The organism is Synechococcus sp. PCC 7335 (assembly GCF_000155595.1).
Taxonomy (GTDB): domain Bacteria; phylum Cyanobacteriota; class Cyanobacteriia; order Phormidesmidales; family Phormidesmidaceae; genus Phormidesmis.
This window is the reverse complement of record NZ_DS989904.1, coordinates 1,296,854-1,385,535: the sequence shown is the minus strand read 5'-3', so window position 1 is coordinate 1,385,535 and position 88,682 is coordinate 1,296,854. Positions and strand designations below refer to the sequence as shown.

The window sequence follows — 88,682 nt, the reverse complement described above, 5'->3', positions numbered from 1 at the left end:
TCTGTTTTTAACTGTTCCCACGCATCGTTACGAGGCCAGAAAAAATAGGACGTTAGCGGACTAGTGCCTTTGCCCACGACCTGATCGACTGCCAGGGCAACGTCTTTATCTAACCAAAGCACTTTTAATATGAATCGGGCATCCGATTCAGGCGTAGCAGCCGTAGACTCGACAGACTCCAAGCGAAAACCTCCAATTGCAGCTTTCCTACTAAGGACGTAACTGCATAACTACAGTCTTTTACTTTAGCATGGGTTGGGGATATATCTCTCTCAAATATCCCCTAATATTCACAGAATGTCTATTACACTGATCACCGGTCCTAGTCGCTCTGGGAAAAGCGAATGGGCCGAGCAACTCGCCGCTCGAGATGCCGCACGCAACAATCGGCAAGTGGTGTATATCGCAACGGCCAAAACGACATTGAACGATACAGAGTGGCGATCGCGCATAGATCAACACCGCACCCGCCGTCCCATATCATGGCAAACGCAAGAGGTACCAATTGCATTAGCAGAGGCAATCTTATCTAGTGATCGCCTTAACCCTCAATCTTGCTTGCTTGTAGATTCGTTGGGCACTTGGCTAGCCAATCTCATCGAACAAGATGATGCTAGCTGGGAAAAGTCGCAGATAGCGCTGATAGAGGCGTTGAAACAGACGGACTCAGAGGTGATTTTAGTAGCAGAAGAAACCGGGTGGGGAATAGTGCCTGCCTACGAGCTGGGAAGGAGGTTTCGCGATCGCCTAGGTAATCTCAATCGTGTGATCGCTCAGTTTTCTACTGAGGTCTATCTAGTGACAAGTGGCTATGCCATCAACCTCAAACAGCTAGGCACCCCTGTGGAGGGGCCTGCTCACCAGAAGTAGCGGCAACAAACAAAGTGACTTAGTAAATTCTTAATTATTTTGAGCGAAAACGAAAGCTGTGTAGATACTAAAGCTAGAATCTACGCACTGTTAGCCCTCTTTTTACATCAGCTTTTCTCAGTCAGTTACTATTCCTTATCGACGAATTAATGGCCTCCCCACTCCAAGTCAAAAGATATTTGGCCTATTGGTTACAGCTAGGTAAGCCGGTTGTCACTGCTGATGATCAGATCGTTTGTAAGCCAAAGACAGTCCTTCAAGGCGATCACTTCAGTAGCGAGTTCGAAGACTGCTGGACAAAGATTCTGAATCAAGAAGGCACAGATTGCTACCTAAAAGGAACCGATCAAAGTATTGCCGAACTGCTTTCCCCAGGATGGGAAATGGCTAGCTGCGCCCGCTGCAGCATGCTCGTTCCAACACCAGAAGTCGTTATCAATCCGTTCACCTGTCCATGCCATGATCTAGCCGATTGGCCCAATGAGGAAGTTCCCCAGCCGCGGCTACCAATTGATAGCCAGGCTCGACTCAATCAGATTAAGCAGCGTATGGTGTCTAAAGGGCATAGCGTTCAAACTGACTGACTAATGTTCAAACCGACGAATGTTCAAACTGACTAGCAGGTGGCTAAACTGACTGACAATTTAGGAATATTCGCGTGCTAAGAGGAGACACCAGGTAGTGTAGTCCTAGACCTTGCAGTGATATCCAGCATCACGTATCCGAGCAGAATGGCTAAACAGCTACTTTTTCTTGGACTTTCTTACCTTGTCGCACAATGTCATAGATGAGAAAGTCTTTGGCCATTAGCGTATTTGGGAAGATTGCCTTAGCCTCTGCAAGCAAGTCATCAAGCTCTATGGCATTCCCAGGAGCATATCGAGGACTAAAGTGAGTCATGATTAGCTGCTTTACCTGGGCAGCTAAAGCGACCTGTGCTGCCATAGTAGAGGTAGAGTGCATACGCTGGTAGGCTAGTTCGGCATCTTGATGAGCAAAGGTCGCTTCGTGAACTAAAACGTCTACTTGACTTGCTAGCTCAATAGCGCTCTCACAGAAAACCGTATCGGTACAGTAAGCAAATTTACGTCCCAGAATAGTGGGACCGCAAAGGTCTACGCCATTTACCTTGCGACCGTCAGCGAGCGTGATCACTTCGCCGCGTTTGAGCTTGCCGTAGAGGGGACCAGGCGGAATGCCTAGCGTAGCTGCTCGCCTCACATCAAAGTGGCCTATACGGTCTTTTTCTTCGACCCGATAACCGTGGGCCGGGATGCGATGCTTTAACTTTTGACAAATGACTTTGTAGTCCTCGTCTTCATAGACAGTACCAGGTTCAGTGATGTGAACCTTGATAGGGTAGGAAGATTGTGTTTTGGAATAGCGGCGGCAGGACTCTAAGTACTTACCTAGATCAGGTGGACCGTAAATGTCGATTTGCTGTTGCCCAGTACCCGCCATACCGCAGCTCGCAAGTAGACCTGGCAACCCAAAGATATGGTCACCATGCATATGAGTAACAAAGATTCGGCGAATTTGACTGGACTTAAAATCGCTCCTTAGAAACTGATGCTGGGTACTTTCCCCACAGTCGAATAGCCAGACCTCTGCTCTTTGCGGCAGACGCAAGGCGACACTAGATACGTTACGAGACCGGGTTGGGACCCCTGAGCTGGTTCCTAAAAAAGTAATCTGCAAAGCTCTAAAGCCGTTTAATAAACCTTATCTATATTGGCAGAGATATTGGGAATAAGGTTTGATTTAGATCTTCCTTCGCATGTTTGACTAGTCTTTGACCATTCTACATTCGTCATTCCTTACCTAGCGTATGTCAGCGATCACTGTTATTCAATCACGACTACAAAGCGTTCTATCACCACATCACAAAGCTGATAACCCGCTGAAACAGCCTGAACCAGAGAGTTCTAGGACGATGTCTCGAACCAAACCGAATGCACCCAGCTTGTAAAGCCACCAGCGCTTATTCAAAACGATGAAGATTTGTTACCAGAAAAACGGTAATTGTTGATACACTATCTCTCGGAGCATAACAAGGTCTCTTACTTTAGTCCGATTAGCTTAGTCTGATTATCTGGTCAGCTACCGCTAATCCCAGAGTTTTCTTGTCCGCACTGTCGTATGGGAGTACGCAGTCGAGCTTCCTCTTCCTTAAGAGAACATCAACTAGAAATCGATCAAAAGCACTTAGAGCACTCTAAGTGCTTTTTTATTGACGCAGTTTTGTTAACACAGGAATGAAATAAAGACTGATAATAAACGGGTCGCTCTTCTGATGTTGCTTTGAGTTCTTCTGATAAGCCTTTAATCATGCTCGTAGATGGGCATTCGCTGGCCTTTCGCTCTTACTACGCATTTGCCCGTAGTCGCGATGGGGGCCTTAGAACCTCTACCGGGATTCCGACGAGTGTCTGTTTTGGCTTTTTGAAGTCCTTAATGGACAACCTCGAAGCGCAAAAGCCAGACTACGCAGCCATCACCTTTGACCTGTCAGAACCAACGTTTCGACACGAAATCACAGACACTTATAAGGCTGGGCGCGCTGAAACTCCAGAGGAATTTACTGAAGATGTTGAGAACCTAAAAGCGCTATTAAGTGCCTTTCAGCTCCCTATCTTTTCCCTGCCTGGCTACGAGGCCGACGATATGATCGGTACGTTAGCGGTGCGGGCGAAGGGAAAGGGCTACCGCGTCAAGATCTTAAGTGGGGACCAAGACCTTTTTCAGCTAATCGATCCTGAAGAGGCAATCAAGGTGATGTATCTAAGCACCACCTTTGGCAGCAAGACCAGCACGACTAAAGAGTATGGCAACGCTGAAGTCCTCGAAAAGCTCTCCATATTGCCCTCTCAGGTCGTTGACTATAAGGCGCTCTGTGGTGATACCTCAGATAACATTCCGGGGGTCAAGGGTATCGGGAAGAAAACGGCGGTCAAGCTTCTAGACACCTACGGCGATTTGGAAACGATCTACGCTTCGATTGACGAGCTGAAAGGGGCAGTGAAGAAGCGGTTGGAAACAGGTAAAGAAGATGCCGCCCAATCGAAGCAGCTAGCAAAGATCAAGACGGACGTACCTCTAGAAACAGATCTGGAAACCTGCAAGCTAGAGGGATTCAATCCTGAAGATGTGATTCCGGCCCTGAAGCAATTGGAGCTTCAACATTTTGTCAACCGATTGAGTAAGTTACAGGCGTCTTTTGGCGGTGAGTCTGACTATCAGCCAAGACCGAAGGCGGCTCCGGTTCCAAGCGATTTTCCAGATGATTTTGAAGATCCAGATTTAGCGTTCTTTAGCGCAGAAGAGACAGACGCTGTTACCAGTATGGGACTAGATTCCGTATCTATTCAGCCGATGGTGGTGACAACCGATGAGCAGTTGAAAAAGTTGGCTAAAACGCTGAAGGCTCACACTGATACTAAGCAGCCAGTGGCCTGGGATACGGAGACAAATTCAATTGATCCGCTAGAAGCTGATCTAGTCGGCATCGGCTGCTGCTGGGGAGAGGGGCCGACGGCTCTGGCCTACATTCCGGTAGGGCATACGGCAGGAGAGCAGCTCAGCATGGAGACTGTGCTGAGTGCGCTCAAGCCAATATTAGAAGATCAGCAGTATCCAAAGGTATTTCAGAATGCGAAGTATGATCGCTTGGTGCTACGGCGAGCAGGCGTGTCACTAACGGGCGTGGTGTTCGATCCAATGCTCGCTAGCTATGTGCTCAATCCTGAAAATAGTCATAACCTGTCGGACCTAGCCCTGAGATATCTAGAGCTGACAACGGTTAGCTATACGGATTTGGTTCCAAAAGGAAAGACGATTGGGGAAGTTGCGATCGCAGAAGTCGCCCAATACTGCGGCAGCGACGTTCATACGACCTATCGACTAGTACCCTTACTAAAAGCCGATCTTCAAGAAGTTCCTGATCTGGCAACGCTCTATACAGAGGTAGAGTTGCCGGTCGAACCTGTTCTAGCCAAGATGGAAGCCACTGGCATCCGAATCGACAAAGCGTATCTAAACCAATTTTCTAAACAATTAGAAAGCGACTTAGCAGGTATCGAGAAAGCGGCCTATGACGCAGCCGGAGAAGAGTTTAATCTCGGCTCGCCCAAGCAGCTTAGCGAACTATTTTTTGAAAAGCTCGGACTCGATAAGCGCAAATCTCGTAAGAACAAAACTGGCTACTCGACTGACGCAGCAACCTTGGAAAAGCTCCAAGGCGATCATCCCGTTGTCGATAGCGTGGTGGAATATCGCACGCTATCGAAGCTAAAGTCGACCTATGTAGATGCCTTACCAGCTTTGATTAGACCAAACACGGGCCGCGTACATACCGATTTCAATCAGGCTATCACTACTACAGGTCGGCTGTCTTCTTCTAATCCCAACTTACAAAATATCCCAACGCGCACGGCCTTTAGTCGCCAGATTCGTCAGGCTTTTTTACCGAAAGAGGGGTGGCAGCTAGTTGCAGCAGACTATTCTCAGATTGAGCTGCGAATCCTAGCGCATCTGAGCGAAGAGCCGATCTTGATCAAGACCTACAGAGAGGATGAAGACGTTCATAGGCTAACGGCGACACTGCTATTTGACAAAGACAAAGACGAGATCACCGTCGAGGAACGACGTATGGCGAAAGTCATCAACTTCGGTGTGATCTATGGCATGGGCGCGGCTCGCTTCGCGCGTGAGATGGATATTCATCGACTAGATGCGAAGACGTTTATTGATCGATTTAACCAGCGCTATCCAAATGTGTTCGAGTATCTGCAACAGATGCAGCGAGAGGCGATCGCATACGGATACGTCAAAACCATTGCTGGACGCCGCCGGTATTTCAACTTCACGACCCGTAGCTTGCAAGCTCTCAAAGGAACAGACCCTACGAAAATTGATCTAAGCAGCTTGCGGACGAACGGCTATGATGCTGGCTTACTTAGAGCCGCCGCTAATGCGCCTATCCAGGGTTCTAGTGCCGATATTATCAAGGTCGCAATGATTCGTTTGCACGAGCTGCTCAAGGGCTATCAGGCAAACATGCTATTGCAGGTGCATGACGAGCTAATCTTCGAAGTACCACCGGATGAATGGGAAGAATTGCAGCCAAAAATTGAGCAGACCATGGAAGATGCGGTTTCTTTGGCGGTCCCTTTGAAGGTAGAAGCGCAGGCTGGAAAGAACTGGATGGAGGCAAAGTAAAGCGTACTAGAGCAGTTAGAGCCGTCAAATCGAAACTTAGGAGCTGTCATACACAGAGCAGCGAAGCAGTAACGATATGGCCAGCCTCTATCGGGTGAGCCCCTTTTTTCAGTATGCTCCTAAAGCGCATTCAACATAAGTATTAGATAAAGAGTCATGCTAGATCTGACCGGAAAGAAAGCCCTTGTCACCGGCATCGCCAACAATCGCTCGATTGCTTGGGGAATTGCCCAACAGCTCCACGCAGCCGGTGCAGAGATTGGCGTCACCTATCTCCCTGATGAAAAAGGCCGTGCTGAGAAGAAAGTTCGCGACCTCACCGAACCGCTTAACCCCAGTCTGTTTCTTCCTTGCAACGTTCAAGACGATGAGCAGGTCAACACACTTTTTAGCACTATCAAAGACAAGTGGGGCAGCTTCGATATCTTGATCCACTGTCTAGCCTTCGCCAACCGCGACGATCTCACCGGAGCTTTTAGCGATACGTCTCGCGCTGGATTTGACTTGGCCCTTAGCGTTAGCGCCTATTCCCTCACTCGCCTAGCTCAAGGTGCCAAAGACCTGATGCCAGAAGGCGGCAGCATCGTCACCTTGACCTATCTAGGCGGCGTGCGCGTCGTACCCAACTACAACGTCATGGGTGTAGCCAAAGCCGCGCTAGAGATGAGCGTTCGCTACCTTGCTGCTGATCTTGGTCCGCAAAATATTCGGGTCAATGGCATTTCGGCTGGTCCGATCCGAACGCTAGCCTCCTCAGCTATTGGCGGCATCCTCGATATGATCCATCACGTCGAAGACACCGCCCCCCTACGACGAACTGTGACCCAGATAGAAGTTGGTAATACGGCTGCGTTCTTATGCAGCGACCTATCTAGCGGCATTACCGGACAGGTAATCTACGTAGATTCTGGTTACGCGACGATGGGCATGTGATGCCAAATTCTGAGTACTCAAGGTTTTGACCACTTAAGGTTAAGCAGAGCCAAAACCCGATTCTACGGATCTAGGGTAGAAATTGATCTTGTGCTGAGAAGACCTTTTGAGCGTTCTCAGAACCGACATAGCGCCAGTGCCAGGGCTCGAAGCTGACGCCTTGCTGATTGTCTCTAGGAAAAGACAGCTCAAAGCCAAAGCGCCCAGCGTTAGCCAGCAGCCAGCTATAGGCAGGCGTGGACTCAAATTCATAGGTAATGTCGGTCTCGGGCAGAGTGACATCGCCAATATCGACGGCATAGCCCGTGTGGTGTTCGCTGTGCCCAGGAGGAGCGCTGAGTTTGGCGGCGGCGGCTTCGCTACCGAGCTTGGCCACTTGTGCCTCGAACAGATCCGCCTGGCGAGCAATGGTTCGAAAGCCAGAGATTGCCTGAAGCTTGATAGCGTCGGCAGCAGCGGCCGCTTTCATCGCTTCAAAGGCATCGGCGGCTTCGTAGTGCAGATATTCTTCGCGTTCATAAGACTCTCGGGTAAACTTCCCGATCGATACAATATCTTCGCCGTAGGCTTCGTCGTAGGGAAAGTGGTTGAATTTAGTATCTAGCGGGTTGTCGTATTGAGCTGCGTACTCTTCTATCTGCGGTGGGTTCTCGATAGCTGTTAGCGCATCACTATCTGTAGCGGGCGTCGGACTAACGGGCTCAGCGTCAGTCTGAATCGGGGTGATTGTTAGCTTAGAAGCGCTCTCTGGCTCTGCGCTCGTTTCTGCTGAAGGTGTTGTAGCAGCCGGTTCCGGTGGCTGTGGAAAGGTGAAATAGACTGCTAGTCCGATCAGCGGAATGGCAACTGCCGTAGCCGTAGCAATCAGTAGCTGACGATAGCGGTTAGGCAGGAAGTGAAACAACTTTGAGAGCATGACAGACTTCGAGCGATCGCACGACGAGAGAATGGAAAATCTTAGCTGCAAGAACTCTAGCTCTATGCTAGTCTCGCTGGACTAGTTGAGCAGCAATCCACCCTTCCGCGCCCGACTTTGGAAAAGTGACTTTGTACCAGGTGTAGCCACCTGAGTCGGTAGAGCTGGTTTGAATGATAATGCGATCGCCTGGATAGGCAATATGCCGAACTGAATAATTAGTTCCTGGCCCAGAGCGAATATTCTTACTGCCTGCTTCTGTACTGACGATGGTTGCATTGGTTCGATCGACAGGAGTTGGCGTCGGACTAGGTGGTGGCTGAGGCGTCGGAGTAGAAGGCGGTGCGGCATCACCATCAATCTGAATTAGCTGTCCAGCAATCCACCCTTGTGCGCCAGAAGGCGTCAGAATCTGGTACCAGGGAAAGCCACCAGCATCATTTGTCCGATTCACAACTCGGATGCGATCGCCCACCTGCACCGTATCAACAACTGCAAAGTTAGTCCCAGCCCCTGCTCGTACATTTTTACTCCCTGTTTGTCCAACGACAGAACCGTTCGCATTCGGAGCCGCAGCCGGAGGAGCAGGTGTAGGCGCTGCAGTGGGAGGTGCGACGGGTGCAGGCGTAGGTGCAGGCGGCTCGTCTGGGGTAGATGTCTCATCTGATGTCTCATCTGGGGTAGATGTTTCGTCTATTGCTTCTACGACCGTATCAGCAGTGTCATCCTCTCGATTAGAAAAACCAGGTATCTGCTGGGTGACGACCAGCGCCCCTATCAAGATGCTAAAGCCTACCATTCCGCCAACAATCACTGCCCCTTTCCATTGAGAAGACGATTGGGAAGACCCCTGCGAGGGCATCTGATTGGTTACTGGATAAGGGGCACTTTGGTATGGCGCGCTGGGGTAGGAGCCACTTGGATAGGGCATAGAGCCAGGTTGACCAGTGGTGTTAGAGCCAAGCGGCGAGACAGCGATAGTATCAGAGATAGTCGGGTGCGTCGTGGCTGGGGTAGGCACAAACGGCGCTGAGGAGACTACTGTTTGAGTCGAATGAGAGGCGCTAGTGGTCTGCCCAGCAGTTGGCGCAGACATCTCAGTACCCATCTGACTCATCATCAGCGTATTGAGCACGGACTGCATATCTTGCACGGTGGCAAAACGGCTCTGCGGGCTGACGTGGGTAGCACAGTCTAGAAAGTTGGCGAATCCGTTACTGACAGTCGGTGCATATTCTCTCCAGTCCAATGAACCAGTTTGTGGATTAGTCATCAACTCCTGCGGAATCTTGCCAGTGAGCATGTAGATAGCGCTCATTCCCAGGCTATAGATGTCGCTGGCATAGATGGGGCGACCCGACATCTGTTCGCTGGGCATATAGCCAGGAGTACCTACCACAATAGAGTGCGTGCTTTGTTCACCGCTGTTGATGACGGTTTTCATAGTTTCTTTGACCGCACCAAAGTCGATCAGGACCGGCTTGCCATCTCTAGCTCTAAGAATAATGTTGTCCGGTTTGATATCGCGGTGAACCATCTTTTGGCTGTGGATGTAGGCGATCGCACCCAGTAAATTTGCCACCACCGCCTGCACCGTCTTCTCACTCTGCGGTCCTTCGCGCTGCACCTTTTGAGTAAGCGTCACGCCCTCTACCCATTCTTCTACCAGGTAAAACTCGCCGCCCTCCTGAAAATAAGCATACAGCCGCGGAATTTGATCGTGTGCCTCTCCTAGATGCTCAAGCGTCGCCGCCTCTCTTTCAAAGCGGTCCTTCACCATCTGTGCTATTTCAGGCTTCTCGTGCACTGGCTTGAGCTGCTTGAGCACGCATCGCCGATTTGACGGCATATGCGTATCTTCTACCAGAAAAGTCTTACCGAAGCCGCCATCACCTAGTACATTGAGCACCCGATACCGATTGCTAAGCAAAATTAGAGGTGTATCACCTAGTCGTTCTTCGGTAACGTTCTCTGGCAAATCCTCTGAAGACATCGAAGTCATCTCCTACAAACAGAGTCGGATAAGTAAAGCGATATCGTTTCGGAGATATCTACACCTACAAAATATGTATACCCACCTAGCAACCTCACCCTGACCATAGGCTGCTAACAAGACGCTACTTTTGATGAATTGTAATGGCTTTTTCCTCCACAACAATCAAAAATCTAGGTAAAGATACACTCCTCTTTACTGTTTACATTTTTCTAGAGATAACGCATCTATTCATCTAATCTCTTTCTTTCTCATTTACACCGGCTTCAACTTAGCGCTTTTCTATCTTCCTCTTGCTGACACAACAAAACCGACTTAGGTATGGATCATTCATCTACTACGCTGCTTGCTGGGCCTTATATCGAACTAAATAATCGTAAGCAGACGCTGCGATTTGACCTAACCCAATCGGTTCACCGTCTAGGTAGAGATAGCATTTGGGCAGATCTAGTAGTGCCTTCTCAGGGCTGGGGCGTGATTTCTGGGCGGCATATCGTTTTTACGAAAGAGGATAAGTACTACCGTATTCAAGATGGTGATGGACACTCGAAACCGAGTACCAACGGTCTGTTTATCAGTCATACGCGGGTGACGATGCAGCCAGGAATGGTTCTACGTAAGAATGTCCAGTTTCAGATTGGTCAGAATCCCCAGAACATGATTTTGATGAATTATGTTGTGCAGCCGAGCGCGCCGATCACCGCAGAGCCCAGACAGATGAAAGTAACCTTGCGAGAGCTAGATGCGACGGTAGCACTAGGTCGTGAGCCTGCAGCAGTCACTAATGCGGTGACAATGACGCTAGATGCGCCTTCGGTCTCTCGCTATCATGCGTCGATCCAGCGAGAAGGGCCGAGGTATGTTTTACGCGATCGCAGCACCAACGGCACCTATGTCAATCGCCATCGCCTCACCCAGCCTTACGCCTTACAAGACGGAGACATTATTCAAATTGGTCCATTCACGCTGCTGCTGCGTAATGAAGTCCTAGAGATATTCGACCGAGGCGATCAGCTTCGCCTAGATGCGTTGAATCTAGTGCGCAGCGTGAACTATGCCAAGACACAGAAAACAATTCTCAATGATGTTTCTCTCGCTATTGAGCCAGGACAGTTAGTGGCGATCGTCGGTGGTAGCGGTGCAGGCAAGTCAACGCTGATGAAAACGCTGCTAGGCATTGCCCCTACAACCTCCGGCACAGTGCTCTTAAACGGGGATGACCTACGCCAGAACTTCGATCTATACCGCGCCGAAATTGGCTATGTCCCCCAAGACGATATTGTTCATTACAATCTCACGGTAGAAGAAGTTCTCTCCTATGCCTGCGAATTGCGCTTGCCACCTGATACAGATATTCCAGCAGCGGTCACTCGCACCCTAGAACAAGTCAAACTTAGTCACGTTCGACATACCCTCATCTCGCAGCTTAGCGGTGGCCAAAGGAAGCGAGTCAGTATCGCCGTAGAGCTGCTAGCAAATCCAAAGTTGTTCTTTCTCGATGAGCCAACATCAGGACTCGATCCAGGATTAGACAAAAAGATGATGGCACTTTTACGAGAGTTGGCTGATCAGGGTCGAACCATTGTATTGGTAACGCACGCGACCTCTAATCTAGAGGTGTGCGATCGCATTGTTTTTATGGGTAGTGGCGGCCAGCTTTGTTACTTTGGCCCACCCAAAGCGGCAATGACTTTTTTCGAAGCTCCCGAAGCCGATTTCAAGTATTTTGCCGATATCTATATCAAGCTCGACGAAGGAAACAGCGATGAAGAACGTGCTAAAAATGTTCAATACTGGTCGCAAAAGTTCAAACATTCGCCAGATTATACGCAATATGTTCAATCGGTTCTGAGCACCGCCAACAATCCAACCCAGTCCGAGAAACCCAAGAGACAGAAGATGTCTTCTTGGCGGCAGTGGCTAATTCTGGGGCGGCGATATTTGAAACTGGTGGGACGCGATCGATTCAGTCTACTCCTACTCTTTTTAACTGGACCTATTGGGGTATTGCTTATCCGCCTAGCCCTTCAAGCAGAAGATCCGCTGGCCGAACCGCCTAGCCCTGTGGATCCAGCCCAGGGGCCATTGGCTTTGCAGGTATTGTTCGTCTTCACCTGCGCCACCATCTGGGTCGGACTTTCTGGCACCGCCCAAACCATCGTCAAAGAAGCCAATATCTACCTGCGAGAGCGTCTGGTCAATCTTCGCCTCATTCCTTATCTAAGCTCCAAATTCTCTATCCACGCCGGACTTGCCATCGTCCAAACTGCTCTACTCGTTCTAGTTATTCTCCTCAGCTTTGAAGCACCCCAGCCCGACTTACTACCGTGGAGCCTCGGCTTACTAGTAACCAGTTTTCTGACGCTATTAGCGAGTACCAGCCTAGGCTTGATGATTTCTGCTTTTGTCAGCAACCCAACCCAGGCAAACAGCACCCTACCGCTAATCCTCATTCCTCAGATTGTCTTTTCCGGCATCCTGTTCAAATTAGAAGGTGCTTCGAGAATCGTCTCTTGGATTATGATCAGCCGCTGGTCAATTGGAGCCTATGCCGCAAGCTTAGATGTCAATCAGATGGCACCTGAACCTGTCAGCGGAATGGTCTCTATCTTTGAAAGTACCGCCACCTATGAGGCCACGTGGGAAAACCTGATGCTGAACTGGGGAATCTTATGTGTCCATAGTTTGGTATACCTAAGCGCTAGCTTGTGGCAACAGAAGCAGAAAGATATTTTGTAGTGCCCTAACAGCTCATTACTCTCGGATTTGAGGACTCAAATCTCAGCTCCTCTATCTAGCTTCTCAAGTCCTAGCTGTATGCCAAAGGTAGTAGCTGACAGAGTCATAGGGATGATTCTTTTGCGTTCAAAAGAATGAGTTTCATAGAACCGTTAGCGTTTTTACTTTACTTCAGCGCCTTTTCAGAGTAAATACCTAGTTATCAAGAGGAGAATTGTTGCCTAGGTACTGATTTCTCCCTCATGAGATAACTGTCACTCTGGCGCTGTCACTATGCTCACACTTCGAGATATTTTCTTCGCCTTCATTTGGATTGCGCTACTAATCCTAGCAGGCCGAATAATCAAACAAAAGGTTGGATGGATTCAACGGCTCTATCTACCGGAGTCAATTGTTGCTGGCGTACTAGCGCTGTTGCTAGGTCCGCAAGTATTAGGCGCAATCACGACTGCGGTTGCTGGAGAAGGTGCTTTCCTCTCTGAAGGTCTGTTTTCTGAACCTATCCGTGAAACCTGGTCTTCATCACCAGGCATCTTTATCAACATTGTTTTTGCTGCACTTTTCTTAGGAGAAACTATCCCTAGCCCAAAGCAAATTTGGCGTAGGGCTGCCCCCCAGGTGGTCTTTGGTCAATCTTTGGCTTGGGGACAGTACGTTGTTGGTATTCTTGCCACCCTGTTTATTCTCATTCCGCTATTCGATGCGAACCCAATCTCAGGAGCGCTAATTGAAATTGGGTTTGAAGGAGGACATGGCACCGCTGGCGGCATGGCTTCGACATTTGCAGACTTAGGGTTTGAGGAAGGTGCGGACCTGGCTTTAGGGTTAGCAACTGTCGGTATTGTCACTGGGATCATTTCGGGAACCTTGTTGGCAGACTGGGCTCGCAAAAAGCAGCACATCTCGGTCTCTAGGGCTCCCGAGGACACAGAAGATGACGTGCCTCAACTGTCGCACGATGACAATGAACGAGTCAGAGAACGGCGAGCCCACCTTACCCGTGGCCTGTTAATTGACCCGCTCTCTCTCAATTTCGGATTTGTAGGTATCGCTGTTATCTTTGGCTGGCTAATCCAGCAAGCACTGATTCTAATAGAAAATCTTACCTGGGCGAGCACTGGCTTTACGGTGATGGAGTACATACCGCTGTTTCCAATGGCACTCATCGGCGGCATCCTCGTTCAGTTGATTATGGTGCGGTTGAATTTAGATGCTTTAGTCATTCCACGACTCACCAAAAATATTGCGGGTACAGCGCTAGATGTTGTTGTCGTCACAGCGCTAGCGTCTATCTCTCTACAGGTGCTGGGTGGCAACCTAGGTATCTTCTTGACCTTGAGCATACTTGGCATCGCCTGGAATATTGCCTTCTTCCTATGGTTTGCACCTCGTCTCTTCCCAGACTATTGGTTCGAGAAGGGCATTGGTGATTTGGGCCAGTCGATGGGTGTGACCGCAACTGGCATTTTACTAATGCGTATGGTGGATCCAGAAAATCGCTCCGGTGCGTTTGAGAGTTTTGCTTACAAGCAGCTCTTCTTTGAGCCGATTGTAGGCGGTGGACTCTTTACCGCCGCCTCGCCTGCTTTGATCGCAAGCTTTGGACTGACTACAACGCTGCTGATCACAGCCGGGTTGCTGGTGTTTTGGATAGTGGCTGGACTCTTTCTGGTACGTCAGGACAAGCGTGCAGCGGGTGCTAATCGATAGGCTGTCTACGGCTAAATAAGTTTTAGAACCGATAGGAGCGGTGATCGCTGCTCCTATCGATTTTGTTTTTCACAACATTGGGAGACAAGCTGCAAATTTTACTCAACTCAATCTGTGAAAGCGCTATTGATGGCGGCAGCCTTGATATGTTCGGTTGTCTCGCTGTTTGAAGCACTGTTTGGAGCCAGAAGCGGCTGCAGCGCGATCACCTGTGCCATCTTCATCTGCCCGTACGTAAATACACAGGGCGTTTCATTTGGCAACAGAGCCTGAATATCTTTCCACACGTATGGGCTGCCATAGAGCACAACTGCCTGCACATTGCTGCCTAATGCTTGGATAAGGTCGAAGGCGATCGCACTTAGCCCCCTTCCACTACGAAACGGATTACCTCTAATAAATAGCTGTACCAACGTCGTCGCATCTGTGCGTAAGTTCTTCGTATTTGCACTTCGACTATCGATCAACGTCAGTTCGTAACCCTGGCTGGCTGGCAACGCAATAGCCGGTGCTGTTCGATCTAAAAATCGGCAGTGCAGCAAGTCGTCCACCAGAACTAAGTTTTGTCCTGGAATTAGGGGTGGACTGATCGCCTGAGCAAGCGACTGGCTCGGCGCGTTGTTTACTTGCTGTGAGGCTTGCAGAATTTCTGCCGCAAGCGATCGCGCCTCTTTAGTAGCAATTTGTTCTATCTGCACAGGCGGCACCGACTGATGCTGCCACGCATGGCGAGACATGCCGTCAGTCACCATCAGATCGGCAATCTTATGCTTGGCTCGCCAGATTCGCTCTACGGACTGAAGAATCGCACTAGCCGGAATCCGCCCGCTGTTGACTGCGTTACAAATCGAGGCGATCGCCCCTTCGACATCTCTAGGCATCAACACCACATCCGCTCCGGCTTCTACCGCTAGCACAGCCGCCTCATTCTCACCATACTGCTGAGTTATTCCGCCCATCACTAGCGCATCGGTCACAATCAAACCACCAAAGCCCATATCCTGCCGTAGCAGACCAGAGAGCATTACCTTCGATAGGGTAGATGGATAGGTTGAATCCACTTTGGGAAGCTGGAGATGGCCGGTCATGATGCTATCTACACCTGATGCGATCGCCTGTTCAAAGGGCACCAGTTCTAGTGCCTGCAATCGTTCAAAATCGTGGTTAATAACAGGCAGACCCAAGTGCGAATCCATATCTGTATCACCGTGTCCAGGAAAATGCTTCGCTGAGGTCAACACCGACGCGCTATCTTTTCTAGACTGGGTTCCTTCGATAAATGAGCCAGTTAGCTTCGCGACGACATTCGCTTTCTCGCCGAACGCTCGCACGTTAATAACTGGGTTATCCAGGTTGTTATTCACATCCACCACTGGACCTAGCAGCCAGTTCAGGCCAATGGCGGCGGCCTCCTGTGCGATCGCTGCTCCCATCCGCTTTGATAATTGAAGCGCCAAGTCCAGGTCCTTCTTGGCAATCTCACCCAATGCCATCGGTGGCGCAAACCAGGTCGCACCACTAAACCTTTGGCCCACCCCTTCCTCAATATCTGCTGCCATCAGTAGCGGATACTTTGCCCAAGACTGTAGTTCTTGCGTGCGTATGCCTATTTCTGCGGCACTTCCCCCTAATAAGATAACGCCGCCAACGCCTAGCGAGAGATAGCGTTGCAGCTTCGCATTCGTAGCCTCCCACTGCGGATATTCCACCTCATGATCGAACAGATGGCCTGTTGTACGTACAACTATCATCTGCGCCACTTGTTCTTTAAGAGTCAGCGTATCTGGGCTAGGCAAACGAGAAGAGAGCATCGCAGTCTATATTTTTTGCGAACATCCTACCAGCTGTAGGTGATCGCTAGGGTTGATAACATCCAAGCACCTGACCCACGACAAAGCACATTCAGTAACTATTAGGGTTCAGTGTTACCTAGCTCTTGAGCGTCGATAGAATCTCCAGCTTTGCGCTCGGCGCTAATTTGGTTGAGCACATTCAAGACATTGGTGGCTAGATCAAAAGATCGATCTTCTTTGAAAGTGACTTCCGGCGTGCGGCGTAGCTTCATTCTTTGGCCTAGCTGGCGACGCACATAGCCCTCAGCCGCTTTTAATCCTGCCATGGTCTCTGCTTTAGCTTCGTCAGTGCCATAGATGCTGACGAAAATCTTGGCATGCTGCAAGTCTCCAGCAACGTCTACATCGGTGATACTGACCATACCAGCACCAACGCGGTCATCTTTGATGTCGTTTAGCAGCATTTGGCTGACTTCACGCTTAATGGAGGCTGAGACCTTTGCGACTCGTCTACTAGTTGCCATATTGAATTGAAAGGATAATTAAGCAAGGAACAGATGCTGATGCTATGTCAAACCCAGCATCGCTCTAAGTATGAAACTAAGGCCAATGAAAGAGGCGATGACAGCGCTAATTAGAGCGATCGCAGTAGTGGGTCGCTTGAGCAAAGGAATGAGCGGCGCGATCGCGTTGTAGAATATACCCAGCGAGAAGCTAATTAGATAGCGAGGATAGCGCGATACGTTGTCAAAAAACTCTTGCATAATAGCGAAAGAATAAGGAGCAGAAAAAACAGGTTACGCTGAACTAGAGTGACTAGTCATTATCCTACCGCAAGTATTATTGCTGCTGTCTTGATCGAGGTGGCATCTTCAATAGAGTTCATCTATGACACCGCCTCTTGCCGCTTCAACTATCAACTCCTCAGCACCAGGATCTCATCTAGTCGCAGCGTCTCGTCCTTTCCTGAAGTGGGCAGGCGGAAAATCTCGCCTAATAGAACAATACCAGCCCTTTTTACCCGTAGATTTTCAGCGCTATCACGAGCCGTTTCTAGGCGGCGGCGCTCTGTTCTTTCATTTAGCTTCCGAGCTGCATGCGAAAGGGAAACGGGCGTACCTTAGCGATCTTAACCCTGAACTGATCAATGTGTACCGGTGCGTGCGCGACCAGGTAGCCAATCTGATTCATCAACTAGCCATTCATCAACAGCAGCACAGCGAGAGCTATTATTACCATGTCCGCGCCGCTATCGAAACTGAGCCGATCGCTCGCGCTGCCCGGTTCATCTATCTGAACAAAACCTGCTACAACGGCCTGTATCGAGAAAATTCAAAAGGAAAGTTCAACGTTCCTGTGGGCCGCTACAAAAGTCCCAAAATTTGCGTACCCAACTTGCTCCGAGCGGCCTCAGCTGCGTTACAAATTGCTGATATTTCAGAGCAGTCATTCACTCATATAGCCGAGCAAGCCCAAGATAGTCAGGATTTTGTTTACTTCGATCCGCCCTATCATCCGCTCAGTGAAACTAGCAAGTTCACTGCCTACAGCCGCGATCGCTTCGCCACCGAACAGCAAATTGCGCTAAGAGACACTATTGGCCAGCTCGCGACTAAAGGAGTACAGGTACTCGCCTCTAACTCCGATTGTCCCTTCATTCGCGAGCTGTACACAGGATTCAAGATTCACACTATCACCGCCGCCCGCTCAATCAACTCTAAAGCAAGCAAGCGCGGCAAAATTACAGAAGTCCTGATCGCTAGATAAGGTTCGCCGGATAAGGTAACGCTACTGACCGTAGCTCCCTCCGATACTGATAGGCGTATTCACTACTTGGGCATTGAGCAAGTCTGCATCAGCCCTGTCCAAACTTGTATAAATCAGCGTTGCATTAGAGAAGACGATGTTTGCCAAGAGATATACTATGTTTCTTGTCTTAGAGAAAAACATCTGCTTAGGAAATAAAGACTCACAGTTGTTATATCTTTCATAGCTAGAGAAAGATCTTAGAAACTCATCAAGCAACAAACTCAACTGAAACAACTGTTTAAGTATTCTTCTTAGCACCTATCACTGTAAACAAAATATCTTCAAATTGTCAGAGTATTGACCGCACTTGAGGATTCCAATAGTGCTTTAATGGCGCTCTAAGCGTAAGTCAGGTAGGGATTCGGTCTCCGCGACAACTCGCGCCTTGTTATAGAATGCAGAATCGATGTGAGGCTAAGCATTCTGGCAGAACCCATGTAAGCTTGATGGCAGTTTACTGAAGAATTGTTGCTGCCTTCTTCTCATGGCTTTTAATAGGAATCTTTGCGGCCACTATGGATGCATTTCTTCTAACTGTTTACTTTTTGGTCGTGATTTACGTCCTCTACCAGATGGCACTCTCTTTAGAAGATCGGCTAGAGGATAAAGTGATTATCCATTTAGATAAGGATCTTTTGGCAGAGCAGACGCAAACACAGCTTTCTTTCCAAGAAAAAGTACGTTCTAACAAAATCAAGGCAGTTGTTGAAGAAAGAAGCTCTAATGACAGCGAAGTCAGATTTCCGGTGCTTTGTCTGCTGGTTGGTGATGCACCTGATGCATCGAAGATGGACCCATCACAGCTAGCTGACCTTAGGAAGATAGGTTTGGATAACCGGGCGATCGCATCCATGCTCCATCCAAAAATTGAAATTCGGGTGAAACCCACGGGTCAGCAACCAATTAAACCGCCGTTGCTGTATTTGTCTGTGACAGTTGATAACAGGACTGCTAGCCTACAAACTTACATCAACTGGGACAACAGCTCTCTAGAGATGCTAAAGCAAGGCCACCGAGTCGTTCGCAGCATCCCCAATATGCTCAGAGACCTTTCACAAGCGCAGGTTCATAGCGTCGTCAATCCAGGGCAAGCAGTTACCTCAGAAGTCACAATCGAAAGCAACTATATCTACGATGCCAAGAGCGGCCAGATGAAACTAATCAAACCCTTAGTCAACTTAGAAGATCGTCTAGCCCAATCAAAGCTTACGAATTCAACAACAGACTCTAACAATATACAGCCGCTTTATCAGCTCGATTTGATGGTAGGGATAAAGAATGCTACTGCTCAAGACACTGAGCTAATCAACTTACTGATTCCTTTTAGCTTCCAGCTAGAGTTCAAACCTGATCAAATTGCGCTGCCGCCCTTGCGATGGGTGCTCAGACGGACTGGCCGCAACAGACAACGGACGCGTAGCTGGTTTTGGGAGAGATAGTCTAGACCAAATAGTCTGGACTATCTTGACTAGTAGAAGGCCATAAAATAGCGATACACTAGTGCTCTAGAGCTGGCTCAGTGGTTGCGGGGCAAGAGTAGAGTTTTAAAAATCTCTGCTTCTGGCTCTGAGGAAAGTCCGGGCTCCCGAAAAGTCGAACTTGCTGGGTAATCCCCAGTGCGGGTGACCGTGAGGAGAGTGCCACAGAAACATACCGCCGATGGGAAGGAAACTTTTACAGGTAAGGGTGCAAGGGTGCGGTAAGAGCGCACCGGCAGCATCGAGAGGTGCTGGCCAGGTAAACCCCGGTTGGGTGCAAGGCCGAAGGAGCAACGGTTGGCTTTTTACCGGCTCCGCTTTAAGTGTGCCGCTAGAGGCGTTTGGTAACAGGCGTCCCAGATAGATAACCACCTCTTAGAAGTGAGCTTTTGTCTTGCTTCTATCGAGAACAGAACCCGGCTTAGGTCCAGCTCTAGATCTTTTTTGACCAACCCCCTGCGATCTACTTTCTATGGCTAGAAAACGCACTACTCTAGAACGGACTAAGCTTGGTGCGACTAGCGATGTTCCAGATGATAGCAACGCTTCAAGTAACGGCAACTCAAATGATATAGAGGCGTTACTCACAGCTTTAGGAATTAGCGCAGCGGATGTTCGGTTAGAGCTTTTAGAGCTAGCGCTGGTTGATATTTCTAGCTCAGCTACCCAGAACAATGAAAAGCTAGAGTTTCTAGGAGATGCAGCACTCCGCTTGGCAGCGGCAGAGTTCCTGATGGAGCGCTATCCGCAGATGGCGTTGGGAGATATGTCAGCAGTGCGATCACAAATTGTTAGCGATCGCACCCTTGCCACCCTTGCTAAACGCTATCACCTGCGCCGCTACCTGATTTTGTCCAAAAGCGCAGCCGGAGACAAAGCTGGAACCGATTCGCGACTGGCGGACACCTTCGAAGCCATCCTTGGCGCGCTATACCTCAGTGCAGGCAACCTCAGCCTAATTCGTCCTTGGTTAGATCCTCATTTCGCGCGGCTCACTCAGTCCTTACGTAGCGACCCAGCTAGACAGAACTACAAAGCCGCGCTGCAAGAGCTGACTCAATCTCACTACAAGTCACTACCTACCTATAAAGTAAGCGAAATCAGTCAGATACATGGTGATGAAGAACGCTTTCAGGCCGAAGCCTGGTTTCAAGATAAGCTATGGGGCACTGGCAAGGGTCGATCGATGAAAATGGCTGAGCAAGCCGCTGCCAGAATTGCCTTCAACGCACTCGAGCAGACCATCGAAGAAGCTCGAGAATAGAATCTTTTGAGGAAATGGCGAGTAGCTATCAGCAATGCCTCAGTTGAGGACTGAGGTTGCTGCAGTTAGGTGACAACATGCTTCTTTGGTGAAGTTTTCTCTAATGGGTTCAACAGTTTTTAACATCTCCCAAATCCTTCTTTCTACAGTATTAGAATAGAGAGATCAAGGTGCGATCGCCTTCATAACAAACAAAAACACATAAGAAATTTTCTGCCTATTGGAGAAAAAGAAATGAAAACACTATTTATACCAGACTTCTCAGCAGAGTCAGTTATTAGAAATCTCGATACGACCTCATCTACACTCTTAAACCCCTTTCAAGCTCCTCCAATCTTATCGCGTCCAGATTTTAACGGAGATGGCATTGTCAACTTTCAGGATATATTCGCAATCCAGTTTCATAGGTTCTTCAGGCCACTAGTCGGTGAACAGGCCATCTTTGATGTCAATGCGGATGGAAGCGTCGACAGGTTTGATGTTAGAGCCACGCTCGCAGCTTTTGGACAGAAATCTTCTGAGCTTGACTTACAGCTATCAGAGCTTTATAGGGATGTTAGACCTTTTCTTTCAGAAGTTGGTTTTCCAAGAGCAATTTTAGAAGGCTATGGTGCTTTTACACCAGCGTTTCAGGGTCATGGAGAACATTGGGTCAACCCATCTCGCATAGCACGGGCACTTTCGAAGCCCAAAGAAGATCTAACCCACATGGACTATATCGGCCTGAACGTCGAGCCCTCTGGCGGAGAAAGCCTACTAGAAAGAGACGTGCTAGGCGTTTTCTATCTTGTTCAGCCTGACAATATAGATGACCTCTGGAGCAACTTTGTTGCCTCAACCCAGGACGGAGATGAGAGAATAGATTTCGGAGTTCCTGAGTATGAGGGTGTACCCGATCTGTTCAAAGATGATCCGCTGCTTTCACCGCACAAGGAAAACTGGCATCGGCACGATGCGGTATACATTCATTACCCCGATCCTCTAGACCCGAAAACAGTTACTTTTGAGCAAAATCTAAATCCTCACGAACTCTACACTAGATACGCAGCAGCGACGCTTAACGATCCGAACAATGAGCTAGTTGTTTGGGGCTTAGAAACAGGTAATGGCTTTGCATTTGAAGATATTGCTAATGCGAATGTCATGCTCCTACCCTCCTTCCAAATGATGCATGCTTGGGTAAACGCAGTTAATCCTAGCGAGCAGGGTGCCTTTGGAGAAACGAATCCTCTGGTTTCACCAACTGCGCCGCCGCTTGATAGTCACGGTGGTCATCACTCTCCTATCGTTTAGAGGTTTAACCAACGCTGCACTTGTCTATAGATCACATGTCTATAGCTCAATGGACCAAAAACCCCTGAGGCCAAAAGCTTTATCTGGCACGCTCAGGGGTTTCATATATGTTCTTTGCTAAAGCTGTAGCAGCTAGTCTTGATTTAGCTGCCGATCCTCAGCAGCTCTACGTCGAAGATTAAGGTGGCGTTTGGCGGAATCACACCCCCCGCACCACGAGCGCCATAGCCCAGATCAGGGGGAATAATCAGCTTACGTCTATCGCCGACTTGCATCATAGCAACGCCCTCATCCCAGCCTTTAATCACCTGGCCGCGACCAATAGTGAAATTGAACGGCTTGCCGCGATCGCGCGAACTATCGAACTTAGTCCCGTCTTCTAGCGTACCGACATAATGGACAAACACCCGATTGCCTGGCTGTGGCGACGCGCCATCACCCTCGGCAATCACTACGTACTGCAAACCAGAATCCGTCGTAACTACCTCTTCATCTGGCACCATTGCATCTTCAGCCATCGCATCCTCTGGGGTATCGTTTTCTAACAAATCGCTCGCACTTTGAGCAACTAAGGTCTCTGATTGCTCTACACCCGCAGGCGTACTAGAAACGCTATCTGCTACTGCTCTCTCACCATCACCACCGGTAAATTGAGCGACCAGCAGTACCGCGCAGCAAGCCACTACCACGCCAAAGCTAATTAATATTTCTCGCATAATTTCAATATAGGTAGGCTCTTCTTGATCCAAAAAGCTAGAAAGTTTACTACTGGCAGTCTACTACTCAGCAACGATCATAGCGGTTAAGAAAAATATGATAGAGATGAACAGCTATCGTTTTACCCCTTGCCTATCACGCTCGCTATTAACATCCCTTTTATCGCCACTGCTTGTTTTCCAAGTCTCGAATCTGCCGCTCTAACCGATCAAGTCTGCCACGCAGTTCGTCCATCTCTGACTGCCGGGGCACACCTAAATCTTGCATGATATTGCGCACTTGTCTTTGCATTTGCTTCTCTAGCGCGCCTTGATCAATATTGAATTGAGTCATAAAGTCATCGACAAATCCCTTGGCCTGATCTGGATCTAGCTTGCCGTCGCGGACTAGCTCTTCGCTCATCTGCTTCACCCGTTCAGCCACTAACGAAGTGGTGCCAATGCCAAACATCAAAAGCTGTCTGAGTAGATTAGAGCTATCCATAAGTAATCTCCCAAGGCAAAAATAAAGACACAGGTACGCTTTTATTTTGGCAAACTATGTCTATCGGCGACGGGCGGTTTACCGTAAGGCCTCCCAAGGTAGGAAAAGGTTCATCTGCCCTAAACATATCGCCTGTCCACTCACCCTGGCAAAACTGCAATTTCGACTATGGCAACTTGTCCTCGATGCGATCGCACAGTTTCTCCAACAGCTATCAACTGTCCTCACTGCCAGCTCGTTCTCAAAGCGCACGGGCACCCTGGAATAACACTTCACAGGGCTACAGGCGAGACGTTCTTGTGCGACACCTGTGCCTATGAAGCAGACGACACTTGCAATTTCCCCAAGCGTCCTACCGCCAAGACCTGTACCCTCTACCAAGATATCAACGCGCCTTCAGAAATAAGTGTAAAAGATCTCTATTCCGTACCCTGGTGGCAGAAGATCAATCGATTTTGGGCAGGAATGATTGTTCTAGTCGTTGTCAGTGTGATCATCACCCTTCTATGACTTAGGTGTGCGGTGAAATTCGAGCGTCGTAGTCCAGCACCCGCCTACGAACCGCTGCACGGCTAAACGAGCCACAGTAGGCTTTCACTTCCTTATATTGCGACGAGCCTGTGCGTCACGCTGACACATTTATCCCGGCTAGCCACTCTGTTCTTGACAATGGACTACATCGCTATTGCTCACGATCTGTTCAGTGCTACTGCTCGCCCAAAGCACTTCACCAACTATCAGCACTGCTGTGAATGCGCTGAGCATGATGCGCTGCTTCAAAGCCGAGACCGCGAGAGCCTAACGCACGAAGACCTTCCTCCTGGCTGGGATGCAATTTGTTTTGTGACCGATGCTGGCTTTCACTACTACTTTCCCAGCTTAGTCAGACTAGCGATAGAAGGCCGGGCAGATAGCTACTACCTCGACCAGTTTCTATTTCATCTGACCTACGAAGGTTATAGAAATCGTCGTTGGCAGTCATTCTCAGTCGAGCAGCGTCGTTTCGTCTTGCGCTTACTAGAACATCTGCTAGAGACCCGCGCCGAAGAAATTGAGCAAAACCAAGATGCGGATGCATTGCTGCTAGCGATAGAGATTTGGTCAAATATGGGTATCGAGAAATCTATTTAGGTATCACAAGCTCCTAATCACATTTACACCTTCGGCAACTTAATATGAGTGCAACAATATGATGATAGGCCACAATGTAGGTTTGTAGTCAGAATAAATCCTATCGCCAAAATCGGTGCTGGCTAGTGGTTCATCGTTTGGCAATTGGAGTCATGGCCTGCTTGTTATCGGCAGCCTTTGGGATACGTGGCGTTTCTGCTGTTGAAAAGATTACTGAAGTTTCTCTAAAGCGAGTGAAGTTCGCACTGATAAGTAAGCAATGATCGAGCTTGCTAATTGAACAGATGGGTCTATTGAGTTAGCACTTCTGTCTGTTTAGAACAAAAGGTTTCTCTACATCTTCGTAGCCTTCTGTAGTCATTAAAGTTATCAAAGAGCAATAGCTCAGTTTCAGTAGCCCAGTTCAGATCAATCGCTAGCTCTGTAGCTTAAGAATCGATACGAGAAGTGCGATCGCTACAGAAAGTCGTGCTATCACAAACACTAGAACTTTGTCGCGTATACGAAAACGCATGCGCGTTTAACCCAATCCAACTACCACTCATCTAAACTATGCTGGCCTACACAACCATCACCGATGTCATTCAACTGCCCTCCGCCTTAGAAGCTGTCGTCTACCTTGCCGGACTAGCGATCGTTCTAGCCGCTCCCTATCTCTTTTTCAACCTGGTAGATAAGTTCAGCTCAGCGACTAAACCTTCTCAAAACGCTGTTAGTGATCGCCTCAATGAACTATAGACGGGCATAGCTTTGTCCAAAGAAAAAATCGTTCATAAGGTGTAATATCAGTCGAGCTAACGCAAGTAAGACAAAAAAAGAGAGCACCTCCTTATAAAAAGTGTTGCTCTCTTTAGTTAGGACTAATTAGTCAGCGCTAATTTTGCTTGTCCAAGCTATCAGACTTACTGCCGGGGTCTGCTAGTCGTCACAACTGGCTGCTCAGAAGGCACTCCTCCAGTAATATCAGGCTCGTAGCCAGCAGCCAGTACGCCGTTGTAAAACCAGCCTGCTAGCAGCGCTCCTAAGATAGGCGCAACCCAAAACAGCCATACTTGAGCTAGATACTCTGCTCCAGAAAATAAGGCAGGGCCAAGGCTTCGCGCTGGATTTACAGATGTATTAGTGACCGGAATGCTGATCAGGTGGATAAGGGTAAGCGCTAGACCGATAGAAATTGGCGCAAATCCTTTAGGGGCACGACCGTCTGTTGAACCCAAAATTACGATCAAAAACATGAAGGTCATCACAACTTCAGTCAGAAAGCAAGAGAATAGACTGAAGCTGCCTGGGGATAGTTCACCATAGCCATTTGCAGCTAAGCTACCACCGCCAAAGTCAGGTTGACCAGAAGCAATCAGATAGACCATACCAGCGCCGACTATTGCGCCGATCACTTGAGAAATGATGTAGGGCAACAGCTCACTACTCGGAAATCGTCCGCCCGCCCATAATCCAAAAGACACGGCTGGGTTTAGATGGCACCCAGAGATGTGGCCGATGGCATAGGCCATTGTCAAAACCGTTAAACCAAACGCTAGGGAGACGCCAACAAAGCCAAGACCCAGTGGGAATGCAACATTCGGGGCAATCTCTCCGCCGACAAAAGTAGCTGCTAATACGGCACTACCGCAGCCCCCTAAGACTAACCAAAACGTGCCTACGGCCTCAGCCATGCACTTTTTCACTAAGGACATTGTTTAAAACTCCAGAAACCTACTTGTTTGTTGAGCTGAAGAAGATATTGCATGGCGATCACGCATCCTATCTGATGGGCAAAGATGCCTACAGCAATACTTTCAACCAAGAAGTATCAAACGCCACTAAATGCACCTGTAGATCTACATTCCAATAGAACTTAACAAAGCTATAGCTTCTGAGATTTTCGATTGAAGGAACGTGCTGGAGGCTGATATCGGCCTTGGCTCACACGCAAAGATACATACCAGCGCAGGGAAAGACTACAATTGATGCCTAGCGCCGCTTGCCTGACGTTCTGCTTGTTAGTACGACTGCAAAAGACGCGGGGAAAAGGCACCAGCACAGAAGCCACCTAGACTTACGCAGTCTCAACCGCTATCGATTGATCAACTTATGACTTCCACCTTAGTTTCTAAAAGCGAAATTGCTGAAGCCGTCGAGCAGCGCCGTAACTTTGCCATCATTTCTCACCCAGACGCCGGCAAAACGACCCTGACCGAGAAGCTGCTGCTCTATGGTGGAGCCATTCACGAGGCGGGCTCGGTCAAAGCTAGGCGCGCTCAGCGGCATGCGGTTTCTGACTGGATGGCATTAGAGCAGCAGCGAGGGATCTCGATCACCTCGACCGTATTGCAGTTTAGCTATGACGACTACTGGATCAATCTACTAGATACCCCAGGGCACCAAGACTTTAGTGAAGATACCTATCGCACTCTAGCGGCGGCTGATAATGCCGTAATGCTAGAAGATGCGGCGAAAGGCTTGGAGCCACAGACACGTAAGCTGTTTGAGGTGTGTCGAATGCGCGATATGCCGATTTTTACCTTCTTCAATAAGCTAGATCGGCCAGGACGTGAGCCACTTGAGCTATTAGACGAAATTGAACAGGAGCTAGGACTGACTACCTATGCGGTGAACTGGCCAATCGGTATGGGCGACCAGTTCAAAGGTGTCTTTGACCGCCGCAAGAAGCAAGTGCATCTGTTTGAACGCACCGCCCATGGCAGTAAAGAAGCAAAAGAGTTAGTGCTCGATTGGGGGAATCCAAAGATCAAGGCGCTAGTTGGTGACGAGCTGTTTGAGCAGTTTTCAGAAGAGCTAGAGATGCTAGATGAGATTGGTCCGAAGCTAGATTTGGAGATGGTTCACGCGGGGCAAATGACGCCTGTGTTCTTTGGTAGCGCTATGACTAACTTTGGCGTAGAGCTATTTTTAGAAGCCTTCCTAGACTATGCGCTAGAGCCAGGTGTACATGAAAGTACGATTGGCCCAGTCCCGCCGACCAAAGAAGAGTTTTCAGGCTTTATCTTCAAGCTGCAGGCAAATATGGACCCTCGGCACCGCGATCGCGTCGCCTTTATCCGCGTCTGCTCTGGTAAGTTCGAAAAAGACATGGTCGTGAATCACGCCCGCACGGGTAAAAATGTTCGTCTCTCGCATCCGCAAAAACTGTTTGGACAAGGGAGAGAATCTTTAGAAACTGCCTATCCAGGCGACGTCATTGGCTTAAACAATCCTGGAGTCTTTGCAATTGGCGATACCATCTATCAAGGTGAGCCGCTCGAATATGAAGGCATTCCCTTCTTCTCTCCAGAAATGTTTGCCTATCTCAAGAATCCGAATCCCTCTAAGTTCAAACAGTTTCGTAAAGGCGTCTCTGAGCTGAGAGAAGAAGGCGCAGTCCAGATTATGTATTCTGCTGACGAGTCTCGGCGTGATCCGATCTTAGCTGCTGTTGGACAATTGCAGTTTGAAGTCGTACAGTTTCGGCTCAAAAACGAGTACAACGTAGAAACAAGGTTAGAGCCGATTGGCTACAGTGTTGCTAGGTGGGTAACAGGCGGCTGGCCCGCCCTAGAGAAAGCCGGGCGTATATTTAATACTGCAACGGTTAAAGATAGCTATGGGCGGCCCGTTTTACTCTTCAAGAATGAATGGAACTGTCGCCAGGTAGAAAGCGATCACCCTGATCTTAAACTTAGCAACACTGCGCCTGTCGTTTCTGGAATGCAGCCCGAAGACATATAGAACGAAGACATATAGAACTAGAAGATACTCAAAGATCTGCTGATAGAGAAGCTATCGCTCTACAACGAACTGCCGCTCTACAACGAACTGCGAACCTTCAACCCGAGTTGAGCTTTCAAGGCAATAGATATCTCAAGACAGATGCTGCTCCCTTTAACATCGAAGAGAATAAGGCAACAAGCGTTGCGCTTGAATTATCTACTGTCCCTTTGTGGATCGAATCTATGAGCCAAAACGATATCATCAAAAAAGGCGAAGAGGTCCTTAATCAGGTGACTCGCGCGGTTGAAAAAGCAGGGAACGAAGTTGTGAGTCAAGTATCTAGTCTGACTGAGGGTCAACCCAAGGAAGCAGCAGAGAAAGCGACAGAAGAGGCAATTAAAACAGCAGTCGATCAGGCTTTAGACGTCCTGCAAATTGCGGGTGATCAAGTTAGGGAGAAAGATATCAATACTGAGAGGGTTACTTTGAAAGCGAGTGTAGGCATCCCGAACGTAGCCCAGTTAGAGGTCAGCACAGATGTTCCAGCCAAGAGTGAAGGTACCAGGGGAAAAGGATTTGAAGTAAATGTTAGCTAGACAGCCAGTTTCGCTCCCGGTTTCACTCATAGTCAGTTTCATCTTTGTGGCTGTCACTATATCTGTCACTTTGAGTTAGTTCAAAGATATTAAGCCTTACTAAGGTTCAAACTGTGCGCTCCACAGAACTTAGTACGATTGTTACGATGGAGGCGTAGTCTCTCGAAGAGATCGAAGGAGCCTTACTATGAATATAACTATCCTTTGTTTAGCTCTTGTAGTGCTCGCACTGACTGTTCTTCACGTTCCCAGCGTTATGTTGACACTTGGGATTGTTGTTTGTTTAGTTGGACTTAGTGTCAAGCTTTTCTGGGCTGTGCTACAAACTTTCTCTTCGCCAGAGCCGGTTAACGTTGATTAGCAGACTAGTAAAACTGATCTTCGATAGTTCCGTTTTTGCAGTTTGGCTGTAGTCTATTTTTAGCCGATTTCGCTTTAAATCTATTGTAAAGGTGAGTGAGACATTGTTGTGTCCCACTCACTTTTTGCTTTTTGATAAACCAGCTAGCTTTTAGTTCCAAAGCTGACGGTGTTCACGCGATCGCCAGTACCAAACTATCGCTAAGGTAACCTGCTTTAGCAGCCAATACAGCGTAGTGATTATCACGAAGGTTACTAATATAATTAGCACTGGCTCTAGGCGCAGCAAATCTTGCGTGATATAAAGCGCTAGGCGCTGTGGATTCGTAACGATATCCCAACTATTAAACCGAGGGAAGCGCCCTAGATAGATCCCAACTGAACACAGCATATGCAGCATCAGTTCGGCGGATAGAATCCAGTGTCTCAGACCGTGTTTTAGCAGGTAGCGACCAAGATTGATGATAGACAGGACATATGATTCTATCCCTATCAGCATAAAGATTAAATACTGAGGAATTAAAACTAGCAAGATTGTCGGTAGCGATGCCCCTTGTCGAATAAATCGGACCAGGTGAATAATATCTGTGAGTACGTAAGGCGCATTAGGTAAGAAAGCGATAAAAAGAGCACATCCTAGCCACCAGCCCAGCCTGTGAACAAGCCAGAGCGGGTTCCAGCGATTCGCACTAAAGCTGCGATCATCCTCGAAAGAAGCCTTGTCAAAGCGAGAGAGCCACAGGCTTAAGACGAGCGGAATTAGCGCGAGAAAGGTATTCCATAGCATAAAGTCGATACTGCGCTGTGCCTCGCTCATGGCATCTGCGATCCAAGTGGAGAGAGTAAGGTAAGCCATAGAAGTTTGAACAAGTGCTGCTACTGTGATGGTTATTGCTGTCTATAGTTGTATATCTAGCGGCTGCATATCGCTATGCGCAAGTCGGTAACTACGTAGGCTTTGGTAGCAGCGTAGGTCTGTGGTGTGGACCTACCGGAGATACTAAACACAGGTCTAAGCGCAAAGATTTCTGGACAAAAGCCAAACGAATCAAAAATCACTTGGGAGCCTATGGCAATTACCCGATAAAATGATCCGGTTGCTTTAGGCGATCGCACCCCTTGATAGAACGCTATACCCTGCCCGAGATGGGCAAGCTTTGGACCGATGAATACAAGTTCAAGACGTGGCTCCAGGTAGAAATTGCTGTGTGTGAGGCGCAGGCACAGCTAGGTCGTATTCCCAAAGAAGCGGTAGAGACTATCAAAGCGAAAGCCAACTTTGACGTAGAGCGCATTCTAGAAATCGAGGCCGAAGTTCGTCACGATGTCATCGCTTTTCTAACTAACGTCAACGAGTATGTCGGCGATGCTGGTCGCTACATTCACCTAGGCATGACTAGCTCAGACGTACTAGATACCGCGCTATCTCTGCAAATTGTCGCCAGTCATCAGTTGATTTTGACCCACGTCGAAAATCTGATCCAGGCCATTCGCTACAAGGCACAAGAGCACCGCGACACGGTAATGATTGGCCGGTCGCACGGAATTCACGCTGAGCCCATGACCTTTGGCTTCAAACTGGCCGGTTGGCTAGCCGAAATGCAGCGTCACCGCGAACGCCTTACTCACATTCAAGATGAAATCGCTGTCGGTCAGATCTCTGGTGCAGTCGGGACCTACGCCAATATTGACCCAGAAGTAGAAGAAATTACCTGTCAGATCTTAGGTCTCAAACCCGATACGGTGTCGACTCAAGTCATCTCACGCGATGTCCATGCCGAATTTATCATGAGCTTAGCGGGTCTAGGCGCCTCAATAGAGCGCTTTGCTATCGAGATCCGTAACTTGCAGCGCACCGATGTTCTAGAAGTAGAAGAGTTCTTTTCTAAAAAGCAGAAAGGATCGTCGGCGATGCCTCACAAGCGCAATCCAATCAAATCCGAGCGATTAACTGGAATGGCAAGGATACTGAGGGGGAACGCGATCGCCGCGTTAGAAAATGTCGCCCTTTGGCACGAACGCGATATCTCCCACAGCTCAGTAGAACGCGTTATCTTCCCAGATAGCTGCATTCTTACTCACTTCATGTTGGTCGAAACTACCCAGCTGATCAAAAATCTGCTGGTTTATCCCGAAAATATGTCTCGCAACATGAACCTGTACGGCGGAGTTGTCTTTAGCCAGCGGGTCATGCTTACTCTAGTTGAAAAAGGCATCAGCCGAGAAGACGCCTACCGCATCGTCCAGTCCAACGCACACCAGGCCTGGAACACCCCTGGTGGCAACTTCCAGAAGCTAATCGAAAGCGATCCACAAGTTCAAGAGAACCTTTCTCGTGAAGAAGTTGCTGAATGCTTTAACCCAGACTACCAGCTTCGTAATCTAGATAAGGTTTACCAGCGATTGGATATTTAAAAGGATAAAATTCTCTGAAAAGCCTTTTAAAGGCCTTGTCTACGACAGACTGTAGACAAGGCCTTATGAAAGTTTATCTGCCTTTCAGAACAGAATCTTATGGCAAAGCGCGAATGCCTTCTCAAAGAGTATGCATTCGCGCTTTGCTATGGCACTTTGCTCATTATGCTTGCGCTTCACTTTTCTTCTTCGAAGTAGTCATCGCCTTCGTCATCTGGCCTATCCATCTCATCTTTGAACCCCCGAAGCGTTTTGCCGAGTGCTCCGCCTAGTTCAGGAATCCGCTTTGGCCCAAACACCAGTACAGCGACCACGCCAATAATCACCATTTCTGGTACGCCTAACCCAAACATGTCACTAGCTCCTAAACACGCAGCTTTGCTGTCACTATCATAGACGCTCACAGGCATAGGAACGCTGGATTGCAGTCTAAAGGAAGTCAGATAGGGATAGAGTCAGATGGGTGTAGAAACAGTCTAGATGGATATTAAAGGCCTCGATCAGCAAAGATGCTTAGCGTCTGACTTTGCTGATCGGGTTCCAAGCTAAGCAATTCTAGTGGAATACAGATATTGTCCAATTGCTATACCTCTATGACCGCAAACATTAACGGCAATATATCACTGGTAGTGACGCTGCTCTAGCCAGGCGCGTAAACCTTCTTCAGAGGTTTGAGAGATGGTTTGTCCAGTTGTTGGATCGTAGGCAAACCAGAGCGTACCAGTTCGTGTGTCCTTTGTCCAAACGCGCAGTTGTTGAGAATTAGTGAGCAAGTCAACAAGGCTTTTTCCTGCTAGCTTTAACCAGCGATTGATGCGCGCAGTAGCTTTTTCAGCATTATGGGAAGTAGGAGGTATATGCCATAGGTGCTCTAGGTGCTGACGATCACGCGAAGTTGAACGTGAGGTTGAATGAGTCATAACAAGCTCTCCAAAACAAGATTGTTCTTTCCTGCAGTGAATACAGCTTAGAAAGTCTGTTATGAAGTGGCAAAGCACTGTACGAATAGGCGCTATGCAAAAGATAGATATGTCATACATCGAGAATCACGATAGCCTATGCATATAAGCAACCGAAAGCAGACGGTAGGCGAACCATGTCTGGAAAACCCGCAAAGACGCTACGAGACAAAGTTAAGCTTTCGCAGCTCAAAATGCTGATTGCCGTTGCGACGACTGGTAGCTTTAGTGAGGCTGCTCTGCAGCTAGATGTTAGTCAGTCGACGGTAAGTCATAGCGTAGCAGCCCTAGAAGACGCGCTTGGGGTGATGCTGATTCATCGGGGCCGGCAACGAGCGTCTTTAACGCCTGTAGGCGATCGCATCTACACTCAAGCATTAGCAACCCTAGCGCTGATCGACGATATGGCGCAAGAAGCTGCTCGGGCTCGCGGCACAGACGGTGGCTTAGTGCGGATTGGCGCCTTTCGAAGTTTGGCCAGCGAGATCTTGCCAGGTGCAATCGCTCACCTGCACGAACATCATCCCACTATTCAAATCACCATTATTGAGTATGACGGTAAGCGTGAGCTCATAGATTCATTGCAAGAAGGCAAAGTTGACTTGGTTTTTGCGGACCTAGTCTTGAGTGGAGACTGTGAAACCTTCTTACTCATGGAAGATCCTATCGTTGCACTACTCCCACCGAATCGTTTAGATATTCCATCTCAGCTCTCTTGGGACGATCTGCGACAGCATTCATTAATAACCTCATCTAGCGACTGCTGTAAAGGGATCACCGTGCATCTTCAGCAAGCTAGCCCGCCCGTCAAAATAGACTACTTCATTGCTAACGATTCCACCGCTGTTAGCATGACCAGACAAGGGCTTGGCATTACCCTACTACCCGAGCTAGCTACCCGGCCTGTTCCCGATGAAGTTCGAGTTGCCCAGCTGCCGTTCAATATCACGCGTCCTTTAGGCATTAGCTGGCTTAAGGGTACGCTGCTTACCCCTGCGACTTACGCTTTTCTAGATACTTTCAGGCATCTAGAAAAGAAACATCAAAGTGGAATATCGCCATATGCGAAGGAGCCCGCGTATGGTAAAAGAAGCTAGTCAGGCCAAGGGTAAAGTCCAAATTTTTGATGAGAAAACTACTATTTCTATTGCCTGGAACGACCCAAAGTTTTTTTGCTGGCGGGCTCACCGCTGAACTTAATACCCTAAAGCTAGCTCAGCAGATTTGCGAGGCAGAAGTTGTCACCTATCGTCAGCGAGAGGCGAATACCCTTTTCTTAGAGGACTTATTGTCAGAGCCAATAGATCATAGCTGCATCTTTGTTGTTAGCTGGGGATTTGATGTACCCAAGCTACTGAAGCGCCTGGGTGATCGCCCCACTATTTATCACGCCCATAGCACTGGCTATGGTTTTGTTGTTCCACCTAGTGTGCCCATACTAGCTGTTAGCAATAACACGATGGGCTACTGGGGTGAAAAGGCATTAGGCTCATTGATTTATCTTTTACCTAATGAAATTTCACCTGCTTTTGAAAACCGCCAAATGCTAAGAGACATCGACGTTCTAGTCCAAACCAGAAAGTCTTCTGAGTATCTACTCAAACAGCTCTTGCCCGCTCTAAAAAAGAGATGCCATGTTGTTGTATTAGACAGCTATGTAGAAGATCTCATTAGGCTATTTAACCGGACAAAGGTGTATTTATACGATTCGGCTGAATACTGGGGAAAATATCGACTCAGTGAGGGATTTGGGCTGCCCCCGATGGAAGCACTTGCCTGTGGCGTTCAAGTATTCTCCAGCGTAAACCATGCGTTATCTGACTATCTTGACCCAGGATTCAACTGTCAGAAGATAGCTGGCTACTCTACTCACTACGACACCCATCGAATACTCCAAACCGTGAACAGATGGGAAAGCTTTACCCCCACTCCTGATTCTTTCTTCGCGCCTTATCGTCGTGAGAATCTAGTTCCCAGATTGACAACTATACTAACGGAGATTAATGCTTTCTTTGACTATCAGGCCACTGCGTCATCGTCAGATATTCCTCAGCTCACCCGTTTGCGAATCGCCCAGCTGAATGTCAAAAGAATCCTCTCCAAGTTTAAATAGACCTGGTTACATATCTTTACGCATGAATGGAAAAAGTTAGCCCGAACGTTCCTCAAAAAATTAGGTTGGGAACAATCAAAGCAAGTTTTCTTCAACTGTCAGCAATGGCTATCTTTTCTTCTAACTCGGTTATTACGGAACGCTTAGATGGGCGTTACGAAGATTTGCGACCGATTGGCCAACCCTTTGGCTATCAGCAGATGCTAGCTCATGATGCACGCCAGAATCGCTCTGTTGTAATCAAGTCCATCAGGCTAGAAAAGAGCACAACCGCTAGTGATATTGACTGCTTTAAAAGAGAGACTCACTTGCTGAAATCTTTGGATCATCCAACGATTCCTCGCTATTTAGAGTCTTTTCGCTTAGAGACAGCCGAAGGCACAGCGCTAGTGCTAGTGCAGTCTGATCGAGGAGGTCAAACCCTAGCGCAGCAGGTAGCAGCAGGCAAGCAGCACAGTGAAGCTGAAGTTCGCCTAATCGCTAAACAACTTTTGCAAGGACTGGTTCATCTTCATCAAAAAGGACTTATCCATAGGGATATTAGACCTAGTAATATCACTGTCTCTACCTCTAATAGAGTGACAGGTACCCATCAAACCACTATTCAGGCAGCCTGGTTAAATCTTGGAACGGCGCGACCGGTTAGCGAGCAACGGCCCGGGACATTGGTTGGAACCTATGGCTATGTGCCCATAGAACAGGTTCGCGCCCAGGCCACTTTTGCCTCAGACCTGTACAGCTTAGGGGCGACTCTGATCTATCTGATAACGGGCTCTCATCTAGGCGAACTGCCATGTAATGGACTACCGGTAAAATTCACCTGTGCAAGTACCAAGATTAGTTCTGATTTTCAGCAGTGGCTCAACTGGCTGATCGAACCGCAGATATGCGATCGCCCTGCCTCTGCCAAACAAGCCTTAGGCGCGCTCAATCATCTCCCTTTAGCGATGCTTAAGCAGCGTATTTGGAAGCCCACGAAAGCGCAGGTAATGCCTGTTCCCATCACCCCGGGCGGACGTAACCGCTATCAGCCCTTTTTCACTAAAATTCAGTCTCAGCGAAAGCTCAATGCTTTTAGACTGACCATTCGTCCACCAGGCCTACAGTCAAAACAAGCTTGTCAGGCGCTACCGCCGCTTCTATTTGGCAGTGCTCTACTAGCCTTAGCGCTGCATATGGTTGATTGGTTTGATTTTTCGCCAGCTATGCCGTCAAGTTTGAAGGGGTTAGCTGTGATCGCGGCAGCAGGTTTAGGGATGATGGGTGCTACCTATGGCTTCCGCTTTCTGAGAAATGGACTGCGACAACTAGACATTGCGCTGCTAAGACGCATCTATATTGAGATCAAAGACGACGTATTACTAATCTCCCAAAAGCACTGGCTGCGATCGCCCAGCTATCTAGTCAATGCCAAAAGAGAGAATATTTACCACATCAGCGCATTATCTGACGGCAATGCGATAAGGATCCTCACTAATCACAATCGAACAGAAAAATCTTCTAGCTACTACAAGCTAACCATCCACGACGGCGCAATCACTCAACGAGATATTCGCTGGCTAACTTCTTTGTTAAACGACTGGTATAACTCGCCTGTTAAATAGCTCACCGCTAGTACTGGGCTGATGGTCCTGTCAGGGTTTCTTATACAGGCAAGCGAGCTCAGGCGAGTGGTTTCATTTTTCGAAACCGCCTAACTCTATAGCCTAGCTATCTCCATAATGAGCAGGAGTATGATGATGCATAGCAGCTGCCGTGGATCATCAGCAATGTGTGACGAACTGCTGCGTTTCTCTCCTCGCTCCTCTGAAGAAACGTAGCAGTTTTTCCTTAAAGGTCTGATCTACTCTTCGTAAGTTGATTCACTAATTCAACAAACCCTCCCACCTCGGGTGCGGTGGTGATATAGGTCGGCGTATGCGCTAGCACCGTTAAATAGTGAGAGACATTCGCAACGCCAACAGAATAGGGGAAATGATCCGGGTCGAATAGGCTAGCATCGTTTGGACTATCACCCACGGTCACAACCGAAGTGGCTGTCATCTCTGGAAATTCCTGCCGCAGCGCTTTGTTTAGCCCTATCGCTTTCTCTTGGCCTTTGACTTTGATATGACACTGCACTGTGCTGTAAGTAAAGTCCATCCGTTCGGCACTACAGGTAGCGTGCATCCAGTCGAGATCACGCTGAGTCAGACTATCAATATCAAAGGTCCAGTCAGTAATGCGGTAAGGGTTGTCAACTGAGGGGCATAGGTCAGGATAGCGTTTGCGTAGATGATTAAAGAGGGTTTCTAGGCAATCGCGGTGCTGACTGAAGCAAGGGATATCAGATAAAATTCTAGAATCACCACTTTGTTTGTCTATGTAGAGACCCCCATTTTCGGCGATCGCACCAACGACAGGTAAATAGTTTACAATCGCACTTACCCACCCTGCCGATCGACCTGTTACAATCATCACATCGATATCGTGCCGTCCAAGCAATTCAAACGCCTTTAGCAGCGCTGGCGTAAATTCTCCTGCTCTGGTCAACGTACCATCCATATCCGTCGCTACCAAACGGATATCTTGCCAAAAGTGTTGCCCATAAGTAGCGGCTAATGCCTGTGGGGCCATAGCATGTCCCTTTAGGCAGTAAGTCTTACAGACAGTGTGCTTATAGCCCTCATCTCAGCCAATTCTTTAGCCGAGCAGCGACTTGGGGTCGACGCAACTTTCTCATAGCTTTAGTTTGAATCTGTCTGACCCTTTCCCTCGAAAGTTGAAAAATTCCACCAACCTCTTCGAGCGTATGGGTTTCTCCAGTCGTTAGGCCATAGCGTAAAGCGATAATCTCCTTTTCTCTTTCTGTGAGCACCTCGGTGAGCACATCCGAGATCTCTTGACGCATCATCGATTCGCTAATCTGCGATTCGGGAGAGAGAGAATTGCCATCTTCCAACAGCTCCATTAGCTCAGTATCTTCGCCTTTGCCTACTCGATGATTCAAAGACAGAGACTTTCTTTGAACCTGCTGCAACGTGCGTAGCTGCTCAGGGGTCATCTCTAATGCAGCAGCGACTTCTACTTCAGTAGGCGTGCGCTGTAGCTCTTTTCGTAGTTCACGCTGAGCTTTCTTCAGCTTGTTGAGCTTTTCAACAATATGGATCGGCAGACGAATAGTACGTGCATCATTCGCAATAGTTCGAGTGATGCCCTGTCGAATCCACCAGTAAGCGTAGGTAGAGAACTTGTATCCTTTGTCGGGATCAAACTTTTCAGCAGCGCGATTAAGACCTAACGCACCTTCTTGAATTAAATCGAGAAATGGGACGCCTCGGTTCAAATAGCGCTTAGCGATTGAGACAACTAAACGCAGGTTTGATCGTATCATTCGACGCTTAGCAGCTCTAGCCTGACGAAGTTTTTGCCTAAGCTGCCCTTCTGTATAGCCAAAGGCAGTAGCTAACTCTGCGTGGGTAGGACGTCGTTTGAGGGTTTCACTGGCTTTTTCTGAATAGTCCTCGATTTCTACAATGATTCTAACTTGCCTAGCCAGCTCAATCTCCTCAGTTGGTTGCAAAAGGGGATAGCGAGCCATCTCTTTAAAGAAAGCACCCACAGCATCATCGTTGGCTGCTTTTCGATATCGAGTAGATGCCGTAGCCTTATCAGAGTATTGGACAGAATACTGGATAGCATCCGAGCCGTCTATAGCCGCATCAGACTCTAAAACGCCCACTTCTGGAATTGCCTGATCGTCTAAGTCGTCGAGATCGCTACTTTCCAAATCATCATCTAGATCATCGCTCTCTTCATCTTCGTCTACATCTAAAAGAGTAGTCGAGTCAGCATACTGATTGTCGTCATCGTCATCTGAGTCATCATCACTAGCATTCCAAATTTTTAGCAATAGACTTTCACTGTGGCTATCACTAGATCCCTGTCTACGGCTTTCTTGCCGGATGAGGACACTGGCCGAAGAAAGATCGTTGTCTATCTGCTCTGGTGCGACAGCTGGACCGACGACGGTAGTCGAGCTTGCACCCAACTTAGTTGGACTGATGTTAGAAGATTTTGAGGCTGTCATACTTATAAAGAGGTAAACATCAGAGACGACTTGTTGAACTGGACGACTTTCTGAACTGTACGCTTCTACGTTTATATTCTTACGTATATATGTCTTTCTTTAGGTGCAATTACCGCTTACTATAGCAATCCATCATTAAGACGTTTTTTCTAACGAGTGGTTGCTTATCTAGGCAAAACCCCAGAAAGCTTAATAGGTGGGTTTTTGGTTTTATTGTTACGTTTCGTTTTTGGCTCTCATAATATCTAATTCTTCGTTTGCTCGACGCAGTGTCAAGTAATTTCTGCACGTTTTGTATTCGGTTTTACTATCTTCAATCTATTTGACTACTTTTAGTTCATGGATCAAACCGAGCAAAAGGTTAAGACTATGTGGGCCGACGTTTTGGTGGATTGTCCTGGGACTGCCAATAGGGCTTTTGATACATATATATACCGTGTTCCTTCGGAGCTGGTAGTCAGCTCAGGTGATATCGTCGGGGTTCCCTTTGGGGCTCAGCTGATAGGTGGAGTTGTTATTCGTATACTTACCTGTCTGCCCAATCAGGTGTCTGCTGAGGCTATCAAACCAATTGAAAGCGTTATCAACAAGGCCTTCTTTACTAAAGGATATTGGCAGTTATTAATCCGTGTCGAAGACTACTATCAAACACCATTAATTAGAATTGTGCGGGCAGCATTACCTCCTGGATTGTTGTCTAGAACACAACGCCGAGTCAGACTCTGTCAATCAATATCTTCAGAGACTGTCAAGCTATCTGGCTATCAGTCAAAGCTCTCTCAATCAGCACTTCTCTTAATAGAAACTCTGAATAATTCAGAAACAAAAGACTATAGCTGGCAATATCTAAAGCAAAAGATCAGAGCGCCCAGGCGAACAGGAACGGCCACTCAAGCCTTGCAACAGCTACTACGCTTGGGGTGGGTAGAGAGCTATCTAGCAACGCCCCGATCGCCTCAACCTCAAAAACGTCAGGCAGTCTTTCTCACTCGTACTATCGAGTCGCCAGCATCAGGACTCACCGCTCGTCAGCAAGAATTAGTTCACGGTTTGGCACGATGCGGCGGCGAGCTATGGCTAAGTGACGCCCTTCAGCAGTTAAAGACGACAAGCCAAACCTTGAAAAAGATTGAGGCGCTAGGCTATTTAGTCATTGCGCCAAGAGAGAGGCTGCGCTCAAGTAGTCATTCAACCGCCTTACCTGATCAGCCCAAACAGCTGACTCAAGACCAGTCGGCGGCACTCTCTCAGATTCAACAGATCCAGGGATATGAAGAAGTGCTACTACACGGTGTCACTGGATCAGGCAAGACAGAAGTATACTTGCAGGCGATCGCGCCTCATGTTCAGGCCAGAAAGTCAGCGCTTGTCCTCGTTCCTGAAATTGGTCTAACACCACAGCTGACCGACCGCTTTCGAAGTCGCTTTGGAGAGTTAGTCTGTGTCTACCACAGTGGCCTTTCCGAAGGGGAACGTTACGACACCTGGCGGCAGATGCTATCGGGTGAGCCACAAATCATCATCGGCACTCGCTCAGCCGTCTTTGCCCCGCTGCCAAATATTGGCATCATCATTTTGGACGAAGAGCACGACAGCAGCTTCAAACAAGACCAGCCGATGCCCTGCTACCATGCTGGCCTAGTAGCCAGATGGCGCGCAGAATTAGAAAACTGTCCGCTGGTTCTAGGCTCAGCCACGCCTTCACTAGAAACCTGGATACGATTCAAACCACTCCCTGCCCCTTTGCCTCAACCGAACGATTCTGTGGAAGGAGAGTTCCCAGACTCTGCTAGGCTGCTAGGCTCTACCCCATCTCAGATACCTCGCCGAGGCCACTACCTCTGCCTTCCCACCCGCGTCCACGCCCAACCGCTTCCCCCAATCGAGATCGTCGATATGCGTAAGGAACTACACGAGGGCAATCGGACCATCTTTAGTCGAACATTGCAAACTGCCTTAGAGACTTTAGTTGAAACAGGAAACCAAGGGATTTTGTTCATCCATCGGCGAGGACATAGCAGCTTTGTGTCTTGCCGTAGCTGCGGTCATGTCATGGAATGTCCTAACTGTGATGTGTCACTGTCATATCACCAGACTCATGCTGAAGCGGCAGCTCGATTGCAGTGTCACTACTGTGGGGTTAGCCAAGCTCACCCAAGTAAGTGCCCTAAGTGTCTATCCCCCTATCTCAAGAAGTTTGGCAGCGGTACCCAACGGGTGGTCAATGATCTAGCTAAATACCTACCGCAGATAAAGTGCATTCGTTTTGATAGTGACACGACTCGGAATAAGGGTGCGCATCGAGCGTTGTTAGCCCGGTTTGCTAGAGGGGAAGCGAATCTGCTGGTAGGCACCCAAATGCTCACTAAGGGGATTGATCTACCACAGGTGGTTTTAGTGGGCGTCATTGCGGCAGACGGATTGCTATTTATGCCAGATTTTCGGGCGAGCGAGCGAGCATATCAGACGCTGACTCAGGTAGCAGGTAGGGCCGGCAGAGGTGAGCAGCCAGGACGGGTAATCGTGCAAACCTATAGCCCAGAGAATGCGGTAATTCAGGCCCTAAGGGGCTCTAGCACCGAGGATGAACAAGGAATCTCTATGCCTCAGCTTGAAAAGAAGCCAATGGCAAAACAACAAGCGATAAAGCCGCAGATGATAGACCAGTACGAGCAGTTTTTGCAGCAAGAGTTACGCGATCGCGCTGAGCTTCAGTATCCTCCTTTTGGCCGTTTGATTCTGCTACGGCTCAGTGGGCTAGAGCCTGAGACCGTAGAAAAGGCCGCCGCTAGGCTAGCGGATAAGCTAGAAGCTATCAATCTAGAAGTGACACCGCTAGAAGCCACAGACAAGAACACCGCCGCTAGCTACGAACTACTAGGTCCAGTCCCTGCCCCAATCCACCGAGTGGCCCGGCGCTATCGCTGGCACATTTTGCTAAAGCTCGCGCCCAAAGCGCCTCTGCCTAATCTGACTCGTTTGCGGCCCCCCAAAGGAATTAGCTTGACGATTGACGTTGATCCGCTGAATCTGTCTTGAGCTGTTTGGCTTAAGCTGTTTGGGATGGAGGCTGCTCAGTCTGACCCATAAGTCTGCCCCATAGAAGTGTCCTCAGCTCGTGAAATAAAGATAGGCCGCTAGAGGCAGTAGGTTTGCTATCACGAGGAGTGCTTTTGTCCAACGCGATCGCACTTTACCAAACACATACACACTCGCTACCAGCATTAGCACTATTTCCAATCGACTAACGATATCTCCGTAGTAAGTTGGGTCCCAATACGACACCGGACTCTCAAAGCGGAAATTACTTAGCGGCCAAAAGTGGCGATGGGCATCATCATTATGTACGGGCAGATCTTCTAAGCAGTGCAGCACAATGCTAGAAAACAACAGCGCGATGCCAGTGCGTTTGGCATAGACCATAACGCCAATTCCTAGCAAAGCTAGCGGAATGGAATTAAAAAAGTCAAAAAGGAGTTGCCAGGCGGGTCTGTAATATTCCGTTCGCCAGATCTGCGACTCTGGCAGATCTACGACAAACTTTAGCCAGAAATAGAAGCCAAACATCGCCAAATCGGGAATCAACGCCCCCCAAATGATCAGCGGATTCCACTGCGGCTTCTGCTTGCGGCTCAGCAAGGCAAGATTAAATATGGCATGAGCCGGGGTATTCATAGGCTAAGCTTCGAAATGCGGTCTTTTCCACCGAAACGTTACAGTAAGGTGACTGATCTAACCTTAATACTCGCCATGAAACTTGGCGCTTCGCTTGCACTTTTATCTTTGTTAGCCGTAGGAGGTGCGCTGATTGTCACCAATCCCAACGAAGATGACTATGCAGGCTATCTTTTTGCAAGGGTTAGAGAATAACGAATTTGTTGAATAAGGTATGTCTAGGCCAATTTATCTGGATTGCAACGCGACTACACCCGTCGATCCGCAGGTACTGTCGGCGATGCTGCCTTTCTTTACTGACTATTTTGGCAATCCGAGTAGCCTGAACCATAGCTACGGATGGGAAGCAGAGGCAAGCGTAGGACAAGCAAGAAAGATTTTGGCAGAGGTGATCGCAGCCGATCCCGTTGAGATTGTCTTCACCAGTGGTGCCACCGAAGCAAACAATCTCGCGATTAAAGGCGTAGCCGAATCCTATATGAGCACAGGTCGACATTTGATCACAGTGCAGACAGAGCATAGCGCCGTTCTAGAGCCCTGTCGCTATCTAGAAACCTTGGGGTTTGAGATAACTTATCTATCGGTTCAGCCTGATGGATTAGTCGAGTTACAGGCGCTAGCAGATGCCTTTAGGCCCGATACCATTTTGGTCTCAGTGATGACTGCGAATAATGAGATTGGCGTGCTGCAGCCGATTAAAAAGATTGGAGAGATGTGCCGTGAACGCGGCGTTCTCTTTCATACCGACGCAGCCCAAGCCGTTGGCAAGATACCGCTAAACGTGGATAAGATGCACATCGATTTGCTCTCTATGACCGCACATAAGCTCTACGGCCCCAAAGGGATTGGCGCACTTTATGTTCGTAGAAAGAATCCTCGGGTGCAGATCTCACCTCAGCTACACGGCGGCGGTCAAGAAAGGGGCATCCGCTCAGGTACATTGTATCCGCCGCAGATTGTGGGATTTGGTGAAGCGGTGAGATTGGCCGTAGCAGAAATGGAGACGGAAACGCAGCGGTTGAAGAGCTTGCGCGATCGCCTTTGGCAGCATCTGCAAGCTATCCCTGGCATCTACCTCAATGGTCACCCTACGCGGCGATTGCCTAATAATTTGAATATCAGCTTTGATGGAATAGATGGTAATGCGCTGCTTTTAGAGATTAGAGATGCGATCGCTATTTCATCTGGCTCGGCCTGTAGTTCTCTAAAGGCAGCGCCGTCCCACGTTATCCAGTCATTAGGGCGTAGCCATGACCAGGCTAAAGCAACGCTGCGATTTGGATTAGGCAGACACACTAGCCTAGAAGAGATTGAACGAGCCGCCACTATAGTTAGGCAAGCTGTCAGGTCTCAGAGACAAACAGCTACTGAGATAGCAGTGTAAACTTTAGAGCCTTTCATCAGGCGCTGAAGGATCAAGCATAAAGCGCACGAATCGGTCAATTCCTGCGACAATGAAGGCCGACTTCTCTGATGCAATAGCTTCACTTGGCAGATCATGGCTCAAGAAACGCGGCGTAGCTTATTTGGTGGATTGTTTGGCAGTAAATCTAGCAAGTCTTCGCCGCTGACCATTTCGGTGATGCTGATGTATATCGGTATTGCGATCACAGCAATCTTCGTCTTCGTAGCGCTATTCGCGCCGCTGATGCAAAGCTGGGGCTGGATACAAGATCCGACCGCTGGCCTGACTAACCCAATTCATGAACCACCCTCGGCAGCACATTGGTTTGGCACTAGCCGCCAGGGCTATGACGTATTTTCTCGAACGCTGTTCGGCACTAGAGCTGCTTGGCGAGTAGTGCTGTTAGCAACGGCGATGAGTGTGGTGGTAGGCGTTCCTTTAGGAATGCTCAGTGGCTATCTAGGTGGCAAAATAGACCGGGCACTGCTGTTTCTTATGGATACGATCTACACGCTGCCAGGGCTGCTGCTGTCAGTAACGCTAGCATTTGTCGTTGGTCGCGGCGTACTAAACGCGGCAGTGGCGCTGTCGATTGCATATGTGCCGCAGTATTACCGGGTGGTGCGTAACCATACGGTAAGCGTGAAGACAGAGCTGTTTATCGAAGCGGCGCAGTCTATGGGCGCATCTACATGGGCAGTTCTTTCTCGCTATTTGTTCTTGAATGTGGTGCAAAGTGTTCCTGTTCTGTTCACGCTAAACGCGGCGGATGCCGTTTTGATCTTGGGGGGTTTGGGTTTTTTAGGCTTAGGGCTACCAGAGTCCGTGCCCGAGTGGGGCGACTCTTTACGACAGGCGTTGGATGCATTACCAACTGGGATCTGGTGGACAGCTCTGTTCCCAGGATTGGCAATTACGATGATGGTAACCGGACTATCACTCATCGGCGAAGGACTCAACGAGTTTATCAATCCTTTGCTGCGCCGCGAAAATTGGGACTAGCGGTAGGGTGATTACATTGTGCCGGAACCCAGCTCTACGATGCACTTATCGCCTAGCTAACATTACCGCTTTGTCTATCACACTCTACTGAATGGGTTTGTTGGATGCGCATTCTCAAAAAGGACTTACCTCCGTACGTTAGCTGACTACTTTTCTCTCCTACTAGAGGCAACTAGAGAACATTTGCTACCCGTATGCTCTGCGCCTACGGGTGGCCAAACCTATGCCGTTTGATACGATCCGAATACTCTTCGTTTTTCCTATACATCATGCCGATCAGTCGTAGGCTTGTACGCTTTGCCGAGTACGTATCTGTGTCAGCTTCTGTTGTTGGTGTGATCGCGGCTTTCACGACCCAGCAAGCTATCTACGCTGTCGTGCCTCTGTCAGTTTCTGCCGTGCTCAGTTTGATTGCTCGCCAGCAGCGATCGCGGCAGCTAGATAAAATCATCCAAAATGAGGCTAAAAAAGCACAGGACCTTGCATCTCTAGCACACCAAGCTGAACAGCGACTATCCGAAGTAGAGCAGCAAGGACTGAACTATCAAGAGGAGATCGAAAAACTTACTCAGGCAGTTGCCCAGCAAAACAGCGCAGAAGCAGAGACCTTTACTCAGCTCGTCGAGACGCTTCGCGCTGATATATCAAGACAAACACAGAAGTTGGCAGTCGTTGAAGGCGAACTCAATCGCATTAGCATAGCGTTGCAAACAATTCAGACAGGACTAGGTGAGCAGGGGCAAGCATCACTAGCAGCAAAGGATGAGAGCGATCAAGTCAGACTAGAGGTTGCGAACTTAACCGCAGCTTTGGCTCAATCGAGGGCGCAGATAGATACCGCGCTGGCGAATATACGAGATGACTTCAACACACTATCTAGTCAAACAGTAGCAGCCACAGATCGACAAACCGATCAAATTCGCAAAGCACAGCAGCGAGCCAACGACGAGAAAGCCACAGTCGCAGAGAGAATATCTCAGTTAGAACTTCGCCTAGAGACAAGCTCTGAACTGTCTGAATTATCTATCGTTATTGAAAGTTTGAGAACAAGAATTGAGGCGATCGCTTTACAGCTATCTAACCAAACAGATGACGGGTTAGATTCAACAGAAACCAAAACAGCAAATACTGACGTCGAACCGGATTTTAGTCATGTTGTGCCCCAACTGCCGACAGACGATAACTTCGACCTAGACATTAATTTAGGAATAGACTTTGGAACAGGCTATACCAAAGTTTGCCTAAGAGATTTAGCATTAGAGCAGGCGGAAGTCGTTACTTTTACTGGGTTGACAGACAGCGCATTGGACCTAGATGAAACTCTGATGCCGACTCGGTTGGCCATCTTGGAAGATGGAACCTTGCTGACAGGATTAACAGTAACAGAATGGCGAGCCTGTAATCGGCCAATCCAACAGAATATTGATTACATCAAAATGCGGCTAGCAGCGATTGATCTCAATAAAGAGAATTCAGACGAAGCGCAAGCGGAATGGCGACTAGAAAAGATCGCTGAGCTAGATGATGACGAAACCGTTAAAAGCTTATGCGCCTATTATCTAAGCCAGGTGATAGCACGGTCTCAGCAGTGGGCTATTCAGAACAGACCGGAAATTTTTGCGAATAGAACCGTACGCTGGAGCGTGAATCTAGGGGTTCCTGTAGAGTACTGTGATTCCAAAGCTCTGAAGACATTTGAGCAGGTGTTGGCGATCGCCTGGCTGATCAAAAGTAGCGACATCGACACATCAGCATTGACTATCAGCAGCCTCAATCGGTTGACCAAGCATCTAGAAAAATGGGCTCAAACAGAAGAACAAATTAATCAGCTAGATTGCACGACAACCCCAGAGATTGTCGCAGCGATGTGGTCTTTTATCAACTCACGTCAGGCGCAGGAAGGGTTCTACACCTTCTTTGATATTGGTGATGGTACGCTAGATGGAGCCGCTTTTATTTTCAATCGCACCGACGGCAGTCGAAAAGTAGACTGCTATATCGGTAAAGTAGAGCCCCTAGGTGTGAGTGCTTTTGTTGAAAAAACTGCTGACGAGCTACAGCTAGCACCTGAGAGCGTTCGCCACTTTCTTAGCGATCCGTCTAATAGTCCCCACAGTGAGCAGCTTCAGAATAGTAGAACGCGCAACAAGATCCAAAGCATGGTAGCTGAGGTAGTGATGGATGGCAATGAAAAACATCAACAGATACGACAGTTCTCTGTCGAGAAAGACATAGGAGAAAATTTAAAGGTGTTCATTGGTGGCGGCGGCGGCAATACGGAATTCTTTCCAGATACTATCGAAGCGACCCATAGCGAATTTAAGCAAGGGAATGCCGATATTCCTCCCTACAAGCTGCGGCAGATTCCAACGCCACAAGATCTTGTTGTCAACGGATTAGACGAAAAAGATTTCAACCGATTCGCGATCGCCTATGGTCTTTGTATTCCTGAAGGAGAGAATCCCGAGATCAGACTGCCTAGCCAGTTCCAGACGATAGAATCAGGCGCAGAAATCTCTGAGCATACACCCGAAAGATACGAAGATAGCCGTGATTTGATGTAAGCATCTACTCTTATGCTTTCGTTCTTCTTTGCAGATAGGCAGATAGATGATTAAGTCCTCTCGAAGCGTCAATGACTGGGACCCTAAACAGCCTGATCAGGATGTTCGAATCAAGGCTAACCCCGGCAGACGTGGTAAAACTACAGGTAAAGTACGCCAAGCGGGTACCCGTACACTAGTCGAAATTCGGTTTGGACCGGCTGAGAGAATCTTTAAGCCTAAGAACTTACTAGAGCTTTGTAGTGAAGATGAAAGTGTAGAAGAACTTCTCAAACAAGGACGGTTTGGCGGGCCTGCTGATCTAAGAAGAATCCTTACTTTTGAAAAGATAAAAGGCGAGCTGACCAATGTGTTCTATAGCATGGAGTCTAGTCAAACAGACTTCTACGCGCATCAGTTCAAACCCGTTCTAAAGCTTCTAGATTCTCCAGTCGGTAGACTTTTGATTGCCGATGAAGTGGGGCTGGGCAAGACCATTGAAGCGATGTACATTTGGAAAGAACTTCAGACCCGCGCTGATGCCAGACGGATACTGATTGTCTGCCCGGCGATGCTGCGTCAAAAGTGGAAAGACGATCTTGCCCAGCGGTTCAATATTTTTGCCGAGATTGTCGATGCGAAAGACTTACTGGGGCGTACTAAACTTTGCTTGGAAAGCCAGCAAAATCAGTCGTTTGCCTGTATTGCTAGTCTAGAAGGCTTACGACCTAGCGGCAATTGGGAAGATATCAACACCAAAAATACCCGAGCCGAATTAGCCCGATTGCTAGACGCCAACCCTGCCAATGATGAGTTTGGTTTGTTTGATCTCGCTGTCATTGACGAAGCTCACTATCTAAGAAACGCAGCGACTGCTAGCAATCTGGTCGGTCGGCTTATCCGTGATGCTTCGCGCTATCTACTGCTGCTCACAGCCACCCCTGTCCAGATTGACAACTCCAATCTATTTCAACTGCTACGGCTGATTAGTCCAGACGACTTTTTTAGTGAAGACATTTTCAGCACCATGTTAGGTGCTAATCAGCCAGTTATGAGGGCCCTGAGATATCTATGGGCTAGCCCACCAGAGCCGAAGAAAGCAAGAGATGCTGTCAATAAAGCATTAGAATCTCACTATTTCAAAGATAGCTATCTGCTGAATCAGGTCAAAGAGAAATTAGAACAATCGCTCACAGACACAGTAAAGCTGGAAGAATCGGATCGAGTAGAGCTAGGCTACAAGCTAGAAAAATCTTCTCTGCTAGGACAATATATTACTCGCAGCCGTAAGCGAGACGTTTTACCCAATAGGGTCAAGCGCGATCCTCAAACGCTGACCGTCGAGTTTTCACCGCTAGAGCGAAAATTCTACGATGAAGTGACCGAAGCAATCCGCAGTCAAACCAAAGGCAAGAAAGGAGTGTCGCTATTGAGCTTAATTGCTCGTCAGCGGCAGATGGCAAGCTGTATGGTAGCCGCACTAGAAACCTGGCGAGCGGATCACAGCCTCAAAGGTCTGGTAGAAGAATCTCTTTGGGAAGATATGGGGATTGCTTCTCGGCTACACAAAGCCGCTGAAATACAAAATTCTTCGACTGTCTCACTTTGCTTTAACCGAGTAAGTATCCTAGATTTAGAAGCGCAAGACAGTAAGTACAACAAGCTTAAAGATTTTTTAGACAGTGAATTAGCAAAAGATTCGGCCCAAAAGTTTGTAATCTTTGCTTATTTTCGAGGTACGTTGAAATATTTAGCGCGTCGGCTGAACGCAGCAGGCATTTCAACGGGCCTAATCATGGGTGATATGGGCGATCGCAAGTGGGAAGTCGTTCAGCAATTTCGCCAACCGGAGGGACCTTCGGTGCTGCTATCATCTGAAGTAGGCAGCGAGGGTATTGACTTACAGCACTGTCGTTTTTTGGTGAACTACGATCTGCCCTGGAATCCGATGCGGGTAGAGCAGCGGATTGGCCGACTAGACAGACTCAATCAAAAAGCCGAGCGAATTTCGATAGTAAACTTTAGCCTGAAAGACACGGTTGAAGCTGAGATCTTAGAGCGGCTATATAAGCGAATTCGCATTTTTGAAGAAAGCGTAGGCGATATTGAAAGCATCTTAGGTGAGATGACGGAAAACCTGATGCTAGAGCTGTTTGAAGAAACCCTTACCCCTGAAGAAGAACGACTTAGAATTGAGCAAACGGCGACAGCGCTAGAGAATAAACGGCTCCTTCAAGATAATCTAGAAAAGGAAGCTGTAAATATGCTGGCCTTTTCTGACCATATTCTAGAGGCGATTGAGGAGAGCAAGGCGAAAGGCAGATGGCTACAGCCTGATGAGGTCTATGCCTTTGTCCAAGACTGTTTTTCCCGGTACTACCCAGGAACAGTCATCACTTTGCAGCAAGACTCTAGCTTGTTTGATATCACACTATCCGAGAAAGCTAAGGTCGATCTGCAGTTTTTTATATCTCAAAATCGCTGTGCCACGCCTACGCAACTCCATAAGTCCAGCGGGCCCGTAAGCTGCTTTTTCGATCCTAAGATAAAGGGCAGTATGGGCAAGCGTAACGAGCTACTAGACTCAACTCACCCTCTAATCCTATGGATACGCGATCGCTACGCCACGGCCGCTCAAACGCTTCATCCCGTCTCCGCTATCCACACCACTCCTGAACAAAGCAACCTGGAAGCTGGTCTCTATGCTTACGCCGTTTACCTGTGGACGTTTACAGGACTTAGAACAGAGAGTCAAATTGCCTATAAGCTAATCAATGTAGGGAATAATCAACTGCTAGACGCTCAGGTCTCAGAGTCTGTCCTTTCAACGCTGGTGCGAGTTGGTCAGATCAAACCCAACGCAAGCAGCTTCATCCAAGATATTAACAGCGTTATAGAAGCACAAGCTCGCTGCAGAGAGGATTTAGAAGACTCCTTTGGGAAAGCGCTAGAGGACTTTTACGAAGAAAACGACAGCCGCTGCGACATTCAAGAAAAAAGTGCCCGTGCCTTCGCAGAAAGAAAACAGCATGAACTGGCCGCTCGGATAGAGAGATTCAAGCAATCTGGAAAAACTCGCATCATTCCTGCAACGCAAGGGCAGCTAAACAAAGTGAATAGAGAGCTAGAAGTAAAGCTGATTAGTATTCAACAAAAACGAGACGATGTGGTCTCTGACCAAAGAGAACTAGCAGCGGGGGTAATTTTGGTAGAAACAACGTAGGCAACATTGAGTGTCTGACGACTGTAATGATCCATGTATTTTTGTGTAGATCTAGCGATCCCCTCATCTTTTAGTAAGGAACGATCGGCATCGTGAAGTGAATTAAGGACCAGACTTCTGAAAGGAACTTTAGCGATGAGGCACAGTATGCATCAACTGTTTAGGTCTTTTGTCTTGATGACGGTCAGTGGATTGGCGATCGCACCTCCTGCTAGCGCCGTCGATTTTGTTTTTACCACGGTACAAGAGCGCCCGGGTGGCGTTGCAGAGGACGAAGTCGTAGAGATAGATGACGTCACTCGAAACTTTCAAGAACTACAAAGAGAACGGCTAAACCAAGAAACAGAAGCGGTAGAGGGCGAAGATCAACCATCAGAAGCAGCTCCCTTAGAAGGCGAACAAGCAGATGCCCTAAAACCGTCTACACAGAATGAAGGCCCAGGGCTTTCTGAGTAGCAGCTGATGGCTGCCTATGCATAGCTGGTGAAAAGCCGTCAGTAGGGCTTATTTAGCTTTTAAGGTAGGCTCAGGCAACACAATCAAGCTGGTGGCATTCTCAAATCAATGAAGTTAATCACCGACTTGATTTAAGGAACTAAGTTATGCAACCGATCAGCCGTCAACTACTCAACGCTTTTGGTCTTGCTATGATGGGTGTGATCGCCCTTTCTCCTACCGCTAAGGCCGTCGAATTCAGAGTCACTACCGTACAAGTGCGTAGCGGTGAAGTCGTAGAGATAGAGGACATCACTCAAAACTTTCGCACTCGCCAGAGAGATCAGCTCAGTAACCAGTCCTTCGACACAGTAGGTTCCTTGAAGCAAAGGCAGGCTGAAGCTGCAACAGCAGAAAACCAAGTAGCTTTGCCAAGCGCGATCGCAGGCAGATAAGGCAATAGACACTTCGCCATGAGAAACTCTGCAAGAGAATTCGTAACTCTACGAGACGCAATATACCAGACCCCACCACAGCATCCTTAATCTGCTGGAGATGATCGAACTTGTTCACACAACGTATCGAGAACAAACGTCTATAAGGCCAGAGAAAATAGAAGTTTCATAGAAGAATTTGAGTATTGTTGTATATAACGGACAGGCATCTTTGGAGCTATTCAAACTCGGCTTCAAAAGGGATATGACCTGTGGAGAGACTGCTGATTGCTACTAAACATTCCGTTTAGGGCACTATATCTTCGGCGGCTAGCTCACTATATAGCACTTAACTTCTCTTTCTATAGTTAGAGATGCATATGGTCAGAGAGGTATAGGAGTTAGGCAAATCCACCGTACATACTAGAGGCGATAATATTTCGGCCTTTAAGGATAGGTAGCCGGGTAGAAGCTCATACGAGCTACGCAGTTTTTAAGAGATATAGGAATGAAGAAGACAATAACGACAGTGCTTGCTGGCGTCTTGATGCTAGGGGTTGCTGCTTGCGATACAGCAAGAACAAGTGCCGACGCTCCATCGGATGTAGGCGGCGAGGTTGAAACCCCTGCTGCTGTAGAAGAGACTGTAGAAGATGCAGAGAGCGAAGTACGTCAGGCTCAGCTCGATTCTGATATTAGAGCGCGTGAGCAGCGCAATGAAGTCTTAGGCGATGAAGGGGAACGTGCTGATTCTGATATAGAGAGTGAGGTCCGCGCCAAGCTAGAGGCGAATATTCCTAGAGGTAAGCTGACGATTGATGCTGAAGATGGCAACGTCGCAATATCAGGAACCGTTCCTAGTGAGAAAGAATACGAAACGATTGAACCCTTGGCAGGAGAGATTCTAGGCGTTGAGTCTGTCGCTGTAGATGTCGAGATCGCACCGGCAGCGGAATAGCGTAGCTCCTAAAGGGTGCATAAAAGAAAGAAAAAGCAGTAAGTAAGGAGAAATCTAAATGGTCATTCAAAATACCAACCAACCTACACCTCAGGCTACAACGGGCCAGTATCAACGCGCCGTCGGTGTGTTCAAAACTCGTGCCGAAGCAGAGCGTGTCATCCGTGACCTTGATGAAGCAGGCTTGAACATGGAGCGTGTTTCGGTTGTTGCTAGAGACGCCGATGAGGTATCTGGAATCGAGACAGGCGTCAAAGAGACAGAGGAAGTAGGGAACCACGCAGACGATGGTGCAGCTACAGGTGCGCTCACAGGCGGTGCTATTGGCGGCGTTGGCGGGCTACTAGTAGGGCTAGGCGCATTGGCGATTCCAGGTATCGGTCCTATCTTATTAGCGGGTGCTGAGGCGACTGCGATCGCAACTACATTAGCAGGTGGTGCTATCGGTGCGGCGGCTGGCGGTCTAGTAGGTGCCCTTATTGGTCTAGGCATTCCTGAAGAAAGAGCCCGCGTCTACAATGACAGAGTTGCCTCCGGTGAATATTTGGTCATGGTGAATTCTGTTGCGGCTGATATTGCTAGCGCCGAAGCAATTATGAAGCGCCACAACGTAGAAGAGTTTGAAATCTATGGCTCTCAAGGCTCCGCATTGGATAATGCGGACAACCTTAAGCTTTACGAAGAGCGCTTAAAGGTGAATAAGGATAGGGTACGCACTGGAAACGTCTCTGTTGGCAAACGGGTGGTCTCCGATACGACTGAAGTATCGGTACCAGTTGAGAAAGAAAGGGTCGTCATCGAGCGTACAGCGCCGGGAACAACGGCGGCAGTTACCCCCACCGCGGATGCCTTTCAGTCGGGTGAGGTAGCCCGCGTGGAAGTGTATGAAGAGTCTGCAGATATCCGTAAGGAGGCTGTCGTAGCAGAAGAAGTTAACGTTCGCAAGGAGACCACTCGAGAAACGGTTACTGCGGAGGAGACACTGCGCCGTGAGGAGTTGGAGGTTAGCTCAAACGATGATACGGTCATTCGCGAAAGCTAAGTTACAAGATTAAGCACCTTTCTTTGTAGGCTTTACTTTGTAGATAGAGTCGGCCTACAGTCGAAAACTTATTACATGAATGCACTGAACTGCGTCTAATGCGGTTTAGTGCATTTTTTTGGTTCTTTTATAGAGAGAAGTAGATAGAAGATATTGCAAAACGAGGATGAATGCTTACTTAGTCTGATCAGCGTAGTTATAGGCAAGCGTCGGATTACATTCGGCGTTTGCGCGTCTCTTAGCCTGCTGTAAGTAATGGTTCTACCAGTTACAAGTATTACAAGCTAAGTGAACAAAGCTTAGGACGCGGACTAGCAACGCGGTAAGATACTGTCTGTAATCCCAGATACCACCTACATTGGAAAATAGATAGGTAAAAAGCCGTGTCTCTTCTTCAGGTTGCTCACAGAATCGACCGTTTTATTAACGCTATTGGCAGGCTCACCTATTGGCTGGTGCTAGTGATGATTGGTGTTGGTGTGTGGAACGTACTAGGCCGCTATGTGGGTAATGCTATTGGGCAAAATCTCAGTTCCAACGGCCTAATCGAAACGCAGTGGTATCTGTTTGATCTAGTCTTTTTGCTAGGCGCGGCTTATACCTTGCAGCATAATGAGCATGTGCGGGTTGACGTATTTTATGCGCGGTTCAATCGAAAGCAGAAGGCGATCGCCGATCTGATCGGCACTCTCTTCTTTCTTATCCCCTTCTCCATACTAGTTCTCTACTTTTCCTGGGGCGCAGTCTCTAAATCCTGGGCGGTCCGCGAAACCTCGCCTGATCCAGGCGGCCTGCTGCGCTACCCAATCAAAACGATGATTCTCGTTTGCTTTGTTCTACTCATACTACAAGGCATCTCTGAAGCAATTAAAAACTGGGCCATCATTCAGAATCCTTCCATAGAACCCATATTAAAGCAGCGGTTAGAAGAACAAACAACAGAAGAGCAGCCGTCTAGTGGAGAGAATCGATGATTACTGACTGGCTTGGGCCAGCTATGTTTGCAGGCGCACTTGCGCTTCTCTCCCTTGGCTATCCAGTCGCTTTTTCGCTGGGGGGCGTAGCCATCCTCTTTGGCATTATCGGCATTGTGCTAGGCGTGTTTGATCCCATTTTTCTGACGGCCATGCCACAGAGAATCTTTGGCATCATGAACAACTTTACGCTGCTCGCAATTCCCTACTTCATCTTTATGGGTGGAATGCTTGAAAAATCTGGCATAGCAGAAGATTTGCTAGAAACAATGGGGGCGCTATTTGGTCGAATCCGTGGCGGCCTAGCCGTAGCCGTTGTCGTCGTTGGTGCGCTGCTAGCGGCTACAACAGGCGTGGTCGCAGCTACTGTGGTGACGATGGGACTGATCTCTTTACCAACAATGTTGCGCTACGGATACAACAAAGACCTCGCTAGCGGTGTGATTGCAGCCTCTGGAACATTAGGTCAAATTATTCCGCCTAGTATTGTTCTAGTGGTTCTAGCTGACCAGCTAGGAATTTCGGTTGGAGATTTGTTTCTAGGATCGGTCATTCCAGGATTGATGATGGCAGGCGCGTTTGTTGTGCATGTCTTGGCGATCGCCTTCATCCGCCCGAATCTGGCGCCCGCGCTACCTGTGGCACTTATTGACATTCGTGGTCGGGCCCTTGTCTCCAAAATCATCAAAGTAATGGTGCCACCGTTAGCTCTAATCTTACTTGTACTCGGTAGTATCTTCTTTGGCGTTGCGACCCCTACTGAAGCAGGCGCATTGGGCTGTTTTGGCGCAATGATCTTAGCCGCTGCGAAAGGTCAGCTCCGGTTAAAAGGAATCAGAGAAGTCTGTGATCAAACCCTTCGGACTACCAGCATGGTTATCTTTATCCTGTTGGGATCGACTGCGTTTAGTCTGGTGTTTAGAGGTTTACGCGGAGACCGACTAATCGCCGATGTTCTGATCAATCTACCAGGTGGCAACATCGGTTTTTTGATTGTCAGCATGGCAACAATCTTTATTCTTGGCTTCTTTATTGACTTCTTTGAGATTGCCTTTATCGTGGTGCCGCTGTTCGCGCCAATCGCCCAGCAGCTTGGCATCGATCTAGTATGGTACGGGGTGATTATTGGTGCGAATATGCAAACCTCCTTCCTTACACCGCCTTTTGGATTTGCACTATTTTACCTACGTGGGATCGCTCCAAAAGAAATAACCACGAATAATATCTATCGCGGTGTTGTTCCTTTCATTATTCTTCAGCTACTGGTGCTAGTCGCTATCATTGCCTTTCCACAGCTCGTGAGTTGGCTACCCTCTCTCAGTCAATAGCTTTGTATAGTAGCTCTGCCCCTGACTAGTTCATCACTGATAGACACATATCCAACAGATCTGCACTTCCAGCACCCAGTTTAGTAGTCAGATATCTAGTCAACGAGCATTCTTCCCTAGTCAAAATAGCCTCCAGGTTGTATATTCAACCGAACAGCTGACAAACCGCCGTATCTACTGGCTTTCAACCGATGGTTACGATGGTTTCTACATTCACAGGTGCCAGTGATGTTTCTATCAATACGGTTGAAGATATGACCCTTGACCCTACCGCAGAAACAGCCAAGAAAACAGTCAGAGAAATCGCCCAGCAGATGTCTCACGATTGTGTTGCAAGAAGACTTAGACAAGTCAACCGCACCCTTACTCGGCTCTACGACGAAGCGCTAAGACCCTACGGGCTAACGATCAATCAACTCAACATTCTTGCTGTTATCGTCAGTGAAAAACAGATTCAGCCGGGCCAGCTTGGACAAGCTCTCGGCATGGAAAAATCCACCGTCAGCCGCACTATCGATCGGATGGCGAAAAAGAACTGGCTGCAGATCGCTTCTGGCAAGGACAGCCGGACCCAGCTACTAAGCGTGACTCCAAAAGGACGTCAGCTCCTGCTTGCTGTCGCGCCTATTTGGAATACGTTGCAACAAAGCGTGCTCAGTTCTAGAAACGATCAGAATATCCTCGACATGCTTGCCCTTGACACAGCGCCTACCCAAAGTTCGCAGACGGAGAGACAAGATAGAGAAGTCCCTCTATCAGCAGACGATTTTTATTTGTGAAATAGCCTGGATCTTGCCACTCTGCTAGCTTTAGTGACAACATTGTCAAACTATCAACAGAGTTAACCTCAAGCAACTCAGGAAATGCTGTACCGTTACTGGTCGTTACTTGTTTACGAACTGAGCAAAGCCTAGCTCATTGACTTTGTTCCAACCTCGAACAGAATCGCGGAACTGGCTCCAACTATCGTACACGTCTTTGAAAGTAGCATCGTTACTAGCGCTTTCTTCTAATAGCGCGGTAGAGGCTTCACTAGCTGCTGTCAAGATCTCATCGCTGTAGGGAGTTAACTGTGCTCCTTTAGCAACCAAACTCTCTAATGCAGCGCCGTTGAGCGCATCATATTTGGCTAGCATGTTGATGTTCGATTCGTAGGCAGCTGTCTTAAAGACCTCTTGATACTCAGCAGGTAGCGTATTCCAAGCATCCAAGTTGACTGTCGTATCTAACGTTGCTCCAGGTTCCCACCAACCAGGGTAATAGTAGTAAGTCGCCGCTTCGTTCAGTCCCAACTTTTCGTCATCATAGGGACCGACAAATTCAGCTGCGTCAATTGCGCCCCGTTCTAAAGCCAGAAAAATCTCACCACCAGGTAACACCTGTACGTTCACACCTAGCTCAGCCATTACCTTACCGCCGAATCCAGGAATCCGCATTTTCAGCCCGTTCAGGTCACTGATGGTTTGGACGTTGTTTTTAAACCAGCCGCCCATTTGCACCCCTGTGTTGCCCGCAGGAAAGCTAATTACATTGAAGTCGGCATACAGCTCGTTAATTTTGTCTAATCCCCCCCCGTGGTAGAACCAGGCATTTTGCTGCTGTGCGTTTAGCCCAAAGGGAACTGTCGTGCCAAAAGCTAAGGCCTCGTTTTTACCCACATAGTAATAGGCCGCGCTATGTCCACATTCTACAGTCCCTTCTTGAACCGCATCGAGGACTTGCAAACCAGGAACAATTTCACCAGCCGCAAACGGATCTATGGTGAAACGGCCATCAGTCAGCGCAGAGACGCGATCGCATACTGTCTGCGCACCGCCATAGATTGTATCCAAAGACTGCGGCCAGCTTGTCGCCATCCGCCACTGCACCCGAGGCAGATCGCCACTAACAGCCCCTCCACCCTGCTGCTGAGTGCAGGCAGCTAGAGCAGCCGTTCCTACAGTACTAGCACCATAGCCCAATATGCGTCTACGTCTCATGACCCTCACTCACCGCTTGGTAGCAGACCCCCTAAAGTATGCTTTTCATTAAATCATTCAGCCGCAGGAGAACGTATTGTTAGTAACAGTCAGTAACTACTTGGCCGCGTTTTTAGGGAGGCTTGTCGTTTTGGCTGGAGAAGAGGTGCTAGAATTTAGCCTTAGGGGTTTGCTCAGGCTTATCCCTATGGACATGTAGCTCAGTTGGATAGAGCATCAGATTCCGGTTCTGAGGGTCGGGGGTTCGAATCCCTCCATGTTCGTCGACTCCGTTCGTTTTAGTCGTCCTTTTCCAGTCGTTGTTAGTCCGCTGCTAGTCATCATCGCTGCGAACGGCACTGACAATCCTTGCCAGCTCGTTCTTTTCCCTAGAAGGAATTCGGCGGGCCGAGCCACTAATAATGCCTTCTAGATTACGGAATGACTCTTGAATCTGCGGACCATCTTCATTGATGATATATTCACGGATGGCTTTATCGTGCCAGGATCCGCGCATCTTGAAGACATTGATTGCCCTTGACATCTCGCCACGAACCTCTACGTATTGCAGCATCAAGATCGTGTCTGTGATCGTAGAGATGTGCGAATCGGTAATCGAATGAGAGCCCATAAACTGCTCTGTCGTATTCGTAAAAAAGCCCGTAATCTCTTCTTGCTTGGCAAAGCCCGTTACCCCAATCACAAACTGGCGAAACGCGTTGTTACTCACGCCGCGATCTAGGGCCGAGAGCGAATCAATCGCGATTCTAGACGGACGAAACTCCGCAATCTGCGACTTAATAATCTGCAAATGATCTTCCAAGCCCGCCGACTCTGGATACGCGCAGATAATTTTCAGCAGCCCTTGTCGTTCTAGCACTTCTAAGTCAATTCCCCAAGAAGAAGCATTTCTAGCAAGCTGCGATCTAGACTCTTCATAGGCAAACAAAATCGCGCGCTCACCATTCTCACAAGCGTTCGCTAAAAAGTTGCTGACTAGCAGTGTTTTACCAGTACCCGTTGCCCCCGTCGCTAGAATAATTGAATCGCGAAAAAAGCCGCCGCCGCACATCTCATCGAGCGTTTTCACCCCGGAAGACACCCGCACATTTGACGATCGCTGAGTCAATCTCATCGCTCCTAGTGGGAAGATACTGACCCCGCCATCTGTGATCGTAAATGGATACTCTCCCTTCATATGAGTTGTCCCACGCAGCTTCAAAATTTCTACCGTTCGCCGTCTGCGCTCTCCTTCTAGGGCATTACGCACGATCACGACATTATCCGAGACAAATTCTTCTACCCCAAACCGAGCCACCGGACCATACTCATCCACTCGCTCTGTCGTCATTAGAGTAGTTACATTCATTTGCTTCAGCCTCGCTACCAGCCGAAAGATCTCTCTACGAACCACCTCCGCCGCATCATACTGCTGAAATACAGCTGTCACCGAATCAATCGAAATTCGCCTTGCCTTGTACTTACGGATAGCGTACTGAATTCGCTCGATTAAAGCGGAGAGATCAAAGTTACCCACAACCTCCTGCCCTTCAGGATCAGGGCAAGCGTCCAAAATGAACAACTTACCGCTCTTGATCAAGGACTTTAAATCCCAACCAAAACTGTAGGCATTCGTCACAATATCTTCTGGAGACTCTTCGAATGTGACGAATATCCCTGGCTCATTAAAATAGGTAACACCGTGATACAAAAACTGGACAGCTAGCAACGTTTTGCCTGTTCCAGAAGTCCCACTGACCAAAGTAGAGCGACCAACAGGCAATCCACCGTGGCTGATATCATCGAACCCCTCAATCATAGTGCGAATCTTTTGCACGCCCTTGAGACGAGTCTGTGCCTTTTGATCAGATGAAGACGAAGATGAATACGAAGAGTTCATATTTGTTTTTCTAAACCGGGACATTCTTCGCAGGAAATATTAAAAGAAGTGTTGGGAAATCCTATAGAGTTCCTTAGTTGTGTATATGTTCACTGATCTCATCATAGAGAAGATCGAGACCAATCAAAACTTTTTTGCGATCTGAGAGATCGCCAATGATTTTGCGTACGGGTGGCGGTAGAACTTTAGAGAGCGTTGGTGTCGCCATAATCTTGTCTTCTTCTGCTAGCTGTGGGCTCTCTTTGACATCGATCACCTTTAGGGCATATATACCGCTGCAGCTTTCTTCCAAAATGGTTTTCAACGTCATGAGTGCTTTCTTAGAGCTAGGTGTGTTCCCATCTATATAGAGCTTGAGAATATAAGTCGGCTTCGAGGCACTCATGAGGTCTCTAAGATGAGGTGGGTGATGAAGTGGATTTCACTGGGGAAATAGTATTAATTGCCCTATCTTAAACGGGAACTTTAAAAGAGTTGCAAAAGATAAAAAAGCACATATCAATGCACATATCAATTGTTCGGACGCTGAACAAGCTGAACAAATGAAGACCAGCTATCTCTGACAGTATCTTAAGTGTGATTTTAATCTTAGTGTAATTTTATAGTGCGGTAGGTTAGGCGATCGCTACGGTTCACGTGGGATAGAGCGTCGATACATTTCGCACAGGTGGGCGATTACATCAATTAGCGTTAACCGATAGTCGATTAGCACTTCATCACTACGCCCTTCAAGTTTGAGCTGTTTGGAGAAATCTTCTATTAGCTCCATGTGTATCTCTACAAGCTTAGGCACAGACATATCTGCAAAGAAAGCAACGTTGACGAAATCATCTATCTTCTGATTGATTGATTCATCATCAGCAAAGTAATTTAGAACGATTCGCCGATAGTCCTGACGCAGCTTATCAACAAATTCTTCACGCTCTCTCGTGTTCATGTGGCGTAGAAAGTTTTGTCGATTGCGCTTGTAATACACCCCTACGTAGCCTAACCTTTCCTTTAGTTTTTCTGTCAGACGCTGCTGCTGTAGACTCAGCAAGAACAACCGCTTATCTCTATCGTGAGAGACAGCTGATTCAGCTGAGCCTATAGCGACCTGGTCTAAATCGTCTGCATTCACTTCAGTAGGCAGCTGTAGATAAGAATCTACTGCCTGATAGATTGCGTCATCCACAGCACCTAGGTTGCGAATATCAGAGGCAACAACAGCCTGATGATATGTTCGTTGTCCTTGCAAAAAGACGGCGCTATCAGATAGTTCACTATGAGTGGATGGCGCTTTTGAGCTGTACAACGCTACCGCAGGGAGCAAGATATCTTTCTCCTTTAGGTGCAATAGTACTTGAAGAGACTCCTCAGCTGATTGAATGATCAAGCAGTCAATGCGATGGCGATTGCTGACAACCCACTCTTCAAACTCCGAGGCAGACTGACTCCAACTGACCACAAATTGTTGCTGAGCGAGCAGTTGCTGCAGGGGTTCAGCCAGAGATGCAGCAGGAACGAAAACGCCAAGGAGAAATTGTGCAGGCAAAAGGGTTGCTTTATTTAGCGATTGTCAAGGATATGTGGCTGATCTCCTTAGGCACGCTTGAGAAGAGTCAACCTGATGTTTATATAGTTACTAACTGGGTGTTTGTATAGTTACTAACTGACCTACGTTTTATATCTACAGGAGTGCCTAGCCATCTTTATTAATATTTGCTGACTTTTATAAATATTTCTTAGCATCATTTCTAATAATCTATCATAAGTCCGCGTTTGACCTCGGCTGTCATACGCCAGAGTAGGTACAGAACTACTCGTTTGTAGAGATTTTACCGTGGCTGTGTTTTTGAACTTTGTTCGCGCCTATCTTACGAATGCTTGTTTGGTCTACTTATCTGCCATTCAAACTAGACATGCTCGATGCAAAGCTCGCCGAACCGACTGTACGCTACCTCCTTTAAGAAGCTGCCGTTCGCTTGCTGTGATGAGCGGATTGCTTTTTTGGCTAGCGATCGCACCGCCAACCCTTGCATCCCCTACCACTACTACCGCTGCTGCTACTGCACCTGGGCCCACTGCAGTTACTGGCGCAGTCTTATTCACAGAAAACTGCGCTGCTTGCCATGCCAATGGCGGCAATATCATCCGCCGGGGAAAGAACCTAAAGCAGCGGGCGATGAAACGCAATGGCTATGGGGACATCAGCGCGATCGTGTCCATCGTCACTCAAGGAAAAGGTATCATGCCTGCCTATGCAGAGAAGTTGAGTGCAGACGAGATTAGTGCGATCGCTCAGTACGTTCATGAGCAATCAGACGCTGGCTGGTGATTTCATCGGTTCAGTCAACGTGACCTAGGATATAGGAGACTGTTCTTAGCCGGGTGACTAAGCGCAGTCGAAGTTACGCACTAAAATGTTACGCACTAAAATACTTCGCCGCCTCGTGATATGCCACAATCGCCGTCGTCGACTGCTCTGGATAGAGCTGCTCACTCTCATCCATATGCATGCCAATCTTCTCTACTTCTAACAGATTGAGCTGCTTCGGCTGATCTTGCATATTGGGACAGGCTGGATAGCCAAAGCTATAGCGCGACCCCTGATAGCGCTGCGCCAAAATATTCCGAATTCCCTCCGGCTCCTGGTCACCATAGCCCAGCTCGATCCGAATCCTCTGGTGGGCCCACTCCGCTAGCGCCTCCGCCATCTGCACAGCCAGACCGTGATAATAGAGATAGTTTGTATAGTCATCTGCCGCAAATAGCTTGGCTGCATACTCAGTGGCAATATCGCCCATCGTCACCGCCTGCATTGGAAACACGTCGTACTCCCCTGGCTTCGCTTTATCTTTTGGCAAAAAGAAGTCCGCGATACATAGCCGCCGCATTGAGCGCTGACGCGGAAACTCAAACGAAGTCACAGGTTCACTAGGTTCTCCTTTTTGTGCCGCCTGCCAATCATAGACATACAGCGTATTCCCCTCAGCCAAGCAGGGAAAATAGCCATACATCAGCTTCGGCTCTAGCAGCTTTTCTTCTACTATTCGCTGTTTCCATTCAGCCAAAATCGGATCTACCTTTTCCGCAAGAAAGGCATCATATTCTTCGCGGGACTGGCCTTTTGGCTTGCGGAACTGCCACTGCCCTGCCACCAGCGCCTGCATGTCTAAATAATCAAACAGATCTTCTAGCGGAATATCTTCAGGGCCAAGCTGCTTCGGGCCCCAAAAAGGTGGCTGAGGCCGGTCGATATCCACGGCTACATCGTCAGAGCGGCGCGTGTCGATAACTATTGGCAGATTAGAAACTTCTTCTGGCTCAGTAGCGTGATTGATAGCGACTTTCTTAGCCACTTGGCTCATCGGATGATCGCTCGCGAAACCCTTCAAGTTGTCCCACTGGTTAGCCTTCTTTGCGGGCATCAGCGCGTCCATAAAGTGCAAATCTGCAAAGGCATCTTTACCGTAGATTACCTGACCGTTGTAGGTGTTCTGACAGTCCTCATTTACAAACTTTGGCGTCAGCGCTGCTCCGCCTAGAATCACGGGCACTTCAATACCATGCTCGTTAAAGGTCTTCAGATTCTCTTTCATAAAGGCCGTCGATTTCACCAGCAGGCCGCTCATCGCAATGCAGTCTGCCTGATGCTCTTTGTAGGCCGAGATAATGTTGTCTACTGGCTGCTTAATACCAATATTCACGACTCGGTAACCGTTGTTAGACAAAATAATGTCTACCAGGTTCTTGCCAATATCATGCACGTCGCCTTTTACCGTGGCGATCACCACCGTGCCCTTACCACTCGTATCGGAGTCTTCCTTATCCATGAATGGCTCTAGGTAGGCCACTGCTGCCTTCATCGTCTGCGCCGACTGCAGCACAAACGGTAGCTGCATTTGCCCGGAGCCAAACAGCTCGCCAACGACCTTCATCCCGTCTAGCAAAAAGGTATTGACAATCTCTAACGGCGGATACTGCTCCAAGGCTTTCGCAAGCTGATCTTCTAAACCAATCCGCTCACCATCGATGATGTGGCGCTTTAGCTTCTCTTCTAGCGGCAGATCTTCACTCAAGGTGGTACGTAGCTGCTTGGAGCTTTTGCCTGTAAAGGCAGTCGTCAGCTCGCCGAGCGGATCATAGGTACACACATCACCGTCAAATTCACGGCGATCGTAGATTAAGTCCAGGCAGATCTTTTGATGCTCCGGTTCAATCTTGGATAGCGGTAAGATTTTGCTGGCGCTGACGATCGCACCGTCCATACCCACCTTCATAGCTTCAGACAGAAACATTGAGTTCAAGACAACCCGCGCCGCTGGGTTCAAACCAAATGAGGCGTTAGAAACGCCGAGCATAATGTGACAGCCGGGCAGGTTGTCGCGAATCATCTCAATCGCGGCGATGGTCTCTTTGGCATTCACCCGGTCTTCTTCAATGCCGGTCGAAATCGGCAGCACCAGGGTGTCAAAGAACAGCTCGTAGGGGGGGAAACCGTATTCCACCGCATCTCGGTAGGCTCTTTGGGCGATCGCAAACTTTTTCTGGGCCGTCCGCGCCATCCCATCTTCATCAATGCAGCCAATCACTACGCCTGCCCCGTAGCGCTTTGCCAGCTCCAACACCTTAAAGAAGCGCTCGTTGCCATCTTCATAGTTAGTCGAGTTCAAGATGCACTTGCCGCCCGCCACCTTCAGGCCCGCTTCCATCTTTTCCCACTCAGTCGAGTCCAGCATCAGCGGCAGCGTTGCATTCGTCACCAGCCGAGACACCAGCTCTCGCATATCGCGCTCACCATCGCGCCCCACATAGTCCACGTTCACATCCAAGACATGAGCGCCCTCTTTAATCTGAGACTTTGCTAACGCGACAAGTCCATCCCAATCTTCCGCGTTGAGCATCTCGCGGCACTTTTTCGAGCCGCTGGCGTTCAACCGCTCGCCCACGATCAAAAATGAATTGTCCTGTTCATAGGGCTGTGGGCTGTAGATAGAAGCCGCCGCCGGCATGTAAGGTAGCTCGCCGTAAGGGGGCAGTTCGCCTCTTTCCCCAATCGGCCTTGGCTTCGGCGTCAGGTCTTTCGAGAGATCGGCAAGCTGTTCGATATGATCGGGCCGCGTGCCACAGCAGCCGCCAATGATCTGCACGCCCAAATCTTCGACAAAATGCATCAACGCCATCCGTAGTTCCATTGGCGTCAGGCGATAGTGGGCTTGACCGCCAACGTTCTCCGGCAAGCCCGCATTCGGCACACAGGAAATAATAAAAGGCGAATTCTCCGACAGATACTTAATGTGCTCCTTCATCTCGGCTGGGCCCGTGGCACAGTTCAAGCCCAAAATATCAATGCCAAAGGGCTCTAGGATGGTCAGCGCTGCGCCGATCTCAGAGCCAACTAGCATCGTGCCCTGCTGTTCTACCGTGACCGAAACCATCAGCGGCAGGCGATCGCCCTTCTTCTCAAAAATCTCTTCGATTGCAATCAGTGCCGCCTTCACCTGCAAAACATCCTGACAAGTCTCCACCAGCATCAGGTCGACGCCACCGTCGTAAAGCCCTTCCACCTGCTCTAGATAAGCATCCTTCAGCGTGTCGAAATCCACATGGCCCAACGTTGGCAGCTTCGTCCCTGGCCCAATCGAACCCGCCACGAAGCGAGGCTTTCCCGGCGTAGAATACTCGTCCGCAGCCTTTCTAGCTATCTCAGCAGCTTTTTTGTTCAGCTCGTAAGCTTTATCAGCTAAGTCGTATTCTGCTAAGACCAGCGCCGTTCCACCGAAGGTGTCAGTTTCAATCACATCCGCACCGACAGCCAAAAAGCCGCGATGTACTTTATCGACAGCTTCCGGCTTGGTCTCGACTAGATATTCATTGCAGCCTTCGTATTCAGGTCCGCCAAAGTCTGCCGCTGTCAGCCCCTGCATTTGCAGTGAGGTTCCCATCGCACCATCGAACACTAAGACAGGGCGTTCAGGGCTCTTTAGGCGGTCTAAAAACAGACTTTTCATAGTGGCACTTGCTATAGGAGCTAGGATGTGGTGATAAACCAATATAAAGCTTCTATTATTATTACTAGAAATCCTTGGTCGTTAAACCTAGCGCTATAAGCGCAATCGAGCTTCAAGCATCAACTTCTCTCATACGTTCTTTTGAGACTTCTCTGCCTTCTCTACAGACTGTTTGCTTATGGCTATTGATACTTTGGACATCGCAACTACCCCTGCCCCAGTTCTAAATCCTGGCATGCTGCGCGGTGTTCACCACATCGCGCTTAACGTCAAAGATATGCAGGCCTCCTGCCATTTCTATGGCAACGTTCTTGGTTTGCACAAGCTAGTGGGGAATGAAGTCCCGAAAACCCTAGTTCAGCTGGTCGCTGAAGGCAAAGTTACCAACTTCAGGACGCCCGATGGCACTATCCTCGATCTCTTTTGGGAACCTGAATTTAGCCCTGCTGATCCTGACCCAACGAAAGGGTTTACTCGCGCCGATCATCTTGCCTTTGATATTGCGCCTAACCAGATGGAGAACGCGATCGCCTGTCTTACCGCCGCCCAAATAGAATTCAAAGGCCCGATCATTCGACCGACGGGCAAAGGCATCTACTTCTACGACCCAGATGGCTTCACGATTGAAGTTCGTTGTGACCCAGTGATAGAAGGTGAATAGTGAATGATGCAGGGCGACTGCATGATCGGCTAGATCAATCTACCGTGCCGTTAGTCGATGCTTTGCAGCACTGCGCCAATCGAGAAAATGCAGCCTTCTACACTCCCGGACACAAACGCGGTCAAGGGATTACTCACCGACACAAACAGCTCTTTGGCAAGACAGTCTTCCGGGCTGATCTGCCCGAGCTGCCCGAGCTAGACAATCTTTTCGCTCCTGAAGGCGTCATTCTCCAGGCTCAACAGCTCGCCGCTGCCGCCTTTGGCGCAGAGCAGACGTGGTTTATAGCCAATGGGTCAACCTGCGGCGTCGAAGCCGCTATTCTTGCTACCTGTGGCCCTAGCGACAAACTGGTCTTGCCGCGTAACGTTCATAGCTCTGCAGTCTCTGGCCTGATTCTATCCGGCGCAGTACCTGTCTTCATACAGCCGACTTACAGCCCCGAATGGGATATTTCGCTAGATATCTCACCGGACAAGATTGAAGCAGCGCTAGCTGAGCACCCCGATGCTAAAGCTGTTTTAGTGGTCTCGCCAACCTATCAGGGCATTTGTTCGAACCTGAGCATCATCGCGCAGATAGCTCATAGCCATAGGGTCCCTTTAATCGTCGACGAAGCTCATGGGGCCCATTTTGCCTTTCACCCTGACTTACCCGCCTGTGCCCTATCGGCAGGCGCTGATATCGCTATTCAATCCACACACAAAGTTCTCAGCGCTTTCACGCAGGCGTCAATGCTGCATCTTCAGGGCGATCGCATCAATAGAACTCGTCTTTCCCAATCCTTACAGCTCACCCAGTCCACTAGTCCTAGCTATCTACTATTAGGATCTCTAGACGCTGCTCGCTATCAGATGGCTACAGCTGGCGAGACCCTGATGTCCAAGACGCTAGGGATAGCAAACCAGGCTCGCCAAGCAGTTCAACAGTTGTCTAAATTGAAAGTTCTCGATTCAGATGATCGCACCCGCCTCAGTCTAAACGTTTCTTCCTTAGGCATCACTGGCTTCGATGCCGACGAATTCCTCCATACAGAATGCGACATCACCTGCGAACTACCGACCCTTCATACCCTTACCTTCATCATCTCGCTAGGGAACACCCGGTCGGATATCCATCAACTCGTTAAAGGGCTGGCAAAACTGAGCGAACATCCGCACCGCTCGTCTGCACCCGACCAAATCAAGATCGACTTCCCCCGTTCTCACATCTCCATTTCCCCGCTCAGCCCACGCCAAGCGTTTTTTGCACCTAGAGCGCCGCTTCCCCTAAAAAAAGCCATTGGCCAAACCTGCGCCGAAACCATTACGACTTATCCGCCTGGCATTCCTGTACTCCTACCTGGCGAAACCATTACTGCTAGCGCGATTGACTACCTTCAGGCCACCCATAAAGCAGGCGGCATTGTCACCGGTAATAGCGATCCAACGCTTGCAACCCTGCTGACCATCACAGACTAACTCAGCTAATCTGCTACCATTCAGCCAACCCTTCGCTTGCCATCTCGTATGTCTGAACTCTGGCCCTACGTCACCCCCGGCATTCCCGACCAGCTATTTCAGCAGCTTCCTGGCATTCCCCTGACAAAGCGAGAAGTTCGCCTGCTAGTGATTGGCTACTTGAGACTAAAGCCTGATGCTTATCTCTGGGATATTGGTGCGGGGACAGGAACGATTGCCATCGAAGCGGCTCTGCTATGTCCAAAAGGAACCATGACGGCAGTCGAACGAGATGAAGAAGTTGCCAAACTCATTAAAACAAACTGCGATCGCTTTGCGATTACCAACATAGAAGTCATATCTGGCAATGCCCCCGAATGCCTCCATCACATCAAAGACCAGCCCAACTGCATCTTGATTGAAGGCGCACCCCTTCGAACGACACTCGAAACCGTGTGGCAAAAGCTTGCGCACAACGGTCGGATTGTGGTTACCGCAAATAATCTCGAAGCGCTCTATGCTGCCTCCGAGACCTTCGCCAAGTTGCAAGTCCGTAACATTGAGGTTGCCCAGCCTAACGTCAACCGTTTAGAAACGAAAGGCAATCGGCAAGTCTTCGCAGGCCTCGATCCGATCTTCATTATCAGCGGCGACAAACTTGAATAGGCAGAGAACGCCCAACAATCAAGTTAGACTTAGCTGTATAGATCAATCCATATGGATCAATCAATCTCGATTAATACCTCTCTCGTTTCGCAACTGCGTACCTGTGAGACTGCCGTTCACCTGAGTTAACACGTCTATGCCGTGGGTTCGCATTGCCAGTGGAATTGTCGCGATCGCCATCGCCGTCGCCCTGATTATCTTAGGCGGATGGTACTTTACCTTTGGATTTGGCATCATCGTCTATCTTGGGCAGCTAGAAGTCTTTGGGCTAGTTCGCGCCAAAGGTATCAACCCTGCAGCCAAAACGACGCTGATAGTCAGTCAGATATTGCTAGTCAGCGCTCACATCTCTCCCCCGGTTGCGGATGCGACACTTGCTCTAGCGGGCACCTGCATTTGCTTCTATCTTCTCTTCCAACCTAAGTTCGCTACGATTGCTGACGTTGCGGCCTCCATTCTGGCTCTCTTTTATGGCGGCTATCTACCTACCTACTGGATTCGATTACGGGACTTGGGCGCTGAAGCAACGATCAATCTTCCTTTCGGTGGGTATTTCCCCAAAATCTTCAGCTGGTCCAATCTCCCTACCGGGCTGACTATCACCTTCATTGCCTTTGGTTGTATCTGGGCCGCAGATATTGGAGCCTACGCCTTTGGCCGGGCCTTCGGCCGCACACCGCTCTCCAGTATTAGCCCGAAGAAAACGGTAGAGGGCGCTATCTTTGGCATTGGCGCTAGCGTCAGCGTCGGTATCGTCGGCGCCTGGTCGCTTGGCTGGTCGATTTGGTGGCTTACAGGAACAGCCCTCGGGACTATTATCGGTATTTCTAGCTTGCTTGGCGATCTCACCGAATCTCTGATGAAACGCGATGCTGGCGTCAAAGATTCAGGTACCTTGATTCCTGGACACGGGGGCATCCTTGATCGAACAGATAGCTATGTCTTTACTGCACCACTGGTCTACTACCTAGTCATTTATCTTCTCCCACTGCTGAGTCATTATCAGCCATAGCAGAAAGCTGTAGAAAGTTTCAGAAAGCTTAGGGTCTTATGGTTAATTGACCTTCGCAAACTAACTGAGTCGTCTGCAAATCTAGCTGTGTTAGCTGAGTGTCTTCTCCTAAATTCCAACAGAAATCAGAGAGTGCCGAAACCGGCTCCCCTTGCGTGATATCAGAGAGCATCGCAGTATCACTTAACCAGTGGGGCGATGCTAGCTGTAGAAAGTGGCTTGAAACGACAGACAGCTCTACGCCTAAGATAATCGGCTGTTTGTCAATTTGGCCCTGGCTATATGGATAGAAGCTAAGGGCCAAACAGCCATTGCCTAATTCAATGCGAGGGGTATATAGCTCGGTATCCGGCTGGAGCGATCGCATGCCATAGCGCTTCTCCACGGCCTTAGCGAACTCTGGGAGTTGGATCAGCGATCGCCAAAAGTCAGCTAGCCCTGCAGCCAGCAAAGGGGAAGAGGCCGAAGCAGCAACGTCTGCCGCACTTAGGCACACTTGTCCCTCCACCGGAAATTGTTTCATCAGCCGTAGCGGCTTCCCTCTAACGACCTGACCTAAATTGATCCGAATCTCCTTAGCTGCTAGCTGCACTTTAGATAGCTGCAAGCCTTTATAGACAACCTGCTTAGCAAAAACAGAGACGCCAGGAATATAGCCGGAAATCAACTGGCGATCACGGCCTTCTAAATCAATCATCAACGAATCTACCTGTTCCACCTGGCTCTGCAACCACAGTTGCACCGCCCCCGGCAAGATTCGCCCAATAATGTGGCCCCTCCGCGCCCCCTTCTCTGTAGAGTCAGAGTCAGAACTAGCCACAGTCGTACACGTGTTTAACAGCCTTCATTGTCAGTTCCAAATCATTTCAAACTATCGATTTCAAACCATCATAAGTGAGCTAGGTCTCGAACGTATCTCAATAGCCGATGCCATCGAGATATCCAATATATAATGTCATGAATACATGACTTTTTGATCCCATCTGATCCCATAACATAGGGATCACAGCCTCTCAAGACAAAATATTGTTAGATGCCGCGATCCCCAAAGCAATATTTGCTCTATTATTAAGCTACTGAAACAAAAGCGATCCCCCGATTGCTAATTTTGGGATCACTTTTGGATAAAAATGAGGATTAATATGATCATGTCAACACCAGTTCCTGATATTCCATTAGAAGAAATGACCCTTCGTCAGCTACGTAGAGTTGCTAGCGAATACGAAGTTTCTAGATATAGCCGGATGCGAAAAGTAGAGCTCGTGGCTGCCATCCAGCAAAAGCAGGTTGAAGCTGGAGTTCGTAACGTACCAACCACCACCACCGAACCGATCACCGGACAAGTCGCTGTCGAAGCTGCCAGATTCTCGAGTGGCGCTGAAGCTGCGGGTAGTACATCGACAGCCGTGGCGACTCGTAACCTTAGCATGGAACATCTAGCCAACGTCGATGACGGCTTAGGTGATCTGCCAGACGGCTATGGGGAAAGCCGAATTGTTTTGCTTCCTCGTGATCCACAGTGGGCATATGCATACTGGGATATTCCGAACGAGCACAAACAGGAGCTGCGTAACCAGGGTGGTAGACGTCTGGCTCTGCGCTTTTACGATGTCACCGATATCGACATCAACACTCAAAGACCCCACAGCCTCCAACAATACGAGTGTGGCGAGATTGCCCGCGAATGGTATTTGCCTATTCCAGTGAGCGATCGCGACTACGCTATCGAAGTAGGCTACATCTGTGACGATGGCCGATGGCTGATGCTCTCACGCTCAGCTGTGGTTCGCATTCCACCTGTCTATCCATCTGATTGGATTGAAGATAAGTTCGTTACTGTTAGCTGGGATCAAGACCTGCGCGGCCGCAGCGTTGCCCAGATGGTTTCACCCAGCCAAAAAGCAGCCACAGCGGCTGGTAAGGCAGGTTATCGGACAGGAGAGAATCCGCTATACGACGATATCTTCGCAAAAGCCCAGTCCGCAGAAGCGATGCGCCTAGCAGGCTCGCTCTTTGGCTCCATGCATCAAGTTCCAGAACAGTCAGTTAGCTCCTATGTCTTTCCATCTGGAGCGGGGCTTTGGGCGCTCCCTACAGCCTCTGGAATCAACATGTCTGGTGCCGGTATGTTCCCTTCCGCGCCGCCTGCAAAGTCTCGTAAATTCTGGCTGATTGCGGATGCGGAGCTCATTGTCTATGGGGCGACTGAGCCTGATGCTACGGTCACTATCGATGGTAAAGAGATTGAGCTAGAGCCTGATGGCACCTTCCGCTTCCACATGTCCTTTCAAGACGGCATGATCCGCTATCCTATCGTGGCAGTTGCTAAAGACGGTGAACAATCTCGATCTATCCACATGGACTTTGAGAGAGAAACGCTCTCTCGTAACACTAATACCAAAGCAGAAGCGGTAGAAGAGTGGTTCGCTTAAGATCTAACTTTTAAGTTGCGTTGTCACGCTAGGTAAGGCCTAGATAGCAGGCAACGACCCAAGCAAAGTAGGAAGAAAGGAGAAGCCAAAAGCTGACTTCTCCTTTCTTTGTGCGCTTAGTGCGTGATCGCATAGTGAACGAGCTGAAGGATTTTCTGTCGTAGGGTATCCATCCCTAGATTCTTGGCAACTGAGACAAAAACGGCCTGAGGATATTCGTCTTTTGCGACCTCTAGAGCGTCAGTGTCAGTTTGATCTAGCTTGTTAAACACCAGCAAAATTGGACCAGGGGCAATCGGCATTTGACCCAGTAGCTTCATTACAGAGTGAATGTGGTCTTTCCAAGCATGATGCGACGCATCGACCACATGAATTAATGCATCAGCTTCGGTGACTTCTTCTAATGTGGCACGAAAAGCATCCATCAGTGCCGGAGGAAGATCTTGGATAAAGCCTACGGTATCAGTGAGCACAAGTGACTGGAGCTCATGAGTCTCTTCGTCATTGATAACAACGCGGCGGGTGGTAGGATCTAGCGTGGCAAAAAGCTGGTCGGCTGCGTAAACCTCTGATTCCGTCAGGTGATTCAGCAAAGTGGATTTACCAGCATTGGTGTAGCCGATGATGGCAACGGAGGGAACTGAGTTAGCCTGCCGCCGCTGTCGCAGGCGAGTTCTATGAGCCTGAAGCTGGTTGACCTCTGCCTGCAGACGGGTGATGCGTTTTTGAATAGCGCGGCGTTCGGTTTCCAGCTTAGTTTCGCCAGGCCCTCTAGTCCCGATACCACCACCAAGTCTAGACATCGCCTGACCACGCCCAGTCAATCTAGGGAGTTGATACTCTAGCTGCGCAAGTTCGACTTGTAGCTTACCTTCTCCCGATTTGGCACGTTGGGCAAAGATATCCAGAATAAGTTCAGTACGATCAACCACGCGAACGCCAACGTGTTTTTCCAAATTACGGATTTGGCCGGGTGAAAGATCGCGGTTGAAGACGATCAAGTTGGCTCCTAGCGTTTGCACAGAAAGGGCAATCTCGTCGACTTTACCAGCGCCGATGACCGTTTGAGGGTGGGGACGCGATCGCTTCTGCTTAGTCACCTGTAAAACATCACCACCCGCTGTTTCTACGAGTCGTTCAATTTCAGCTAGCCCGTTCCTAAATGACTCCTCTGCCATTTTTTCAGTTAGTAGACCGACCACCAAAACGCGATCATGGTCGCTGTCTACCTGCTGAGCAATAAATTCTCGCCGAAACTCCTCTTCTAAACTTTCAGCAAGATTTAGAAAGTCCTGCTGATCTAGCGCTTCAAGGCTAAGTGGGTCTGAGACCGCCCACTGCTCTTTGGGGTTAGGCACTAGATGAGCAAGATAGGCATCACGAATGTAGCCGGTCGCTCCGCCACCCTTACGTTTGAAGCCTGTACCGGTCAAAGTCAACAACGCCATAGCATCTAGCCGCTGGATTGCCATGGCTGTCAGCACACTGTGGCTTGGCGGCTCTAGCTTAAGTTGTGTCGCGATGCAGCGAATGCCGCACAGTCGTTCTGCACCATAGCGAGGCAGCTCTAAAACCGGAATCTGAGTTTTACGAGGACTGCCGACGCCTACTCGGATGACATGACCACGCCTATCGACATACGCACAGATCGCTTGATTGATATCGGTACTAACCGCAGCCAATCTCTGCGCGAACTCCGGCGTTGTTACCCGATCTATCGGTAACCGCTGGTGATAAATTCTTTGAAGCTCTTTTAGCTGGCTAGACTTTAGACCTTTGAGCTCGCCGTAGATTTTTTCTATGGGATGTTCCTGTAGCACTTTAGTATACGTGCTTTCTATTTTAAGGAATCGGCTAGGGATGAATGGGCGATCGCCTACCAAGCGTCACATTTGTCTACTAAATATTTGTCTACTCAGTCGTTTAGCAGCACCAATATATAGTACAAAAGGTAGTACGATTATTTTTGGTCTTGTTCCCTTATCTCCAATCCCTTATTTCCAATTGGAAAATATGTGTCTTAGGACATATGATGCGTCAGGATATATACCATCAGGATACAGACACAGATCGGTAACAGTACCGATATACCTTAAGTAGATCCACATATCCTAAATAGATACTTAGTCAATATTTAGGATATTTGGCACTTAATAAAAGAGGCGCTATTATGATGCCTTGATTCATCCTCTCTGCTCCGTAGTTTACAGAGCTTCTGAGGTTTGCTGTTACTTTATCCAGCCGGCCTGCTTCACTTATTTTCTGAGGCTGATGGCTCTAGAGCACTGGCTTTGGAGCAGAGTATATAGCCCATATGTTGTTCACTCGGAAGACTTAGTTATGGCGACAGACACACAAACAGAAAGTACTATCTTTACTGAAAACAACGACTCAATCGGCGGCAGTTCTCCCACCGACTCTGGGTCTGCCGAAACAATGGAGCAAATCAAGCGAGTTACTGCGCAGGTCGTAGACAAGCTCGGCGATCTAGATAAATACTTCGGTGAATTTTTTCAAGAATACAAGCGCCCCTTAATTGCCCTAGGACTGTTCTTTAGTCTGTTTCTTTCTATCAAACTGACTTTGGCCGTTTTAGAAGCAATCAACGATGTGCCCGTTCTAGCACCTTTGTTCGAGCTAATCGGCCTGCTATATAGCGGCTGGTTTGTGTATCGCTATCTGCTTAAAGCATCGAACCGCAGCGAGCTAGCTAGCGAAATTAACGCGCTCACAGACCAGGTGTTAGGCCGCACTTCTCGGCTATAGGGACACTCTCTAGGTTAGGCAACAAGTCTGCTCCGCTTGGATGGTGTTTGTATCTTGCGCAAGACAACACTACGCGTAGCCTCTATATCTCTATACAAGATTCACTTTAATATAGGGAATACAAGGATAGAGGCTACATGGATCGCGGCTACATGGATCGCACAGACTTGTAAGCACAGACTTCTTTGGGAACAGACTTCTTAAGGGTATATCGCGCACATCGTTTCTGTATCTACCCTCTCTATACCGCTGATCCTTTGATGGACTCGGCGGTATTTTAGTAGAGATCCGAACCTCGTCCTACCTGTTGAGTGAAGAGAGGACTTCTATACTAGGTAGATGGATAAAAGCAGCGCTTGCTCACTCTAAATAAATTGCAAGCACAAGCATACGAGGCATTGAGGCCGTGGAATTAAACAAAGAAGTCATGCAGGCGGTGGAATCTCTCGATTATCGGGTGACGGTAGGGGATGTTGCGACCAAGGCGGGACTAAATGTTGAGGTAGCGCAGCAAGGACTACTAGCGCTAGCTTCTGAGACGCAAGGACATATGCAAGTCTCAGAGACGGGAGAGATCGCCTACGAGTTTCCTAGAAACTTTCGCGGTGTGCTGCGAAATAAGTACTGGCAACTGCGCGCTCAAGAAACACTGTCTAAAGTGTGGAGCGCACTGTTCTACGTGATTCGCATCTCGTTTGGCATCATGCTGATGGTTTCGATTGCGATAATTTCGATCGCAATTATTGTCTTAGTCATCGCAGCGAGCAGTCAGGGTGGGGGTAACAGCCGTGATAATCGCAGAGGAGGGGGTGGGTTTGTATTCTTCCCAACGAACTTTTTTTATCTATTCGACTTTAACTACGGGCGCGGCAGATACGGGCGTGGCAGAGGGCGCTACCCGAATCGAGGCACTAGTCGGTATGGTGGCAGCTACAGTGGCGGCAGAGGTCGTTCGTCTCCTTCTGGGGAGAAGCTACCGTTCCTAGAAGCAATCTTCTCCTTCTTGTTTGGAGACGGTGATCCAAACGAGGACTTGGAAGAGCGGCGATGGCAGGCGATTGGTAGTGTGATTACGAATAATGGTGGTGCGATCGCTGCCGAACAAGTCACTCCCTATTTAGACGATCTAGGCGAAGGCTCAGATCGGGAATACGAAGACTACATGCTGCCTGTACTTACTCGCTTCAACGGTCAGCCGGAGGTGAGCCCAACTGGCGATATGGTCTACTACTTCCCAGAGCTACAAGTATCTGCGATGCAAAGGGGAAAAGCAGCTGTTAGTGCCTATCTCAAAGAAACTAAGCGAAAATTTACCAGTGCCACCTCTGATCAGGTGATGATCTCGATCGCTCTAGGCGCACTGAATCTTGTAGGAGCGCTTGTGCTATGGAACCTCTTACAAACTGCTACCGTTGATATTGAATTCATCGCCTTTGTAGAGTCTATTTACTGGCTGCTTGCAGGCTATGGTACAGCGTTTCTAGGTCTTCCCTTAATTCGCTACTACTGGATGCTAAGACAAAACGCCAAGATTGAAAAAAGAAATGAAGAAAGAGCGATAAGAGCGACAACTCTCAATCGTTTGGGCGCTGCTTTCCAGCAGAAGTTGGCCTTTGCTAAGCAATTTGCAGCTCAAAAAGTGCTGAATGAGCGTGATGCTGTTTACAGTACAGAGACAGACCTAGCAGAGCAGGGCGGTGATCCTGATGAGGCAGACTTCTTACGTAGGCTCAATGAGATTTAAGTGAGCGGTCTTAATTGGCTTTCAATTGGGAATTAGCTCAAGCATTAGGTCGTAAGAGCGGCGCTAGGTTAAAATCGCTCCACCCATTAGCTTCTGATAGCGACGTTCCAGCTCTTTCTCCATCAGTGGCCAGCGAGTGAGTCCATCACCGGATTCGCTTTCTTGCGCTAACACGTTACCAGCAGCAGTGCGCGCTAGCTCCAAAACGTCCTGATCTTCTACTAAGCTAGCTAACGCAAAGTCGGGAAGTCCAGACTGACGAGTGCCTAGTACCTGACCTGGCCCGCGAAAGCGCATATCCATCTCAGAAATAAAGAAGCCATCTTGCGATTGTTCCATCACCCGCAACCGCTGCATGGCCACATCGCTCTTACTATTGGTCATTAGTAGGCAAAAAGACTGATCGCCACCGCGTCCGACTCGGCCACGTAGCTGATGGAGTTGTGAAAGGCCAAACCGCTCGGCATGTTCGATTAGCATAACCGTAGCATTAGGAATGTCTACGCCGACCTCAACAACGGTGGTAGAGACCAGAATTTGGGTCGTCTGATCGCGAAAGGCACTAATCGCAGCGTCTTTGTCGACAGAGCTCATTCGCCCATGTAGCAATCCCACTTGAAAATCGGGAAAGATGGTTTCTTGCAGGCGATCGCCCTCTTCAATAGCAGAGCGCAAATCGAGTTTCTCAGACTCCTCCACTAAAGGCAGCACAATATAAACCTGACGACCCTGAACGATCTCTCTACGAATCAAGTCGTAGGCATCAGAACGTTCTTTGGCGCCAAGTACAGTTGTCTTAACTGCTTTTCTTCCCGGCGGCAGTTCATCGATTTGGCTAACATCAAGATCACCGTGGATAGTCAATGCCAGGGTACGCGGAATCGGCGTAGCTGTCAGTGTCAGCACATGGGGGTTATCCCCTTTCTGCTGGAGCTTAGCGCGTTGGGCAACGCCGAAGCGATGCTGTTCGTCAATGGTGACTAAACCCAGGTTGTGAAATTGAACGGGATCTTCAATCAGTGCGTGGGTGCCTACTAGAACAGGCAATTCTCCGGTGAGTAGCTCACTATGAATTTGTCGCCGCTTTGCGGCTCTAGTCGAGCCAGTCAAAAGTTCTACAGGTAAATGCAAAAGATTGAACCACTCAACTAGCTTACGGTAATGCTGCTCGGCTAGAACCTCTGTTGGGGCCATGAGCGCTGCCTGATAGCCAGCTTGAATAGCAGCCAAGATGCCGACGACAGCGACAACGGTTTTACCCGATCCAACGTCACCTTGAACTAGCCGGTTCATAGGAGCTGTCTTTTGCAGATCATTCAGGATTTCTTGAGCGACACGCTGCTGAGCATTGGTAAATTGAAAGGGAAGGACTTTGTAAAAGGCTTCGATTAGCTGGCCAGTCGGGGCCACCTGGACGCTAGTCTGGGCCTGTTGCTGGGCGGCACGGCGGCGAAGCAGGCCTAGCTGAAGATAGAAGAATTCATCAAAGACTAGACGACGGCGGGCAACTGCTAGCGCTTCGGTACTCGGTGGGAAGTGGATATGAGCGATCGCCGCCGCCAGCTCTACTAGCTCATACTTTTGCCGCAGTGCGCTTGGCAAGGGATCGCGCAGTTCCACCACAGCCGGCAAAGCCGCCACCACAGCCTTGCGAACAATATCTGCGCCAACGCCTTCTGTGAGCGGGTATACCGGCACGACTCGGCCTACCGTTAGCGAGGCGATCGCCTCATCAGGGCCACCTAATACTTCAATCTCTGGGCTATCGATATTGATGCCGTACTTCGTCTGCTTCACAAGTCCAGAAATAGCCACAACCGCACCCGGTGGATACAGACGCTTTTGCCTTTCCTGCCAGCCTCTAGAGCGAAAATGAGTCCCTGCTAGAAATCGACTGATCTTCAGCCGAGAGGTCGCGTCATACACCGTCATCTCGAAGATCGTCAGCTTAGAATTGCGCGGACTGTTGAAGCAGCTGCATTTTTTAACCGTAGCCACGAGCGTGACCGTTTCGCCAGGAACCAAATCTTTTATTTTGACTTGACGTGCATAGTCAATATAGTCACGCGGATAATAAAACAGGACATCTCGCAGGCTCAGCAGCCCTAGCTTTGCTAGCTTCTCGGCTTTGTGTGCACCGATCCCTCTGAGATAAGTCAGCGGTTTATCAAGCGGATGAGTGGAATCAGGCCGATTAACTAGACCAGTAACATCAGTAGTCTTAGGCGATCTAGACTTACGCTTACTCTCGGTCGCTGTCTTAGCTCGGCTACTTTTAGCGCCAGTACCTTTAGTATCGATTGTGTAGGGAGCGTTGCCTTCTGCAAGCAGTGGTAAGGAATTGGCAGCCTGTCTGGCACGATGCAAAAATCTTCTGGTGTCAGCGACTAGATGCTGCCGCGCAGAAAAAGACAGCTCAGCGTAGCTATCAAACCGTCGGGCTAACTCTTTCCACTTATCGCTACTCAGATGAGAGGAAAAATTGTCAGAGAAAATAGTGTAACCACTCAGCAGGCTGCTAGCTAGAAACTCGCTAAATAGTTGCTGATGCCCTTTTGTGTTGTTAAATCCTCGCTCCGACTCTATACTCAGCGCCTTCTGTAGACGTACCCAGTCAGGTAGGGTCGAATCGGATGGCGTTGATGGCTGGGCCTGCAGCTTTTGAGTGGTTGTTGGCTCCATCGATCTAAGGCTGATATTCTAAGGCTGATATATTTCAAGGCTAATCTCTATCTTGAGCTGTCCAGCTTGATCGCCAAGCATCCTCAGCCTTAGATGTTTCTAGCGATCGCTGCGTTTTGGTATATCGAGTCCCCAATCGCTTGAGGGTAGAAAGTTCTTTGCGCAGGCGAGTCCTCCAAGCAGAGACCGTGGGGTCGGTAAAGGCCACTTCACTGAGTTGTAGGTTGATTACCGCGAGTTCTGGTAGTGTATCAATCTCTACCATATCGTGTGGAGCCAGATGACGAGGGGAAGAGGCTCTACTAGATTTAGAACGAGAAGGTGTGGAGCGGGAAGACGTGGAACGAGCCTGGTTTGAAGGCGATCGCCGTCGCCGTTTATCAGATTTGGGTCCAGGTAGCTCTCGCTCACCCTCACGCACTTCATCAGATTTGACTCCGACTTCTCCGTGCATCACCCTGACAGAAACCATCACCACATTCGGCACCGCATTCACCGGTTCGCCAATTCCTTGGGAATCGGTCGCTGCCGCCATCAGGGCCTTCGGAAAGCTAGGCATCACCTTAGCCTTCTGCAGCAATTCGTTGACTTCATTCGAGATAGTCTTAAACACATCTCGAATCCCTTTTTCCATCAGCATTTGCTGTCTAAACAGATGAACTGGTGCAAGCGGCTGTTCATCGTCACCGGTTGAATCTTCTACCGTAGAATGCCTAGCGAGTCCTTTTAATGCAGTCAGCAGGTCTTCTTCATCAGAGATAGTTAGGCGCTGCTCAGCGGCAGGCACCTCCATCTCAAAATCTAGTTCTTCGTCATCTAAGCTCTCCTCTGACTCAGAGTTTACTGAGTCGGAGAAATCCATATCTTCCAAATCAACTGCTGTAAAGGCGTCGGCGTCGGGTTGACTAGATTGCATGAAAAGGCTCTCACTAGGCGTTGAGTCGCTCTCGTCATCTCCTTCAGCAGTCGGTATATCTTCCCAGTCTTCCATGATTTCCGACTCATCTATGTCAGACACGTTAGAGGAGTGATCGCGCTTGCGCCGATCTAATCTATCTAGACTTCTATCTAGACTGTCTGAGCGCTGATCCAACTGAGCGACTTCCGAGAGTTTCTCTAACAGATCGTCACTACTGTCTCCTGGTGCATGGACAATTGCACTAGAAGATCTAGACTCTAGTAGTCGATGCAAGAATTCTAAGCCACTATTGCGCTGTGGACGGCGACTCATTTTTTTAGCGCGTGCTCTTTGTTGCTGAAGCTGAGACTGAATTTGAGCAGCTAGAATCTGCAAAGCCTTTTGCAGCTCATTGCGTTCCTTCCAAGACAGCGTTAGAAATTTATCAGGATATGCCTGCGTACATAGATGATAGGCCGCTGACATCAGCTGCTGCTTACTCGCTTCGGCAAGCGCATTCAAATAGCCATCATAGATTGGTTCTAGCGCGATCGCCATATCTTCAGTACGCTGCTGGAGCAATCCCAACTCTTTTTCAATTTGGCTGCTTGCTTTAACCATATGCTCTCTCAAACGTCACTCATACTGATAACGGCAGCTGAGCTAATCACAGCTGATCGAACTTCATAGACGTGGCTATACCATAGCGATTCTGCCGCTAGATCGCTTAAGACTCGATCAATATCTCTATCATTCACAACACTAATATCGTTTACTCTCCTATCTTGAAATGCTACACCGCTTAGTTGATAGTGCCTAATTTGCAAACGTGTCCAACCTATTCAAATCATTTTCTCTAAATCAAAGAAACTAGAGAGCCGCTTGTTGCTTGTAGATTAGTTTGCGTAGTTTCCAATCGGGAATGTACTTAAGATATCTCTTTAAAGGAATACATCCGACACCAGCTATACAAACAAGGCGAACAGATCTAGCAAAGCGAGGTGCTCTTACCGCTGCCTTGGTAAGCATTCTCTAACGCTGTACGGCGACGACGCGGGTTCCTGCCGTTGCTAGTCAAGTTAGCTATCGTTTTATATGGGTTTTAACCGGTAGGACTATCCTACCCGACCTGGCAGATTCGATAGTTTGCACAAAACAGCAAAAGCCGGACTCTCCATTTCAGGAAGAACCCGACTTAATTGCTAGCTAACAAGCTATTTTGAACACAAAAGTGCACAGCTAGGTTAACGAGAAACCGTTAACGAGAAACCATTCGGAAGTTAATCGACCTACTGCTTGCCAGTTTGAGCAGCAACCTCATCTGCAAAGTTCACTTCTTCTTTCTCGATTCCCTCACCTAATATAAATCGAGAAAACCGACGAATCTGAATATTCTCACCCAGCTTAGCAACTGCCTGCTTAACAAGTTCTTCGACGGTGATGTTCTGATCTTTGATAAAGGGCTGATCAACCAAAGACAGTTCCTTAAGACGCTTATCAATTCGACCCTGAACAATCTTTTCTTTGATGTTATCTGGCTTATTGCCAAGGTCGTCACGACCCATCTCAATCGCCTTTTCACTCTCAGCGAAATCCGTAGGGATATCGGAAACCCTGACATACTGAACATTAGGCGAAGCGGCAATCTGCATCGCCACATCCTGTGCTAGCGTTTTGAATTCTTCGCGACGGGCAACAAAGTCTGTTTCACAGTTGATCTCAACTAGGACACCTACTCGACCACCCGTATGAATGTAGCTATGAACTAGCCCTTCAGAAGCAACTCTGCTTTCTTTTTTAGCAGCAGACGTAATGCCCTTTTGTCTGAGCCATTCAGTCGCCTTTTCGACATCCCCGCCGCTTTCTTTCAGCGCTTTTTTACAATTCATCATGCCTGCGCCAGTTTGATCGCGCAGCGCTTTGACTTGCTTTGCAGAAATTTCTGCCATCGTGCCTCCGTTCTATCGTTAAGTAAGCTTGTCAAGTATGACTTATCAGTTTCCCTACCCAAGCCAAGAAGCTGTCGTTGAGCCCCTTTGTGTGCCAAACAATCTCTTAGGCACCCTTCAGTAGAGGAAACGTTAAGCAAAGAGTAATCGCTTCTGTATCAGTTCAAGTTAAGAAGCAATTACCCTTTGCTGGTTGGCAAGCGGTTAGCTGTCGGCACTAGGTGCTTCGTCAGCAGCATTCGCATTGAGCTCTTCACCTTCATCGTTGTAATCTGCGCCATCATAACCGTCATAGATATCAGCAGCATGAGCAGAAGCCGTACCACTGCCACTAGCCGTATTGCCACCAGTAGAACCTTCGTATATTGCGTCGGCTAATCGACCGATTACTAGCTTGATAGCGCGGATCGCATCATCGTTACCAGGAATAGGAACATCGACAACGTCTGGGTCGCAGTTAGTGTCTAGCAAGGAGATAATCGGCAGACCCAACTTCTGGCATTCTTGGACAGCGTTGTATTCACGGCGAACATCTACAATAATGACGGCATCTGGAATCCGACGCATCGTCTTAATACCACCTAGGTACTTTTGCAGTTTGTCTAGCTCGCGGCGAAGCATAGAACCTTCTTTTTTCGGACGCATAGCTAGGGCGCCAGACTGCTCCATTCGCTCTAGGTCTTTGAGCCTATCTACGCGGGTTTTGATTGTGCTCCAGTTGGTGAGCATGCCACCTAACCAGCGCTGATTGACGTAATAGGAACCACATCGGCTAGCTTCTTGCGCAACGATTCCAGCAGCCTGACGTTTGGTTCCCACGAATAGAAAGCTTTTACCGCTTTCTGCAGACTTTAAAACATATTGATACGCTTCTTCGAGCAACGTAGCCGTTTGAACAAGATCAATGATATGGACACCATTTCGGGAGGTGAAGATGTATTCGTCCATCTTCGGATTCCAACGTCTGGTTTGGTGGCCAAAATGTACGCCTGACTCTAATAGGTCAGACAAAGATACGACTGGCATGAATTTTCTTTTCCTTTATCGGGTTAAAACCTCCATCTGGCTGCATCCAGTCAAGACAAATGAGTCCACCGAACACCCGAAAATCCAGATGTGTGAATTTAATAGAGCTTTAGTAGGGTATCACAACGAGCTAGGGGCTTGCAGAAGGGTTTTCCGTACACTCTGATCTTCTTGTAAGGATTTGCTTGGTAAAGAGGCTTTTTAGGAAGTGACTATGGAAAGTGACTGTCTCTCTAAAGACACCAAAGAAATAGAGGGAAAGGGTTGTATAGCTTTGAATCTTCAGAATCTATGCGATGTTGTTTGGGCAACGCCTGGATAGCTGGGCAACCTAAGGAGGCGCGTATCTGCCTTTGCCCAGTAGGGTCAGGAAATATACGCAAAAACACTCACCGCATTTTTCTCGAGGCGAACCGAATGAGTCAGTTGCCATCGTCAAAGTCACCGTCACCTAGGCCGGCGATACCGCTACCACCGCCACCACGGACTAAACGTAACCTGTCGCCCAATTTGCCGCCGACCGTGCGATCGCAACGTTCATCCGCGCCCGGGTCTCAGGGAATTCAGTCGCCCCCTACGGCAGCTACGCCAGCTGCTGAGCATCGAGCGGCCCCACCGCCCATAGAAGAGCCGACAGAGGGACAGGGTGATGGGCCAACGTTAGAGCAGATTGTTCGTAAGGCTTTTGACGAGGGCTATTCAGATATTCATGTTGGCGTAGGTGAGGTGCCGCGCTATCGAAACAGAGGCGAAATTAGCATTACGGACTTTCCGGTAGCAACACCAGGGATGTTCGAGAGCTGGTTGACAGAGATTCTGACGCCTGAGCAAATTGAAGAGTTTAAAGAAACCCTTGATTTTGATGGCGCAGCTCAGTATGACTTTTCGCGGGTACGAATCAATATTTTTGACAGTCTGAAGGGTCCATCGATTGTGATGAGACTGATTCCAGTTGAGATTTTGACGATAAAGCAGCTCAATTTGCCATCAATCATTAGAGACATATGTCACTACCACAAGGGTCTAGTACTGGTGACAGGGCCGACGGGTTCAGGCAAATCAACAACGATGGCAGCCATGATTGACTACATCAATAAAGAGATGCCAAAGCACATCATTACCATTGAAGATCCGGTGGAATTTGTTCACCAGAGTCAAAAGTCATTGATTAAGCAGCGAGAAGTTGGTGTGCATACGCGCGAATTTGGCAACGCACTCAAAGCATCCCTGAGAGAAGATCCTGACATCATTTTGGTAGGGGAGATGCGCGATCGCGAAACTATCGAAATTGCACTCAAAGCTGCTCAAACTGGTCACCTTGTTTTTGGCACGTTGCACACTAACAGCGCTGTAAAAACAGTAGAGAGGATCTTGGGGATGTATGAGCCAGAGCAGCAAGCACCCATTCGAGTGGCGATCGCAGAATCTTTGGTTGGTGTGATTGCTCAAGGGCTGTGCCGCACTACTGACGGTAAACGCGCTGCCTTCCACGAGATCTTGATCAACACGGACGCAATCAAGGACTATATTTTGCGAGGTCAGCTCGATGAAGTCGAAGCTATCTTGCCAAACTGTACCTTCGATGGAATGTGTACGATGAACCAGTCGCTATATGCGCTGTACGAAGCCGAGCGGATCACTGAGGAGACAGCCTTGGAACTTTCACCGAAGCAAAACGAAATGGCCCAGATGCTACGCGGTCGCATCTAGTTCAGATAAGGACAACCTAATCTGAACCTAATACGAGGCGCTTAAACGAGAAGATTCCATCTGATTGTTCAGGCGCCTTTCTCTTTCTTTGGCAATTCCTATCTTCAGCTGGCATGACTTAAGTTTTTGAGAGCCACCGATGCCAAGCTTTTGACAGTAGCTTCCACCGACTTTCGACCCATGTCAAGATGCGATCAATCCACTTTAAAGCGGTCTCCAAGGGATGCTCAGTATATTCAAACGCGGTCACCCGTGTATCTATGCATCTATTTGTGGCAGCGATCGGATCAATCTCTGAACTAGGCGTAGTACGCAACTCACCTCCAGTAACACCTCGAGGCAAAGGGACAGAATTCACAAAGTCCAAACTTAATTGTCTCAATTGTGAACTGATTGGTAGTTCACTACCTGTAGTATCTGGCAGAGCAGTAAAAGCACTCTTCAGCTTTCTCGCGTTCCACTGACTCTTCAAACTGGCAACAGCTTCTAGCAACGCAACCCAAAATGAACGCGTTGATCGAACTAAGCTATCGTTAGCTCGATGAGAAAGTTCATTGTTCGTGAGGAGGTTAGAAGATTGTGCAGCGTCCACCAGATCCAAACTCAGCTGTCTCGATTGAGAACTGCTTGGTAGTTCACTACTTGTAGGATCTGGCAAAGTGGTAAAGGCAGCCTCCAGTTTTCTCGCGTTCCACTGACTCTTCAAACTAGCGACGGCTTCTAGCAACGCAACCCAAAATGAACGCGTTGATCGAACTAAACTATCTTTGACTCGATAAGAAGATCCCTTGTTCGCAAAGAAACTAGCAGATTGAGGAGTAGGGGCGATCGCATTCTCATCGTTTTTCTGATGAAGGTTTTCCTCAGCGCCAGCAAGCACCATCCTGCCTATCGCCGCTCGCACGACGCTCACTGCCGCCACAAATCTGGAGATGGACTTTGCAGCAGGCTTAGACATAGCCTGCTCAGTCAAACTGACTGTTTCCTTATGCTCAATGCCATTGTCGGTAGAGGCTAGAGAGCGAGACGACAGTCTCAATTCCTTATTCCCTGATGATCCCCTACTGCCTGCAGATACCAATCGGCTGATCGCCTTTGAGAAAGCTGTTGGCAAACGTCGTTTCACCATAGACTGTTGCAACTGCAGCCTAGCTGACTGAGACAGTCTAGCCACGGCATACACTGGGGTCATTGCTAACACAGCCCCCACCTCAACGCCTAAAGCCACGGTTGATCGCGTATTCATTACAGCTCGGCGGTGTCGGTCAAGGCCTAAACGGTACTGCCCGATCAAAAACCGTAATATATTGCTTTGATACGGGCCAGACATACCAACACCGCCCACCTCTTCTTTATCCCAAGTTTACCGGAAGTCATGGCCCTAGATCTTGTTCCCCTTCTCCCAGCTGATTTACAAAGCAGTCTTGATCGCCTCCGAAAGCTCAACACTCAGAATATTCAAACTGAATGGCAATATCTCCTGGAAACGCCTAAGGATAAGCTCACTCCTACAGATCTTTTCGCAACAGCTACCGCGCTTCATTGGCCACTCGCATCTTTAAATGATCGTCAGCACATCGCTTGGGACAAAGGACTACAGATTCTTTGGCTTCATCAAATCATCGAAGTCCCGGCTCACCTACAGGGATACCCGCTCTCAGGTTTAATCCTTAGACTCTCACTGACGTGGTGGGCAGAAGATGCCCAAATTTATGTTGATGGAGCGCTTGTACAGTCAGGTGATTTGTTTGAGTGTTTTACCCGCCTCTGCTTGAGTGAAAGTGTGCAAATAGGGCAGACCTTTCAAGTAGCTGTTCGCCTGGTTAGTCCTAATCACGACAATGGCGCATTAGTTCGATCACATCTCACCTACGAACTTCCCCCGCATCACCCGACCCCCGAGCCTAGCTTTATTGCCGACGAACTGACTGTTCTTGCCACTCTAGAACCCGACAGCCAGCCAGAAATTAAAGCTGCGATCGCTCATCTACCTTGGTCGACGCTATCTCTCTCTTCATCCCATTCGCACCAAACCGCCCTTGACCTTTGGGACACCCTCTCCTCTCAAGTTGCTATCCCCGCAAGCGTTCATCCTTTTCAACAATCCCTTAGCGATCTTCGCCGAGACCTAAAGCACTACAGCCTAAAACTTAAAGCTAGGCAAATCCAGTGCGTTGGGCACGCTCATCTTGATATGGCTTGGCTCTGGCCCATCTCCGACACTTGGGAAGCTGCCGAACGCACCTTTCGCTCTATTCTCAACCTACAAGCAGACTTCCCCGACCTTACCTATACCCATTCCAGCCCTGCTCTCTTTGAATGGCTAGAACACAATCGCCCTGAACTGTTTTCACAGATTCAGAGCAAAGTTGAAGAAGGCAGTTGGAGTATAGACGCCGGACTTTGGATCGAACCGGAACTTAACATCATCAGTGGAGAATCCATCGTTCGCCAAATTCTCTACGGTCAGCGCTACTGCCAAGAAAAATTCGGCAAAATAAGCAAAATCGCTTGGCTTCCCGATTCTTTCGGATTCTGCTGGCAGCTACCCCAGTTGCTTACCCAAGGCGGCATCCAAACCTTCGCTACTCTCAAACTTTCTTGGAACGATACGACCGACTTTCCTCATTCGCTCTTCTGGTGGCAGTCGCCAGATGGCAGTCGCATCCTTAGCCTCATGCTTCCCCCCATCGGCACCGATATCGATCCTATCAAAATGTCTACTCACGCCAAAAACTGGGAGGACCATACCGGTATAACAGACACGCTATGGCTTCCTGGTTTAGGCGATCACGGCGGTGGACCTACTAGAGACATGTTAGAAAAAGCCGGGCGCTGGCAAAAGTCCCCTTTCTTCCCAGAACTCAACTTCACTACCCCAAACCAATATATAGAATCACTCGCCCATTCCTCGACGCCTCTACTCCCCAACAAATCTCCTAGTGATCAAGTATCTAGTCAAGACTCCCTACCTATCTGGGAATCCGATCTCTACCTTGAGCTTCATCGCGGTTGCTATACCACTCATGCCGACCAAAAACAGAGCAATCGTCAGAGCGAAGATCTCCTCTATCAAGCAGAGGTATTTGCCACCATTGCTCAAATCACAGCCAATTGTTCCTATCCAAAAACCGACATCGAAGCAGCTTGGAAGATCCTGCTCTTTAATCAGTTCCACGACATATTACCTGGTACTTCCATTCCTGAAGTTTTTGAAAAGGCGAACAACGGTTGGCAGCAGGTCCAACAAATCGGACAAAGCGTCTTAGATGAGAGCTTGAAGGCGATCGCCTCTACCATCCAATTCCCATCTCCACCGCATCGTGAAGCAAAACCTATCCTTGTCTTCAACCCGCTCACCTGGTCACGAGACGCCGTTATCAGCTTCGATTTGTCAAAGATAGATCCAGAAAAAAAACAGCTCGATTGGATAGTTTATGATCCAAACTACCAAGTCATTCCCAGCCAAAACGCTCCAGAACTATCCAATAAAAAAGCACCACACCAGATCTCGTTCTTGGCCTCAGACATCCCGTCCCTTGGCTACCAGTGCTATTGGATCCGTCCCACGAATACGCCTAACGATTCACCTAGATTAACGAAATACGTTCTCGAAAACGAATTCCTTAGAGTTTGCGTCGACTCGCTGACCGGCCAGATTGCTAGCCTGATAGAAAAGAGTACTCAGACAGAAGCCTTCAGCAGCTTAGGCAACCAGCTACAACTGTTCCGTGACCAAAGTGGCTACTGGGATGCCTGGAACATCGCTCCAAATTACGAGGAACATCCACTACATAGCCTTGAACTATTCTCAGTTCAATGGCATGAAACAGGTCCCATTAGACAGTGCATACGCGTTACCTACAAGACAGAGGTTTCCCTTATTGAACAAGACTACATACTTGATGCAGCTACACCATTTCTTGTTGTCAGCAATCGAATCATCTGGGCAGAAACTCAGGTTTTGTTAAAAGTAAACTTTCCCCTTACTGTCTCATCCGATGTAGCAACCTATGAAATACCTTTTGGGGCAATCACTCGAAAAACCATTCCCCAAACCGCAGCAGAAAAAGCACAGTGGGAAGTTCCCGCACTATGCTGGGCGGATATAGGCGATCAAAACTTCGGTATCAGCATCCTCACCACCTGTAAGCATGGCTTCGATGTCAGCTCCAACCATATTCGCCTCACCCTTCTCAAATCTTCTATCTGGCCCGACCCAACAGCCGACCGCGGCACTCATCGCTTTACCTATGCTATC

Annotated in this window: 68 protein-coding genes, 1 tRNA gene, 1 other RNA gene and 1 pseudogene (1 of these 71 cut by a window edge); 43 read left to right on the top strand and 28 right to left on the bottom strand. The window is 48.7% G+C overall.

Going from position 1 to position 88,682, the window contains the following annotated elements; all coding sequences use genetic code 11:
- Positions 1–182 (bottom strand): annotated as a pseudogene (locus tag S7335_RS06190) (30S ribosomal protein PSRP-3); the annotation flags it as partial.
- Positions 183–297: 115 nt separating this feature from the next.
- Here S7335_RS06190 and cobU point away from each other — a divergent pair.
- Positions 298–870, top strand: a complete 573-nt coding sequence (gene cobU / locus S7335_RS06185; RefSeq protein ID WP_006455793.1) for a bifunctional adenosylcobinamide kinase/adenosylcobinamide-phosphate guanylyltransferase — start codon at positions 298–300, stop codon at positions 868–870.
- A gap of 149 nt (positions 871–1,019) precedes the next feature.
- Positions 1,020–1,454, top strand: coding sequence for a hypothetical protein (locus S7335_RS06180; protein ID WP_038015759.1), 435 nt, complete (start codon positions 1,020–1,022; stop codon positions 1,452–1,454).
- Between the two features lie 151 nt (positions 1,455–1,605).
- Here the strand turns inward: S7335_RS06180 and S7335_RS06175 are convergent, their stop codons facing one another.
- The gene (locus S7335_RS06175) at positions 1,606–2,568 is read right to left on the bottom strand and encodes a ribonuclease Z (RefSeq protein WP_038015757.1); all 963 of its coding nucleotides are present in this window, start codon (positions 2,566–2,568) and stop codon (positions 1,606–1,608) included.
- A gap of 630 nt (positions 2,569–3,198) precedes the next feature.
- Between S7335_RS06175 and polA the strand changes: the two genes are divergently transcribed.
- Positions 3,199–6,087, top strand: a complete 2,889-nt coding sequence (gene polA / locus S7335_RS06170; RefSeq protein WP_050765785.1) for a DNA polymerase I — start codon at positions 3,199–3,201, stop codon at positions 6,085–6,087.
- Between the two features lie 156 nt (positions 6,088–6,243).
- A complete protein-coding gene (gene fabI, locus S7335_RS06165) occupies positions 6,244–7,020 on the top strand; it encodes an enoyl-ACP reductase FabI (protein WP_006455688.1) in 777 nt (258 codons plus the stop codon).
- A 70-nt stretch (positions 7,021–7,090) separates the two neighbouring features.
- Here the strand turns inward: fabI and S7335_RS26665 are convergent, their stop codons facing one another.
- Positions 7,091–7,936 (bottom strand): D-alanyl-D-alanine carboxypeptidase family protein, encoded by an 846-nt coding sequence (locus S7335_RS26665; protein WP_083785049.1) that lies wholly within the window; start codon positions 7,934–7,936, stop codon positions 7,091–7,093.
- A gap of 67 nt (positions 7,937–8,003) precedes the next feature.
- The gene (locus S7335_RS06155) at positions 8,004–9,929 is read right to left on the bottom strand and encodes a serine/threonine protein kinase (RefSeq protein ID WP_006453720.1); all 1,926 of its coding nucleotides are present in this window, start codon (positions 9,927–9,929) and stop codon (positions 8,004–8,006) included.
- A gap of 321 nt (positions 9,930–10,250) precedes the next feature.
- On the opposite strand from S7335_RS06155, the gene S7335_RS06150 reads away from it, so the two are divergent.
- The gene (locus S7335_RS06150; protein WP_006456892.1) at positions 10,251–12,668 is read left to right on the top strand and encodes an ATP-binding cassette domain-containing protein; all 2,418 of its coding nucleotides are present in this window, start codon (positions 10,251–10,253) and stop codon (positions 12,666–12,668) included.
- Between the two features lie 273 nt (positions 12,669–12,941).
- Entirely contained in the window at positions 12,942–14,378 is a 1,437-nt protein-coding gene (locus S7335_RS06145) for a sodium/glutamate symporter (protein ID WP_006455888.1), read from the top strand.
- Positions 14,379–14,485: 107 nt separating this feature from the next.
- On the opposite strand, the gene S7335_RS06140 is transcribed toward S7335_RS06145, so the two are convergent.
- The 3 genes from S7335_RS06140 to S7335_RS06130 all read right to left on the bottom strand — a co-directional run bounded on the left by S7335_RS06140 (position 14,486) and on the right by S7335_RS06130 (position 16,935).
- Positions 14,486–16,189: a glycoside hydrolase family 3 N-terminal domain-containing protein gene (locus S7335_RS06140; protein ID WP_006454777.1), complete on the bottom strand. Its 1,704-nt coding sequence runs from the start codon at positions 16,187–16,189 to the stop codon at positions 14,486–14,488.
- Between the two features lie 101 nt (positions 16,190–16,290).
- Entirely contained in the window at positions 16,291–16,695 is a 405-nt protein-coding gene (gene rbfA, locus S7335_RS06135) for a 30S ribosome-binding factor RbfA (RefSeq protein WP_038015751.1), read from the bottom strand.
- A gap of 42 nt (positions 16,696–16,737) precedes the next feature.
- Complete coding sequence (locus S7335_RS06130) at positions 16,738–16,935, bottom strand: DUF751 family protein (RefSeq protein ID WP_006454837.1); 198 nt, start codon at positions 16,933–16,935, stop codon at positions 16,738–16,740.
- 124 nt (positions 16,936–17,059) lie between these two features.
- Here S7335_RS06130 and S7335_RS06125 point away from each other — a divergent pair, with 124 nt between their 5' ends.
- The 5 genes from S7335_RS06125 to S7335_RS06105 all read left to right on the top strand — a co-directional run bounded on the left by S7335_RS06125 (position 17,060) and on the right by S7335_RS06105 (position 22,015).
- A complete protein-coding gene (locus S7335_RS06125) occupies positions 17,060–17,938 on the top strand; it encodes a DNA adenine methylase (protein WP_006454746.1) in 879 nt (292 codons plus the stop codon).
- 557 nt (positions 17,939–18,495) lie between these two features.
- Positions 18,496–19,419: a hypothetical protein gene (locus S7335_RS06115; RefSeq protein ID WP_006454634.1), complete on the top strand. Its 924-nt coding sequence runs from the start codon at positions 18,496–18,498 to the stop codon at positions 19,417–19,419.
- A gap of 68 nt (positions 19,420–19,487) precedes the next feature.
- Positions 19,488–19,897: RNase P RNA component class A (gene rnpB, locus S7335_RS26250), an RNA gene on the top strand.
- A gap of 33 nt (positions 19,898–19,930) precedes the next feature.
- Positions 19,931–20,722, top strand: a complete 792-nt coding sequence (rnc, locus tag S7335_RS06110; protein ID WP_006455825.1) for a ribonuclease III — start codon at positions 19,931–19,933, stop codon at positions 20,720–20,722.
- A gap of 234 nt (positions 20,723–20,956) precedes the next feature.
- Positions 20,957–22,015 carry a hypothetical protein gene (locus tag S7335_RS06105; RefSeq protein WP_006453482.1) on the top strand — a complete coding sequence of 353 codons (1,059 nt, stop codon included), beginning with the start codon at positions 20,957–20,959 and terminating at the stop codon, positions 22,013–22,015.
- Positions 22,016–22,158: 143 nt separating this feature from the next.
- Here S7335_RS06105 and S7335_RS06100 read toward each other — a convergent pair whose 3' ends face one another.
- On the bottom strand, positions 22,159–22,731 hold the full coding sequence (locus S7335_RS06100; protein WP_038017242.1) for an FKBP-type peptidyl-prolyl cis-trans isomerase: 573 nt from the start codon (positions 22,729–22,731) through the stop codon (positions 22,159–22,161).
- Positions 22,732–22,891: 160 nt separating this feature from the next.
- Positions 22,892–23,215, bottom strand: coding sequence for a phasin family protein (locus tag S7335_RS06095; protein ID WP_006454847.1), 324 nt, complete (start codon positions 23,213–23,215; stop codon positions 22,892–22,894).
- A 168-nt stretch (positions 23,216–23,383) separates the two neighbouring features.
- On the opposite strand from S7335_RS06095, the gene S7335_RS06090 reads away from it, so the two are divergent.
- The 3 genes from S7335_RS06090 to S7335_RS06080 all read left to right on the top strand — a co-directional run bounded on the left by S7335_RS06090 (position 23,384) and on the right by S7335_RS06080 (position 25,084).
- Complete coding sequence (locus S7335_RS06090) at positions 23,384–23,725, top strand: hypothetical protein (RefSeq protein ID WP_038015744.1); 342 nt, start codon at positions 23,384–23,386, stop codon at positions 23,723–23,725.
- Positions 23,726–23,884: 159 nt separating this feature from the next.
- On the top strand, positions 23,885–24,346 hold the full coding sequence (locus S7335_RS06085; RefSeq protein WP_006453979.1) for a DUF6714 family protein: 462 nt from the start codon (positions 23,885–23,887) through the stop codon (positions 24,344–24,346).
- A gap of 552 nt (positions 24,347–24,898) precedes the next feature.
- Positions 24,899–25,084, top strand: a complete 186-nt coding sequence (locus S7335_RS06080; RefSeq protein WP_006456766.1) for a hypothetical protein — start codon at positions 24,899–24,901, stop codon at positions 25,082–25,084.
- A 164-nt stretch (positions 25,085–25,248) separates the two neighbouring features.
- Here the strand turns inward: S7335_RS06080 and aqpZ are convergent, their stop codons facing one another.
- Positions 25,249–26,031 (bottom strand): aquaporin Z, encoded by a 783-nt coding sequence (gene aqpZ, locus S7335_RS06075; protein WP_369791687.1) that lies wholly within the window; start codon positions 26,029–26,031, stop codon positions 25,249–25,251.
- Positions 26,032–26,437: 406 nt separating this feature from the next.
- Here aqpZ and prfC point away from each other — a divergent pair, with 406 nt between their 5' ends.
- Positions 26,438–28,072, top strand: coding sequence for a peptide chain release factor 3 (prfC, locus tag S7335_RS06070; RefSeq protein WP_006456983.1), 1,635 nt, complete (start codon positions 26,438–26,440; stop codon positions 28,070–28,072).
- A 224-nt stretch (positions 28,073–28,296) separates the two neighbouring features.
- Positions 28,297–28,650 carry a hypothetical protein gene (locus tag S7335_RS06065; RefSeq protein WP_050765956.1) on the top strand — a complete coding sequence of 118 codons (354 nt, stop codon included), beginning with the start codon at positions 28,297–28,299 and terminating at the stop codon, positions 28,648–28,650.
- 511 nt (positions 28,651–29,161) lie between these two features.
- Here S7335_RS06065 and S7335_RS06060 read toward each other — a convergent pair.
- Positions 29,162–29,866, bottom strand: coding sequence for a DUF1361 domain-containing protein (locus S7335_RS06060; protein WP_038015741.1), 705 nt, complete (start codon positions 29,864–29,866; stop codon positions 29,162–29,164).
- A gap of 263 nt (positions 29,867–30,129) precedes the next feature.
- Here S7335_RS06060 and purB point away from each other — a divergent pair, with 263 nt between their 5' ends.
- Positions 30,130–31,425, top strand: a complete 1,296-nt coding sequence (purB, locus tag S7335_RS06055; protein WP_006457716.1) for an adenylosuccinate lyase — start codon at positions 30,130–30,132, stop codon at positions 31,423–31,425.
- 176 nt (positions 31,426–31,601) lie between these two features.
- Here purB and tatA read toward each other — a convergent pair whose 3' ends face one another.
- Both tatA and S7335_RS06045 read right to left on the bottom strand, forming a co-directional pair.
- Positions 31,602–31,835, bottom strand: a complete 234-nt coding sequence (gene tatA, locus S7335_RS06050) for a twin-arginine translocase TatA/TatE family subunit (protein WP_369791675.1) — start codon at positions 31,833–31,835, stop codon at positions 31,602–31,604.
- Between the two features lie 210 nt (positions 31,836–32,045).
- A complete protein-coding gene (locus S7335_RS06045; RefSeq protein WP_006454152.1) occupies positions 32,046–32,345 on the bottom strand; it encodes a hypothetical protein in 300 nt (99 codons plus the stop codon).
- Between the two features lie 176 nt (positions 32,346–32,521).
- On the opposite strand from S7335_RS06045, the gene S7335_RS06040 reads away from it, so the two are divergent.
- The 3 genes from S7335_RS06040 to S7335_RS25770 are packed head-to-tail and all read left to right on the top strand — an operon-like array spanning position 32,522 to position 36,101.
- Positions 32,522–33,481, top strand: coding sequence for a LysR family transcriptional regulator (locus tag S7335_RS06040; protein WP_006455684.1), 960 nt, complete (start codon positions 32,522–32,524; stop codon positions 33,479–33,481).
- Positions 33,482–33,510: 29 nt separating this feature from the next.
- The gene (locus S7335_RS06035; protein ID WP_038015739.1) at positions 33,511–34,497 is read left to right on the top strand and encodes a glycosyltransferase; all 987 of its coding nucleotides are present in this window, start codon (positions 33,511–33,513) and stop codon (positions 34,495–34,497) included.
- A 26-nt stretch (positions 34,498–34,523) separates the two neighbouring features.
- Positions 34,524–36,101, top strand: a complete 1,578-nt coding sequence (locus S7335_RS25770) for a serine/threonine-protein kinase (RefSeq protein WP_006456292.1) — start codon at positions 34,524–34,526, stop codon at positions 36,099–36,101.
- 226 nt (positions 36,102–36,327) lie between these two features.
- On the opposite strand, the gene S7335_RS06025 is transcribed toward S7335_RS25770, so the two are convergent.
- Together S7335_RS06025 and S7335_RS06020 are read right to left on the bottom strand one after the other, a co-directional pair.
- Complete coding sequence (locus S7335_RS06025) at positions 36,328–37,113, bottom strand: HAD-IIB family hydrolase (RefSeq protein ID WP_006453590.1); 786 nt, start codon at positions 37,111–37,113, stop codon at positions 36,328–36,330.
- A 49-nt stretch (positions 37,114–37,162) separates the two neighbouring features.
- Positions 37,163–38,566 (bottom strand): RNA polymerase sigma factor, RpoD/SigA family, encoded by a 1,404-nt coding sequence (locus S7335_RS06020; protein ID WP_006453855.1) that lies wholly within the window; start codon positions 38,564–38,566, stop codon positions 37,163–37,165.
- Positions 38,567–38,905: 339 nt separating this feature from the next.
- Here S7335_RS06020 and priA point away from each other — a divergent pair, with 339 nt between their 5' ends.
- Entirely contained in the window at positions 38,906–41,605 is a 2,700-nt protein-coding gene (gene priA / locus S7335_RS06015) for a primosomal protein N' (protein WP_071776910.1), read from the top strand.
- Between the two features lie 72 nt (positions 41,606–41,677).
- On the opposite strand, the gene S7335_RS06010 is transcribed toward priA, so the two are convergent.
- Complete coding sequence (locus S7335_RS06010) at positions 41,678–42,241, bottom strand: hypothetical protein (protein ID WP_006454654.1); 564 nt, start codon at positions 42,239–42,241, stop codon at positions 41,678–41,680.
- A gap of 214 nt (positions 42,242–42,455) precedes the next feature.
- Between S7335_RS06010 and S7335_RS06005 the strand changes: the two genes are divergently transcribed.
- The 11 genes from S7335_RS06005 to S7335_RS25765 all read left to right on the top strand — a co-directional run bounded on the left by S7335_RS06005 (position 42,456) and on the right by S7335_RS25765 (position 56,364).
- Positions 42,456–43,625, top strand: a complete 1,170-nt coding sequence (locus S7335_RS06005; RefSeq protein WP_006455305.1) for a cysteine desulfurase family protein — start codon at positions 42,456–42,458, stop codon at positions 43,623–43,625.
- Positions 43,626–43,739: 114 nt separating this feature from the next.
- Positions 43,740–44,648, top strand: coding sequence for an ABC transporter permease (locus S7335_RS06000; RefSeq protein ID WP_006457368.1), 909 nt, complete (start codon positions 43,740–43,742; stop codon positions 44,646–44,648).
- Between the two features lie 314 nt (positions 44,649–44,962).
- Positions 44,963–47,212 (top strand): hypothetical protein, encoded by a 2,250-nt coding sequence (locus S7335_RS05995; protein ID WP_006455393.1) that lies wholly within the window; start codon positions 44,963–44,965, stop codon positions 47,210–47,212.
- Between the two features lie 46 nt (positions 47,213–47,258).
- On the top strand, positions 47,259–50,414 hold the full coding sequence (locus tag S7335_RS05990) for an SNF2-related protein (RefSeq protein ID WP_006454962.1): 3,156 nt from the start codon (positions 47,259–47,261) through the stop codon (positions 50,412–50,414).
- 147 nt (positions 50,415–50,561) lie between these two features.
- Positions 50,562–50,870, top strand: coding sequence for a hypothetical protein (locus S7335_RS05985; protein WP_006456162.1), 309 nt, complete (start codon positions 50,562–50,564; stop codon positions 50,868–50,870).
- Positions 50,871–51,016: 146 nt separating this feature from the next.
- A complete protein-coding gene (locus S7335_RS05980; protein WP_006455532.1) occupies positions 51,017–51,304 on the top strand; it encodes a hypothetical protein in 288 nt (95 codons plus the stop codon).
- Positions 51,305–51,791: 487 nt separating this feature from the next.
- Positions 51,792–52,241, top strand: a complete 450-nt coding sequence (locus tag S7335_RS05975) for a BON domain-containing protein (protein WP_006454694.1) — start codon at positions 51,792–51,794, stop codon at positions 52,239–52,241.
- 58 nt (positions 52,242–52,299) lie between these two features.
- Positions 52,300–53,283, top strand: coding sequence for a DUF2382 domain-containing protein (locus tag S7335_RS05970; protein ID WP_006456572.1), 984 nt, complete (start codon positions 52,300–52,302; stop codon positions 53,281–53,283).
- 383 nt (positions 53,284–53,666) lie between these two features.
- Positions 53,667–54,257, top strand: coding sequence for a TRAP transporter small permease subunit (locus tag S7335_RS05965; RefSeq protein ID WP_006455366.1), 591 nt, complete (start codon positions 53,667–53,669; stop codon positions 54,255–54,257).
- Complete coding sequence (locus S7335_RS05960; RefSeq protein ID WP_006457360.1) at positions 54,254–55,585, top strand: TRAP transporter large permease subunit; 1,332 nt, start codon at positions 54,254–54,256, stop codon at positions 55,583–55,585. Before S7335_RS05965 ends, S7335_RS05960 begins: the two co-directional genes overlap by 4 nt.
- A gap of 191 nt (positions 55,586–55,776) precedes the next feature.
- On the top strand, positions 55,777–56,364 hold the full coding sequence (locus S7335_RS25765; protein ID WP_227499954.1) for a MarR family winged helix-turn-helix transcriptional regulator: 588 nt from the start codon (positions 55,777–55,779) through the stop codon (positions 56,362–56,364).
- Between the two features lie 105 nt (positions 56,365–56,469).
- On the opposite strand, the gene S7335_RS05950 is transcribed toward S7335_RS25765, so the two are convergent.
- Positions 56,470–57,564 (bottom strand): TRAP transporter substrate-binding protein, encoded by a 1,095-nt coding sequence (locus S7335_RS05950; RefSeq protein ID WP_038015733.1) that lies wholly within the window; start codon positions 57,562–57,564, stop codon positions 56,470–56,472.
- A gap of 189 nt (positions 57,565–57,753) precedes the next feature.
- Between S7335_RS05950 and S7335_RS05945 the strand changes: the two genes are divergently transcribed.
- Positions 57,754–57,827, top strand: a tRNA-Arg gene (locus S7335_RS05945).
- 50 nt (positions 57,828–57,877) lie between these two features.
- Here S7335_RS05945 and kaiC read toward each other — a convergent pair.
- From kaiC to S7335_RS05930, 3 genes are all read right to left on the bottom strand, one after another.
- Complete coding sequence (gene kaiC, locus S7335_RS05940) at positions 57,878–59,443, bottom strand: circadian clock protein KaiC (protein WP_006454882.1); 1,566 nt, start codon at positions 59,441–59,443, stop codon at positions 57,878–57,880.
- A gap of 73 nt (positions 59,444–59,516) precedes the next feature.
- A complete protein-coding gene (gene kaiB, locus S7335_RS05935) occupies positions 59,517–59,828 on the bottom strand; it encodes a circadian clock protein KaiB (protein WP_006454593.1) in 312 nt (103 codons plus the stop codon).
- Positions 59,829–60,068: 240 nt separating this feature from the next.
- On the bottom strand, positions 60,069–60,977 hold the full coding sequence (locus tag S7335_RS05930; protein ID WP_006453382.1) for a circadian clock protein KaiA: 909 nt from the start codon (positions 60,975–60,977) through the stop codon (positions 60,069–60,071).
- Between the two features lie 288 nt (positions 60,978–61,265).
- On the opposite strand from S7335_RS05930, the gene S7335_RS05925 reads away from it, so the two are divergent.
- The gene (locus S7335_RS05925; RefSeq protein WP_006455004.1) at positions 61,266–61,760 is read left to right on the top strand and encodes a c-type cytochrome; all 495 of its coding nucleotides are present in this window, start codon (positions 61,266–61,268) and stop codon (positions 61,758–61,760) included.
- A gap of 88 nt (positions 61,761–61,848) precedes the next feature.
- On the opposite strand, the gene metH is transcribed toward S7335_RS05925, so the two are convergent.
- Positions 61,849–65,436, bottom strand: a complete 3,588-nt coding sequence (metH, locus tag S7335_RS05920) for a methionine synthase (protein WP_006456704.1) — start codon at positions 65,434–65,436, stop codon at positions 61,849–61,851.
- A 178-nt stretch (positions 65,437–65,614) separates the two neighbouring features.
- Here metH and S7335_RS05915 point away from each other — a divergent pair, with 178 nt between their 5' ends.
- The 4 genes from S7335_RS05915 (at position 65,615) to S7335_RS05900 (ending at position 69,214) form a co-directional block, all read left to right on the top strand.
- On the top strand, positions 65,615–66,097 hold the full coding sequence (locus S7335_RS05915; protein WP_006454107.1) for a VOC family protein: 483 nt from the start codon (positions 65,615–65,617) through the stop codon (positions 66,095–66,097).
- Positions 66,097–67,557, top strand: coding sequence for an aminotransferase class I/II-fold pyridoxal phosphate-dependent enzyme (locus S7335_RS05910; RefSeq protein WP_006454315.1), 1,461 nt, complete (start codon positions 66,097–66,099; stop codon positions 67,555–67,557). Before S7335_RS05915 ends, S7335_RS05910 begins: the two co-directional genes overlap by 1 nt.
- Before the next feature lie 48 nt (positions 67,558–67,605).
- On the top strand, positions 67,606–68,202 hold the full coding sequence (gene cbiT, locus S7335_RS05905; RefSeq protein WP_006455775.1) for a precorrin-6Y C5,15-methyltransferase subunit CbiT: 597 nt from the start codon (positions 67,606–67,608) through the stop codon (positions 68,200–68,202).
- A gap of 136 nt (positions 68,203–68,338) precedes the next feature.
- Entirely contained in the window at positions 68,339–69,214 is an 876-nt protein-coding gene (locus tag S7335_RS05900) for a phosphatidate cytidylyltransferase (RefSeq protein WP_006455874.1), read from the top strand.
- Positions 69,215–69,242: 28 nt separating this feature from the next.
- On the opposite strand, the gene S7335_RS25760 is transcribed toward S7335_RS05900, so the two are convergent.
- On the bottom strand, positions 69,243–70,034 hold the full coding sequence (locus S7335_RS25760; RefSeq protein WP_050765783.1) for a DUF2993 domain-containing protein: 792 nt from the start codon (positions 70,032–70,034) through the stop codon (positions 69,243–69,245).
- Positions 70,035–70,356: 322 nt separating this feature from the next.
- Between S7335_RS25760 and S7335_RS05890 the strand changes: the two genes are divergently transcribed.
- Positions 70,357–71,646, top strand: coding sequence for a DUF4912 domain-containing protein (locus S7335_RS05890; protein ID WP_006455148.1), 1,290 nt, complete (start codon positions 70,357–70,359; stop codon positions 71,644–71,646).
- A gap of 116 nt (positions 71,647–71,762) precedes the next feature.
- Here the strand turns inward: S7335_RS05890 and hflX are convergent, their stop codons facing one another.
- Complete coding sequence (gene hflX / locus S7335_RS05885; RefSeq protein WP_227500048.1) at positions 71,763–73,385, bottom strand: GTPase HflX; 1,623 nt, start codon at positions 73,383–73,385, stop codon at positions 71,763–71,765.
- A 601-nt stretch (positions 73,386–73,986) separates the two neighbouring features.
- Between hflX and S7335_RS05880 the strand changes: the two genes are divergently transcribed.
- Both S7335_RS05880 and S7335_RS05875 read left to right on the top strand, forming a co-directional pair.
- Entirely contained in the window at positions 73,987–74,412 is a 426-nt protein-coding gene (locus S7335_RS05880; RefSeq protein WP_006454553.1) for a CAAD domain-containing protein, read from the top strand.
- Positions 74,413–74,818: 406 nt separating this feature from the next.
- Positions 74,819–76,156 carry a hypothetical protein gene (locus S7335_RS05875; protein ID WP_006454042.1) on the top strand — a complete coding sequence of 446 codons (1,338 nt, stop codon included), beginning with the start codon at positions 74,819–74,821 and terminating at the stop codon, positions 76,154–76,156.
- A gap of 63 nt (positions 76,157–76,219) precedes the next feature.
- On the opposite strand, the gene recG is transcribed toward S7335_RS05875, so the two are convergent.
- The 4 genes from recG to rpsB all read right to left on the bottom strand — a co-directional run bounded on the left by recG (position 76,220) and on the right by rpsB (position 82,711).
- A complete protein-coding gene (gene recG / locus S7335_RS05870; RefSeq protein WP_006456196.1) occupies positions 76,220–78,838 on the bottom strand; it encodes an ATP-dependent DNA helicase RecG in 2,619 nt (872 codons plus the stop codon).
- A 40-nt stretch (positions 78,839–78,878) separates the two neighbouring features.
- On the bottom strand, positions 78,879–80,357 hold the full coding sequence (locus S7335_RS05865; RefSeq protein ID WP_006457448.1) for a hypothetical protein: 1,479 nt from the start codon (positions 80,355–80,357) through the stop codon (positions 78,879–78,881).
- 668 nt (positions 80,358–81,025) lie between these two features.
- Entirely contained in the window at positions 81,026–81,685 is a 660-nt protein-coding gene (gene tsf, locus S7335_RS05855; RefSeq protein WP_006456993.1) for a translation elongation factor Ts, read from the bottom strand.
- 204 nt (positions 81,686–81,889) lie between these two features.
- The gene (gene rpsB, locus S7335_RS05850) at positions 81,890–82,711 is read right to left on the bottom strand and encodes a 30S ribosomal protein S2 (RefSeq protein ID WP_006454632.1); all 822 of its coding nucleotides are present in this window, start codon (positions 82,709–82,711) and stop codon (positions 81,890–81,892) included.
- 417 nt (positions 82,712–83,128) lie between these two features.
- Here rpsB and S7335_RS05845 point away from each other — a divergent pair, with 417 nt between their 5' ends.
- A complete protein-coding gene (locus S7335_RS05845; protein ID WP_006454545.1) occupies positions 83,129–84,421 on the top strand; it encodes a type IV pilus twitching motility protein PilT in 1,293 nt (430 codons plus the stop codon).
- A gap of 118 nt (positions 84,422–84,539) precedes the next feature.
- Here S7335_RS05845 and S7335_RS05840 read toward each other — a convergent pair whose 3' ends face one another.
- Positions 84,540–85,751, bottom strand: coding sequence for a hypothetical protein (locus S7335_RS05840; protein ID WP_006454100.1), 1,212 nt, complete (start codon positions 85,749–85,751; stop codon positions 84,540–84,542).
- A 45-nt stretch (positions 85,752–85,796) separates the two neighbouring features.
- On the opposite strand from S7335_RS05840, the gene S7335_RS05835 reads away from it, so the two are divergent.
- Positions 85,797–88,682, top strand: the 5' portion of a protein-coding gene (locus S7335_RS05835; protein ID WP_006455616.1) for an alpha-mannosidase. Its footprint extends 399 nt past the window's final position; the window shows 2,886 of its 3,285 coding nt (coding positions 1–2,886); the start codon lies at positions 85,797–85,799; its stop codon lies beyond the right edge, outside the window.

Excerpts from the sequence above, each read along its gene's own strand:
- S7335_RS05960 (WP_006457360.1), top strand. The coding sequence starts at position 54,254 with ATGATTACTGACTGGCTTGGGCCAGCTATGTTTGCAGGCGCACTTGCG.
- S7335_RS05950 (WP_038015733.1), bottom strand. The coding sequence starts at position 57,564 with ATGAGACGTAGACGCATATTGGGCTATGGTGCTAGTACTGTAGGAACG.
- rnc (WP_006455825.1), top strand. The coding sequence starts at position 19,931 with ATGGCTAGAAAACGCACTACTCTAGAACGGACTAAGCTTGGTGCGACT.
- fabI (WP_006455688.1), top strand. The coding sequence starts at position 6,244 with ATGCTAGATCTGACCGGAAAGAAAGCCCTTGTCACCGGCATCGCCAAC.
- S7335_RS06065 (WP_050765956.1), top strand. The coding sequence starts at position 28,297 with ATGAGCCAAAACGATATCATCAAAAAAGGCGAAGAGGTCCTTAATCAG.
- S7335_RS06010 (WP_006454654.1), bottom strand. The coding sequence starts at position 42,241 with ATGAATACCCCGGCTCATGCCATATTTAATCTTGCCTTGCTGAGCCGC.
- S7335_RS06095 (WP_006454847.1), bottom strand. The coding sequence starts at position 23,215 with ATGGATAGCTCTAATCTACTCAGACAGCTTTTGATGTTTGGCATTGGC.
- prfC (WP_006456983.1), top strand. The coding sequence starts at position 26,438 with ATGACTTCCACCTTAGTTTCTAAAAGCGAAATTGCTGAAGCCGTCGAG.
- S7335_RS06140 (WP_006454777.1), bottom strand. The coding sequence starts at position 16,189 with ATGCTCTCTTCTCGTTTGCCTAGCCCAGATACGCTGACTCTTAAAGAA.
- S7335_RS06145 (WP_006455888.1), top strand. The coding sequence starts at position 12,942 with ATGCTCACACTTCGAGATATTTTCTTCGCCTTCATTTGGATTGCGCTA.
- S7335_RS05990 (WP_006454962.1), top strand. The coding sequence starts at position 47,259 with ATGATTAAGTCCTCTCGAAGCGTCAATGACTGGGACCCTAAACAGCCT.
- S7335_RS06080 (WP_006456766.1), top strand. The coding sequence starts at position 24,899 with ATGCTGGCCTACACAACCATCACCGATGTCATTCAACTGCCCTCCGCC.
- priA (WP_071776910.1), top strand. The coding sequence starts at position 38,906 with ATGGATCAAACCGAGCAAAAGGTTAAGACTATGTGGGCCGACGTTTTG.
- S7335_RS06045 (WP_006454152.1), bottom strand. The coding sequence starts at position 32,345 with ATGACTCATTCAACCTCACGTTCAACTTCGCGTGATCGTCAGCACCTA.
- cobU (WP_006455793.1), top strand. The coding sequence starts at position 298 with ATGTCTATTACACTGATCACCGGTCCTAGTCGCTCTGGGAAAAGCGAA.
- S7335_RS25770 (WP_006456292.1), top strand. The coding sequence starts at position 34,524 with ATGGAAAAAGTTAGCCCGAACGTTCCTCAAAAAATTAGGTTGGGAACA.
- recG (WP_006456196.1), bottom strand. The coding sequence starts at position 78,838 with ATGGAGCCAACAACCACTCAAAAGCTGCAGGCCCAGCCATCAACGCCA.
- S7335_RS06040 (WP_006455684.1), top strand. The coding sequence starts at position 32,522 with ATGTCTGGAAAACCCGCAAAGACGCTACGAGACAAAGTTAAGCTTTCG.
- S7335_RS05900 (WP_006455874.1), top strand. The coding sequence starts at position 68,339 with ATGCCGTGGGTTCGCATTGCCAGTGGAATTGTCGCGATCGCCATCGCC.
- tatA (WP_369791675.1), bottom strand. The coding sequence starts at position 31,835 with ATGCCTGTGAGCGTCTATGATAGTGACAGCAAAGCTGCGTGTTTAGGA.
- kaiB (WP_006454593.1), bottom strand. The coding sequence starts at position 59,828 with ATGAGTGCCTCGAAGCCGACTTATATTCTCAAGCTCTATATAGATGGG.
- S7335_RS25765 (WP_227499954.1), top strand. The coding sequence starts at position 55,777 with ATGGTTACGATGGTTTCTACATTCACAGGTGCCAGTGATGTTTCTATC.
- S7335_RS06090 (WP_038015744.1), top strand. The coding sequence starts at position 23,384 with ATGGCAACTTGTCCTCGATGCGATCGCACAGTTTCTCCAACAGCTATC.
- S7335_RS05865 (WP_006457448.1), bottom strand. The coding sequence starts at position 80,357 with ATGGTTAAAGCAAGCAGCCAAATTGAAAAAGAGTTGGGATTGCTCCAG.
- S7335_RS06005 (WP_006455305.1), top strand. The coding sequence starts at position 42,456 with ATGTCTAGGCCAATTTATCTGGATTGCAACGCGACTACACCCGTCGAT.
- cbiT (WP_006455775.1), top strand. The coding sequence starts at position 67,606 with ATGTCTGAACTCTGGCCCTACGTCACCCCCGGCATTCCCGACCAGCTA.
- S7335_RS06180 (WP_038015759.1), top strand. The coding sequence starts at position 1,020 with ATGGCCTCCCCACTCCAAGTCAAAAGATATTTGGCCTATTGGTTACAG.
- S7335_RS06020 (WP_006453855.1), bottom strand. The coding sequence starts at position 38,566 with ATGACAGCCTCAAAATCTTCTAACATCAGTCCAACTAAGTTGGGTGCA.
- polA (WP_050765785.1), top strand. The coding sequence starts at position 3,199 with ATGCTCGTAGATGGGCATTCGCTGGCCTTTCGCTCTTACTACGCATTT.
- S7335_RS05880 (WP_006454553.1), top strand. The coding sequence starts at position 73,987 with ATGGCGACAGACACACAAACAGAAAGTACTATCTTTACTGAAAACAAC.
- S7335_RS26665 (WP_083785049.1), bottom strand. The coding sequence starts at position 7,936 with ATGCTCTCAAAGTTGTTTCACTTCCTGCCTAACCGCTATCGTCAGCTA.
- S7335_RS05845 (WP_006454545.1), top strand. The coding sequence starts at position 83,129 with ATGAGTCAGTTGCCATCGTCAAAGTCACCGTCACCTAGGCCGGCGATA.
- S7335_RS06060 (WP_038015741.1), bottom strand. The coding sequence starts at position 29,866 with ATGGCTTACCTTACTCTCTCCACTTGGATCGCAGATGCCATGAGCGAG.
- S7335_RS05915 (WP_006454107.1), top strand. The coding sequence starts at position 65,615 with ATGGCTATTGATACTTTGGACATCGCAACTACCCCTGCCCCAGTTCTA.
- S7335_RS05840 (WP_006454100.1), bottom strand. The coding sequence starts at position 85,751 with ATGTCTGGCCCGTATCAAAGCAATATATTACGGTTTTTGATCGGGCAG.
- S7335_RS06125 (WP_006454746.1), top strand. The coding sequence starts at position 17,060 with ATGACACCGCCTCTTGCCGCTTCAACTATCAACTCCTCAGCACCAGGA.
- S7335_RS06150 (WP_006456892.1), top strand. The coding sequence starts at position 10,251 with ATGGATCATTCATCTACTACGCTGCTTGCTGGGCCTTATATCGAACTA.
- S7335_RS06100 (WP_038017242.1), bottom strand. The coding sequence starts at position 22,731 with ATGCGAGAAATATTAATTAGCTTTGGCGTGGTAGTGGCTTGCTGCGCG.
- rpsB (WP_006454632.1), bottom strand. The coding sequence starts at position 82,711 with ATGCCAGTCGTATCTTTGTCTGACCTATTAGAGTCAGGCGTACATTTT.
- S7335_RS05890 (WP_006455148.1), top strand. The coding sequence starts at position 70,357 with ATGATCATGTCAACACCAGTTCCTGATATTCCATTAGAAGAAATGACC.
- rbfA (WP_038015751.1), bottom strand. The coding sequence starts at position 16,695 with ATGGCAACTAGTAGACGAGTCGCAAAGGTCTCAGCCTCCATTAAGCGT.
- S7335_RS06085 (WP_006453979.1), top strand. The coding sequence starts at position 23,885 with ATGGACTACATCGCTATTGCTCACGATCTGTTCAGTGCTACTGCTCGC.
- S7335_RS05980 (WP_006455532.1), top strand. The coding sequence starts at position 51,017 with ATGCAACCGATCAGCCGTCAACTACTCAACGCTTTTGGTCTTGCTATG.
- S7335_RS06035 (WP_038015739.1), top strand. The coding sequence starts at position 33,511 with ATGAGAAAACTACTATTTCTATTGCCTGGAACGACCCAAAGTTTTTTT.
- S7335_RS06115 (WP_006454634.1), top strand. The coding sequence starts at position 18,496 with ATGGATGCATTTCTTCTAACTGTTTACTTTTTGGTCGTGATTTACGTC.
- S7335_RS06105 (WP_006453482.1), top strand. The coding sequence starts at position 20,957 with ATGAAAACACTATTTATACCAGACTTCTCAGCAGAGTCAGTTATTAGA.
- tsf (WP_006456993.1), bottom strand. The coding sequence starts at position 81,685 with ATGGCAGAAATTTCTGCAAAGCAAGTCAAAGCGCTGCGCGATCAAACT.
- metH (WP_006456704.1), bottom strand. The coding sequence starts at position 65,436 with ATGAAAAGTCTGTTTTTAGACCGCCTAAAGAGCCCTGAACGCCCTGTC.
- S7335_RS06130 (WP_006454837.1), bottom strand. The coding sequence starts at position 16,935 with ATGCAAGAGTTTTTTGACAACGTATCGCGCTATCCTCGCTATCTAATT.
- S7335_RS06155 (WP_006453720.1), bottom strand. The coding sequence starts at position 9,929 with ATGTCTTCAGAGGATTTGCCAGAGAACGTTACCGAAGAACGACTAGGT.
- S7335_RS05970 (WP_006456572.1), top strand. The coding sequence starts at position 52,300 with ATGGTCATTCAAAATACCAACCAACCTACACCTCAGGCTACAACGGGC.
- S7335_RS05975 (WP_006454694.1), top strand. The coding sequence starts at position 51,792 with ATGAAGAAGACAATAACGACAGTGCTTGCTGGCGTCTTGATGCTAGGG.
- kaiC (WP_006454882.1), bottom strand. The coding sequence starts at position 59,443 with ATGAACTCTTCGTATTCATCTTCGTCTTCATCTGATCAAAAGGCACAG.
- S7335_RS06000 (WP_006457368.1), top strand. The coding sequence starts at position 43,740 with ATGGCTCAAGAAACGCGGCGTAGCTTATTTGGTGGATTGTTTGGCAGT.
- S7335_RS05985 (WP_006456162.1), top strand. The coding sequence starts at position 50,562 with ATGCATCAACTGTTTAGGTCTTTTGTCTTGATGACGGTCAGTGGATTG.
- S7335_RS06025 (WP_006453590.1), bottom strand. The coding sequence starts at position 37,113 with ATGGCCCCACAGGCATTAGCCGCTACTTATGGGCAACACTTTTGGCAA.